At 67.0% G+C, this 111,777-nt stretch carries 113 protein-coding genes, 4 tRNA genes, 1 other RNA gene and 1 pseudogene (3 of these 119 only partly in view); 35 read left to right on the top strand and 84 right to left on the bottom strand.

Annotation, left to right across the window (positions count from 1 at the left end; genetic code table 11):
- On the bottom strand, positions 1–2 hold a 2-nt sliver of the coding sequence (locus AAW00_RS02740) for an aminoglycoside phosphotransferase family protein (RefSeq protein WP_047002777.1). 979 nt of this gene lie to the left of the window's left edge; only 2 of the gene's 981 nt are visible here; the start codon is cut by the window's left edge — 2 of its three bases fall inside, at positions 1–2; its stop codon lies beyond the left edge, outside the window.
- Positions 1–436: the 5' portion of a tRNA (adenosine(37)-N6)-threonylcarbamoyltransferase complex ATPase subunit type 1 TsaE gene (tsaE, locus tag AAW00_RS02735; RefSeq protein ID WP_047002776.1), read on the bottom strand. The gene continues 2 nt to the left of window position 1, outside the view; the window shows 436 of its 438 coding nt (coding positions 1–436); it begins with the start codon at positions 434–436; only part of the stop codon is in view: it crosses the left edge, with 1 base visible at position 1. Before tsaE ends, AAW00_RS02740 begins: the two co-directional genes overlap by 4 nt.
- Positions 433–2,772, bottom strand: a complete 2,340-nt coding sequence (locus AAW00_RS02730; protein ID WP_047002775.1) for a sensor histidine kinase — start codon at positions 2,770–2,772, stop codon at positions 433–435. Before AAW00_RS02730 ends, tsaE begins: the two co-directional genes overlap by 4 nt.
- Before the next feature lie 79 nt (positions 2,773–2,851).
- The gene (gene ahcY / locus AAW00_RS02725; protein WP_420911613.1) at positions 2,852–4,264 is read right to left on the bottom strand and encodes an adenosylhomocysteinase; all 1,413 of its coding nucleotides are present in this window, start codon (positions 4,262–4,264) and stop codon (positions 2,852–2,854) included.
- A 213-nt stretch (positions 4,265–4,477) separates the two neighbouring features.
- Here ahcY and AAW00_RS02720 point away from each other — a divergent pair, with 213 nt between their 5' ends.
- Complete coding sequence (locus AAW00_RS02720) at positions 4,478–4,957, top strand: peroxiredoxin (protein WP_047002774.1); 480 nt, start codon at positions 4,478–4,480, stop codon at positions 4,955–4,957.
- Between the two features lie 151 nt (positions 4,958–5,108).
- A complete protein-coding gene (locus tag AAW00_RS02715) occupies positions 5,109–5,903 on the top strand; it encodes an alpha/beta fold hydrolase (protein ID WP_047002773.1) in 795 nt (264 codons plus the stop codon).
- A gap of 67 nt (positions 5,904–5,970) precedes the next feature.
- Here the strand turns inward: AAW00_RS02715 and AAW00_RS02710 are convergent, their stop codons facing one another.
- The 6 genes from AAW00_RS02710 to AAW00_RS02685 form a co-directional block, all read right to left on the bottom strand.
- Positions 5,971–7,263: a UDP-N-acetylglucosamine 1-carboxyvinyltransferase gene (locus AAW00_RS02710; protein ID WP_047002772.1), complete on the bottom strand. Its 1,293-nt coding sequence runs from the start codon at positions 7,261–7,263 to the stop codon at positions 5,971–5,973.
- 37 nt (positions 7,264–7,300) lie between these two features.
- Positions 7,301–7,924, bottom strand: coding sequence for a GTP cyclohydrolase I FolE (gene folE, locus AAW00_RS02705; protein ID WP_047002771.1), 624 nt, complete (start codon positions 7,922–7,924; stop codon positions 7,301–7,303).
- Positions 7,917–9,467: a phospholipase D-like domain-containing protein gene (locus AAW00_RS02700; RefSeq protein WP_047002770.1), complete on the bottom strand. Its 1,551-nt coding sequence runs from the start codon at positions 9,465–9,467 to the stop codon at positions 7,917–7,919. The genes folE and AAW00_RS02700 overlap by 8 nt, the downstream gene beginning before the upstream one ends.
- Positions 9,468–9,490: 23 nt before the next feature.
- Positions 9,491–9,976 (bottom strand): hemerythrin domain-containing protein, encoded by a 486-nt coding sequence (locus AAW00_RS02695; RefSeq protein ID WP_047002769.1) that lies wholly within the window; start codon positions 9,974–9,976, stop codon positions 9,491–9,493.
- Between the two features lie 140 nt (positions 9,977–10,116).
- A tRNA-Arg gene (locus AAW00_RS02690) sits at positions 10,117–10,193 on the bottom strand.
- A gap of 48 nt (positions 10,194–10,241) precedes the next feature.
- Positions 10,242–10,652, bottom strand: coding sequence for a (deoxy)nucleoside triphosphate pyrophosphohydrolase (locus AAW00_RS02685; RefSeq protein ID WP_277619333.1), 411 nt, complete (start codon positions 10,650–10,652; stop codon positions 10,242–10,244).
- A gap of 78 nt (positions 10,653–10,730) precedes the next feature.
- On the opposite strand from AAW00_RS02685, the gene AAW00_RS02680 reads away from it, so the two are divergent.
- Both AAW00_RS02680 and AAW00_RS02675 read left to right on the top strand, forming a co-directional pair.
- A complete protein-coding gene (locus tag AAW00_RS02680; protein ID WP_047002768.1) occupies positions 10,731–10,922 on the top strand; it encodes a Flp family type IVb pilin in 192 nt (63 codons plus the stop codon).
- Positions 10,923–11,016: 94 nt separating this feature from the next.
- On the top strand, positions 11,017–11,199 hold the full coding sequence (locus AAW00_RS02675; protein ID WP_047002767.1) for a Flp family type IVb pilin: 183 nt from the start codon (positions 11,017–11,019) through the stop codon (positions 11,197–11,199).
- A 112-nt stretch (positions 11,200–11,311) separates the two neighbouring features.
- Here AAW00_RS02675 and AAW00_RS02670 read toward each other — a convergent pair whose 3' ends face one another.
- The 5 genes from AAW00_RS02670 to AAW00_RS14845 form a co-directional block, all read right to left on the bottom strand.
- Entirely contained in the window at positions 11,312–12,808 is a 1,497-nt protein-coding gene (locus AAW00_RS02670; protein ID WP_082124889.1) for a M48 family metalloprotease, read from the bottom strand.
- A gap of 101 nt (positions 12,809–12,909) precedes the next feature.
- Positions 12,910–13,863: an acetyl-CoA carboxylase carboxyltransferase subunit alpha gene (locus AAW00_RS02665; RefSeq protein ID WP_047002766.1), complete on the bottom strand. Its 954-nt coding sequence runs from the start codon at positions 13,861–13,863 to the stop codon at positions 12,910–12,912.
- Positions 13,864–13,872: 9 nt separating this feature from the next.
- Positions 13,873–14,751: a tyrosine recombinase gene (locus AAW00_RS02660; RefSeq protein ID WP_082124888.1), complete on the bottom strand. Its 879-nt coding sequence runs from the start codon at positions 14,749–14,751 to the stop codon at positions 13,873–13,875.
- A gap of 2 nt (positions 14,752–14,753) precedes the next feature.
- Entirely contained in the window at positions 14,754–16,547 is a 1,794-nt protein-coding gene (locus AAW00_RS02655; RefSeq protein ID WP_047002765.1) for a hypothetical protein, read from the bottom strand.
- Positions 16,544–16,684, bottom strand: coding sequence for a hypothetical protein (locus AAW00_RS14845; RefSeq protein ID WP_156169902.1), 141 nt, complete (start codon positions 16,682–16,684; stop codon positions 16,544–16,546). Before AAW00_RS14845 ends, AAW00_RS02655 begins: the two co-directional genes overlap by 4 nt.
- Before the next feature lie 117 nt (positions 16,685–16,801).
- On the opposite strand from AAW00_RS14845, the gene AAW00_RS02650 reads away from it, so the two are divergent.
- Positions 16,802–17,380, top strand: coding sequence for a shikimate kinase (locus AAW00_RS02650; RefSeq protein WP_047002764.1), 579 nt, complete (start codon positions 16,802–16,804; stop codon positions 17,378–17,380).
- On the top strand, positions 17,368–18,498 hold the full coding sequence (aroB, locus tag AAW00_RS02645) for a 3-dehydroquinate synthase (RefSeq protein ID WP_047002763.1): 1,131 nt from the start codon (positions 17,368–17,370) through the stop codon (positions 18,496–18,498). Before AAW00_RS02650 ends, aroB begins: the two co-directional genes overlap by 13 nt.
- Here the strand turns inward: aroB and AAW00_RS02640 are convergent.
- From AAW00_RS02640 to AAW00_RS02615, 6 genes are all read right to left on the bottom strand, one after another.
- Positions 18,493–19,497 (bottom strand): glycosyltransferase, encoded by a 1,005-nt coding sequence (locus tag AAW00_RS02640; protein ID WP_206539311.1) that lies wholly within the window; start codon positions 19,495–19,497, stop codon positions 18,493–18,495. The two genes, aroB and AAW00_RS02640, sit on opposite strands and share 6 nt — an antisense overlap.
- 107 nt (positions 19,498–19,604) lie before the next feature.
- Positions 19,605–20,657: an isoaspartyl peptidase/L-asparaginase family protein gene (locus AAW00_RS02635; protein ID WP_082124887.1), complete on the bottom strand. Its 1,053-nt coding sequence runs from the start codon at positions 20,655–20,657 to the stop codon at positions 19,605–19,607.
- 63 nt (positions 20,658–20,720) lie between these two features.
- Entirely contained in the window at positions 20,721–21,569 is an 849-nt protein-coding gene (locus AAW00_RS02630; RefSeq protein ID WP_156169901.1) for a hypothetical protein, read from the bottom strand.
- A 46-nt stretch (positions 21,570–21,615) separates the two neighbouring features.
- Positions 21,616–22,248, bottom strand: a complete 633-nt coding sequence (locus AAW00_RS02625) for a hypothetical protein (RefSeq protein WP_156169900.1) — start codon at positions 22,246–22,248, stop codon at positions 21,616–21,618.
- Between the two features lie 29 nt (positions 22,249–22,277).
- Positions 22,278–23,651 carry a glutathione-disulfide reductase gene (gene gorA / locus AAW00_RS02620; protein ID WP_047002760.1) on the bottom strand — a complete coding sequence of 458 codons (1,374 nt, stop codon included), beginning with the start codon at positions 23,649–23,651 and terminating at the stop codon, positions 22,278–22,280.
- 65 nt (positions 23,652–23,716) lie between these two features.
- The gene (locus AAW00_RS02615; protein ID WP_047002759.1) at positions 23,717–24,745 is read right to left on the bottom strand and encodes a hypothetical protein; all 1,029 of its coding nucleotides are present in this window, start codon (positions 24,743–24,745) and stop codon (positions 23,717–23,719) included.
- Between the two features lie 103 nt (positions 24,746–24,848).
- On the opposite strand from AAW00_RS02615, the gene AAW00_RS02610 reads away from it, so the two are divergent.
- The gene (locus AAW00_RS02610) at positions 24,849–25,850 is read left to right on the top strand and encodes a phosphatase PAP2 family protein (protein WP_082124886.1); all 1,002 of its coding nucleotides are present in this window, start codon (positions 24,849–24,851) and stop codon (positions 25,848–25,850) included.
- Between the two features lie 2 nt (positions 25,851–25,852).
- Here the strand turns inward: AAW00_RS02610 and AAW00_RS02605 are convergent, their stop codons facing one another.
- From AAW00_RS02605 to pgi, 4 genes are all read right to left on the bottom strand, one after another.
- On the bottom strand, positions 25,853–27,232 hold the full coding sequence (locus tag AAW00_RS02605) for a DEAD/DEAH box helicase (protein WP_047002757.1): 1,380 nt from the start codon (positions 27,230–27,232) through the stop codon (positions 25,853–25,855).
- 188 nt (positions 27,233–27,420) lie between these two features.
- A complete protein-coding gene (locus AAW00_RS02600) occupies positions 27,421–27,819 on the bottom strand; it encodes a response regulator (protein ID WP_052761730.1) in 399 nt (132 codons plus the stop codon).
- Positions 27,816–28,850 carry a PAS domain-containing protein gene (locus AAW00_RS02595; RefSeq protein ID WP_241461612.1) on the bottom strand — a complete coding sequence of 345 codons (1,035 nt, stop codon included), beginning with the start codon at positions 28,848–28,850 and terminating at the stop codon, positions 27,816–27,818. Before AAW00_RS02595 ends, AAW00_RS02600 begins: the two co-directional genes overlap by 4 nt.
- Positions 28,851–28,983: 133 nt before the next feature.
- The gene (pgi, locus tag AAW00_RS02590; protein WP_047002756.1) at positions 28,984–30,504 is read right to left on the bottom strand and encodes a glucose-6-phosphate isomerase; all 1,521 of its coding nucleotides are present in this window, start codon (positions 30,502–30,504) and stop codon (positions 28,984–28,986) included.
- A 101-nt stretch (positions 30,505–30,605) separates the two neighbouring features.
- Between pgi and lepB the strand changes: the two genes are divergently transcribed.
- Genes lepB through era form a run of 3 tightly spaced genes read left to right on the top strand, consistent with a single transcriptional unit; the run spans position 30,606 to position 32,988 of the window.
- Complete coding sequence (gene lepB, locus AAW00_RS02585; protein WP_047002755.1) at positions 30,606–31,418, top strand: signal peptidase I; 813 nt, start codon at positions 30,606–30,608, stop codon at positions 31,416–31,418.
- Complete coding sequence (rnc, locus tag AAW00_RS02580; RefSeq protein ID WP_047002754.1) at positions 31,415–32,086, top strand: ribonuclease III; 672 nt, start codon at positions 31,415–31,417, stop codon at positions 32,084–32,086. Before lepB ends, rnc begins: the two co-directional genes overlap by 4 nt.
- Positions 32,083–32,988 (top strand): GTPase Era, encoded by a 906-nt coding sequence (gene era / locus AAW00_RS02575; RefSeq protein WP_047002753.1) that lies wholly within the window; start codon positions 32,083–32,085, stop codon positions 32,986–32,988. Before rnc ends, era begins: the two co-directional genes overlap by 4 nt.
- On the opposite strand, the gene AAW00_RS02570 is transcribed toward era, so the two are convergent.
- The 9 genes and pseudogenes from AAW00_RS02570 to plsY form a co-directional block, all read right to left on the bottom strand.
- Positions 32,985–34,406: an MFS transporter gene (locus AAW00_RS02570; protein ID WP_241461611.1), complete on the bottom strand. Its 1,422-nt coding sequence runs from the start codon at positions 34,404–34,406 to the stop codon at positions 32,985–32,987. The two genes, era and AAW00_RS02570, sit on opposite strands and share 4 nt — an antisense overlap.
- Before the next feature lie 47 nt (positions 34,407–34,453).
- Positions 34,454–34,636, bottom strand: a complete 183-nt coding sequence (locus AAW00_RS02565) for a hypothetical protein (RefSeq protein ID WP_047002752.1) — start codon at positions 34,634–34,636, stop codon at positions 34,454–34,456.
- A 5-nt stretch (positions 34,637–34,641) separates the two neighbouring features.
- Complete coding sequence (gene topA, locus AAW00_RS02560) at positions 34,642–37,221, bottom strand: type I DNA topoisomerase (protein ID WP_047002751.1); 2,580 nt, start codon at positions 37,219–37,221, stop codon at positions 34,642–34,644.
- A 66-nt stretch (positions 37,222–37,287) separates the two neighbouring features.
- On the bottom strand, positions 37,288–37,947 hold the full coding sequence (locus AAW00_RS02555; protein WP_047002750.1) for a hypothetical protein: 660 nt from the start codon (positions 37,945–37,947) through the stop codon (positions 37,288–37,290).
- Positions 37,948–37,958: 11 nt separating this feature from the next.
- Positions 37,959–38,669 carry a hypothetical protein gene (locus tag AAW00_RS02550; protein ID WP_047002749.1) on the bottom strand — a complete coding sequence of 237 codons (711 nt, stop codon included), beginning with the start codon at positions 38,667–38,669 and terminating at the stop codon, positions 37,959–37,961.
- A 28-nt stretch (positions 38,670–38,697) separates the two neighbouring features.
- Positions 38,698–38,805 (bottom strand): annotated as a pseudogene (locus AAW00_RS15495) (DprA-like winged helix domain-containing protein); the annotation flags it as partial.
- A gap of 312 nt (positions 38,806–39,117) precedes the next feature.
- Positions 39,118–39,261, bottom strand: coding sequence for a hypothetical protein (locus AAW00_RS14840; protein WP_156169899.1), 144 nt, complete (start codon positions 39,259–39,261; stop codon positions 39,118–39,120).
- 28 nt (positions 39,262–39,289) lie between these two features.
- Positions 39,290–40,396, bottom strand: a complete 1,107-nt coding sequence (dprA, locus tag AAW00_RS02545) for a DNA-processing protein DprA (protein WP_047002748.1) — start codon at positions 40,394–40,396, stop codon at positions 39,290–39,292.
- Positions 40,393–41,004 (bottom strand): glycerol-3-phosphate 1-O-acyltransferase PlsY, encoded by a 612-nt coding sequence (gene plsY / locus AAW00_RS02540; RefSeq protein WP_047002747.1) that lies wholly within the window; start codon positions 41,002–41,004, stop codon positions 40,393–40,395. The genes dprA and plsY overlap by 4 nt, the downstream gene beginning before the upstream one ends.
- Before the next feature lie 112 nt (positions 41,005–41,116).
- Here plsY and murI point away from each other — a divergent pair, with 112 nt between their 5' ends.
- The 3 genes from murI to AAW00_RS02525 all read left to right on the top strand — a co-directional run bounded on the left by murI (position 41,117) and on the right by AAW00_RS02525 (position 45,542).
- On the top strand, positions 41,117–41,911 hold the full coding sequence (murI, locus tag AAW00_RS02535; protein ID WP_156169898.1) for a glutamate racemase: 795 nt from the start codon (positions 41,117–41,119) through the stop codon (positions 41,909–41,911).
- A 94-nt stretch (positions 41,912–42,005) separates the two neighbouring features.
- Positions 42,006–43,226: a 5-aminolevulinate synthase gene (hemA, locus tag AAW00_RS02530; protein ID WP_047002745.1), complete on the top strand. Its 1,221-nt coding sequence runs from the start codon at positions 42,006–42,008 to the stop codon at positions 43,224–43,226.
- Between the two features lie 114 nt (positions 43,227–43,340).
- Positions 43,341–45,542, top strand: coding sequence for a putative bifunctional diguanylate cyclase/phosphodiesterase (locus AAW00_RS02525; protein WP_052761729.1), 2,202 nt, complete (start codon positions 43,341–43,343; stop codon positions 45,540–45,542).
- A gap of 23 nt (positions 45,543–45,565) precedes the next feature.
- Here the strand turns inward: AAW00_RS02525 and AAW00_RS02520 are convergent, their stop codons facing one another.
- A complete protein-coding gene (locus AAW00_RS02520) occupies positions 45,566–46,771 on the bottom strand; it encodes a type III PLP-dependent enzyme (protein ID WP_047002744.1) in 1,206 nt (401 codons plus the stop codon).
- A 170-nt stretch (positions 46,772–46,941) separates the two neighbouring features.
- Positions 46,942–48,006, bottom strand: a complete 1,065-nt coding sequence (locus AAW00_RS02515) for a 1,9-bis(guanidino)-5-aza-nonane synthase (protein ID WP_047002743.1) — start codon at positions 48,004–48,006, stop codon at positions 46,942–46,944.
- Positions 48,007–48,135: 129 nt separating this feature from the next.
- Between AAW00_RS02515 and AAW00_RS02510 the strand changes: the two genes are divergently transcribed.
- The 3 genes from AAW00_RS02510 to AAW00_RS02500 all read left to right on the top strand — a co-directional run bounded on the left by AAW00_RS02510 (position 48,136) and on the right by AAW00_RS02500 (position 50,139).
- Positions 48,136–49,095: a threonine ammonia-lyase gene (locus AAW00_RS02510; protein WP_047002742.1), complete on the top strand. Its 960-nt coding sequence runs from the start codon at positions 48,136–48,138 to the stop codon at positions 49,093–49,095.
- Positions 49,096–49,163: 68 nt separating this feature from the next.
- Complete coding sequence (locus AAW00_RS02505; RefSeq protein WP_047002741.1) at positions 49,164–49,589, top strand: MAPEG family protein; 426 nt, start codon at positions 49,164–49,166, stop codon at positions 49,587–49,589.
- A gap of 97 nt (positions 49,590–49,686) precedes the next feature.
- Positions 49,687–50,139: a response regulator transcription factor gene (locus tag AAW00_RS02500; protein WP_052761728.1), complete on the top strand. Its 453-nt coding sequence runs from the start codon at positions 49,687–49,689 to the stop codon at positions 50,137–50,139.
- A 23-nt stretch (positions 50,140–50,162) separates the two neighbouring features.
- Here AAW00_RS02500 and AAW00_RS02495 read toward each other — a convergent pair.
- The 5 genes from AAW00_RS02495 to AAW00_RS02475 all read right to left on the bottom strand — a co-directional run bounded on the left by AAW00_RS02495 (position 50,163) and on the right by AAW00_RS02475 (position 53,403).
- Positions 50,163–50,239 (bottom strand) — tRNA-Met (locus AAW00_RS02495).
- Positions 50,240–50,304: 65 nt separating this feature from the next.
- Positions 50,305–50,823: a 2'-5' RNA ligase family protein gene (locus tag AAW00_RS02490; protein ID WP_047002740.1), complete on the bottom strand. Its 519-nt coding sequence runs from the start codon at positions 50,821–50,823 to the stop codon at positions 50,305–50,307.
- Positions 50,820–51,779 carry an endolytic transglycosylase MltG gene (gene mltG / locus AAW00_RS02485; protein ID WP_047002739.1) on the bottom strand — a complete coding sequence of 320 codons (960 nt, stop codon included), beginning with the start codon at positions 51,777–51,779 and terminating at the stop codon, positions 50,820–50,822. The genes AAW00_RS02490 and mltG overlap by 4 nt, the downstream gene beginning before the upstream one ends.
- Before the next feature lies 1 nt (position 51,780).
- Positions 51,781–53,043, bottom strand: coding sequence for a beta-ketoacyl-ACP synthase II (gene fabF / locus AAW00_RS02480; RefSeq protein WP_047002738.1), 1,263 nt, complete (start codon positions 53,041–53,043; stop codon positions 51,781–51,783).
- A 123-nt stretch (positions 53,044–53,166) separates the two neighbouring features.
- Positions 53,167–53,403, bottom strand: coding sequence for an acyl carrier protein (locus AAW00_RS02475; protein WP_047002737.1), 237 nt, complete (start codon positions 53,401–53,403; stop codon positions 53,167–53,169).
- 187 nt (positions 53,404–53,590) lie between these two features.
- Between AAW00_RS02475 and AAW00_RS02470 the strand changes: the two genes are divergently transcribed.
- On the top strand, positions 53,591–54,025 hold the full coding sequence (locus AAW00_RS02470) for a ferritin-like domain-containing protein (RefSeq protein ID WP_047002736.1): 435 nt from the start codon (positions 53,591–53,593) through the stop codon (positions 54,023–54,025).
- A 105-nt stretch (positions 54,026–54,130) separates the two neighbouring features.
- Positions 54,131–55,138, top strand: coding sequence for a histone deacetylase family protein (locus AAW00_RS02465; protein WP_047002735.1), 1,008 nt, complete (start codon positions 54,131–54,133; stop codon positions 55,136–55,138).
- 3 nt (positions 55,139–55,141) lie between these two features.
- Here AAW00_RS02465 and aspS read toward each other — a convergent pair whose 3' ends face one another.
- Complete coding sequence (gene aspS / locus AAW00_RS02460) at positions 55,142–56,974, bottom strand: aspartate--tRNA ligase (protein WP_047002734.1); 1,833 nt, start codon at positions 56,972–56,974, stop codon at positions 55,142–55,144.
- Positions 56,975–57,153: 179 nt separating this feature from the next.
- Between aspS and rnd the strand changes: the two genes are divergently transcribed.
- The 4 genes from rnd to AAW00_RS02440 are packed head-to-tail and all read left to right on the top strand — an operon-like array spanning position 57,154 to position 60,837.
- Positions 57,154–58,350 (top strand): ribonuclease D, encoded by a 1,197-nt coding sequence (rnd, locus tag AAW00_RS02455; protein WP_047002733.1) that lies wholly within the window; start codon positions 57,154–57,156, stop codon positions 58,348–58,350.
- A 56-nt stretch (positions 58,351–58,406) separates the two neighbouring features.
- The gene (locus AAW00_RS02450) at positions 58,407–58,706 is read left to right on the top strand and encodes a GIY-YIG nuclease family protein (protein WP_047002732.1); all 300 of its coding nucleotides are present in this window, start codon (positions 58,407–58,409) and stop codon (positions 58,704–58,706) included.
- A gap of 52 nt (positions 58,707–58,758) precedes the next feature.
- Positions 58,759–59,655, top strand: coding sequence for a hydrogen peroxide-inducible genes activator (locus AAW00_RS02445; RefSeq protein ID WP_047002731.1), 897 nt, complete (start codon positions 58,759–58,761; stop codon positions 59,653–59,655).
- A gap of 39 nt (positions 59,656–59,694) precedes the next feature.
- Positions 59,695–60,837, top strand: coding sequence for a serine hydrolase (locus AAW00_RS02440; RefSeq protein WP_241461610.1), 1,143 nt, complete (start codon positions 59,695–59,697; stop codon positions 60,835–60,837).
- Between the two features lies 1 nt (position 60,838).
- Here AAW00_RS02440 and pgsA read toward each other — a convergent pair whose 3' ends face one another.
- Entirely contained in the window at positions 60,839–61,432 is a 594-nt protein-coding gene (gene pgsA / locus AAW00_RS02435) for a CDP-diacylglycerol--glycerol-3-phosphate 3-phosphatidyltransferase (protein ID WP_047002729.1), read from the bottom strand.
- 119 nt (positions 61,433–61,551) lie between these two features.
- Here pgsA and AAW00_RS02430 point away from each other — a divergent pair, with 119 nt between their 5' ends.
- The gene (locus tag AAW00_RS02430) at positions 61,552–62,907 is read left to right on the top strand and encodes an MFS transporter (protein WP_047002728.1); all 1,356 of its coding nucleotides are present in this window, start codon (positions 61,552–61,554) and stop codon (positions 62,905–62,907) included.
- Here the strand turns inward: AAW00_RS02430 and AAW00_RS02425 are convergent.
- Positions 62,895–63,098, bottom strand: a complete 204-nt coding sequence (locus tag AAW00_RS02425; RefSeq protein WP_047002727.1) for a hypothetical protein — start codon at positions 63,096–63,098, stop codon at positions 62,895–62,897. The two genes, AAW00_RS02430 and AAW00_RS02425, sit on opposite strands and share 13 nt — an antisense overlap.
- Positions 63,099–63,222: 124 nt before the next feature.
- On the opposite strand from AAW00_RS02425, the gene AAW00_RS02420 reads away from it, so the two are divergent.
- A complete protein-coding gene (locus AAW00_RS02420) occupies positions 63,223–64,878 on the top strand; it encodes a thiamine pyrophosphate-binding protein (RefSeq protein ID WP_047002726.1) in 1,656 nt (551 codons plus the stop codon).
- Between the two features lie 83 nt (positions 64,879–64,961).
- On the opposite strand, the gene AAW00_RS02415 is transcribed toward AAW00_RS02420, so the two are convergent.
- Both AAW00_RS02415 and AAW00_RS02410 read right to left on the bottom strand, forming a co-directional pair.
- Entirely contained in the window at positions 64,962–65,132 is a 171-nt protein-coding gene (locus AAW00_RS02415) for a CsbD family protein (protein ID WP_047002725.1), read from the bottom strand.
- 84 nt (positions 65,133–65,216) lie between these two features.
- A complete protein-coding gene (locus tag AAW00_RS02410) occupies positions 65,217–65,627 on the bottom strand; it encodes an EVE domain-containing protein (protein ID WP_047002724.1) in 411 nt (136 codons plus the stop codon).
- 118 nt (positions 65,628–65,745) lie between these two features.
- On the opposite strand from AAW00_RS02410, the gene AAW00_RS02405 reads away from it, so the two are divergent.
- The 5 genes from AAW00_RS02405 to AAW00_RS02385 all read left to right on the top strand — a co-directional run bounded on the left by AAW00_RS02405 (position 65,746) and on the right by AAW00_RS02385 (position 71,142).
- Positions 65,746–67,407, top strand: a complete 1,662-nt coding sequence (locus AAW00_RS02405) for a putative bifunctional diguanylate cyclase/phosphodiesterase (protein WP_052761726.1) — start codon at positions 65,746–65,748, stop codon at positions 67,405–67,407.
- A 50-nt stretch (positions 67,408–67,457) separates the two neighbouring features.
- Positions 67,458–68,267, top strand: a complete 810-nt coding sequence (gene dapF, locus AAW00_RS02400) for a diaminopimelate epimerase (protein WP_047002723.1) — start codon at positions 67,458–67,460, stop codon at positions 68,265–68,267.
- Positions 68,249–69,445 carry a MiaB/RimO family radical SAM methylthiotransferase gene (locus AAW00_RS02395; protein ID WP_047002722.1) on the top strand — a complete coding sequence of 399 codons (1,197 nt, stop codon included), beginning with the start codon at positions 68,249–68,251 and terminating at the stop codon, positions 69,443–69,445. The genes dapF and AAW00_RS02395 overlap by 19 nt, the downstream gene beginning before the upstream one ends.
- Entirely contained in the window at positions 69,442–70,365 is a 924-nt protein-coding gene (gene ftsY / locus AAW00_RS02390) for a signal recognition particle-docking protein FtsY (protein ID WP_047002721.1), read from the top strand. The genes AAW00_RS02395 and ftsY overlap by 4 nt, the downstream gene beginning before the upstream one ends.
- A gap of 126 nt (positions 70,366–70,491) precedes the next feature.
- A complete protein-coding gene (locus AAW00_RS02385; protein WP_047002720.1) occupies positions 70,492–71,142 on the top strand; it encodes an inner membrane-spanning protein YciB in 651 nt (216 codons plus the stop codon).
- 180 nt (positions 71,143–71,322) lie between these two features.
- Here AAW00_RS02385 and AAW00_RS02380 read toward each other — a convergent pair whose 3' ends face one another.
- The 10 genes from AAW00_RS02380 to AAW00_RS02340 form a co-directional block, all read right to left on the bottom strand.
- Positions 71,323–73,215, bottom strand: a complete 1,893-nt coding sequence (locus AAW00_RS02380; protein ID WP_047002719.1) for a potassium transporter Kup — start codon at positions 73,213–73,215, stop codon at positions 71,323–71,325.
- A 72-nt stretch (positions 73,216–73,287) separates the two neighbouring features.
- Positions 73,288–73,998 carry a tetratricopeptide repeat protein gene (locus AAW00_RS02375; protein ID WP_047002718.1) on the bottom strand — a complete coding sequence of 237 codons (711 nt, stop codon included), beginning with the start codon at positions 73,996–73,998 and terminating at the stop codon, positions 73,288–73,290.
- Complete coding sequence (locus AAW00_RS02370; protein ID WP_047002717.1) at positions 73,995–74,417, bottom strand: cytochrome c-type biogenesis protein; 423 nt, start codon at positions 74,415–74,417, stop codon at positions 73,995–73,997. Before AAW00_RS02370 ends, AAW00_RS02375 begins: the two co-directional genes overlap by 4 nt.
- Positions 74,414–74,956, bottom strand: coding sequence for a redoxin family protein (locus AAW00_RS02365; RefSeq protein ID WP_047002716.1), 543 nt, complete (start codon positions 74,954–74,956; stop codon positions 74,414–74,416). The genes AAW00_RS02370 and AAW00_RS02365 overlap by 4 nt, the downstream gene beginning before the upstream one ends.
- Positions 74,953–76,893: a heme lyase CcmF/NrfE family subunit gene (locus AAW00_RS02360; RefSeq protein ID WP_047002715.1), complete on the bottom strand. Its 1,941-nt coding sequence runs from the start codon at positions 76,891–76,893 to the stop codon at positions 74,953–74,955. The genes AAW00_RS02365 and AAW00_RS02360 overlap by 4 nt, the downstream gene beginning before the upstream one ends.
- A gap of 10 nt (positions 76,894–76,903) precedes the next feature.
- Positions 76,904–77,368 (bottom strand): cytochrome c maturation protein CcmE, encoded by a 465-nt coding sequence (gene ccmE / locus AAW00_RS02355; RefSeq protein ID WP_047002714.1) that lies wholly within the window; start codon positions 77,366–77,368, stop codon positions 76,904–76,906.
- Positions 77,365–77,505, bottom strand: coding sequence for a heme exporter protein CcmD (gene ccmD, locus AAW00_RS14455; RefSeq protein ID WP_063359792.1), 141 nt, complete (start codon positions 77,503–77,505; stop codon positions 77,365–77,367). The genes ccmE and ccmD overlap by 4 nt, the downstream gene beginning before the upstream one ends.
- A complete protein-coding gene (gene ccmC, locus AAW00_RS02350) occupies positions 77,498–78,244 on the bottom strand; it encodes a heme ABC transporter permease CcmC (protein ID WP_047002713.1) in 747 nt (248 codons plus the stop codon). Before ccmC ends, ccmD begins: the two co-directional genes overlap by 8 nt.
- 87 nt (positions 78,245–78,331) lie before the next feature.
- The gene (locus AAW00_RS02345; protein WP_047002712.1) at positions 78,332–79,396 is read right to left on the bottom strand and encodes a Glu/Leu/Phe/Val family dehydrogenase; all 1,065 of its coding nucleotides are present in this window, start codon (positions 79,394–79,396) and stop codon (positions 78,332–78,334) included.
- Between the two features lie 47 nt (positions 79,397–79,443).
- Positions 79,444–79,520, bottom strand: a tRNA-His gene (locus AAW00_RS02340).
- 193 nt (positions 79,521–79,713) lie between these two features.
- Between AAW00_RS02340 and AAW00_RS02335 the strand changes: the two genes are divergently transcribed.
- Together AAW00_RS02335 and AAW00_RS02330 are read left to right on the top strand one after the other, a co-directional pair.
- Entirely contained in the window at positions 79,714–80,346 is a 633-nt protein-coding gene (locus AAW00_RS02335) for a prolyl hydroxylase family protein (RefSeq protein ID WP_047002711.1), read from the top strand.
- Positions 80,347–80,350: 4 nt separating this feature from the next.
- Complete coding sequence (locus tag AAW00_RS02330) at positions 80,351–80,779, top strand: GFA family protein (RefSeq protein ID WP_047002710.1); 429 nt, start codon at positions 80,351–80,353, stop codon at positions 80,777–80,779.
- A gap of 69 nt (positions 80,780–80,848) precedes the next feature.
- On the opposite strand, the gene rpmE is transcribed toward AAW00_RS02330, so the two are convergent.
- The 11 genes from rpmE to pyrH all read right to left on the bottom strand — a co-directional run bounded on the left by rpmE (position 80,849) and on the right by pyrH (position 90,960).
- Positions 80,849–81,076: a 50S ribosomal protein L31 gene (gene rpmE / locus AAW00_RS02325; RefSeq protein WP_047002709.1), complete on the bottom strand. Its 228-nt coding sequence runs from the start codon at positions 81,074–81,076 to the stop codon at positions 80,849–80,851.
- 96 nt (positions 81,077–81,172) lie between these two features.
- Positions 81,173–81,739: a hypothetical protein gene (locus AAW00_RS02320; RefSeq protein ID WP_047003469.1), complete on the bottom strand. Its 567-nt coding sequence runs from the start codon at positions 81,737–81,739 to the stop codon at positions 81,173–81,175.
- Positions 81,740–81,771: 32 nt separating this feature from the next.
- Entirely contained in the window at positions 81,772–82,224 is a 453-nt protein-coding gene (fabZ, locus tag AAW00_RS02315) for a 3-hydroxyacyl-ACP dehydratase FabZ (protein WP_082124885.1), read from the bottom strand.
- A 29-nt stretch (positions 82,225–82,253) separates the two neighbouring features.
- A complete protein-coding gene (locus tag AAW00_RS02310) occupies positions 82,254–82,946 on the bottom strand; it encodes an OmpH family outer membrane protein (RefSeq protein WP_047002708.1) in 693 nt (230 codons plus the stop codon).
- Entirely contained in the window at positions 82,946–85,639 is a 2,694-nt protein-coding gene (bamA, locus tag AAW00_RS02305; RefSeq protein WP_047002707.1) for an outer membrane protein assembly factor BamA, read from the bottom strand. Before bamA ends, AAW00_RS02310 begins: the two co-directional genes overlap by 1 nt.
- A 266-nt stretch (positions 85,640–85,905) precedes the next feature.
- Entirely contained in the window at positions 85,906–87,009 is a 1,104-nt protein-coding gene (rseP, locus tag AAW00_RS02300) for an RIP metalloprotease RseP (RefSeq protein ID WP_338151453.1), read from the bottom strand.
- 1 nt (position 87,010) lies between these two features.
- Positions 87,011–88,162 (bottom strand): 1-deoxy-D-xylulose-5-phosphate reductoisomerase, encoded by a 1,152-nt coding sequence (locus tag AAW00_RS02295; RefSeq protein ID WP_047002706.1) that lies wholly within the window; start codon positions 88,160–88,162, stop codon positions 87,011–87,013.
- 2 nt (positions 88,163–88,164) lie between these two features.
- On the bottom strand, positions 88,165–88,977 hold the full coding sequence (locus AAW00_RS02290; protein ID WP_082124884.1) for a phosphatidate cytidylyltransferase: 813 nt from the start codon (positions 88,975–88,977) through the stop codon (positions 88,165–88,167).
- The gene (uppS, locus tag AAW00_RS02285; protein WP_047002705.1) at positions 88,964–89,605 is read right to left on the bottom strand and encodes a polyprenyl diphosphate synthase; all 642 of its coding nucleotides are present in this window, start codon (positions 89,603–89,605) and stop codon (positions 88,964–88,966) included. The genes AAW00_RS02290 and uppS overlap by 14 nt, the downstream gene beginning before the upstream one ends.
- Positions 89,606–89,679: 74 nt before the next feature.
- Positions 89,680–90,237, bottom strand: a complete 558-nt coding sequence (gene frr, locus AAW00_RS02280) for a ribosome recycling factor (RefSeq protein ID WP_047002704.1) — start codon at positions 90,235–90,237, stop codon at positions 89,680–89,682.
- A 3-nt stretch (positions 90,238–90,240) separates the two neighbouring features.
- Complete coding sequence (pyrH, locus tag AAW00_RS02275; protein ID WP_047002703.1) at positions 90,241–90,960, bottom strand: UMP kinase; 720 nt, start codon at positions 90,958–90,960, stop codon at positions 90,241–90,243.
- Positions 90,961–91,135: 175 nt separating this feature from the next.
- Here pyrH and AAW00_RS14835 point away from each other — a divergent pair, with 175 nt between their 5' ends.
- On the top strand, positions 91,136–91,285 hold the full coding sequence (locus tag AAW00_RS14835; protein WP_156169897.1) for a hypothetical protein: 150 nt from the start codon (positions 91,136–91,138) through the stop codon (positions 91,283–91,285).
- A gap of 55 nt (positions 91,286–91,340) precedes the next feature.
- Here AAW00_RS14835 and tsf read toward each other — a convergent pair whose 3' ends face one another.
- From tsf to AAW00_RS02255, 4 genes are all read right to left on the bottom strand, one after another.
- Positions 91,341–92,267 (bottom strand): translation elongation factor Ts, encoded by a 927-nt coding sequence (tsf, locus tag AAW00_RS02270; RefSeq protein ID WP_047003465.1) that lies wholly within the window; start codon positions 92,265–92,267, stop codon positions 91,341–91,343.
- A 110-nt stretch (positions 92,268–92,377) separates the two neighbouring features.
- Positions 92,378–93,169 (bottom strand): 30S ribosomal protein S2, encoded by a 792-nt coding sequence (rpsB, locus tag AAW00_RS02265; RefSeq protein WP_047002702.1) that lies wholly within the window; start codon positions 93,167–93,169, stop codon positions 92,378–92,380.
- A 536-nt stretch (positions 93,170–93,705) separates the two neighbouring features.
- Positions 93,706–94,671, bottom strand: coding sequence for a CDP-alcohol phosphatidyltransferase family protein (locus AAW00_RS02260; RefSeq protein WP_420911611.1), 966 nt, complete (start codon positions 94,669–94,671; stop codon positions 93,706–93,708).
- Entirely contained in the window at positions 94,668–95,420 is a 753-nt protein-coding gene (locus AAW00_RS02255) for a phosphatidylserine decarboxylase (RefSeq protein ID WP_047002701.1), read from the bottom strand. The genes AAW00_RS02260 and AAW00_RS02255 overlap by 4 nt, the downstream gene beginning before the upstream one ends.
- A gap of 89 nt (positions 95,421–95,509) precedes the next feature.
- On the opposite strand from AAW00_RS02255, the gene acs reads away from it, so the two are divergent.
- Complete coding sequence (acs, locus tag AAW00_RS02250; protein WP_047002700.1) at positions 95,510–97,444, top strand: acetate--CoA ligase; 1,935 nt, start codon at positions 95,510–95,512, stop codon at positions 97,442–97,444.
- A 15-nt stretch (positions 97,445–97,459) separates the two neighbouring features.
- On the opposite strand, the gene AAW00_RS02245 is transcribed toward acs, so the two are convergent.
- Positions 97,460–97,545, bottom strand: a tRNA-Tyr gene (locus AAW00_RS02245).
- A gap of 132 nt (positions 97,546–97,677) precedes the next feature.
- Here AAW00_RS02245 and rlmB point away from each other — a divergent pair.
- Positions 97,678–98,463: a 23S rRNA (guanosine(2251)-2'-O)-methyltransferase RlmB gene (rlmB, locus tag AAW00_RS02240; protein WP_047003463.1), complete on the top strand. Its 786-nt coding sequence runs from the start codon at positions 97,678–97,680 to the stop codon at positions 98,461–98,463.
- 98 nt (positions 98,464–98,561) lie between these two features.
- On the opposite strand, the gene AAW00_RS02235 is transcribed toward rlmB, so the two are convergent.
- From AAW00_RS02235 to AAW00_RS02200, 9 genes are all read right to left on the bottom strand, one after another.
- Entirely contained in the window at positions 98,562–98,834 is a 273-nt protein-coding gene (locus AAW00_RS02235; protein WP_047002699.1) for an HU family DNA-binding protein, read from the bottom strand.
- 222 nt (positions 98,835–99,056) lie between these two features.
- A complete protein-coding gene (lon, locus tag AAW00_RS02230) occupies positions 99,057–101,447 on the bottom strand; it encodes an endopeptidase La (RefSeq protein ID WP_047002698.1) in 2,391 nt (796 codons plus the stop codon).
- Between the two features lie 126 nt (positions 101,448–101,573).
- Positions 101,574–102,482, bottom strand: a complete 909-nt coding sequence (locus AAW00_RS02225; RefSeq protein WP_047002697.1) for an energy transducer TonB — start codon at positions 102,480–102,482, stop codon at positions 101,574–101,576.
- 16 nt (positions 102,483–102,498) lie between these two features.
- Positions 102,499–102,840, bottom strand: coding sequence for a YbaB/EbfC family nucleoid-associated protein (locus AAW00_RS02220; protein ID WP_047002696.1), 342 nt, complete (start codon positions 102,838–102,840; stop codon positions 102,499–102,501).
- Between the two features lie 17 nt (positions 102,841–102,857).
- Complete coding sequence (locus AAW00_RS02215; protein WP_047002695.1) at positions 102,858–104,654, bottom strand: DNA polymerase III subunit gamma/tau; 1,797 nt, start codon at positions 104,652–104,654, stop codon at positions 102,858–102,860.
- A 50-nt stretch (positions 104,655–104,704) separates the two neighbouring features.
- Positions 104,705–104,799, bottom strand: an RNA gene (gene ffs, locus AAW00_RS14425) — signal recognition particle sRNA small type.
- Between the two features lie 152 nt (positions 104,800–104,951).
- The gene (locus AAW00_RS02210; protein WP_047002694.1) at positions 104,952–105,233 is read right to left on the bottom strand and encodes an ETC complex I subunit; all 282 of its coding nucleotides are present in this window, start codon (positions 105,231–105,233) and stop codon (positions 104,952–104,954) included.
- A 15-nt stretch (positions 105,234–105,248) separates the two neighbouring features.
- Positions 105,249–107,735 carry an ATP-dependent helicase HrpB gene (hrpB, locus tag AAW00_RS02205; protein WP_047002693.1) on the bottom strand — a complete coding sequence of 829 codons (2,487 nt, stop codon included), beginning with the start codon at positions 107,733–107,735 and terminating at the stop codon, positions 105,249–105,251.
- Positions 107,736–107,743: 8 nt separating this feature from the next.
- On the bottom strand, positions 107,744–108,766 hold the full coding sequence (locus AAW00_RS02200) for a polyprenyl synthetase family protein (protein ID WP_047003462.1): 1,023 nt from the start codon (positions 108,764–108,766) through the stop codon (positions 107,744–107,746).
- Positions 108,767–108,831: 65 nt separating this feature from the next.
- Here AAW00_RS02200 and AAW00_RS02195 point away from each other — a divergent pair, with 65 nt between their 5' ends.
- Positions 108,832–109,131, top strand: coding sequence for a chorismate mutase (locus tag AAW00_RS02195; RefSeq protein WP_047002692.1), 300 nt, complete (start codon positions 108,832–108,834; stop codon positions 109,129–109,131).
- 28 nt (positions 109,132–109,159) lie between these two features.
- On the opposite strand, the gene AAW00_RS02190 is transcribed toward AAW00_RS02195, so the two are convergent.
- From AAW00_RS02190 to AAW00_RS02180, 3 genes are all read right to left on the bottom strand, one after another.
- Positions 109,160–109,921 carry a hypothetical protein gene (locus AAW00_RS02190; RefSeq protein ID WP_052761724.1) on the bottom strand — a complete coding sequence of 254 codons (762 nt, stop codon included), beginning with the start codon at positions 109,919–109,921 and terminating at the stop codon, positions 109,160–109,162.
- 90 nt (positions 109,922–110,011) lie between these two features.
- Complete coding sequence (locus AAW00_RS02185; protein WP_420911610.1) at positions 110,012–111,487, bottom strand: sensor histidine kinase; 1,476 nt, start codon at positions 111,485–111,487, stop codon at positions 110,012–110,014.
- A protein-coding gene (locus tag AAW00_RS02180; protein ID WP_047002691.1) for a response regulator transcription factor crosses the window boundary here: on the bottom strand, positions 111,438–111,777 show its 3' portion. It continues 338 nt past the right edge of the window; the window shows 340 of its 678 coding nt (coding positions 339–678); its start codon lies beyond the right edge, outside the window; it ends in the stop codon at positions 111,438–111,440. The genes AAW00_RS02185 and AAW00_RS02180 overlap by 50 nt, the downstream gene beginning before the upstream one ends.

Here is a 111,777-nt window from a genome sequence, read left to right as displayed (position 1 = left end):
ATGGCATCCGCCCTAGCCAACCTTGCCCGCCTTCCACAATCGCCCTGCGCCCGTTTTCCGCGCGTTCCAGCGCAATCGACAGGCAATCCGCCTCGTGCGCAAAGCCGCCCGCGTGGTCGGGCCACTCGGCCAGCAGCACTGCGCCGTCGCGGTAGTCGTCGAGGCCCAGTTCCTCGACCTCTGCAGGGCTCTCCAGCCGGTAGAAATCGGCGTGGACGAGCGGCAGGTCGAGATGGTCGTAAGTCTCGAGGATGGTGAACGTCGGCGACGGAACCTCGCCCTCGTGCCCCGACGCAGCGATGATGGCGCGCGCGAGCGTGGTCTTGCCGGTGCCGAGGTCGCCGGTCAGCGCCACGACATCCCCGGGCCGGACCTTGCCCGCGATGCGCCGGCCGAAGGCGGCCATGGCGGCGAGGTCGGGCAAATCGACGATCAAGGCAGCAGCACCGTTGCCGTCGTGCCTGCGCCCTTCTCGCTCTGGATTTCCAGCCGCCCGCCGTGTGCCTCGATCAGTTGGCGCGCCAGGGGCAGGCCCAGCCCGCGTTTGCCCTCGCGCCCGTCGCTGCCCTTCAGGCGATAGCCGTCGAGCGCGCGGGCCAGTTCGCTCGGCTTCATGCCCTCGCCGTTGTCGGAGATCACGATGCGCGCACCCGACTTGCGCCGCGCCAGCGCCACCAGGATGCGCCCTCCCTCGGGCGTCGCGTCGATGGCGTTGTCGAGCAGGTTGCCCAGCGCCCGGCCCAGCTGGCGCTTGTCGGCGCTGACGGTGCCCGCGCTGCGATCGCCGCGCAGGTCGAGCGAAAGGTTCTTCGCCTCGATCGCCTCCTCGCGCATCCGCACGACCTGCGTGGTGAAGGCCAGCAGGTCGACATCCTCGGTGGCGATGGGCAGCAGCCCGGCCTCGCTCTGCGTCAGGTCGAGCACGCTCTCGATCTGGGTCGAAAGCCGCTCCACCGAAGCGAGGATGGCGGCGACGTATTCCTGCCCCTGCGGCGAAAGCTCGCCCGCCATGCCGGTCTGCAGCAGTTCGGCGAAACCGCCGATCGAGGTCAGCGGCGTACGGAATTCATAGCTCATGTTGGCGAGGAAGCGGGTCTTGACCGCGTCCGCCTCCTCCAGCGCCGTGGCGCGTTCGCGCAGCGCTTCCTCTGCCTTGGTGCTGTCGGTCACGTCGATGACCGTGAGGAGCCCGTTGCCGTCGGGAAGCGGAACGCCGGCGAATTCCAGCGTCCGCCCGTCGGAAAGCACCACGCGCCCGCCGCGCTGCTGGCGGTCGAGCGTGGCACCGCGCACGACCTCGCCGATTGCCTTGCGCTGGCCCGGCCGCGCCAGGCGGTTGGAAATGCGGTCGAGCAATTGGTCGACGTGCGGGTGCCGATCCACCACTTCGTCGGGCAGGCCCCAGATCGCCGGGAAGCTGCGGTTCCACAGCTGCATCCGTCCATCGGGCGCGAAGACCGCGAGCGATTCGAACAGCGAATCGAAGGTGGCCGTGCGGGTGCGCAGCAGGGTGTCGCGCGTGGCCGAGAGGGCCAGCTGTTCCGAGCGATCCTCCGCCACCAGCACCAGCCCGCCATCGGGCATGGGCTGGGCGACGACGCGCAGGTGAACGCCATCGGGCAGCGTCCAGTGGTCTTCCTGCGGCACGTCGCGCAGGAACCATTGCGCCAGCTCGCCGCGCCACTGCGGAAAGTCGCGCACCTCGGGCAACCGCCCCTTGTCGCGGGCCATGTCGAGGAAACGTTCGAACGTCGGCGGATCGACCTGCGCCGACGTCGGCAGGGCGAAGATGCGCTGGAACGGCTGGTTGGCGAAGGTCAGCAGGCGGTTCTCGTCGAACTGCGCCACGCCCACCGACAACTGGTCGAGCATCGAGCGTTGCGCGGCGCGGAAGGCGCGGAAGGCGCGGCCCTGCTCCTCCATCTCCTCGATGTCGATGGCATAACCGGCCACGCCCTCGGGCCCCAGCGGCAGGTCGCTGACGCGCAGGGTGCGGCGCTGGCTGCCGACCGTCGCCTGCACGATCCGCTCGACCGGCATGTCGCGCTCGTGCGCCTGGCGGGCGATCTGCGCGGCGGTGAGGCCGTCCACGGCTTCGACCAGCTCGATCTGCTCGTCCACCACCAGCTTCGCGCTCTTGGCCCCGACCGCCTCGACATAGGCGGAGTTGACGAGGCGCAGGCCCATGTCCGGCCCGCGGAACCACATCGGCATTGGCGCGGCCTCGATAAGGCCGACGAGCGCGGCGAAGTCGTTGCGCGCCCGCGCCGTTTCGCCGCGCAGGCGGGAAAGCTCGCCCTGGCTCTCGGAGAAATCGAACCACCAGATAAGCACCGCGCCGCCCGTCGCGATGGCGGGATTGGCGAGCTGTCCGCGCATGGCGAGACTGCGTTCGGAGCCACGCGGCGTCGCCACCATGCGGAACGGGGCGGCGGTCTTCTGCGTGCGCTTCACCGCGTCCCGCAACTGCTCGAGGTCGTGCGCGTCGAGCCCCGCGCTTCCCGTGTCGAGTTCGGTGATGAAACCGGGGAGCCTGGGCAGGCCCAGCCATGCCGCCAGCCGGTCCGGCCCCTCCAGTCGCCCGTCGCTGCGCACCAGCAGCGGGATGGCGGGCGCATCGTCGATCATTTTTGACAGTCGCCGCGTGGCGACACGCGCGCTGCGGGCGGCGCGGGCGCGGTTGAGCGAGGTGATGGCGAGCCACACCGCGCCGGCCGTCCATGCGGCCAGCAGCAAGCCCAGAAGGGCCAGCGCGGTGGGGCTGAGTTCCATGCCCCGCAGCTATGCGCCGCCGGGGCCGGATGCAATGACCGCCCGCCCGATTGTCACGATAATCGGGCGGGCTATCAGCTTAGTAGCGGTAGTGCTCGGGCTTGAACGGGCCTTCCACCGGCACGCCGATGTAATCGGCCTGCTGCTGGCTGAGCTTGGTCAGCTTCACGCCCAGCTTGTCGAGATGCAGCGCGGCGACCTTTTCGTCGAGGTGCTTGGGCAGCACGTAGACGTCGTTGTCGTAGCTGTCCGACTTCTCCCACAGCTCCATCTGCGCCAGCACCTGGTTGGTGAAGGAGCAGCTCATCACGAAGCTGGGGTGGCCGGTGGCGCAGGCCAGGTTCACCAGGCGGCCCTTGGCGAGCACGATGATTTCCTTGCCGTCGGGGAACTTCACCAGGTCCGTGCCCGGCTTCAGCTCGGTCCAATCGTAGTTGTCGAGCTGACTGATCTGGATCTCGCTGTCGAAGTGACCGATGTTGCACACGATGGCCATGGGCTTCATGCCCTTCATGTGTTCGGCGGTGATGACGTCCTCGTTGCCGGTGGTGGTGACGAAGATGTCGGCGCGGCCAACCGCGTCTTCCATCGTGGTCACCTCGAACCCGTCCATCGCCGCCTGCAGGGCGCAGATCGGGTCGATCTCGGTCACCAGCACGCGCGCCCCGCCGTTGCGCAGCGACTGGGCGCTGCCCTTGCCGACGTCGCCGAAGCCGGCAACGCAGGCGACCTTGCCCGAGAGCATCACGTCGGTCGCGCGGCGGATGGCGTCGACCAGCGATTCGCGGCAACCGTAGAGGTTGTCGAACTTCGACTTGGTCACGCTGTCGTTCACGTTGATCGCGGGGAACGGCAGCTTGCCCTTCTTGGCGAGCTGGTAGAGGCGATGGACGCCGGTGGTGGTCTCTTCCGAGACGCCCTTCAGGTTCTTGACCGTCTGCGTCAGGTAGCCGGGCTTCTTCTGCAGGAAGGCCTTCAGCGCGCGCTGGAACTCGACTTCCTCGGCGTTGCCGGGCTCGGGCAGGTCCTCACCCGCCTCGACCCGCGCGCCCCACAGGGCGAACATAGTGGCATCGCCGCCATCGTCGAGGATGAGGTTGGCCGTCGTGCCTTCGCCATGGCCTTCCCAGTCGAAGATGTGGCCGACGTAGTCCCAGTACTCGGCAAGGCTCTCGCCCTTCACGGCGAACACCGGGATGTCCTGCGCGGCGATGGCGGCGGCGGCATGATCCTGGGTGGAGAAGATGTTGCAGGTGGCCCAGCGGACCTCGGCGCCGAGCGCGGTCAGCGTCTCGATCAGCACGGCGGTCTGGATGGTCATGTGCAGCGAGCCGGTGATGCGCGCGCCCTTCAGCGGCTGCGACGCGCCGAATTCCTCGCGCGTGGCCATCAGGCCGGGCATCTCGGTCTCGGCGATGTTGATCTCGGCGCGGCCGTAGTCGGCGAACGCGATGTCCTTGACGATATAGTCGGTGAATGCGGCGTCGGCCACGGGCAGCTCCTTGGGTTCGATGGGGTGTGGCGCTGCCGGGGCTCCGTGCAGCGTGGATGTTGACGCGCGCCATAGAGGGGGGCGCGCGGGGCGTAAACCCCTGCCTTTTGGTCCGGCCTTGCCGGGCAAGCCTGCGCTTTATCCTGCCCTTGTGCCCAGCCCCGCCGCGCCTATCTGAGGCACACCTCTTTTCCAAGCGAAGGACGACACGACATGACCATTGCCAAGGGCGACAAGCTTCCCGACGTCAAGCTGACCAAGGCCACCCCGGACGGACCCGAAGCGGTCCAGTCGAGCGACTTCTTCGCCGGCCGCAAGGTGGCGCTGTTCGCCGTGCCCGGTGCCTACACCCCGACCTGCTCGGCCAAGCACCTGCCCGGTTTCGTCGAGAACGCGGAGGCGCTGAAGGCCAAGGGCGTGGACGAGATCGCCTGCACCAGCGTGAACGACGCCTTCGTCATGAGCGCCTGGAACAAGACCGACGGTTCGGACGACATCACCATGCTGGCCGACGGCAGCGGCGACTTCGCCAAGGCGCTGGGCCTCGACGCCGATTTCTCCGCCTACGGCATGGGTCAGCGTTCCAATCGCTACTCGATGATCGTCGACGACGGCGTGGTGACCGAGCTGAATGTCGAGGGGCCGGGCGAATTTGGCGTCTCCGGCGCGGAGCACATGCTCGGCCAACTCTGACATTGTTCCAGTTTTTTTGGAAAAGGGGCGTCGTAACGGCGCCCCTTTTTTATCCGATCGACGCGCCTTTCCCATCGCGGCCGCGATTCCGAGCCTGCGATTGATTGACCTTTCTTCGGGGCCATTGCGTGCTGCGAAGCGTAGGACTGTCATGACCCTTTATCAGACTCGCGCCGGTAGCGGCGCGCCACTCCTCCTGGTCCACGGCCTGGGAGGGAGCACCCGCTCCTGGGACAGCATCTCGCCTGCCCTCTCGCGGGAGCGGGAGGTCATCGCCGTTGACCTGCCAGGACACGGCAAGTCGCCGGCGGAGGACGATAGCGGCACGTTCGAGGGGCTCGCGCGGAGCCTCGAGCGCTGGATCGAGCAACAGAACCTTACAGGAGTCGATCTCGTGGGAAGCTCGCTCGGCGGTCGGCTGGTGCTGGAAATGGCGAGGCGCGGCACGGCGGGCGCTGTCGTCGCTCTCGACCCGGGCGGGTTCTGGAAGGGGTGGGAGCGGACATTCTTCAAGTCCACGATCACCGCATCGATCGCGCTCGTAAGAGCTCTGCAACCGGCGATCCCGGCGATCGTGAAGAACGTCGCTGGTCGAACCGCCCTGATGGCGCAGCTTTCGGCGCGACCCTGGGCCCTCGACCCAAGTATCATCGCCACCGAATTGAAGACCTTCGCCAACACCGAGACCTTCAACGCGCTGGTCAAGGATCTTGCGGCCGGTCCACGGCAGCAGGGCCCCTCAAAAACGGGACGTCCCATCGTCATCGGATGGGGAAAGAAGGATCGGCTATGCCTGCCACGACAAGCCAGTCGCGCGATGACTGCCTTTCCGGGCGCAACCCTGCATTGGTTCGAAGGAAGCGGGCACTTTCCGATGTGGGATCAGCCGCAGGAAAGCATCCGCCTCATCCTTGATACGACCGGACGAAACGTCGCCGGACATTAAATTCCGGAAGAAATCATAGGCGAATTATCCCGAGAAACTCGCTGCGCTGGCAAACTTGGCGTGCGGCTCAATCGTCCCAGCTCACGTTCACGCCTAGGCTGTCGATATTGTCGACGAAGTTGGGATGCGCGCGGCGGATGGGGTCGGCGTCGAGGATCGTGCTCTCCCCGTCGATGCTGGCCGCCACCATCAGCATCGCGATGGCGACGCGGATGATGTAGGGACTCGTCACCGTCGCGGGCACCAGCTTGTCGCCGCCGAAGGTGATGAGGCGGTGCGGGTCGCACAGCAGGGTGTGCGCGCCGAAAAGGCTGAGCTCTGTGTGCCAGGTGAGCCCGCCTTCGTAGACCTTGTTCCAGAACATCGTCTGCCCCTTGGCCTTCACCCCCAACGCGATGAAGATCGGCAGCAGGTCGGCGGGAATGTAGGGCCAGGGCGCGGCCTCGACCTTGGTGGTCAGATGGCTGGTGAAGTTCTGCTGCACCACCAGCTGTTCGGGCGCGTCCAGGCGGCTCCAGCCGTCCTTGTGCTCGACGTGGGCGCCGAACTTCTCGAACGTGCGGTCGATCAGCATGAAATCCTCGGGCCGCGTGTTGCGCACCGAAATGTCGCCCCCGGTCACCGCGGCCAGCGCCATGAAGGTGGCGACCTCGTGGAAATCCTCAACGAAGGTGTAGTCGACCTCGTTGAAGGTCGCCCCGCCCTCGATCGAGACCATCGAGGTGCCCTTGCCGCGTATCGTTGCGCCCATCTGCTCGAGGAAAGTGCACATCTCCTGCACGTGCGGCTCGCAAGCGGCGTTGACGATCTGGCTGGTGCCCTTGGCGGTAAGGGCGCTGATGATGAAGTTCTCGGTGGTGGTGACGCTGGCGTATTCGAGCCACATCCGCGCGCTTTCCACCTTGCCGGTGTTGCGGAAGACGATGTCCTTGCCTTCGTAACTGGTCTCCGCGCCGAAGGCCTTAAACACTTGCACGTGCGGATCGATCTCGCGCGCGCCCAGCGTGCAGCCCTTGACCTCGTGCTCCAGCCGCGCCTCGCCGAGCCGGGTCAGCAGGCCGGGGATCATCATGATGCTGGCACGCATGGCCTGGGGCAGTTTGGCCTTGGCATTGGAGGGGATGGTCGAATGGTCGATGCGCAACGTCTTTGCTGCCTTGTCCCAGTCGACCGTGCTGCCGAGTTCCGAGAAGAAGGCGTGGATGCGCGTGACGTCGGTGATCTCGGGCACGTTGCGCAGCATGATCGGCGCGTCGCTGAGCAGTGTCGCGCACAGCACCGGCAGCACGGCGTTCTTGTTGGCCGAAGGGTCGATCCTGCCGACCAGTTTCTGTCCACCCCTCACGCGCAGCGATGCCATTCGTCGTCCCTTACCTGTAAATCGTATTGAGCGAGGCTTAGTAGCCCATCAGTCGCAGCACTTCCTCGCGACTCTTCGAATCGCTGCGGAAGGTGCCCATGACGCGGCTCGTTACCATGCCCACGCCCGGCGTCCGAACGCCGCGCGCGGTCATGCAGGCATGGCTCGCCTCGATCACCACCGCCACGCCGCGCGGGTGCAAGTTGTCCCAGATACACTGGGCGACCTCGGCGGTCAGCCGCTCCTGGATCTGCAAGCGCCGGGCGAAGCCGTGCAGCACGCGCGCCAGCTTGGAAATGCCGACAACGTGGTCCGTCGGCAGGTAGGCGATCGCCGCCTTGCCGATGATCGGGGCCATGTGGTGCTCGCAATGGCTCTGGAACGGAATGTCCTTCAGCAGCACGATCTCGTCGTAGCCACCCACTTCCTCGAACACTCGACTTAGGTGGCTGGCGGGATCCTCAGTGTAGCCGAGGCAGTATTCCTTCCACGCCCGCGCGACCCGCGCAGGGGTGTCGAGAAGGCCCTCGCGCGAAGGATCGTCGCCGGCCCATTCGATCAGCGTGCGGATGGCATCCTGCACGTGCTCGGGCACGGGAGGCTTGGCTGAGCCGTCGGGACGGCGGGGATCGTCTTCGTCGGGGCCGACCAGGCTACTCATCGCCGTCCTTGCGCTTCTGCTTGCGTTTCAACCGCGCCCTTGCCCGCGACAGCAGCGATCCGCGACGGAACAATCCGCGCCGCTCATCGTGCAGTGTGAACATTTCATCCGGGCTTTCCGGATCGAGCGTCTGGCGCTGCGCCATATCCGCCAAAAGGCCGTCGGGCAATTCCGGGTTGAAAGGGCGCAGGTGCCTGTGCGCGCGGTCACCGGCGGCGGCGATCAGCGCGGCCATCGATCCGCCGTGCCGCTCCAGCGCCTCGCCCGCATTCTCCTCGCGGATGCCCAGATGCTCGGCCAGCAGGGACAGGCGCAGCTTGTGGATCGTTTCGCAGGCCTTTTCGTTGCCGGGCCGCTCGCAGTCGATGAACACGTCGCATTCGCTGTCGAGGCCGAGCGAGCGGTTGTTCATGTTGGCCGAGCCGATGCGCAGGATACGATCGTCGATGATCGTCAGCTTGGCGTGGACGTAGATGTTCTGCTCGCCCGAATAGGGCACGTAGATGTGGAAGCAGTCATCCTTGTCGAGCTCCTGCAATGACTGGATAAGCTCGGCGCGCGCGGGCGACATCGCCTGCTCCTCCAGCCATCCTTCCGCCATTTCCGGCATGACGATCACGATCTCGGGCGGATCGGGCTCGGCCAGCCGCTTGGCGATGGCCTCGCAGATCACCCTGCTGGTGAGGTACTGGTTCTCGGCGTAGATGAAGTTGCGCGCAGAGGCGATCTGGCGGACGAACAGCTGCTCGATCTCGTCCACCGCAGGGCAGCCGTCGTATTCGGCGCGAGTGCGGGCGATGCCGATCTCCACGTCCTCGAAATGCGCCTCGAGATTGTCGGGCCAGGCGCTTTCACTGCCAGTGTCTGGCACATCGAGCGGTGGGCCACCGGCGCGCGACCACCGCGCGCGGCCGAGCGCCTCCAGCTCGCCCGCCACGTCCCCTTCCAGCATCATTGTGACGTCGTGCCAGGGCTTGTATGCCTTGCCGTTGGGCCGACGGCGACGCTTGTCGTGTTCCTTGTGCTCGCGCGTGTCCCAGCGCGCGGCGGTGAGGTCGATGCCGCCGCACACGGCAAACCCGTTGTCGATGACGACGATCTTCTGGTGATGCGAGCAGCCGACCGGGTGCTTGGTGTCGAACTTGAAGTCGATCCCGTCGGCGCGCCACCAGCGATAGAGGTCGAGCAGCATGGCCCCGCGAAAGGCGAACTGCATCATGCCCACGTGCCACTTGAGGATGCGAATCTCCAGGCCGGGGCGATGGCGGGCCAGCCACAGGATGAAGCTGCCGAGCCGTACCGGGTATTCGCGCTTCCAGCCCTTCTGCCACCAGCGGCGACCACGGCTGAGATGAATGCGGGTGTCGAAATCCCAGCCGATCAGCATGATGCGCTTCTGCGCCTTCAGCATGGCCTGCTGGATCAGGTCGAAATAGTCCTCACCGTCGATGACCACGCGCACGCGGCTGGCCCGGGCATAACGCCAGACCGCGGGATCGGTGGATGCATCGTCGAATCCCTCGACATCGTATTCGAATGCCAAATGTGCCTCCCGTCGAACGCCGCCTATGCCTTGGCGTCTTCCATCTTCTCCGGAGTGACCTCGGCGCTCGCCTTTTCTTCGGCCTTCCGGCGCTCGAAGACCTTGCGCATATGCTCGCGATCCTCGTCGGTCAGGTGCTTTTCGAAGTCGGGGAAGTGCTCTTCCTCCTCCTCATCGATGTGATGGCGATAATCGTGGTCGAGCTTCTTGAACTTGGTCAGCCATGCCGACGACGACATCTCGGTTGCTGCCAGATCGTTGAGCATTTCCTCGATTTCGTGGTGTTCGGCCACCGAGTGGCGCGTTTCGTCGGTGGTCGGCGGCTTGCGCATCATCGTGGAATAGAGCGCCTGTTCCTCGGCGCTGGCGTGGCCCTTCACCTCTTTGGTGAAGTCTTCGAGCAACTGCTTGCGCTCCTCGCTCTCGCCGCTGGTCCGGGCCATCTTGTCGAGCATCTCGCGGTGCAGGTCGTGATCTTCCTTGAGGCGGGCAAAAATGTCTTCGGACATGGGATGGGCTCCTGAGCGGTCGTGTGCCCTACAATGGGTGGGCTTCACGCCGGTTCCGATGGCGAACGGGTTCCCGGGCCACGGCCGGTATCGCCGATGCAAAAAAGGGACCGACCCCTTCCGGGGCCAGTCCCTTTTTATGGCGCGCCCGGAAGGATTCGAACCTCCGACCGCTCGGTTCGTAGCCGAGTACTCTATCCAGCTGAGCTACGGGCGCGCTTGATGAGCGGGCGCATACGGGGGTCGTCGCGGCTTGGCAAGGCCCTTACGATCGATTGTTTCGCAATGCGTCAAGCAGCGCCCGGTCCATCGGCGCGAGCGGCAGGGCGGCAGCTTCCTCCGGCGTGAGCCAGCGCCACGCCTGGCCGTCCATGCCGCGCGGACTGAGGCCGGGCTGGCGGCTGGTGTAAAGAAGCAGGACAATAGGGATTGGCCCGTGCTGCTCGGCAAACCCCGCCGGTTGCAGCGCCTGCGGATCAACCATGATGCCGAGCTCCTCTGCGATCTCGCGCACCAGCGCATCGCGCGGAATCTCGCCGTTTTCGACCTGGCCACCGGGAAATTCCCAAAGGCCGCCGTGATGCTTGCCCGGCAGCCGTTGCTGCATCAGCAGGCGGCCCTGCGCATCGACCAGGGCAAGCGCCACCACGGTCAGGAATGTCGGATTTTTTTGCACCTTAACCTACGTGCTCAACCTCTTGTTAGCACCTGATTGCGTAATTCCCCGGTATCGAACTGACCAGGAACCGACCGCGTGGTGGCCAAGACTTTCTTCCGGCGAATTCTCGAAGACACTCGCGGTGCCACCGCGGTGGAATACGGGCTGATCGTCGCGCTGATCGTCATCGCCATGATCACCTCGCTGCAGGGCCTCGCCAATTCAACGATCGATATGTGGAACGGGATCGAGACCAAGGTCAACGCCTCGAACGACAAACTCGATTAGGAATTTTTCAAGAATTTTCCCTTAGTCGGGAGAATAGCTCGACCGGCATTACGGAAGAGCCGGGTAACGAAGACCAGAGACCAGGAGACACTACATGACCTTCTTCAAGAACCTCGTCCGCGACGAACAGGGTGCCACCGCCATCGAGTACGGCCTTATTGCCGCCCTCATCGCCGTCGCCGCCATCACGGCGATGCAGAGCCTCGGCGAAGAGCTGAGCACGACCTTCAACAACGTCAGCACCGAGCTGACCGAAGCGAACACGGCCAACGCCTAATCGCTGACGGCATAACGCCAAAAAGAGGGGCGGCAGGGAAACCTGCCGCCCTTTTTTTTTGGCGTCCGGGAAAGCCGGGAGGGGCACGCGCGCCCTCCCCCTTTCCTCTCGGTCAGTTGGACCGGACGACGATCTTGTAGCGCTGGCCCGGCACGACCTGCTGGTTGCCGGTCAAGCCGTTCAGCACGCGGAAGCGGGCTTCCTGCGCGTCGGTATAGGCCATGCGGCGCGAGAGCGTGGCGACCGAATCGCCGCCGCCCGCCTGCACGATGTCGATCCGGCGCGGCACGACGTTGCCTGCTTCCTGCGCGCTGATTCTCCGCATCGACTGGTAGAGCGAGTTGAAAACGCCCGCCTGGCCCGCCGGGGTGATCGACTGGAAGTGGTAGGCCTGGCCGCCACCGAAGTCGTAGGCGAATACCGTTACGTCGACCTGCTGCTGCCCATTGTTGACGCGGGCGGTGCCGTAGGCGGCAGGGATGCCGTTGACGTTCGTGGTCTGGATGGCGGAAGGCACGATCTGCGCCTGCTGCCCGCCGAGCGCGGCGAAGACCGAGCGGACGTAGCTGTCGAGGTTGCCGGTATACTGCGCGGTCGTCAGCTGCGCGCGGCCGCCGTCGCCGTTCACGCTCACGGCACGCGTGCCGTTGATCATGTAATAGCCCTGCGGCGCGGTGAAGCTCAGGCGCAGCGTCGGGTGGATGAACTGGCGGCCCTCGATCACGCCCTGCTGCGGATCGTCGCCGTAGATCATGCCGTCGATGCGGCTGAGGAAGGTGTCGCGGTTGGTCACGCCCGTCGCGTTGCCCGCCATCTGCATGGCGTTCTGCACGCGGCTTGCAGGATCGGGGTGCGTGCTCGCCCACTCGGGGATCGTCGCGTTGTCGCGGCCCTGCAGCTGCGCATCGAGCTGGTTCTGCATGGCGAGGCTCTGCAGCAGCGTTCCCATGGCGTGCGGATCGTAGCCCGCGGAATTCAGGTAGCGGATGCCGAGCTGGTCCGCCTCCAGCTCCTGGTTGCGCGAATAGCTGAGCGTGAGCAGCTGCGAGCCCTGAAGGGCGGCCTGCGACAGCTGCTGGCCCAGCGGATTGTTGCCGCCGAGCAGGATGCTGGAGAGGATGGCAAGGCCCACGCCGCCCAGCTGGTTGCGCTGCGCCGCAGCCTGACGCCGGGCCGAGTGGCGCGCCGCGACGTGGCCGACCTCGTGGCCGAGCACGGCGGCCAGTTCCGCCTCGTTGTTCATCAGGTTCACCAGCTGGCGCGTGGCGTAGACGTAGCCGCCGGGCACGGCGAAGGCGTTGTTCACGCTGGAATTCAGCAGCGTCACGTCGAAGGCACCGGGGGTGCTGGCGAGGCCGGACTGGACGGCGATGTTCTGGCCGACCTGCTGCACGTACTGGGCCTGCGGACCGGTCATCTCGCCGCCGAACTCGGCCACGAACTGCTCGTGATACTGCGCGCCCTGCTGCGCCTCGGCCTGGGTGATGGGGGAGCCGGCGGGCACGTTGGCGCCCGGCACGGTGGCGCAGGCGGCCATCGTCAGCGAGCCCGCGCCGATCAGCGCGAGGGTCTTGAACTTGCGAATTAGCGGGTGCGACGGGTGCGACATGGTGCCTTGGCTCCTCGAAACGGTGCCGGGCGGAACGGCCGCCCGGTCAATGATTTCGAGAACCTACGCCCCGCCCCGATGTTCCCGGCGCAAGGGCCCGGTCAGAGATCGTGGCCGATGGCAAGGAAGCGTTCCTCGCGCTGGCGGCGGAGTTCGTCGGGCGAGAAACCGGCCAGAGTGTCCAGCTCCTCGCCGATGGCCTCGACCAGCGCCGCGATGGCCGCGCCCGGATCGCGCTGGGCACCGCCGAGCGGCTCCTTCACGATGCGGTCGATCACCTTGAGTTGCAGAAGGTTCTGTGCCGTCAGCTTCATCGCCTCTGCCGCCTGCGGGGCCTTTTCCGCCGTGCGCCAGAGAATCGAGGCGCAGCCTTCGGGCGAGATCACCGAATAGACCGCGTGCTCGAACATCAGCACGCGCTCGGCGCTCGCCAGCGCGACCGCGCCGCCCGAACCGCCCTCGCCCACGATGGCAGCGACCATCGGCACGCCCAGTGCCAGGCACGCCTCGGTGCTGCGGGCGATGGCCTCGGCCTGTCCGCGCTCCTCCGCCTCGATGCCGGGGAAGGCGCCGGAGGTATCCACCAGCGTCACCACCGGCAGGCCGAAGCGGTCGGCCAGTTCCATCAGGCGGATCGCCTTGCGATAGCCTTCGGGCTTGCCCATGCCGAAATTGTGCTTGATGCGGCTCTCGGTATCGTGGCCCTTCTCGTGCCCGATCAGCACCACCTTGCGGCCCTGCATGGTGGCAAGACCGCCCATGATCGCCTGGTCGTCGCCGTAGAGGCGATCGCCGCCAAGCGGCATGAAATGCTCGAACCCTTGCGCCACATAGTCGCGGAAATGCGGACGGCCCGGATGGCGCGCCACCTGCGTCTTCTGCCACGGGGTCAGGCCCGAATAGGTCGTCTCCAGCAGCTTCGCGCTCTTCTGTTCGAGCCGTTCGAGCTCCCTGGAGATGTCGGCCAGCCCGTCCTCTCCGGCGGCGGCGCGCAGGTCTGCGATGCGCTGCTCCAACTCGGCGACGGGTTTCTCGAATTCGAGGAAGGAAATCATGGCGCCGCGCTAGCTGCCCCGTGCGCGGCTAGCAAGAGGATGCCGCTCGTTCACCAGCGCCACCAGCCGCGCGGCATCAACGTGGGTATATATCTGCGTGGTGGCGATGTCGGCGTGGCCGAGCAGCGTCTGCAACACGCGAAGGTCCGCCCCGCCCTCCAGCAGGTGCGTGGCAAAGGCATGGCGCAGCACGTGGGGGCTGACCTTGGCCGGATCGATCCCGGCACGCGCCGCCAGCGCGCGCACCAGTTGGAACAGCCGAACGCGCGAGATATGGCCGGTGCGCGAAGGGAAAAGGCAGTCCGAACCGCCGGGGCGCACGGCCATCCAGCGCGACAGCGCCGCCTGCGCCCGGCGTGAGACCGGCACCATGCGTTGCTGGCCGCCCTTGCCGGTGACGGTTAGGAAAGGCGCGTCGCGCGGCACGGCGCCGACCGGCATCGACACCAGCTCGCTCGCGCGCAGGCCCGAGCCGTAGAGCAGTTCGAGCAGAGCCAGCATCCGCACCTCCGCGGCACGCTCTCCCGCCGCCTCGTCTTCCGCCGTGCGCAGCAGGCGTTCAACCTCCTCGTGACCCAGGATCCGCGGCAGGGGGCGGCGGGCCTGCGGTCGCGGGAGGACGGTCGAAGGGTCGTCGTCGCGAAGGCCATCGTCGATGCAGAAACCGTAGAACTGGCGAAGCGCGGAAACCTTGCGCGCCACGCTCGCCGGGGCGAGGTGCGCCCAGGCACCCGTCAGGCGCGCCAATTCGTCGCGGCTCGCAGCAAGCAGGTCACCGGCGACCTCCTCCGCGCCTTCGAGGTCGCGGCGATAGGCGGAAAGCGTGTTCGCCGCCGCCCCGCGCTCGGCGGCGAGCATGGCGAGAAAGGCGTCGATCGCGGCGCTCAAGGCTAGCCCCGCGCCACCGCCTCCGCGGCGATCATCCGGGCTTCCGCGCCGAGGCCGACGCGATTGAGCGCGGCGACGATGTGATAGAGCTGGCGCGGCGTCATCCGCTCCCAGCTTTCGCCCTGCATCCCCAGCCCTGCCAGCAGCGCGACGAGCGCCGGGTTGCGCACCTGCGCCGCGCGGTCGATCTTGCGGCTCCACGCGCTGGCACGGGTAAAGTCGATGCCGTAATCCTCGCCGTAGCTCGCCAGATCGCCCTCATCGAGCCGGCCGAGCCCGGCGAGCCCCGCGACGAGGAAGGCGCCCTTGCGCTTGTCGGCGCTGGCGTCTGCATCGATGAAGTCGTCCACCGCGCCGGTGCTGACCGTCCCGTCGCGCTGCGGCTGTGCCAGCGCGAGCAGGGCCCAGCCGAGGCTTCCCGCGTCCACCGTGTCGCCCCAGCGCAGGGCATTGGCATCGAGCCCGGCGGCCAGCATCGAGGCGATGAGCTGCCCGGCATCGGCCTGCATCGCGTCGCTCACCGGCAGGCGCGCCGCGGCATAGGCGGTGAGGACGGTGCGGCCATAGTCGCCGCCCTCGCCCCAAAGGCTCTTCATGGCAGCCAATCGCTGCGCTGCGGTATTGGCGACATAGGCATCGCGCAGCAGCACCGCGTCGGCCTTTTCGCTCTCCTCGTAGCGGTCGCTGGCGTAGAGCTGGGAGTAGAGATCGACCATCGCCGAGGACGACAGCAGGCCGCTGGCACCGGCCTCGTCCGAGGCGGCGATGCGGTCGGTCAGCGGGCTCGCCGGGATCAGCGGATCGGCAAGGCGGTTGCGCCCTTCGGCGGTAAAGCCTTCAGGCATTTCCACCCCGAGCGCGCGCGCGAGCGCGAAGCGCCACGGCGTCATCTCCTCCCCGCTGGGCCACTCGATATTCACGGCGCGCCCGCCCTCGCCGGCCGCACCGGCGTAACGCTGGGCCAGTCGCACGTCGATCTCCGGCGCGGCGCCGGTGCCCAGCGCCCGGTCGAGCGAGCGTTCGGCGCTGCGCGTTTCCCCGGCATAGGCGGTGCAAATGGCCTTCAGCAGCTGCCAGCCGCCATCCTCGCGCACGTCGCCCTGCAACCGCGCGACCGGGCACATGCCGAGGATGTCGCCCGTGCCGAGATAGGCCTGGAAAGCCGCATCGGTCAGCGCGCGATCATAGTTCGATCCGTCGATGTCCTGCACCAGCGCGCGGGCGACCGCGGCCTCCCCCATGCCGTTCAGCGCGCGGGCACGCAGCGCCGCGAATTCGACCGGGCTCATCCCGGCGGGCGCGTCGAGCCTGCTGGCGAGCGCGCGGCGCAGCAGGATATGCCCCCAGCGCGAGACCAGCGGACCGTCGCTGGCGGCAAGCGCGGCGCGCACCAGGCCGGCAGGCTGGCGGGCGAGCGAGCCGACGGCGAAACCGCCCTCGGCCTGCGACAGCACGCCGACCTGTTCGACCGCGCGGCGGGCGGCGGCGGGAATGTCGTACTTGGGACGCAGGCCGAGCAGCACGTCGAGCTCCTCGGGCTCCATCCGCTGGATCTCGCCGATGGAGGGGAAGCCCGGCGGCAGGTTCAGCCGCGCCCGGGGAGCGGCACCCGCGGAGGGCGCGCGGTAACTGTCGGGCAAGTCCTGCACCACGGGCGAGGAGCCGGGCGCGGTGCTGGCGGTGGGCGCGGGAGTGGGCGCGGGGCTCGCCTGCTCGTCCTGCTGCCCGGCGGCCAGGGCCAGCGTGGAGGTGAGCGCCAGCGCGGCGCCGCCCAGCCACAGGCCTGTGCGCCTCACGACGCGCTCTCCGACACGGCCACCGGCTCCACGATCATGCGCTGTTCCTGCTGCCCGCCGTCGTACCAGGCGATCACCAGCACCCCCGCGAGCACGGCCAGCGCCAGCAGCAGTATCGTCTTGCGCGCCAAATTCATGCCCACCCAGTTCCATGCGACCCGATCACCTCGCGGCGGTTTCCTGTTCCTGCTTGCCCGGACAACCCGGCAAGCGACCTTGCCAGCGCGGTTAGCCCATCTATAGGCCATGCGGCAATGACCATTGCCAAGCACCTGCCCGATGCCGCCACCGTGCGCTCCGTCCGCCAGCGACTGGACCGGCCGCTGGTGCTGGTCGGGATGATGGGCGTGGGCAAGTCCACCGTGGGGCGCAAGCTGGCCGCCGCGCTGGACATGGCCTTCACCGATGCCGACGACGAGATCGTGGAAGCGGCCAACATGCCCATCCGCGACATCTTCGACACCTTCGGCGAGGCCTACTTCCGCGACGGCGAGCGGCGGGTGATCGCGCGGCTGATGGAAGAAGCGGGCTCGGCCAGCGTCATCGCCACCGGCGGCGGCGCCTTCGTCACCGACGAGACCCGCGCGCTCATTCTGGAGAACGCCGTCGCCATCTGGCTGGACGCCGAAACGGATACGCTGGTCGAGCGCGTCAGCCGCAACGACAAGCGGCCGTTGCTGGAAGGCGGCGATACCCGCCAGCTGGTCGCGACCATGCAGGAGGCGCGCAGATCGGCTTACGAACAGGCGCACATTCACGTGGCCAGCGACACCGGGCCGCACCATGTCGCCGTGCGACGCATCGTGGAGAAACTCGACCGATGGCTGGGGTGAACGTCGAACTGGCCGGGCGCGGCTACGAGGTCGCGATCGGTGGCAACCTGCTGCGCGAGGTTGGCGCGCTCGCCCGCCCGCTCCTGCGCAAGACTCGCGTGCCGGTAGTCACCGACGCCAACGTCCACGCCCGCTGGGGCAAGGCGCTGGGCGCGGCGCTGGAGCGCGAGGGGTTCGAGGCGCGGTTCCTGATCCACGAACCCGGCGAAGGCGCGAAGAGCTGGCAGAACCTTGCCCGCACGGTCGAATGGCTGCTGGCCGAGGAGGTCGAGCGCGGCGATCACGTCATCGCCTTCGGCGGCGGCGTGATCGGCGACCTCACGGGCTTTGCCGCCGCCATCCTGAAGCGCGGCTGCGGCTTCATCCAGCTTCCCACCACCCTGCTCGCCCAAGTCGACAGCAGCGTGGGCGGCAAGACGGCGATCAACGCCGGCGCGGGCAAGAACCTGGTCGGCGCCTTCCATCAGCCCGCGCTGGTCGTCGCCGATACCGAGGTTCTCGCCACCCTGCCCGACCGCGAGATGCGCTGCGGCTATGCCGAGGTCATCAAGTACGGGATCCTGGGCGATGCGGACTTCTTCGCCTGGTGCGAGGCGAATGGCGACAAGGTCATCGCGCACGACGAAGCCGCCCTGACGCACGCCGTCACCACCAGCGTCACGGCCAAGGCGCGCATCGTCGCCGAGGACGAGCGCGAGACCACGGGCGCGCGCGCGCTACTGAATCTCGGCCACACCTTCGGTCATGCGCTGGAGGCCGAGACGGACTTCTCCGAACGTCTGTTGCACGGCGAGGCGGTGGCGCTCGGCATGGTGCTGGCGGCGCGCTATTCGGCGCGGCGCGGGCTGATCGGCAACCTTGACGCGGCACGCGTAGCCCGGGCCATCGGCGCCGTCGGCCTGCCCACCGAGATCGCTGCCCTCGGCATCGAATGCGGCGGCGAGGCGCTGGCCGCGCACATGCTGCACGACAAGAAAATGGACGCGGGCACCCTGCCCTTCGTCCTGCTGCGCGGCGTGGGCGAGGCCTTCCTCGACCGCGAGGTGGACATGGCCGACGTGGCCGCATTCCTCGGCGGGCAGCTGCGATCACTAGGAGATGCTAAAAATTCTTCATGAGCCGCACATCTCTGACTTAACTTCGTCGAAGATTTCGACGTAACGCCGGGCGCAAATTTCTAGCGTGAGATTTTCCAGAACATAAGACCGCGGATCGTATGTTCCTGTCTCGAGAGCCGCGAGGAAGATATCAAGTTTCCGGTCAAAATCGCCGATAGAAGCGAACCGATCCCCACACCGCTCGTCGAAATAAGGAACACTGGAAACCGGTCCAAAGTCGACCTTGTCTGGATAATAGGACGGATCAAGCCAGGCCCCTTGCCTGTCCCAAGCCAGAATAGGAACCCCGCTTGAAAGAGCCTGCTGATAGGCTATCCCTTGCGTTTCGTGCTCGCAAAGAAAAATCATCGCTCGCGATCGTGCCAGCAGCGCCCGGTAGTCGTCCTCCCGATAAGATCCGTAGACGATCGTAGAAGACTTGAGGCCGCGAGCCGCAAGCTTATCCAGAAGAGGTTCGACAAGAGTAGCGGCGCGCTGCTCCTTGTCCCACAATACCTTCACATAAACCAAGAAATCGAGGTCGCGCTCACTTGTATCGGGTAGCCAGGAATCCGTATCGATCCCTACAGGCCAGACTTTCAGGCGATCGCCCCAGTACGGCTGACACATCGTTCCCATCCACGGCCCGGGCACGAGGACGCGTCGGATGTCCCAGCGTTCAAGCAGGTTAGGCTGGTCGAATGGATGAGAAAAGGTGGCCGGACCCAAAACGATCGGATTCTTCCACTCGTGAACCTCCAGAAGAAACGCTTTCCCGATCACGCAGGCCAAATCCTCAGGATGGCGGCGTGCATGAGCAAAATCGTTGACGCGGTAGGGAACTCCGATTCGGTCAAGTCCGGCGCACAGATTGAGAAAAACGCGCGTGTGCCCGCCTGGGCGTGCCGGGCCACGAAGTAACCGGCGAAGCGCCCTACGCGCGTAACGGTCCCCTGGGAGCCAACGATCGGGATCTGGCTCTTGGTAGAAAATATTCAATGGTGTCGAAATGGATTTCAAAGACATCATAGCGCGCAGATTACTTCCCAGTCTCGATCTTCAACATTTTTACACCCTCCAACCGAGATGGCCGTACCATGTGGCATTGCAGCGCGGGCATCTGAACATCAATGCTCCGCAGCGGCTTGCATCGGTGGGTCGACCGGCGGGGTATCGGTGAAGATCGCGATTTCGTTTAGCCCGATGCTGTCGGCCCGGCCCCGGTACATCCCGCTGGTGTTGAAGCTGAAAGCCGTCTCGCCGGTTGCCGAGACGACGATCACGCCGCCGTCGCCACCCATTTCGCCGACCTCCACGATCAGCTGGTCCGCCGCCGCCTGCGCGTCCATTCCGGCAAGCCGCATCATGGCGCAGATGCCCTGCGCCACGCCCGCGCGCAGGAAGTATTCGCCCGTGCCGGTGGCGCTGACGGCGCAGGCGCGGTTGTCGGCATAGGTGCCCGCGCCGATCACCGGGGAATCGCCGATGCGGCCCCAGCGCTTGCCGGTCGTGCCACCGGTCGAAGTGCCCGCGGCCAGGTTGCCGCGGACGTCGCGCGCCACCGCGCCCACGGTGCCGTAGCGGTGCTCCTCGTCCTCGTTGAAGCTGACTTGCGGATCGTCCTGCGCGGCGCGGAACTGCTCGAGGCTGTCGCGGCGACGCGGGGTGATGAACCACTCGGTCTCTACCTGCTCAAGCCCGTGGTCGGCGGCGAATTCCTCCGCACCCTCGCCGCTCAGGAAGACGTGACGACCGTCCTCCATGATAGCGCGGGCGAGCAGGATAGGATGGCGCACGTGTGAAAGGCCTGCCGCCGCGCCCGCCTCGCGCGTGTCGCCGCGCATGAAGCTCGCATCGAGAGACACCCCGCCCTCCCAGGTCAGCACCGCGCCGCGTCCGGCGTTGAACAGCGGATCGTCCTCCAGCTTGGTGATGACCGCGACGATCGCGTCCTGCGCCTCGCCGCCGGCGCGCAGCACCTCGGCCCCGGCATCGAGTGCAGCCTGCAGGGCGGCTGTATACTCCGCCTCGCGCTCGGGCGTCATGGCTTCGCGGCTGAGCGTCCCCGCGCCACCGTGGATGGCGATCGACCAGTCGGCCTGCTCCACCTCGTGCGCCGTACCGCTGGCGGGCGTCGCCAGCGCGAGCGCGGAGGCGAGAATTGTCGGAATGCGAGCCATGGATTGCGACCTTTCGGCATGATGTCTGCCGCTTGGTGGCGCGGATGGCCGGGCTTTACAACCCTAGTGGATACCGGGCGGCGGCGCGGCGTCGGGCGCGCGGACGGGCGGATACATGGCGTCCATCCGCGCGGTCGAGGTGGGATTGCCAACTGTGCTGATCTCGCCATCACCGCAGGCTGCGCGAAATTCCTCCATTGACGGGCCGCCGGGCGTGATCGGATTGGGCGCGGCCCAGACGAAGGTCTCGCCGAGCCGCCCTTCGACCTGCCCGGTCATGCGGTTGACGAGGACGTAAAAGCCCTCGCCGTCCACATCGAGCCCGGTCTCGGCATGGAACCAGGCGAGCGTCTCCACCCCCTGCCGGTCGAGGTAGAAGCACCCGTCGCGCAGCACGATGCGCCCGCTGTCGGCCGCCTGGTTCTGCATACCCGTTCGCGCCTCGCTGGCGGGCCAGATGCGGATACCCTGCGCCGCCGCATCGCTCACGCGTGGGCTGACGAGATCGGGCACGAAGTTCCAGTCGATATGGCGCGGGACGCTCCAGCCGTTCTCGCGCACCCAGGCGTCGAAGTCGGCGGGCGTCAAGGTGAGGCTGAAGCTGGAGATGGGATCGTCGTCGTTCTTGCCGGAGAGGCCGTAGCCATCGACCACGCCCCGCTCGTTCAGCCGCGCCAGCCACTGCTCGCCCACGGCCTTGGCATCGGCGGGCGCGCGGGCCGTCGCTTCCCGGCGCAGGTCGGAGAACTCGACGATCGTCATGTCGCGGATCAGCTGGCGATAATCGGGCACCGGCGCTTCGATTTGCGTGGCGTATCTGCGCGTCTCGACAGGTGTTTGCGAGGCGTCGGGCACGTCACCGGCACCGCACGCGGCGAGCGCGACGATAGGCAGGAGAGCAAGCTTTCTCATCACGCGCCGTCATTGCCGGCTCCCGCTTGCGCGGCGCTGAATGCGCTCAGGCGCCGTCACACGCGCCGAGCGGAAGTTCGCCGCGAGGCACGAAGCGATCGCCGTTCCAGTCGAAATGCACGGTTGCCGTTTCGGAACCGGTGTAATGCAGTTCGAAGGACCGCCCGGGGACGAACCCCTCCATCGACGCGGTGATCTCACTGAGCTCGGCAGGATCGAGGGCTGCCCCTGCATTGCTGGAATAGTCGGCGAACGATGCCACCTGCCGCGGCCCGTCCGGCATCAGCGCCACCAGCTTGGTGCAGCCGATCGTTTGCCCTTGTCCGGTAAATCCGCCCGACGCGCGGATTACCGGCACGCCGAGCAGGTCGTTGCCGATCGACCATTGGCCGAGCCGGCCCTGCCCGCCGACCTCTAGTGCGCGCTCGAAACGCTCCACACCGGTCACCCTGCCATCGCTGGCATCGAGGTAGAACACGTCCAGCCTGCCCTCGGTCGCATGGCTGAAATCGTCGAAGACGTATTCCGCGACCAGGACGTTGCGCCCCGGCACCTGCACGAGTTGCTGACGCGCGTAACGGGAGCCCGTCCCCGCCGCCGCCACGGCATCCGTCATTGCAACCGGCTCGGCCACCGGCGGCCGCGGCGCCTCATCCGCGCCGCCGCACGCTGCGAGCAAGCACAAGGTCGCTATGGCGAGAAGCGCTCTCACCGCATCAGCACCAGTTCCTCCGCCATGGTCGGGTGGATCGCCACGGTCGCGTCGAAATCGGCCTTGGTCAGCCCGGCCTTCACCGCGATGGCGGCGGCCTGCATCATCTCCGGCGCTTCGGGCGCGATCATGTGGATGCCCACGATCTTGCCGTTCTCGCCGTCGCAGATCATCTTCATCAGGCTGCGCTCGTTGCGGCCCGCGAGCACGTTCTTCATCGGGCGGAAGTCGGCGAGGTAGATCTTCACGCTGCCCAGCTTGTTGCGCGCCTCGCCCTCGGTCATGCCGACTGCGGCGATCGGCGGGTGGCTGAAGACTGCGCTGGGTACGCAGCCGTGATCGACCGCCACGGGGTCGCCCTTGCCGAACACGGTATCGGCGAAGGCCTGGCCCTCGCGGATGGCGATGGGGGTCAGCTGCACCCGGTCCGTCACGTCGCCCACGGCGTAGATGTGATCGACGCTGGTCTTGCTGAAGCGGTCGACCTTGATCGCGCCCTTATCGTCCAGCTCGACGCCGGCCTTGTCCAGCCCCAGCCCCTTGACGTTCGGCACGCGGCCGGTGGCGAACATGACGAGGTCGGCGTGCTCCTCCTCATGGTCGGACAGCTTCACGAAGAAACCGCCGTCGGGGCATTCCTTTATATACTCGAAGGTGGTGTTGAAGCGGAAGTCGATGCCCTTCATCACGCTGATCTGCAGCAGCCGGTCGCGCACGGATTCGTCGTAGCCGCGCAGCAGCTTGTCGGATCGGTTGACGATGGTGACCTTGCTGCCGAACTCGTTGAAAATGCCGGCGAACTCGTTGGCGATGTAGCCACCACCGGCGATCACGATGCGCTTGGGAAGGGCATCGAGGTGAAACGCCTCGTTCGACGAGATGGCGAGATCCGCGCCCTGGCACTCGGGCATTCGCGGATGTGCGCCGGTGGCAATGAGGATGTATTTCGCCGTCACCACCTTGCCGCTCGCCAGCGTGATCTCGTGCGCGCCGGTGATCTCGGCCCGCTCGTGAAACAGGGTGACCTCATGGTTCTCCAGCGTCTGCGTGTAGGCGCCTTCCAGCCGCTCGACATCGGCCAGCACGTTGTCGCGCAGCTTGATCCAGTCGAACTTTTTCTCGCCGATCTCCCAGCCGAACTTCTGGCAGTCCTCCAGGTCTTCGGCGAAGTGCGCGCCATAGACGAGCATCTTCTTGGGCACGCAGCCGCGGATGACGCAGGTACCGCCCACGCGATGCTCCTCTGCCACGGCGACCTTCGCCCCGTGCGCGGCGGCCACGCGGCTGGCGCGCACGCCGCCCGAGCCTGCGCCGATGGTGAAGAGGTCGAAGTCGTATTCGTCGGTGGTTTCGGTGGTGTCGGCGGCCATGAGCGCTCCTGTGTGCTGGAGCGGGATATGGCGGCGGCTTGCTCCCGGGGCAACCGGGCTTTCGCCTAGCTCTCCAGCCAGGGGGCGTAATCGCGCAGCAGCTGCCAGGCGCGCAGGTCCTCGATAGTGACGAGGCGTTCGTCGCGCAGCCCTGCGCCGCGCATCACCAGGCGGTGAACGGCGCTGGCCTGCGTCTCGCTCGCACCCGGCAGCGTCACCAGCACGTCGGGGCTATGCTCGAACGGAGTTTCGAACAGCATGGCGGAATTCATCGCATCGAAGCCGAAGCCAAGGAAGACCAGCCGCTTGCCCTGCGCCATCTCGGTTGCGAGCTGGCGCTGGAAATACCGCTCGTTCGCGCGCTCTGTCGCGGTGCGGATCTGCTCCACGACACCGTGGAGATCCTCGGGCATGGTCTGCCCCCAGTCGGCGATGGGCGCACTGCCCTTCTGCCAGTCGAGCCGGCCGGGCGTGCCGTAGGGATGGACGACCTTCAGCTTCTCGCCCGTCAGCGCCTGCGCGTCGGTCAGGCTCATGCCAAAGGCCAGGTGCAGCGCCCAGGGCAGGTAATGCTCGATGGCGCGATCGTAATTGAAGCAGACGATGGAGAGGTTGTCGAAGACCTGTTCCGCCCGCGCGCGCGGGACGCCGTTCACCAGCGCACGGCTGAGCTGGAACAGCCAGTTCTCCGTTCCGCGCACGGGCAGGTCGCCGGGATCCTTCGGCTCGGAGCCTAGCGGGCTCGCCGCCTCGGCTGAGAGCGAGTGGTGGGCGATGGCCAGCTTGCCCAGCGCCAGCACCATCGGGTTGTCGCCGTGCTGTTCGAGGATGGCGTCGATCGAGCTGGAGATGCGCGCGGCCGAGCGAATGGTGTGCCCCGCCTCGACCAGCGCATCCTTCTTCACCCTTGCCTGCTTGGCGAGATGGTCGACGTGCTGCGCCATCGCGGCGATGTCCGGCGTTTCCAGCGTGCCGCCCAGCCGCGCGAAATCGAAGCTGGCGGCAATCCGCTGTAGCAGCTCGCGCCCGTCGGGAAACTGCAGCTCCGTGCTCGCGCCCGCGCCGACGACGAGCGTGGTCTTGGTCCTGATCATGGCGTGCAGGCTAGGGCAGCGATGGTAAAGATTTTGCTCAGCATCGTCGCGCGGCGACTGCGCGAGAACCGGGAATTAACCTAAATCCCGCACAAGTGCGCGCATGGCCGCGCGCATATTCCTGCTCTGCTTTCTTGGGCTGCATTTGCTCGCGGCACTTGCCGTGCCACAAATGGATATTCGCAACGTCGCCAGCGCGGTGTGGCTGCAGGCTCTGCTACTCGTGTGGCTGGTGCTGATCGGCGTGGCAGTTCTGTTCATGCAGATCGCCCGTAAGCGTGCCCGGCACCCCGCCCGCACCATGTTGCGGACAATACGCTGCAATCGCGCCCGCTTCCTGGAAGGATCCGTGTTTCTGGTCGCGCTGGCGCTGATGATGCAAATCTACATGGTGCTCAAAGTCGCCATGCCGACCATCGTGCCGTTCTACGCCGACCCGCTCTTTGCCAGAATCGACGCAGCAATATTCGGACAGGATCCGTGGCGAATAAGCCATATGCTGCTCGGCCCCGGTGCTACGCGGTTTCTCGACGGCTTTTACACCACCCCATGTCTCGTGGTCACGATGGGGATGACGCTATGGGCCTGCTTTTCCCGCGACCGCGCGTTCAGCAGGCGCGCGGTGCTGGCAATTACGCTCTCGTGGTTCGTCATCGGGGTGTGGGCAGCCACGCTACTGTCGTCGGCAGGCCCTGCCTATATGCAGCACTTTTACGGCGAACCTCGGTTCGCGGCCTTGACGGCCAGCCTGCCAGCCGACCTGACCGCAGTGCGCACGCAGGCCTACCTGTTGGAGAATTTCGGCGCGCCCGGCTTCGGAAAGGGCATCAGCGCCATGCCGTCCATGCACAATGCGCTTTACCTGCTGCTTATCTGGATGATGCACGACCGCTTCGGCAACGCCTGGCAGACTTGGTGCGCAGTAGCGTTCGAGGCGACGGTGTTCGTCGCCTCCGTTCACCTGGGCTGGCACTATGCGCTAGACGGAATCGTGTCAGCGCTGATGGTCGGGCCGATCTGGTGGATGGCCGGGGCGATCGAGCGATTGCCCACACCCCGATGGCCCGGCGTCACAGGCTGGGCTGGCAAGCGCCAGCCCGCCTGACCCTACCCCCTGCTGCGCGAACGGCTGCCCGAACGCCGACGCCGGTTGCCGCCGCCGCCTGCCTCTGCCTGCCCACCCGCAGCGGCACCGCTGCGGCCGCCCTGCGGACGACCCTTGCGCGCCGGGTGCTTGGCCTTGGCCCGCTCGGCCGAGGCGCCGCGCGGCTTGGGCTGCACGCGCTGGCGCGGCTGCTTGGGCTCGGGCTTGGTCGGGCCGACGCCTTCCACCACGGCGCGGAAGTTCTCCGGCAGAGGCAGACGCTCGAACTCGGCATCGGTCTGCTTGCGAATATCCTTGAGGTAGCTGCGCTCGTCCTCGGCACAGAAGGCGATGGCGACACCGTCCGCCCCGGCGCGCGCGGTGCGGCCGATGCGGTGGACGTACTGTTCGGGCACGTTGGGCAGCTCGAAGTTGATGACGTGGCTGACGCCCGGAATGTCGATCCCGCGCGCGGCGACATCGGTGGCGACGAGGATCGGCGTCTTGGCGCGCTTGAACTCGTCGAGCGCCCGCTCGCGCTGCGGCTGGCTCTTGTTGCCGTGGATGGCGTTGGCCGGAATGTTGCGCTGGGCAAGACGCTTCACCACGCGGTCCGCGCCGTGCTTGGTGCGGGTGAAGATGAGCACGCGCTCGAAATCGCCGGGCGTGGGATGCTGTTCGAGCAGGATCATCTCCAGCAGGGTCTGCTTCTCGTCCTGCTGGACCATGAACAGGTACTGGTCGATCCGCTCGGCCGTGGTGGCCGCCGGGGTCACGCTGACGGTGACGGGATCGTGGCAGTACTTGCCCACCAGCTCCTTGATCTGCTTCGGCATGGTGGCGCTGAAGAACAGCGTCTGGCGGTCCTGCGGCACGAGCTGGCTGATGCGGCGCAGCGCGTGGATGAAGCCGAGGTCGAGCATCTGGTCCGCCTCGTCGAGGACAAGGATTTCCACGCCGTTCAGTGCAAAGGCCTTCTGATCGATCAGGTCGAGCAGGCGGCCGGGCGTCGCGACGAGAATGTCGCAGCCGCGGTGCAGCTTGTTGCGATCCTTGTTGACGCTGGTGCCGCCGACGATGGAGTGGACGGAAAGGCCCGCCATCGCGCCGTAATCCTTGGCGCTCTGGGCGATCTGCCCGGCCAGTTCGCGCGTCGGGGCGAGCACCAGCATGCGGCAGGACTTGAACGGCACCTTGTTGTCGGCGCGGCGCAGGTTGTCGATGCTGGGGAGCATGAAGGCGGCGGTCTTGCCGGTGCCGGTCTGCGCGATGCCGAGCAGGTCGCGGCCCTCGAGCACGGGCGGGATGGCCTGCGCCTGGATCGGCGTCGGGTCGGAATAGCCCTTCATGTCGAGGGCCTGGAGAACGGGCTGGCTCAGCCCGAGGTCGGAAAACTTGGTCATGGAGTAACTCGCATATGTGCGAATGGCGCGCAGCCGGAACGGCGCGCGATCGCGGGGTTGAAAAACCGCCCGCGTGAAAAGGGTAGGTCTGGGGAAAATCAGCCGAGGTGCTGCCGGGGCGGGCTTTGTCTGTCCCGCCGCTTCACGCTGGCGCTGACCTCGATGGCGGCCATGTGGGCGCGAAGCTGTTAAATGTCAATGCGCGACTGGTTCGCCCCGCGTTCCGCGGCGACCGCCAGCAGGCGTTCAACCACCAGTTCCGACGGCGTCGGCTTGGCTACCACGGGCGCATTGATGCGACGAAGCAGCTCGCCCGAGCGGTCGAGATCGCCGGTATTGAGGATGAACGGCAGGCCCAGCCGGTGCAGTTCCATCGCCGCGTTCTCGCAGGTCTGGCCCTTGCCCAGGTTCACGTCGAGAATGGCGCCGTCGACGGACTTGTTCTTGATCGCATCCATCGCCTCGGGACAATTGCGCGCGGTTACCGCGTCGATCCCGGCATCCTCCAGCGCCCATTGCAGGTCCATGGCGATGAGCGGCTCGTCCTCGAGAACGAGGACGCACTTGAGTTGTGTCAGCCCGTTCACCCTGCGCGGCCGATCGGGAAGTGTATTTCCGCCTGCAAGCCCTCGGCCTCCCACTTGCGCTCCAGCGTGCCGTCGAGATGGTCGAGCAGCGTGTCCACGATGCGGAAGCCGGTCCCATTGTCTTCGTCCGGCGCGCCGTCCACGGGCGGACCGCCCCGCTCTCGCCAGCACACGACAAGCGATCCGCGATGGTGGCGGTCGTTGTCTTGCCGCCATTCAACCTCGACGGTCCCGGTGTCGTTCGAGAGCGCGCCGTACTTGATCGAATTGGTCGCCAGTTCATGCAGGGTCAGGCCGATGGCAGAAATGGCGTTGGGTTCCGTCCTCAGGCCATTGCCGAGATAGATGATGCGCCCGCCTTCGGGATCGTAGGGTGCCAAGACCGCGCGCACCGCCTGCCCGACCTCGATGGTGCCGAGGAAGGCATCGTCCAGCGTCGGCTCGTAACTGCGGCCGAGCGCCTGCACGCGCTGGTTGATCTTTCGCGAAACCTCCGGCGCGTCCATCGATCTGCCGGTGATGTTCACGATCGCGCCGATGACGGCGAACACGTTCTTCAGCCGATGCGAAACCTCGCGCGCCATGGCCTTGGCGTTGCGCTCCTCCGCCTGCGCGAGATGAATTTCGCTGACGTCCCACTGGCTGCCGAAGAAATACTTGAGCTCGCCGTTCTCGTCGTAGATCGGGCCCAGGTGCAGCGCGTTCCAGAAGCTGGAGCCATCCTTGCGATAGTTGAGAAGCTCGACCACCGCCACGCTCTGGTTCTTCAATGCTTCGCGAATCTTGGATACCTGCTTCTGGTCGGTGTGCGGGCCCTGGAGAAAGCGGCAATTGCGCCCGATAATCTCATCGCTGCCGTAGCCGGTCAGGTTTTCGAAGGCGCGGTTGCAGAAGACGATGGGATCGTCCTTCTGCCGCGGATCGGTGAGGCAGACAGCCATGCGTGTCTGCGCCATCGCCTGCTCGAATAATAGCCCGGTGGCACCCGAAAACGCATCCGGCCCCGCGAAGGGGCCGGTGTTTTCCATCATCGCCTGGTTCTGCGGCTTTGGAGGCGGGGCGCTCTTCAATGAATGTTAATCCGGTCCGGAGGCGTCGCGGGCTTAATGGTCCGCCCGCAGGTTTGTTCCTACTAAAATGACGAGGCAACGCCCCGACGTGCGATCAGGATAGCCCGGCAATCCGCAACAAGGCCTCGGTGCTCGCATCGAAACGCTCGCCGCCAGCCTCGATCTTCTTCGCGATTTCCTTGCCCAGCTCGACGCCGAACTGGTCGAAGGGATTGATGTCCATCAGCACGGCGTTGGCGAAGGTGCGATGCTCGTGAAAGGCGATGAGCGCGCCGAAGGTGGCGGCATCGAGGTCGTCGACGAGGATCGTGGCGGAAGGGCGATTGCCGGGATAGCTGCGATGCGGATCGTCGCTCGCCTTGCCGGCCATCAGCGCCGCGCCTTGCGCGAAACAGTTCATCAGCAGGATCTGGTGATGCGCGGGATCGAGAACGTCGCCCGGCTCCACGCTGGCGATGAAGTCGATCGGCACGAGGTGCGTGCCCTGGTGAAGCAGCTGGAACACCGCGTGCTGCGCGTCCGTCCCCACCCCGCCCCAGGTGATCGGCGCGGTCGGCCCGCTCGGTTCGCCGCCCACGGTGACGCTCTTGCCGTTCGATTCCATCTCCAATTGCTGCAGATAGTCGGGCAGCAGTCGTAGCCGCTCGTCGTAGGCGAACACCGCGCGGGTCTGAGCACCCTTGATGCGGTTGTAGAAGAGGTCGGCAAAGGCCGCGCGCAAAGGCAGGTTGGCGCGCCCGTCGGTGTCGCGGAAATGCGCGTCCACCGCGGCGGCGCCGTCCAGCATGGCAGCGAAGTCGTCCCAACCCACGGCCACCGCGACGGGAAATCCGATCGAGGACCACAAGGAATATCGCCCGCCCACGCTCTCCGCGAAAGGCAGGACGCGGGTTTCGTCCACGCCCCATTCCACGGCCTTTTCCGGCGCGGCGGTCAGCGCGATGACGCGGCCCGATGGATCGGCGACGCCGTTCTCCTCCAACCAGGCGAGCGCGCTGCTGGCGTTGACCATCGTCTCGATGGTGGTGAAGGTCTTGCTGGCGACGGCGACGAAAGTCGTGGCCGGGTCACACTTGACAAAGGCCTCTTCCAGCGCGACGCCGTCGATGTTGGAGACGACATGGACATCGACCAGCGGCAGGTCGCGCGCCAGCGCATCCACCGCCAGCGCCGGCCCCAGCGCGCTGCCGCCGATGCCGACGTGGATGAGGTGCTTGACCTCGCCGAAGGTCCCTTCGTGCAGCGCCTCGACAAGGATCTTCATGCGCGCCAGCAGGGCCTGCGCTTCCTCGACGCTCGCATCGCGGCCCACGCCCCGCAAGGCCGCGTGTTCGGCGGCGCGGTTCTCGGTGGGGTTGACGACCTCGCCCGCGAACAGCCGGTCGCGCATAACGGCAAAGCCCGAAGCCTCCGCCAACGCCTCGAAGTCGGCGAGCAGATCCTCGGTCAGGTGGGTCTTCGACCAGTCGAACAGCACGCCGCCCGCACCCTCGCCCAGTTCCAGCCGCGCGGACAGTTTCTCCACCCGCCCGGCATCGCTGGCAAACAGCTCTTCCAGCGTCGGATCGGGATGGAGGGCGAGGCGTTTCCAGGCCTCGTCGCGCGTCAGGGTCATTCGTGGTCCTTTCCGGTTCGGCTCGGGCTTCGCTAGATGCTCGCAAGCGCAAAAGCAAAGGCGCTTGACCTGAACCGGCGGGCGCAACATGGATTGCCGCGATGACCGACGCCCCCATCCGCGAGATCGTAGAGCCCTCCGCCAAGGCGGCCCAGCCCGCAGAGGAGAAGGAGGACTGGAAGAGCTTTGCCGGCTTCCTGGTCAAGTTGGTGATCGTCGTCCTGCTGTTCCGCACGCTGGCCTTCACCAGCTTCAACATCCCGTCGGAGAGCATGATGCCGCGCCTGCTGGTGGGCGATTACCTGCAGGCCGCGAAATGGCCCTACGGCTATTCCAGCGCCTCGCTGCCCTTCGGTATCGACGTGGGCGACGGGCGCCTGTTCGGCAGCCAGCCTGAGCGCGGCGACGTGGTGATTTTCAAGCACCCGATCGACCGCACCGACTACATCAAGCGCGTGATCGGCGTGCCCGGCGACACGGTGCAGATGGTGGGCGGCGTCCTCACCCTGAACGGCACGCCGGTGGGGCGCGAGCGGGTTGAGGATTTCGTGCAGCCCATCGCAGCGGACGGTAATTGCGGACCCGGGCGCGGCCGCTTCGTCGCGCGGCAGCCAGATGGCAGCTATGCCTGCAAGTTCCCGCAGTTCCGCGAGACCCTGCCCGGCGGCAAGAGCTACCTGACGCTCGATTTCGGCACCTTCCCGCAGGACGATACCCCGCCCGTGATCGTGCCGCCCGGACAGCTGTTCCTGATGGGCGACAACCGCGACAATTCGATGGACAGCCGCTTCCCGGCGCAGGCAGGCGGCGGCATCGGACTGGTGCCGCAGGACAACCTCGTGGGCGAGGCCTATTTCATGTACTGGTCCTACGACGACGGCGTGCGCTGGAGCCGCATCGGACGCGGAATTTGACCGCGCTTTCGGCCGAAACCCGCAACTGGCTGCAAGCGAGCGGCTTCAGCGTGCGCGATCCCGCCGTATGGCAGGAGGCGTTGACCCACGGCAGCACCGGCGAGGCGCGCGACTACCAGCGACTGGAATTCCTCGGCGACCGCGTGCTCGGCCTCACCATCGCCCACTGGCTGTTCCAGCGCAGTGCCTCGACCGAGGGCAAGATGGCGCAGCGCCTCAACGCCCTCGTCAGCAAGACCAGCTGCGCCGAGCGGGCCCGCGAATTGGGCGTCTCCTCCCACGTGCGCATGGGCAAGCAGGCGCGCGACGACGGCGCGCACGACAGCGACAACGTGCTGGGCGACATCATGGAATCGCTGCTCGGCGCGAATTTCCTCGAAGCCGGCTTCGACGCCACGCGCGACCTGATCCACCACATGTGGAAAGGCGAGATCGAGGGCGCCGCGGGCCACTCCAAGCATCCCAAGAGCGCCTTGCAGGAATGGGCCGCGGGCAACCAGCGCCGCCCGCCGCAATACCGCGTCGTTCGCACCGATGGGCCCGATCACGCGCGCACCTTCACCGTCGAGGTCATGGTCCACAAGGTCGGCAGCGTCGAGGCCAGCGCCCCCGGCAAGCAGGAGGCCGAGACCGAGGCCGCGCGGCTGTTCATGGAGAAGTTCGGATGAGCCAGCCCAAAGCACCGCATTGCGGTCTCGTTGCCGTCATCGGCGCGCCCAATGCGGGCAAGTCCACGCTGGTCAACCAGCTTGTCGGGCAGAAAGTCGCCATCACCAGCGCCAAGGCGCAGACCACCCGCGCGCGCCTGCTCGGCATCGCTCTCGAAGGCGAGACGCAGATCCTGCTGGTCGACACGCCCGGCATCTTCGAGCCCAGGCGGCGGCTCGACCGCGCCATGGTCAGCGCCGCCTGGGAAGGCACGACGGCCGCCGACGCGGTGCTGCTGGTGGTGGATCCCGTCAAGCAGCGCCGGCACGAGCTGATGCCGCTGCTGGAATCGCTGAAGGACCGGCTCGAACGCAAGATCCTCGTCCTCAACAAGGTCGATGCCAGCGCCAAGGAGCCGCTGCTCGCCCTCGCGCAGGAACTGGGCGCGATCGCCGATTTCGCAGAGGTCTACTTCGTCTCCGCGCTGACCGGCGACGGGGTGCCGCAACTGAAGGCGCGCCTCGCCGCCATGATGCCCGAGGGGCCGTGGCACTACCCCGAGGACCAGGTAAGCGATGCCAGCGAGCGCCTGCTCGCCGCCGAAGTGACGCGCGAGCAGCTCTATCGCCAGCTGCACGAGGAGCTGCCTTACGACGCCGCCGTGCGCCCCGAAAGCTACGAACAGCGCCCCGACGGCAGCGTGGAAATTCGCCAGCAAATCGTGATCGCCCGCGACAGCCAGAAGCCCATCGTGCTCGGCAAGCAGGGTCGCCGCATCAAGGAGATCGGCGAGGCGGCGCGCAAGGAACTGGCCGAGATCCTCGGTCAGAAGGTCCATCTTTTCCTCCACGTGAAGGTTGACGAACGCTGGGCCGAAAGCCGCGAGGTCTACGAAGAAATGGGGCTGGACTGGGTGCGCTAGCGGTTCGCCGCGCTATCCCGCTGGCTGAAGCGCGCAAGGCTGCACGCCGCCGCCACCACCGCCAGCGCGCAGGCGACGTAGAGCGGCGTGGGGCCGAGGCCGAAGCCGCCCGCCAGCAGGATACCCACCACCACCGCGCCCAGCGTCTGCCCGACGAGGCGCGAGGTGCTCAGCAATCCCCCCGCCGCCGCGGCGCGCTCGGGCGGGGCGCGGCCGATGAGCAGGCGGGAATTGGGGGCGAAGAACATGCCGAAGCCGAGCGCCGCCAATGCCAGTCGCCAGACGATGGCGAACGCGCCCGGCTGTTCGGGCATGGTGGCGAGCAGCAGCATTCCGGCCACGGCGATGACCATGCCCGCCACGCCCAGCTTGGTCGCGGCAATGCGATCGCTCGCCCAACCCGCGGCGGGGGCGACGAACAGCAGGGTCAACGGGAACGGCAGCAGCAGCATGCCCACCGTCTCGGGCGGATAGCCCATGCCCTCCTCGAAGCGGAACGGCAGCGACAGCATCAGCGCGGAAGAAGCGATGAAGCAGGCGATGGCGGCGAGTGCCGAAAGGCCGAGCACGGGCTTCGCCAATAGGTCGACAGGCAGCACCGGGTTCTCGCGCCCCTTTTCGCGCTTCACCAGCCAGACGGCTGAGGCCACGCCCATCAGCACGGTCGCAACCCCAAGCGGCACGTTGCCGTGCGTGCCGACCTGCATCCCGCCCACCAGCAGCAGCATGGTGAGCGCGCTCCACAGGCCGCTCTTCCACTGGGCGGGAATGTCGCGGGGCTTCGGATCGGGCAGCGCGCGGCCCAGCAGCAGCGAGACCACGGCGAGCGGCGCGGCCACGACGAAGACCGTCTGCCACGGCGCATGGCCCACGATCCAGCCGCCCAGCGTCGGCGCCAGCGCGGCGCTGCTCGCGACGATCACCGAGTTGATCCCCATGCCGGTGCCGAGCTTGGCGGAAGGGTAAATCTGCCGCAGCATAGCCGCCGAGACCGCCAGCGCCATGCCCGCTCCCAGCGCCTGGAACGCGCGCAGCACCAGCAGCAGCGTGAAATCGGTGGCGAACCAGCAGGCCGCGCTCGCTGCCATGAAAACGCCCTGCCCCCACTGATAGAGTGTGCGGTGGCCGATCCGGTCGCCGAGCGAGGCGAAGGGGAACAAAACCATGACCAGTACCAGCTGGTAGACGGTGATGACGTTTGTGACCGCCGCATTGGACACGCCGAGATCGCGCGCGATGGTCGGCAGGGCGACGGTCGGGATGGCCCCGTCGAGCACCAGAAGCGCGGTGCCGAAGCTGATGGCGGCGATGGCCCAGACCCGGCGCGGCATGGGCAGGCCGTCCGGTCGATCCGCCTCGCTTTCGCCCTGCGGCGGGCGGGGATCGGCAAGGGACGCGGCGCGCAGCATTGCGGCCATGTGTGCCCGCCCGCCCCATTGTGCAAGTGCGAAAGAGAGGCGGCGCGCTAGCGCTTCTTGGCGATGGCGATCTTTTGCTGCTTGGCGAAGGCCTTGGTAGATTCTTCGCTGCGGTTAAGCGCCTTGGCGATCTGTTTCAGGCCGTGGCCCTTGCCGGCGAGCAGGCGCAGCTTGCCCGCCTCCTCGCCGTTCCAAGGCTGCTTGTGCCGTTCGAACTGTTCCTTGGCCATCGCCCTCAGCCCTCCGCCTTCTTGGCCGCAGCCTTCTTCCTGGCGGCAGGCTTCTTCGCGGCGGCCTTCTTCGCCGGTGCCTTCTTCTTCGCCGGAGCCTTCTTGCGCGCGCCCTTCTTCTTCACCGGACCCTTGGCCGCCTTGTCCGCGATGAGGACGAGCGCCTCGTCGAGCGTGAGCGCATCCTTGTCCTTGTCGCGGGGCAGCGTCGCATTCACCGTGCCGTCGGTGACGTAGGGGCCGTAGCGGCCCTCCATCAGCTTCACCTCGTCGCCCGCCTCGGTCTTGCCGAGCACCTTGAGAGGCTCGCGGCCCGCCCTCGCCCCGCCGCGGTTGCCCGCCTGGGCCAGCAGGTCCACCGCGCGGTTCATGCCGACGTCGAAAACCTCGCGCGTATTGGCAAGCTTGGCATACTTGCCGTCGTGCTTCAGGTATGGCCCATAACGTCCTATCGCGGCTTCGATTTCCAATCCGCTCTCCGGATGCGCGCCTACCACGCGCGGCAGAGCCAGCAGCTTCAAGGCCCACTCCAGGTCGAAGTCCGGCAGGTCCTTGGGGATGCTGGCGCGCTTGGCTTCCTTGCCCTCGCCCAGCTGGATGTAAGGGCCGAAACGCCCGGTCTTGCGCTCGACGGGCAGGCCGGTCTCGGAATCGGTGCCCATGACCGAATCCTCGCTGCCGTCGCCCTCGCCCGGCTGGCCGAACTTGCGGCGGAAGGTGCATTCCGGATAGTTCACGCAGCCGATGAAGGCGCCGAAGCGCCCGCCGCGCAGGTGCAGTTCCCCGCCCTCGCGGTTCTGCTCGGCGCACAGCGGGCACCAGCGCGGATCGTGGCCGTCGGCGCGCGGGGGAAAGAGATAGTCAGCGAGGAACTCGTCGAGCACCTCGGTGACCTCCGAGGGCTGGCGCAACATGACCTCGTCGCTCTTGGGCTTGAAGTCGCGCCAGAAGGCCTCGAGCACGCGCTTCCACTCGGTGCGCCCGCCGGAAACCTCGTCAAGCTCGTCCTCCATCCCGGCGGTGAAGTCGTATGCCACGTAGCGGGGGAAGAAGCGTTCGAGAAAAGCCGTCAGCAGCCGCCCCGAATCCTCTGCGAAAAAACGATTTTTCTCCATCCGCACATATTCACGGTCGCGCAGGGTCTGGATGGTGGAGGCGTAGGTCGAGGGACGACCGATGCCCAGTTCCTCCAGCCGCTTGACCAGGCTCGCTTCGGAGAAGCGCGGGGGCGGCTGGGTGAAGTGCTGGGTCGCCTCGACACCCTTCTTCGCCGGCAGGTCGCCGCTCTTCATGAAGGGCAGCAGGCCGCCGTCCTCGTCGTCGCTTTTCTCGTCGAAGCTCTCGGAATAGACCGCCAGAAAGCCCGGAAACTTCACGACCTGTCCGGTCGCGCGCAACTCGTGCCTGCCGGTGGGGTCGCGCAGGGTGACGGTCGTGCGCTCCATCCGCGCGCTTTCCATCTGGCTCGCCATGGCGCGCTTGAAGACGAGGTCGTAAAGCTTCGCCTCGTCGCCCGAACCGAAGCGCTCAGTGGTGAAGCTGGTAGGTCGGATGGCTTCGTGCGCTTCCTGAGCATTCTTCGCCTTTGTGCTGTAATGCCTCGGTTTTTCCGGCAAGTAGTGTCCGTCGAACCGGTCCGAGATCGCCCGACGGCAGGCCGAAATGGCGCTCCCGTCCATTTGCACGCCGTCGGTCCGCATATAGGTGATCGCGCCCGCCTCGTAGAGCGACTGGGCGAGCCGCATCGTGTGGCTGGCCGAATAGCCGAGTTTTCGCGCCGCCTCCTGCTGCAAGGTGGACGTCGTGAACGGCGGCGAGGGATGGCGCTTGTGCGGCTTGGTCTCGACCTCCTCTACGGTGAAGCGTTCGCTCTCCACCGCCATTTTCGCCGCCTCGGCGGTGGTGCCGTCGCCAATGCTCAGGCGCTCCAGCTTCTTGCCGTCGAACTGCACCAGCCGCGCGTCGAATTCGCTGCCGTCGTGCTCCATCCTGGCGACCACGGACCAATATTCCTGCGGCACGAACAACTCGATCTCGTGCTCGCGCTCGCAGATGAGGCGCAGCGCCACCGACTGCACGCGGCCTGCGCTCTTGGCGCCCGGCAGCTTGCGCCACAGCACGGGCGAGAGCGTAAAACCGAAGAGGTAGTCGAGCGCGCGGCGGCCTAGGTAGGCGTCGATCAGGTCCTGGTCGAGCTGGCGGGGTGCCTTCATCGCGTCGGTCACCGCCTGCTTGGTGATGGCGTTGAAGGTCACGCGCTCGACCTCCGCAGGCAGCGCCTTGCGCTTCTTGAGCAGGTCCATGACGTGCCAGCTGATCGCCTCCCCCTCGCGGTCGGGGTCGGTGGCGAGGATCAGGCGGTCGGCCTTCTTGGCGGCGTCGGCGATGGCCTTCACCTGCGCGCGGTTGCGCTGGTCGGCATAGACCTCCCAGTCCATCGCGAAGTCCTCGTCCGGGCGCACGCTGCCGTCCTTGGCCGGCAGGTCGCGGACGTGGCCGTAGCTGGCGAGGACCTTGAAGTCCTTGCCGAGGTATTTCTCGATGGTCTTCGCCTTGGCGGGCGATTCGACGATGACGAGTTGCATGGTGATGAAAAACTGTCCCTTACACGTGTACGTACGCGCGAAGGTGGTGAGCGGGCGGGTAGTGCGTCAAGCGAAGACTTGCGCCAGCGTTTCGGTTTCGTCGTTGAGATTGCGATAGGCTGCGACCGAAAGCCCCATCAGCAGCACCGGCAACACGTGAATGCCGAGCCAGGTCAGCCCGTCGCCTCCATCGCCGCCTGTCAAGACAGCGCCCAGCCCTGCCAGCACGACGAAGATCGCCAGCCAGATCAAGCCCAGCACCGTCACTGCCAGCGACAGAGCGGTGGTATTGGATGAGCTCGCCTGCCACCCGTCGCCCAGCGCCTGGAAGACGTTGCGTGGCCCCGCCACCAGCGCGGCGGGGGATATGATCCACCTGGCGACAAGGATTATGCCCGGTATCACGAACAGGTTGAATGCGAACAGGATCGGCAGGATCAGCAACAGTGCCATGCCGACGAAGCCGGGAAGCCGCATCTTCTCGTCATGCAACAGACCCGCCCGGCGCAGCATCACCTGGTAAAGCCAGTATTGCATGAAGAAGTAGCCGCCGGTCGCTGCGATGGCGACGAGGCCGCGCATCTCGTTCTCACCGTCCACCAGTAGCCCGGCGGCGAAGAAGGCACCGAAATAAATCGCGAGTTGGCGGCGGAGGTCTTTCAGTCCTTCAAAGGTATCCTGCAGCAGGGTGCCGAGGTCGACGCTGCGTGTCTGGACAAAAGCCATGCCGGCCGCGATCAGGCGAAGACGTCGGCCGTCTCGCCCCGGTCGTCGTGCACCAGCACGAAGACGGCGACCGAAAAGGCGAACGACAGCGCATTCGAAAAGGCGTCGAGCAGCGATGCGACGATGAGGCCCAGCGTATCGTTCACCGCGATCATGGCGAGGGCCGCGCCGCCGAACACGATACTCGCGCCCAGGGTCAGGACCAGCCCGGCGAAGAAGATCGACCACGAATGCCCGCGCGTGGCCTCCCAGCTCACCTTGAGCGATTCCACCGCGCCCAGGCCGCGCGACACCGCGAAGCCGTTGGCCGCCGACCAGCGGACGAGCAGGATGATACCGGGCACGATCAGCAGGATGAAGCCGACGATCATGCCGAGCACCGCGAGGATCGACATTCCAAGGAAGGTCCAGAAACCGCCGCCCTCCCCGCGCAACCGCCCTTGCGAGCGCAACTGTTCGCGCAGCAACCACCACGTTCCGACGACGCCCAGCACCAGCACGGCAAGCTGAAAGAGGCCGGAGGCAAACGTGGTCGTCTCGTCCACGATCATCCCGCCGCCGAAATCGTAATCGAGCGCATTGGCATCGACGAGGCCGAATACTGCTCCGGCTCCGCTCAGCCCCCCGATGACGAGCGTGTAGAGCATGGTAGGCACATTGGCATCGCCCACTACGCGAAAGAGACGCGACAGGATGTTGCCGACATCGACCCGGTTTTCCATTGCTTGACCCCTGATCCCTGTGCGAGTCTCAATGCGACAGCGAGACCCTCCCGCCCGCATGTCGCACCAGTCGCCCGGCGATTTCAAGTTCAAGTAGCGCCATTTGCACGGCCCCGGCGCTGCACCCGCAAATTCGAAATGAATTTCTCAGCACCCATGACCAAGCCCGAGCGTTCCGGGCCGCGTCCTTAACCGGTGCGGATCGACGCTTATCAGAAAACGCGCAACCTCGCGCCTTTACGAGGTTGCGGAAAGATTTCCTCCGTCCAAAAAGGGCCCGAAAGCAAATTGGATGCTTTCGGCACTGTCAACCTCGATAACTCGGAGCGACGACCATTCTTTCTTTTCGCATTCCATAAGGCCCTCTTTTTAAGTGAGATGGCCGAATTCGTAAGGTCACTGATAAACCCTGTCAATCTTCGGGACTGACAATGGATGGCCCAAGTGACTAGGCGAGCGACCAGCAGATTCGCGCGTCTGTGGGTTCGGAAAGACAGGACGGGTTAAATGGATGGAGCAAAGCTGGATTGGCATCGCCCACCACGCGAACCAGACGCGACAGGATGTTGCCGACATCGACCTGGTTTTCCATCGCTTGCCCCCTAGTTCCCGTGCGGGCCTCAATACGACAGCGAGACCCTCCCGCCCGCATGTCGCACCAGTCGCCCGGCGATTTCAAGCTCCAGCAACGCCATTTGCACGGCCCCGGCGCTGGCGCCGGACTGGCGGATGATCTCGTCTATGGCGACGGGAGCCGTGGTCAGCAGGCCGGCCACGCCTTCGGGCTCGCTGTCCGCGTCCTCCCCGATCGGCGACCAGTCGATTGATGCGAGCGGTTCGCGGAAGCTGGAAACGGGGGTGCCGTCGAAGGCGGAGAGCAGCTCGATAACGTCGTCCGCGCTCTGCACGAGCACGGCGCCCTCGCGGATGAGTTGGTTGCAGCCCTGGCTGCGCGCCTCGAGCGGGCTGCCGGGGATCGCCATGACCTCGCGCCCCGCCTCGCCCGCCAGCCGCGCGGTGATGAGCGAGCCGGATTTCGGCGCAGCCTCCACCACCAGCGTGCCCGCGGCCAGCCCGGCGATGATCCGGTTGCGCTTGGGAAAGTGACTGCCGCGCGGCTCGGTGCCGGGGGCTTCCTCGGCAATCAGCAACGCCTCGCTGGCGATCCGCTCCTGCAGGTCGGCATGCTGCGGCGGATAGGCGACGTCGATGCCGCTGGCGATGACGCCGATGGTGGCGGGCATGGCGCCCTCGTGGCAGGCGCCGTCGATGCCGCGCGCGAGGCCGGAGACGACGGTGAAACCGCCCTCCGCCAGATCGCGGGAGAGGTCCCGTGCCAGCTTGACCGCCGCCGCCGAAGCGTTGCGCGCGCCGACCAGCGCCACGCATGGCTTCGCCGCCAGCGCCATGTCTCCGCGCACGGTGATGATCGGCGGCGCGCTCTCCAGCTCGCCCAGCAGGTGCGGATAGTCAGGGCTGTCGTGGAAGACGTAGCGCGCGCCGGCCCTTCGCGCGGCGGCGATCTCCCGCTCGATCCGCTCGCGCGGGGCGGGCTGGTAGTTGCGCCGCGCGCCGCGGCTGGCGAGGTCGGGCAGCGCCTCGATCGCCGCGGCGGCGGTGCCGAAGCGGGCGAGCAGCTGGGAATAGCTGATCGGCCCGATGTTGGCCGAGCGCAGCAGGCGGATGCGGGCGAAAGCCTCGTCCTGCGTCAGTTGCGCGCCGCTCACTTCTTCGCGCCGACCCTGGGCTCCTCGCCCCGCATCAGGCGGCCGATGTTGGCCCGGTGCAGCCAGACGATCAGGACCGCGATCAGCGCCAGCACGGGCACGAAGGCGTAGTATTGTAGCGCAAAGGCGGCGACGGCGGCGGCCACGACCGCACTCATCCCGGCGACCGAGGAAATGCGCCCCAGCGCGAGAACGGCGACCCAAACGATGGCGTAGGCAAGGCCGATGGGCCAGGCGAGGCCGAAGCTGACGCCCGCATTGGTCGCCACGCCCTTGCCGCCCTTGAATTTCAGCCAGACGGGGAAACAATGCCCCAGCACCGCGCCGAGCGCGGCGAGCGGCACCGGACCCCAGGCCGGCGCGGCCTCGGCCAGGGGGCGGTCGAGCACGGCCGCGACGATGAGGACCGGGGCGAGACCTTTCAGGAAATCGAGCAGCAAAGTTGCCGCCGCCAGCTTCTTCGACCCCGTCCGCAGCACATTGGTCGCACCGATGTTGCCGCTGCCGATCTGGCGGATGTCCCCCTTCCCGGCCGCCTTGGCCAGCAGCAGGCCGAAGGGGATCGAGCCGGAGAGGTAACCGATCAGGAAGGCGAGCAACGATTCCATGAACACTCCGCTTACCCCGAGCTTGCCCGACGGCTGCTTTTTCTACTAGCGCAGCGATAAGGGCAAAGACGACCCTTCGACAAGCTCAGGCTGAGCGGTTGTGGAGATACCCTTGCGCGGCGATGCCCCCATCCTGCTGTTCGATTCCGGCCTCGGCGGGCTGACCGTGCTGGCAGAGGTGCGCAAGATCCTGCCGCAAGCGCCGGCCATATACGCCGCCGACACCGCGGGCCTTCCGTACGGCACCAAGACCGAGGCGGAGATAGCCGCGCGGGTGGCGGGGCTGCTCGGGAGGATGAGCGAGCGCTACGCGCCGCGCCTCGTCTGCATCGCCTGCAACACCGCCAGCACAATCGCGCTCGGCATGGTGCGCGACGTGCTCGAGGTGCCGATCGTCGGCACCGTGCCCGCCATCAAGCCCGCCGCCGCGATGACTCGGACGGGCACCATCGGCCTGCTCGGCACGGCGGCAACCGTGCGGCAGCGCTACGTCGACGACTTGGAGGCCGAATTCGCCGCGGGCAAGCGCCTGATCCGTTACGGCGCGCCGGAACTGGTGCTTGCGGCCGAAGCGAAGATGCGCGGCGAGCGTGTGGAGCCCGCCATCATCGCCCGCGCCGTCGCCGGTCTGCGCGAACAGCCGGGCGGCGAGGCGATCGACACCGTAGTGCTCGCCTGCACCCACTTTCCCCTGCTTGGCGAGGAATTGCAGGCGGCTCTGGGGGAGCAAGTGCGACTGGTCGACGGCGCGGCTGGCATCGCGCGGCGCATCGCGCACCTCGTCGACGGACAGGCCTTTCAGCGCAGCGCGCCCGACCGCGCCGTCTTCACCGCCGAGCCCGTCGGGCACGACGCGCTGGTCGCCCGGCTCGCGCGCCACGGACTCGAAAAGGTGGAGCGATTCTAGTTGCGAACCCTTCGCAAACTTCGCGCTTCAAAGTCAGGCCGCGAATGACTAAGTCCGCCGCCAGCAGCCCCTCAGCAGCCCGGACGCAGCTTTCGTGAATTACGACCAGGTATTCGACAAGGCCATCGACCGCCTCCACGAGGAAGGCCGCTACCGGGTGTTCATCGACATCCTGCGCAACAAGGGCGCCTTTCCCAACGCACGCTGTTTCGCCGGGCACAACGGGCCCAAGCCGATCACCGTGTGGTGCTCCAACGATTACCTCGCCATGGGCCAGCATCCCAACGTGATCGCCGCCATGGAAGAGGCGATGCACGATGTCGGCGCGGGCAGCGGCGGCACGCGCAACATCGGTGGCAACACGCACTACCACGTCGAGCTGGAGGCCGAACTGGCCGACCTGCACGGCAAGGAAGCGGCCTTGCTGTTCACCAGCGGCTATGTCTCCAATGACGCGACGCTCTCGACGCTGGCAAAGCTGCTGCCGGGCTGCGTGGTCTTCTCCGACGAGCTGAATCACGCCAGCATGATCGCCGGCATCCGCAATTCGGGCTGCGAGAAGCGCGTTTTCCGCCACAACGATCTCGATCACCTGGAGGAACTGCTCGCCGCCGAGGATGCCGACACGCCCAAGGTCATCGCCTTCGAGAGCGTCTATTCGATGGACGGCGACGTCGCTCCCATCCACGCGATCTGCGACCTAGCCGGGAAATACAACGCCCTCACCTACATCGACGAGGTCCACGCCGTGGGCATGTACGGCGAGCGTGGCGGTGGCATTTCCGAACGCGACGAGGCCGCGCACCGCATCGACCTGATCGAGGGCACGCTGGGCAAGGCGTTCGGCGTGATGGGCGGCTATGTCGCGGCCAGCCGCAAGGTGATCGACTGCATCCGCAGCTATGCCCCCGGCTTCATCTTCACGACCTCGCTCAGCCCCGTGCTGGTCGCGGGCGTGCTCGCCTCGGTGCGCCACCTCAAGGCCTCGTCGACGGAGCGCGACGCACAGCAGGCCGCCGCCGCTTCGCTCAAGCGGCATTTCCGCGCCGCCGGTCTGCCGGTGATGGATTCGACCACGCACATCGTCCCGCTGATGGTGGGCGACCCGGTGCGCGCCAAGACCATCAGCGACATCCTGCTGGCCGAATACGGTGTCTACGTGCAGCCGATCAACTTCCCCACCGTGCCGCGCGGGACGGAGCGCCTGCGCTTCACCCCCGGCCCCGCCCACACCGAGGCGATGATGGCTGAACTGACCACGGCACTGGTCGAAATCTGGGACCGGCTCGACCTCGAACTGCGCCAGGCTGCGTAGTTTCCACCGCCCATCGCGCCCCCGATGTTAGCGCGATGGTAACCAAGCCCGCCGCATACCGCCGAAAGGTAGCCGGAAGACCCGGCGCCGGTGCACTTCGCGGTAAGGGTTTCGATGGGTTTCCTGGAAAGCTTCGGCAGCAAGGCCGCCACGCCAATCCCGACTGAGGATGCCAGCGGCCGGGTCATCTCGGCAGCTGACGCGAACCGTCGCCTGCAGGTGCTCGACGATTACGAGCGCACAGGCATTTCGTGGATCTGGGCGACCGATGCCGAGGACCGGCTGATCTATTTCTCTCCCGCAGCGTCGGAAAGCCTCGACGGCGGTCTCGACACGCTGCTCGACAAGCCGCTGTCCGACCTGTTCGAGATCGACCCCGACAATGCCGAGCGCACCGATCGCCCAATCAAGTTCCAGCTGAAGGCCCGCAACAAGATCGCCGAGCTGCCTGTGCGGCTCGTGCGCGACCGCTACCAGGCGGTGGGCAAGGAACGCTGGTGGTCGCTTTCGGGCCAACCCAAGTTCGACGCTGGCGGCAAGTTTGAAGGCTATCGCGGCAGCGCCAAGGACATCACCACCGCGTACGTCCGCGCCCGCGAGGATTCGCGGCTGGCGGAATACGATTCGCTGACCGGCCTCGCCAACCGCCACCGTATGAACCGCAAGCTGGAAACCACCCTCGCCGCCTACAAGTCGGCCAAGCGGTCCTGCGCGCTGTTCATGATGGACCTCGACAAGTTCAAGCAGGTCAACGACACCATGGGCCACCCGGCAGGCGACAACCTGCTGCGCCAGGTGGCGGAGCGGCTGCGCGCGATCCTCGGCGACAAGGGCGAAATCGGGCGGCTGGGTGGCGACGAGTTTCAGGTGATGCTGCCCGACATCGACGACCGCGGGCAGCTCGGCGATCTTGCCGAGAAAGTCATCCAGATGCTGTCCTCGCCCTACCAGATCGAGGGCAAGCGCGCGATCATCGGGGCCTCGGTCGGCATCTCCGTCGCGCCCTACGACGGGCTGGAGGCGGAGGAGATCGTCAACGCCGCCGACCTGGCGCTTTACGCCGCCAAGAACTCCGGCCGCGGCACCTATCGCTTCTATTCCGTCGACCTGAAGGACGAGGAAACCGAGCGCCAGGAACTGCTCGACGACATGCGCGAGGCGCTCGCCACGGGCGGGATGGAAATGCACTACCAGCCGGTCGTCCGCACCAAGGACAACATGGTGGTCGGGTTCGAGGCGCTGATGCGCTGGGAGCACCCGGAACGCGGCAACGTGAGCCCCGGCGTGTTCATCCCCGCCGCCGAGGAAAGCGACCTCATCAACCAGTTGGGCGAATTCGCCCTGCGCCGTGCCTGCGAGGATGCGCTCGCCTGGCCCGAGACCGTGCGCATCGCCGTAAACGTTTCGGCCAAGCAGTTCGCCAACAAGGGTTTCCCGGCCATCGTCAGCCAGGTGCTCGAGGATACCGGCATCGCCCCCGACCGCGTCGAGCTGGAGCTGACCGAGACCGTCTTCATGGGCGACGTCGACGTGACCGACGAGACGTTCAGGATCCTGAAGGGCCTCGGCGTGCGACTGGCGCTGGACGACTTCGGCACCGGCTATTCGTCATTGAGCTACCTGCGCTCCGCCCCGTTCGACAAGATCAAGGTGGACAAGAGCTTCGTCGACACGTGCACCCAGAAGAACGAGAACAGCGCCAAGATCATCACCGCGATCATCGGCCTGTCGAAAGCGCTGGGCATGGACACCACGGTGGAGGGCGTCGAGGCCTTCGACCAATTCGACCTCGTCACCGAGAAGGGCGCCGAATACATCCAGGGCTGGATCTACTCCAAGGCCCGCCCGCAGGCCGACATCCTCGAATACATCGCCAACGGCGGCTTCAAGATCGAGCCGAGCGGGCCGGAGACCTACCGGCCCGAGCGGCGCAGCGTTTTCCGCCGCATCGGCGTGATCCACGAGGATTGCCGCTACGACGCGGTCATGCGCGACCTCAGCAAGACCGGCTCGCGCATCGAGGGTCTGGTCGGCGTGCCGGTGGGCACCGGGCTGGTGCTCGACCTTGGCGGCGGCCAGCTCGTCGTGTGCCGCGTGCGCCGCAGCCAGGATGCGATGATCGGCGTGGAATTCGAGACGCCGCTGGTTAGCGACGGGGCCGGCGGCCTTGTCACCCGGCACCGCGTCTCGCCCTATGCGCTGGCCGCTGCAGGGATGCCGCTGGCGGCGCTTCCGCCGGGCAATTACCCCTCCGCGATGCTCGGCGAAAGCAACGGCAAGCCGCAATTCCTGCAGGTGGCGGTACAGAAGAGCTGAGCCGCCCGCCCCGCTGGTTCGGATTACCGCAGGCTCACCACGTTGTCGCTCTCGCGCGGATCGACGCGGTCGCCGCGATAAAGGCTGGCCATCGGCTCGTCGGTGACGACGGCGGAGACGGTCGCGCCGAAGCCGTTGAAATCGGTCTTCATCGCCGCGCCGTAGGCTCCCAGCATCCCGATCTCGATGTAGTCGCCGGCCTGGATGTCCTCGGGCAGCATGAAGGGGCCCTTCATGTAGTCCGCATCGTCGCAGGTCGGACCGTAGAAGGCGAACTCGGCCTGCGGCTTGATGAGGTCGTCCTCCAGCGCCACCACGGGGAAGCGCCAGGCGACGTGCGCCGCATCGAACAGCGCGCCGTAGGCCCCGTCGTTGATGTAGAGCTCGTTGTCGCGGCGCTTTTCCACGCGCACGACGATGCTCGAATACTCGGCGCACAGCGCGCGGCCGGGCTCCGCCCAGAGCTCGGCCGAATAGCTGATCGGCAAGCTCTCGAAGTGGCGGTGGATGAGCGCGAAATAGTCCTCCAACGCCGGCGGCTCCAGGCCCGGATAGACGCTTGGAAAGCCGCCGCCGACATCGATGATGTCCACGGTCACCGCCGCCTCTGCGATGGCCGCGCGCACGCGCTCCAGCGCCTGGGCATAGGCGAAGGGCGTCATCGCCTGACTACCAACGTGGAAACAGATGCCCAGCGCATCGCAGTGCTGGCGGGTCGCCTGCAGGAGCGGCGCGGCCTCGGTCAGGTCGACGCCGAACTTGCTGGCCAGCGACAGCTCCGAATGCTCGGACGAGACGCGAAGGCGCACCAGCAGGCTGAGATCGGTCGCGGCATTGCCGGCCTCGTCGGTGGTGGCCTCGACGATCTTGGCCAGTTCCTCGATGGTGTCGAGGCTGTAGGTCTTCACGCCGTGGTCGAAATAGGCCTCGCGGATGGCGCGCGGCGTCTTGACCGGGTGCATGAAGCACAGCGTCGCGCCATGCAGCTGCCCGCGCACCATGCGCACTTCGCCGATGGAGGCGACGTCGTAATGCGTTACGCCGTTGTCCCACAGGATCTGGACGAGCTGCGGCGAGGGGTTGGCCTTGACCGCGTACATGGCCTTGCCCGGGAACTTATCGACGAAGAAACGGGCGGCCCGCGCCGCGGCATGCGGACGGGTGAGGATGACGGGTTCGTCCGGCGAAAGGGCGCGGACTACAGCCTTGGCGTCGGGAAACTGGTGCAATTCAAGGGACCCCCTAAGGTTCAAAACCGACAAGAGCTGCCTTGCGGAGGGTGTCCCATGGGGCAGCGGAAGCGCGCATATAAAAGGGATTCGATGAACTGCAAGTGAAATTGGACGGGGCGTGAAAACGCGCGTTTCCGCCCGCTTTCACGCCCCGGATATCACGCAAATTATGCCTTTTTGTCGAACAGCTTGGCCCAGCGCCGGGCCTCTCGGTCCTTGCCGCCGTTCTGCCGGTGCCAGGCGTCGCTGGCGAGGAGCGGCATGACGCTGCCGGCCTCGGCGAAGACCATCTGCTCGATGCCGGTGTTGACCTTGCCCCAGCTCGCGGCCTCCTGCAGCGTGGAGGACGAACAGGCGCCGTCGCGCACGTCGGCGACGGTGATCTGCACGGCATACTTGTGCACCGCGACGCCCTCGTGCCCGAGAATCTCGGCGCAGACGACGGTGTCCTGGATAAAGTTCTTGGGCACGCCGCCGCCCACCATCAGCAGGCCGGAATCGCCGCTGGCGATCTTGATGTCGGTCAGTTCGCGGAAGTCGGCGATGGCGTCGATCATCATGTAGCCCTCGCCCTTCTTCATCTGGTCGACCTGGTGCTTGACGAGGCCGAAACCCGCGGAGCTGTCGACGAAGGCGGGGCAGAAGATCGGCACGTCGTGTTCGTAGGCGAGCTTGACGAGGCTGTTGTCCTTCTTGCCGTGCTCGACGAGATACTTGCCCATCTCGCGGATGAACTCGCGGCTGGAATATCCCCGGTGCTCGAGCGAATTGGCGATGCGGTTGATCGTGAAGTCGCAGTCCTGCAGCTGCTCCTCGTCGATGTAGGTATCGTAAATGCGGTCGATGTAGAGACTGCGCAGCGTGTCGTCGTCGGGGATTTCCAGCGCCTGGTAGTGCTTGTGGCCAAGCCCCTCGAAGAAATCCATGTCGACGATGGTGGCACCCGTCGCCACGACACAGTCGACCATGTTCGACCGGATCAGCTCGGCATAAAGGTCCATGCAACCGCCCGCGCTGGTTGAGCCCGCAATGACGAGGAAGATCGTGCAATCCTTGTCCTCCAGCATCTGATTGTAGATGCGGGTGGCGCGCGCAAGATCGCGGCTGGTGAAGCTCATCTTGCCCATCGAATCGATGATGGGCCGCGCGTCGAATTCGCGGATGTCGATGTGCTCGACCGTGGTGCTGAGAAGCTCTGCCTTGCGGGTGTCGTTGATCGACGAATCGTTCATTGCGTTTCTTTCCTGTTCGTGTGCCCGGATAACGGGACCGCCCCGCCCCCGTTCCAAATTTCGCGGCAAATGTGAAGCGCGGCGTTTCCCGCGTGACACCGCAGAGGCGCTCGCGATAAGCCTCGCCCGATGAGAGAGCCCACCCGCGAAGGCGTGCTGCGCGCCGCCGAAAAGGTCGCCGCGCAATTCCCCGTGACCCCGCTGCTGCCGTTCGAACACGGCGGGCGCACGCTGTGGGCGAAGGCCGAGTGCCTGCAACCCATGGGCGCGTTCAAGATCAGGGGCGCCTGGCACCGGCTGAACGACCTGTCGGACGAGGAGCGCGCGCGCGGCGTGGTCGCGGTATCGAGCGGCAACCATGCACAGGGCGTGGCGCTGGCGGCGCGGATGCTGGGGATCGCCGCCACCATCGTGATGCCGGCCGATGCGCCGCGGGTGAAGCTGGAACGCACCGCGGGTTACGGCGCGCGGGTCGTCACCTACGACCGGCTGACCGAGAACCGCGAGGCCATCGCCCGCGCGCTGGCCGACGAGCAGGGCGCGACCTATGCCCATGCCTTCGGCGACCCGTGGGTTATCGAGGGCCAAGGCAGCGCCGGGATCGAGATCGCCGCGCAGATGCAAGCGCAGGCAGGGGTTGCACCCAGCCGCATCGTCGCCTGCTGCGGAGGCGGCGGGCTGACCGCCGGCCTCGCCCTCGCCTGCCCCGAAGCGGACGTGATCCCGGTGGAGCCCGAAGGATGGGACGATTTCTGCCGCAGTCTGGAGGCAGGCGAGATCCAGAGCGTCGGCGAGAACCCTCCCCCCACGGCCTGCGATGCGTTGCAGACGCTTGAGACCCAGCCGGTCAACTTCGCCGTCCTCAAGGATCGCTGCCGCGAATGGGCGCGAGTGTCGGAGAGCGAGGTTCGCGCCGCCCAGCGCTTCGCCTTTGCACACCTGCGCCTCGTCCTGGAGCCCGGCGGCGCGGCGGCGCTGGCGGCGGTGCTGGCGGGAAAGGTGGCGGTGGACGATGCGACGGCGGTGATGCTCACCGGCGGCAACGTCGATGCGCCCAGCTTCGCAGCGGTGCTGGCCGAAGGGCGATAGGTTGCAATTGACAATCGAGTAAGCGCGCCGCACTCCTTCGTGCCGGGTCCGACGGGAGGGAAATCCGCATGAATACCTTTATCCTCATCCCCGCAGCCGCGCTGGTGCTGTGGACCATCATCGTGCTGTTCTGGATGGCGGCGCTACGCCTGCCCGCGCTGGCCAAGCTCGGCCGCACCAAGGAACAGATGCGTGGCGGGCGCGGGCAGGACCTCGACGGCGTGCTGCCCGGCACCCTGCAATGGAAGGCCCACAACTACATGCACTTGCTCGAACAGCCCACGCTGTTCTACGCGGTGACGATCATGCTTGCGCTTGTCGGGTCCGGCCACACGGAAGAGCTGCTGGCCTGGGCCTACGTCGTCCTGCGCATCGTCCATTCGCTGTGGCAGGCGGTGGTCAACACCATCCCGGTGCGCTTCGCCCTGTTCGCGCTGTCGACGCTGGTCCTGCTGGCGATGACGGTCAGCCTCCTGGTGCGCCTGCATAGCTGATTGCGCGCCGCGGCGGATCGTAAGGGTTATCGCATAGTAAACCATTCACAGGCCCGTGACCTTACCGCGCCATGATGCCGGCAAGGAGACACGGATCATGGCTTACATCCTTGTCGTGGACGACGACGACATCGTGGCGGAACACGCCGCGAGGGTGCTGATCGATGCCGGCCACGCCTGCGGCTGGGTCAGCGACGCGAAGGCGGCGATGGACCTGCTGCGCAAGCGGCGGCCCGATGTCATCCTGCTCGACCACAACATGCCCGGCGAAAACGGCGGCAGCATGCTGCGGCGCCTGCGCGCCAGCCCCTCGCTCTACGACATCCCGGTCATCATGCTGACGGGCATCCAGGACGTGAAGCAGGAACAGATCGCCTATTACGACGGCGCGCAGGACTATATCCGCAAGCCCTTCAGCGAGAAGATGCTGGTCTATCGCATCCGGCAGGTGCTCGCCTCGCGCGAGTTTCATGCCCGGCTCGGCCGGGCGCAGCCGACCGGATTCGCCAAGCCGGGCACGCCGTCGATGAACGCGCCGCGCGCCGTGTGAGGGTGATTGCGCTGGAAAGGGGATGGTAGCGGAGGAGGGATTCGAACCCCCGACACAGGGATTATGATTCCCCCGCTCTAACCGACTGAGCTACTCCGCCCCATGGGCAAGGCGCGCAATTAAGAGCGCCGCCGCGCGGGGTCAACCCGGAAAATTGGCGCGCGCTCAGCCGCGGAAACGATAGGTCTTCAGCTTCTCCCACGGCCCGCCGAGATAGCGATGCAGGCTCATCGACGGAAAGCGGAACTCGCGCGGCTCGATGGTGCCCGCAAGCTCGGCCTGCAGCTCCTTGGCCTTGGCCGATGCAACCTTGTTCTGGATGGTGACGTGCAGGCGCGGGGTGTGGCGATCCTGCGCGGTGAGCAGGTCGTGCATCCGGTCGGCGATCTCGGCGCGCAGGCGAAGAAGCGCAGGGCTCTCCAGCTTGAGCGCGGTCCCGCCGCCAAGGCTCATCAACCCAAGGAGGCGACCGGGCACGGCAGCTTCCTGCTTCGCCTGGGCGGTCAGCAGCCGGTCCACCTCGGCGTGGTAAGGCCCTGGCAGCGCATGAAACAAGGTGACGTGAGCTTCGAGATAGTTGCGCTCGGGCGGAAAGTGCGCGGTCCTGAGCGCCGTCGCCCACGCGTGCAGGTCGGGCGGCAGGTCCGCCGTGAGGATCAGCGCGGCGTTCCCGACCTCGGTCACATTTCCCCGCGCTGGCGCCTGAGCGTGAACCACCGTTCCACCGCCTCGTTGTGGCCCTCCAGCGTCGAATTGAATTCGTGCCCGCCGCTGCCATCGGCGACCATGTAGATCGCGTCGGTTTCCGCCGGGTTGAGCACAGCCTCGATGCTGGCACGGCCCGGATTGGTGATCGGTCCGCGTGGCAGGCCGACCATCGAGTAGGTGTTGTAATCGTTGATCGCCTGAATTTCCGACTGGCGGATACGGCGGCCCAGCGGACGGCCGCGGGTGATGGGGTAGATGATCGTCGGGTCGGCCTGGAGCATGATGCCCTGGCGCACGCGGTTGGAATAGAGCCCGGCGACCATGCGCCGCTCCTCCGGCACGCCGGTTTCCTTTTCCACGATGCTGGCCAGCACCACCGCCTCGGCGGGCGAATTCACGACGGTGCGATCGGTGCGGTTGGGCCAGAGTTCGGCGAGCGTATCGTCCATCGCCCGCTTCATCCGCGCCAGCACCGCCACACGGCTCTCCCCGCGCTCGAAATCGTAGGTGTCGGGCAGGACCGAGCCTTCCTCGGGCACGGGGATTTCGCCGGTCAGGAGCGGTTCGGCCATCAGCACGTCGTGGACCAGCACCGAGGGCATGCCTTCGGGAATGGTCACGAAGCGACGGATCACGTCGCCGTGCTGAAAGGTATCGAGGATCTTGGCGTTGCTCGCGCCCTTTGGCAGCAGGAACTCGCCCGCCTTGATCGGATCGCCGCTGCCGAAAATCTTCGCCCGCAGCAGGAAGCTGCTCGAGGAACCGATCAGCCCCTCGTCCTCCAGCTTGCCCGCCACCGAGGTGAGCGAGGCGCCGTTGGGCACGATGAAGGCCGTCTCCTCCTCCACGTTCGCGCCGCCGTACCAGCCCGAGGCGAACCAGGCGGCGGCAGCGAGCACCACCGCTGCGGCAATCAGCAGCAGTTTCTTCACGTCAGTCGACCACGCGCCGCATGACGAGGCTGGCGTTGGTGCCGCCGAAGCCGAAGCTGTTGTTGAGCACCGCGTCCACTTCGCGCTTCTTGGCCTTGAGCGGGACAAGGTCCACGCCCTCCGTCCCGTCGTCGGGGTCGGTGAGGTTCAGCGTGGGCGGCACCACCTGGTCGCGGATGGCGAGGATGCAGAAGATGCTTTCCACCGCGCCCGCGCCGCCGAGCAGGTGGCCGATGGCGCTCTTGGTCGAGGACATGGAGGCGCCGCACAGGTCGTCGCCCAGCACGCGCTTGACCGCGGCGAGCTCGATGGTGTCGGCCATGGTGCTGGTGCCGTGGGCGTTGACGTAGTCGATGTCGCAGGGCTCGATCCCGGCTTTGCGGATGGCCATGCGCATGGCATTTTCCGCGCCCTTGCCCTCGGGGTGCGGGGCGGTGACGTGGTAGGCATCGCCGGAGAGGCCATAGCCGACGACCTCGGCATAGATCTTCGCGCCGCGCGCCTTGGCGTGCTCGTATTCCTCCAGCACGACGACGCCTGCGCCCTCGCCCATGACGAAGCCATCGCGATTGCGGTCGTAGGGGCGGCTCGCCTCCTTTGGCCGGTCGTTCATGCTCATGTTGAGCGCCTTGGCCTGCGCGAAGCCGGCCACGCCGAGCGGGTTGATGGTGCTTTCCGCCCCGCCCGCCAGCATGATGTCGGCATCGTCGTCCTTGATCATCCGCGCGGCATCACCAATCGAGTGCGCCCCGGTGGAGCACGCCGTCACGACAGAATGGTTCGGGCCCATCAGGCCGTACTTGATGGACACCTGCCCGCTGGTGAGGTTGATCAGGCGTCCGTGGACGAAGTGCGGGCTGACGCGGCCCGGGCCGCGCTCGGCGAGGTTCACCGATTCCAGCTCGATCCCCGGCAGTCCGCCGATGCCTGAACCGATGGAGACGCCAGCGCGCAGCTTGGTCGCCTCGTCCATCTCGGTAAGGCCCGCATCCTCCAGCGCCTGCCCGGCGGCGTCGATGGCGTAGACGATGAACGGATCGACCTGGCGCTGCACCTTGTGGTCCACGCGCCTGTCGGGGTCGAAGCCCCAGGGATGGTCCTTGCCCTTCACCTCGCCGGCGATGGTGGCCTTCTGGCCCGTGGTGTCGAAGCGGGTGATCGTATCGATCCCGCTCTCGCCCGCGATCAGGTTGGCCCAGGTTGTCTCGACGTCGGCGCCCAGCGGGGTGACGAGGCCAAGTCCGGTAACGACGACGCGCCGCATAGTCACATCCTCTTCAATGCGGTTTTCATGCAAGAAAGGCCCAGCCTTGTGGCCGAGCCTTTCATCCCCGTCCCCGACACCAACTAGGGCCGGCGGGCCGTATCGCGGACGAGGGGTGCCGGATCAGCCGGCGTGCTGTTCGATGTAGGTGTTGGCATCGCCCACGGTGTTGATCTTCTCCGCGGCATCGTCGGGGATTTCCACGCCGAACTCTTCCTCGAAGGCCATCACCAGCTCGACGATGTCGAGGCTGTCGGCGCCCAGATCGTCGATGAAGCTCGCCTCGGGCGTGACCTTTTCTTCCTCGACACCCAGGTGCTCGACCACGATCTTCTTCACGCGTGCGGCAATATCGCTCATGTATCTGTTGTCCTTTTGGGGGTGATCAGTTGCTTTCGCCCTAATGAACGCCGCGAGCGAGCGCAAGTGCCCGCGCCGTGCCGCACCGCTTTACGACGAAGCGGGTGCGGCCAGCGCCGATTTCCGGGAAACATCCACGGCCCCCGCGATTGGTAGGACAACATCCTGATTCAAAGGAGAATATCAGATGTCCGCCAATACCGTTCTCAAGACCCTTACCGATACCGCCTTCGATTCGGTCGAGGGCTATCGCAAGGCCGCGGAGAAGGCCAACAACCCGCAGCTCAAGCAGGCGCTGATGGACCGCGCCGCCAAGCGCGAGCAGACCGTCGCGACGCTCAATGCCGAGGTCGAGCGCCAGGGCGGCGAGCTCGTCACCAAGGGCACGATGACCGGCGAGCTGCACCAGATGTGGCTGGGCATCACCAGCGCCTTCGAGAACGACGACGAGGCCGCCGCCGAGCGCGTCGAGGAAGGCGAGGACTACATCAAGGGCAAGTTCGAGGCCGCGCTGGAAGACGACGACCTCGACCCGCAGTCGCGCGCCGTGATCCAGCAGGTCTATGCCGAGATCTGCGAAGGTGAGCAGTTCGGCGACAGCATCGAGAAGCAGTACGACTGACCACGAGGCAAGCAGGGCCTGTAACAGGGTTCTGTGGGCGCGGTTCCTTCGGGGGCCGCGCCCTTTTGGTATGGTGGCGGCAGCCGCGGCGGGTATGAGGCGGGCATGAGAATCTTCCACTGCAGCGCGCAGGCCGGCCACGCTCCCCGCCGCGAGTTTCACAACGGCGACTGGACCGAATTCGCCGAAACGAGCGCCCGGGTCGATGCCATGCTCGCCGCGGTCGGCCCGGTCGAGGAGCCGCAGGATCGCGGCCTCGCACCGATCCTCGCGGTGCATGGGGCGGACTACGTCGAGTTCCTGCAAACGGCCTATGCCGAGTGGCGCGCGGCTGGGCGCGAAGGCGATGCGCTGGGCTATGCTTTTCCCGTGTCGCGCCGCCGTCCGCTGTGCCTCGACAGGATCGACGCGAAGCTGGGGCGCTTCTCGGCCGACGTGGTGACGCCGATCGCCGAGGGGACATGGGCGGCGACCTATGCCAGCGCGCAGTCGGCGCTCGGCGCGGTGGCGGCGGTGCTCGGCGGCGAGACGCGCGCCTTTGCCCTCACCCGCCCGCCCGGCCACCACGCGGGCGCCGACAATTGTGGCGGCTATTGCTATTTGAATGCCGCAGCCGTGGCGGCGCAGGCTTTGGCCGATGCGGGGCGCAGGGTCGCCATCGTCGATGTCGACTACCACCACGGCAACGGCACGCAGGACATCTTCTACGAGCGCGGCGACGTGTTCTTCGCCTCGATCCACGCCGATCCGAAGACCGACTTTCCCTTCTTCTGGGGCCATGCCGACGAGCGCGGTCTGGTCGCAGGCGAAGGGGCGACGCTCAACCTGCCGCTGGCGCGAGGGGCCACTTGGGCGGACTATGCGCCTGCGCTGGACGCCGCGCTCACCGCCGCCATCGACTGGGGCGCGGACACGCTGCTCGTCTCCTACGGCGCGGATACGTTCGAGGGCGACCCGATCAGCCACTTCCGCCTGACCACGCCCGACATGCGCCGCATCGGCGCGGCCATCGCGGGCATGCGGCTGCCGGTCGTGGGCATCATGGAAGGCGGCTACGCGGTGGGTGCGCTGGGCGCGAACCTTGCCGCCTTCCTCGACGGGTTGGAGAGCTAGGCCTTACTCGCCCGCTTGGTCGACGCGGGTTGTCTCCGCCTCGCTCGCGTCCTTTTGCACCTCCAGCGCCTCGCCCGAGAGGCGGATGTGCACGTCGCGCAGCTGGCGGGCCGAGACGACCGAGGGCGCGCCCATCATCAGGTCCTGCGCGCGCTGGTTCAGCGGGAAGGCGATGACCTCGCGGATGTTGGGCTCATCGGCCAGCAGCATCACGATGCGGTCGATGCCGGGGGCCGAACCGCCGTGCGGCGGGGCGCCCAGCTTGAAGGCCTCGATCATGCCGGAGAAGTTCGCGTCCACGTCCTCGCGGGTGTAGCCGGCGATTTCGAAGGCCTTGTACATGATCTCCGGCTTGTGGTTCCGGATCGCGCCCGACGACAGCTCGTAGCCGTTGCAGACGATGTCGTACTGCCAGGCCTTAATCTCGAGCGGGTCGGTGTTCTCCAGCGCCTCCATCTCGCCCTGCGGCATGGAGAAGGGGTTGTGGCTGAAATCGACCTTCTTCAGCTCCTCGTCGTATTCGAACATCGGGAAATCGACGATCCAGCAGAACTTGAAGCAATTCTCCTCGATCAGGCCCAGCTCCTCGCCCACGCGGGTGCGCGCGGCGCCGGCCAGCTTGGCCGCGTCCTTTTCCTTGCCCGCGGCGAAGAACAGCCCGTCGTTCTCGCCAAGACCCAGCTCGGCGTAGAGCTTGAGCATCCCTTCCTCGCCGTGGTTCTTGGCGATGGGCCCGCCGAACTCGCCGCCCTTGCGGGTGACGTAGCCGAGGCCGGCGAAGCCTTCCTTGCGCGCCCAGTCGTTCATGTCGTCGAAGAACTTGCGGCTTTTCTCGTGCGTGGCCGGCGCCGGGATCACCCGCACGCGCCCGCCGCCGCCGACGATCTTCTCGAACAGGCCGAAGCCGGAGCTGGTGAAGTGCTCGGTCACGTCGCTGATGACGAGCGGATTGCGCAGGTCGGGCTTGTCCGTGCCGTACTTCAGCATGGTCTCGGCATAGGGGATGCGCGGGAACTCGCCTGCAGGCGTCACGCTCTTGCCGCCGGAGAACTCCTCGAACACGCCCGCCAGCACGGGCTCGATGGCATCGAACACGTCGTCCTGCGTCACGAAGCTCATCTCGAAGTCGAGCTGGTAGAACTCCGGGCTGCGGTCGGCGCGCAGGTCCTCGTCGCGGAAGCAGGGGGCGATCTGGAAATAGCGGTCGAAGCCCGCGACCATCAGCAGCTGCTTGAACATCTGCGGCGCCTGCGGCAGCGCGTAGAAGCGGCCCGGGTGGAGGCGGCTGGGGACGAGATAGTCGCGCGCGCCCTCGGGGCTGCTCGCGCCCAGGATCGGGGTCTGGAACTCGGAGAAGCCCTGGTCGGTCATGCGGCGGCGCAGGCTTGTGATGACCTTGTTACGCAGCATGATGTTGGCATGCACCCGCTCGCGCCGAAGGTCGACGAAGCGGTACTTGAGGCGCGTCTCCTCAGGGTAGTCCTCCGCGCTGTTGACGATCAGCGGCAGGTCGTCCGCCTTGCTCTGCACGGTCACCGCGCGGGCGAAGACCTCGATCTCGCCGGTCGGCAGGTTGGCGTTCACCGCCGCCGCGTCGCGCGCCTTCACCTCGCCGTCGATGGTGACGACGCTTTCCAGCCGCAGCGCGTCGAGCACGGGCAGCGCCGGGCTGTCCTCGTCCGCCACGATCTGGGTGATACCGTAATGGTCGCGCAGGTCCACGAACAGCACGCCGCCGTGGTCGCGCTTGCGATGCACCCAGCCCGACAGGCGGACGGCCTCGCCGACATCGGCCTTCGATAGCTGGGCACAAGTGTGGGTGCGGTAGGCGTGCATGGAGGACTCTTTTCAATTCGCGGGTTATGGCGCTAAGGCGCGCGGCGGAAGCTTCCGCGGCAGGCCTGCAGCCGTCGCGCGCGCTAACAGGATATGCACGCCGCTTTGTCAAGATTTCCCTCTGGCGAAGCGGGAGCGTGCGCGGGTCGGTGCACCGGCCACCAGACGAAAAGATTGCAATGAACATCCATCCCCTGATTACCAAGACCGCCGACCTCGCCGAGCTGTGCGAGCGGCTCGCCAAGTCCGACTTCGTGTGCGTCGACACCGAATTCATGCGCGAGAACACCTTCTACCCGCTGCTCTGCCTGATTCAGATCGGCAACGAGGAGGAAGCCGCCGCCATCGATCCGCTGGCGGACGGGCTTGACCTCACGCCGCTGTGGGACCTGTTGACTGAGAACGACGAGGTGCTGAAGGTCTTCCACGCCGGCGGGCAGGACGTGGAGATCGTCTACAACTTCACCAAGAAGACGCCCTACCCCATCTTCGACACGCAAATCGCCATGATGGCGGTCAGCCAGTCCGAACAGATCGGCTATGCCAACCTCGTCGAGAGCTGGCTCGGCAAAACGATCGACAAGGGCGCTCGCTTCACCGACTGGAGCCGTCGTCCGCTGACCGAGCGGCAGATCGAATATGCCATCGGCGACGTCACCTACCTCGCCAAGATCTTCCCCCGCCTGCTCAAGAAGCTGATCAAGACCGGGCGCGGCAGCTGGCTCGATGCGGAGATGGAGAAGCTGGCGGACCCCGCCAACTATGCCAACGACCATGGCGAGGCGTGGAAGCGCATCCGCGCGCCGGGGCGCAATCCGGCGGTGCTCGGCCGCCTGCGCGATCTTGCCGCCTGGCGCGAGCAGGAGGCGCAGGACAAGGACATCCCGCGCGGCCGCATCGTGCGCGACGAGACGCTGGCCGACATCGCCAGCCATCCGCCCAAGTCCCAGGCCGATCTCGCGAAGGTGCGCGGGCTTTCGCAGGCTTGGAAGGATAACGACATCGGCAAGCGGCTGATGAAGACGCTCAAGAACTCGCAGCCGCTGTCCGATGACGAGATGCCCGACAAGCCCAAGCGCGGCGCGCCGCTGGGCAAGGAGGGCGTGCTGGTGGCGGACCTCCTGAAACTGCTGCTAAAGATCCGCAGCCGCGAGATCGACGTCGCCAGCCGGCTGCTCACCCGCTCCGACGAACTGGAGGCGCTCGCCGCCGGCGTGCGTAAGCTGCCGATCCTCGAAGGCTGGCGCTACGAGGTCTTCGGCAAGGACGCGCTCGAACTGGTCGAGGGCAAGCTCGCTTTCGCGGTCGAGAAAGGCCGGCTGAAGATGGCGCACATCGACCAGGTCCGCGCGGACATGATCGAGGCGGCGAAGTGATGGTGCGCGGCCTCTTCCCCCCGTCATTGCGAGCGTAGCGAAGCAATCCATCACCCATGGCCCGCGACATTCAGCCCTGCGTCTATATCATGGCCAATCGCAAGAATGGTACCATCTACGTCGGCGTCACTTCGGACATCGCGCAGCGCGGGTGGCAGCATCGGCAAGGACTCGTCGACGGTTTTACCAGGCAATACTGCTGTAAGACCCTAGTTTGGTACGAGTTGCACCCGACGATGGAGTCCGCCATCCTGCGTGAGAAGCAACTCAAGGCTGGTTCGCGGAAGAAGAAGATCGCGCTGATTGTCGAACGTAACCCCGACTGGCGCGACCTCTATGCCGAAGTGATAGCCTAGGTGATGGATTGCCGCGTCGCCTTCAGCTCCTCGCAATGACGAGCTTGGGATAATGTCCACCTACCTCCCCACCATCAAGCAGCTGCAGTATCTCGTCGCGCTGCACGAGCATGGCCATTTCGGCCGCGCGGCGGAGGCATCGTTCGTGTCCCAGTCCACCCTTTCCGCCGGCATCCGCGAGCTCGAATCGCTGCTCGGCGTGACGCTGGTGGAGCGCAGCCGGCGGGTGGTGCGCTTCACTCCGCTCGGCAACAGCGTGGTCGACAAGGCGCACCGGCTCTTACGCGAGGCGGAGGAACTGGCCGCGCTGGTGCAGGCCGCTGGCAAGCCGCTGTCGGGCGAGCTTCGCATGAGCGTAATCCCCACCATCGCGCCCTTCCTGCTGCCGCGCATCCTGCCGCGCCTGCGGCGCGAGCGCCCGCAGCTGAAGCTGTTCCTGCGCGAGGAGACGAGCGACCACGCCATCGAATCGCTGCATCACGGACGCGCCGACTGCGTGCTGCTCGCCCTGCCCTTCGCCACCGGCGAGGTGGAAAAGGCGCATATCGCCACCGACGAACTGTTCGTGGCCTTCCCCAAGGACGACCCGCGCGATCCGCCCGAGGAAATTGCCCCCGCCTCGATCGACGAGGCGCGGCTGTTGCTGCTGGAGGACGGCCATTGCCTGAAGGAACACGCGCTGGCCGCCTGCAACAGGCCCGAACTGCGCGCCTCTGCCACCATGATCGGTACGAGCCTGCACACGCTGGTGCAGATGGTCGACAACGGCCTCGGCCTCACCATGCTGCCGCAGATGGCGATCGATGCCGGCATCCTGCACGAGACCGACGTGGTCGCCCGGCCCCTCAAGGGCAGCAAGACCAGCCGCGAGATCGCCCTCGTTTGGCGGCCCAACAGCCCGCGCGGCGACGAGTTCCGCCTGCTGGCCCAGGAACTGCGCGCCGGATGATTTTCGGATATTTCAGCGACTTCGCCCGTTGAGCCCATCGTGACAGGGGTTTTCCGATCTATTGCCGCGCTCGCGGGGCTGGCCGCTTTGGCCGCCTGCGGGTCAGACGACGCGCCGCCCACCGACCGCGCGGAGGCGGCCCTTGCCGAGCGCGACGATGCGGCAAGTCCGCCCGTCGCCGCTCCGCCGCCCGAGACTGCCGATCCCGCGGTGCAGGAAGCGCGCCAGGAGCTGACCGGCCTGCTCGAAACCATCGCGGCAGATTTCGGCGGCACGACGGGCATCGCGGTCGTCGACTTGGAGGACGGCTGGAGCACGGGCGTCAATGCCGATGCCCTGCTGCCGCAGCAGAGCGTTTCCAAGCTGTGGGTGGCGCTGACCGCGCTCGACCGGGTGGATCGCGGCACGCTGACACTCGGCGATCGGATCACCATCGCGCGGCAGGACCTGACCGTGTTCCACCAGCCGATCCGCGAGGAAGTGCTGCGTGCAGGCTCGCTCGAAATCAATCCGCTCGACCTGATGACCCGCGCCATCACCCGCAGCGACAACACCGCCAACGACGCCCTGCTGTGGGCCGTGGGCGGCCCGGACGCGGTGCGCGCCATGCTGCGCGACAAGGGCATCGCCAAGGTCCGTTTCGGCCCCGGGGAGCGGTTGCTGCAAAGCTCCATCGCCGGGCTCGAATGGCGGCAGGAGTGGGCCTATACCCGGCAAGGCTTCTACGATGCGCGCGATGCGCTGCCCGATGCCACCCGCAAGCGCGCGTTCGAGAGCTATCTCGCCGATCCGGTCGACGGGGCCAGCCCGCGCGCCATCGCCACCGCCCTCGCCCGGCTGGCGCGCGGGGAACTGCTGGCACCGCCGACGACGAAGCTGATGCTAGATACTCTGCGCGAAACCCGCAGCGGCCCGCGCCGGCTGAAGGGCGGCCTGGAACAGGGTTGGAGCATCGCCCACAAGACCGGGACCGGGCAGTATTACGACGGCCGCCAGTCCGGCTACAACGACGTCGCCCTGCTGTTCGCGCCCGACGGGCGGACTTATGCCGTGGCGGTAATGATCGGCGAGACCCGGCAGGGCGTGCCGGGCAGCACGGCGATGATGCAAAAGGTGACGCGAGCGGTGGAGGACTACGATGCCTTGCTGCGCGCCGATGAAAGCTTGCGGACCAGCGGCTAGGTCAATCCATGTGCTTGAGGCCGACGCGCAGGTAATCCCACCCGGTTATCACCGTCAGGATGGCCGCGCCCCACAGCGCGAACAGGCCGACCGTGTGCGGCACGTTCGCGGCGATATCGCCCAGCGGCATGGTCCAGCCGGGCAGGCCTTCTCCGAGGATAAGCGAGCCGAGCGCGACCATCTGGAAAGTCGTCTTCCACTTGGCGAGCTGGCTGACCGGCACGCTGACCTGGATGCCGCCGAGGAATTCGCGCAGGCCCGACACCGCGATCTCGCGGATCAGGATGATCAGCCCGGCGATCACGTGCATGTCGCCCACGTATGGCCCGCGCAGGATGTTCTGCGCCGCCAATACCAGGATGACGGTCGCCACCATGATCTTGTCGGCGATGGGGTCGAGGAAGATGCCGAGCCGCGAGACCGCTCCGCTCGAACGCGCCAGCATCCCGTCGAAATAGTCGGTGATCCCCATCGCGCAGTAGAGCGCGAAGGCCATCAGGTACCCCAGCTCCCACCCCGGCCACCACAGCAGGTAGGCGAGAAGCGGCAGCGCCATGATGCGGCTGAGGGTGAGGATATTGGGAAGGCTCCACATCGTGCGCTAGCCCCTAGCCCATAGTACGCGCGGGAAAAAGCGTGGCTTCGCCCGATGATTAGGGATAAGCCCGGCGTCACTCGTTCCGGGGCAGGACAAAGGCGTCGCACCAGGCTTTCATGTTCACGTCGACACACCTGCTGAAACAGCGCCGCTTCATGCCGCTGTTCGTCACCCAGTTGCTCAACGCCTTCAACGACAACCTCTACAAGACCGCGATGGTGCTGTTCGTGGTCTATACCGTCTACGACAGCGCCGATACCGAAACGCTGTTTTCGGGCGCGGCATCGGCGGTGTTCATCCTGCCCTTCTTCCTGCTATCCGCCATCGCCGGCCAACTGGCGGACCTGCGCGACAAGGCCGCGATCATCCGCAAGGTCAAGGCGGCGGAGATCGCCATCATGGCCGTCGGTGCCTTCGGGCTGTTCCTCGCGTGGAAGGGCGTGGCGGTGGACCTCTTCGCCATCCCGCTGCTCATGCTGGCGCTGTTCGCGATGGGGGTGCACTCCACATTCTTCGGCCCGATCAAGTACGCGATCCTGCCCCAGCACCTCGAACCGGACGAGGTGCTGGCGGGCACCGGGCTGGTCGAGGCGGGCACCTATCTCGCCATCATGGCCGGCACGATCCTTGCCGGTTTCCTCTACGTCGAGCACGCCGCCATCGGCATCGTCGGCTTCGCGGTGCTAGGCTATCTCGTCAGCCGGCAGGTGCCGCCCGCCCCGCCGATGGGCGCGCCAGAGCGGATCGACTGGAACCCCTTCACCTCGTCGTGGCGGCTGATCGGCGACATAGTCCACAACCGCGAGGTGTTCTACGCCATCCTCGCCATCAGCTTCTTCTGGACCATCGGCAGCGTGCTGTTCATCCAGTTCCCGCCGCTCGCCAAGAACGTACTGATGGCGAGCAAGGAAGTGGCGAGCCTGTTCCTCGTGTTCTTCTCCATCGGCGTCGCGATCGGCTCGGTGGCGGTCAACCTGCTGCTGAAGGGCCGCGTTTCGGCGCGCTACTCGCCGCGTTCAGTGCTGATGATGGGGGCGATGGTCGCGGTCTTCTACTTCGTCTGCCGCGCCTGGAACGCCACTCTGGACAGCACCGAGCTGATGGACGTGCCCACCTTCCTCTCGCACCCGCTCGCCTGGGCGGTGCTCGGCAGCCTGCTGCTGATCGCGATGTTCGGCGGAATGTTCGTGGTGCCGCTCTACGCCTTCCTGACGACCAAGGTGCCGACAAGCCAGGCGAGCCGCGCGGTCGCGGCGAACAACATCGTCAATTCGGGTGCGATGGTGGCGGGATCGCTGCTGGCGCTGGGGCTGAGCGCGGCGGGCGTACCGTTGGCCGAGCAGGTCTTGCTGTCGGCGGGGATGTGCCTGGTATCGGCTTGGCTCGGGCGCCGCCTGCACCTCGCCGAGTTGCAGGCGGCGGGCGAGAACCCGCTGCCCTTACCCGGCGGACATCCTTCTCAGGAAAAGTAGGCGAGCGTGCAAACGAAGCCGGCGGCGTAAGTCGCCAGCACGCTCTCGGCTTCCTTGCGCGTCAGGCCCAGCTTCAGCCGCCAGGGTACCATGCGTTCGACCTCGTTCGCGCGGCGCACGACGTGGGGCGGGAGCGAGGCCCGGAAGGGGTGGCGGGCCGATTCATCGGTCAGGACAAGTGCGCGTCTCATGATGCGATATTAACGCTTTGGTAAGGATTTGATCCATCGCGTCTTGGCCCGTGTCCACAGTCGGGACGGTTCGCAACAGGCGCGATAGTTGCCGCCGCAAACTGGCGCGGCTAACGCGGCAGGCATGACCAGAACCGCCTCCCGCCTGCTCGTCGATTGCCTCCTGGAACAGGGATGCGACCGCATCTTCACCGTGCCGGGAGAGAGCTTCCTGCCGGTGCTCGATGCGCTGGCCGACACGCCCGCCATCGACACGATCACCTGCCGGCAGGAGGGCGGAGTCGCCTTCATGGCCTGCGCCGACGGAGCCATGACCGGGCGGCCCGGCGTCGCCTTCGTCACCCGCGGGCCGGGCGCGACCAATGCCAGCATCGGCGTGCACGTCGCCATGCAGGATTCGCAGCCGATGGTGCTGTTCATCGGCGACGTCGACCGGGGGATGCGCGACCGCGAGGGCTTCCAGGAAATCGACTTTCCCGCCTTCTTCGCGCCCATCGCCAAGTGGTCCGCGCGCATCGACGATGCCTCGCGCATTCCCGAATACATCGCCCGCGCCTGGTCGACCGCGACCTCGGGCCGCCCGGGCCCGGTGGTCCTCGCCCTGCCCGAGGACATGCTGCACGAAACGAGCGTGTCCTCGCCCGTCCGCCCCGCCGTGCCGCGCGTGGCGCAGTCGCCCTGCCCCGACGTCATGGCGACCATGATGCAGTTGATCGGCGATGCCGCCGCCCCGCTCGCCATCGTCGGCGGGGCCGGCTGGCATGGCCGCGCCCGCCACTATTTCGCCGAGTTCGCCGAGCGCATCGGCCTGCCCGTCGCAACCGCCTTCCGCCGGCAGGACGCGCTGGCAACGGACAGCCCGGTCTACGCGGGCAACCTCGGCTACGGCCCCAGCCCGAAGCTGACCCAGCGGGTCAAGGCGGCCGACCTGCTGCTGGTCGTAGGCGCGCGGCTGGGCGAGGCGACGACCGATGGCTATGCCCTCGTCACACCCGACCACCCGGACCAGGTGGTGATCCACGTACACCCCGATCCGGAGGAGCTCGGCCGGGTCTACCGCACCGACCTCGCGATCTGCGCCGACATGGCCGAATTCGCCGAGAGCGCCGCGCTGTGGGACGACGGCGAGGTAATCGACTTCGACAGCGGGGCCGAGGCGCATGAGGAGTGGCTCGCTTGGTCGACGCCGCGCGAGGAAGCGCAGTTCGACCTCGACCTCGCGCTGGCCATGGCGACCTGTCGCCGCCTGCTGCCCGTCGATACCATCGTGTGCAACGGCGCGGGCAACTTCGCCGGCTGGTGGCACCGCTACTGGCGCTATGCCGGTTTCCCCTCGCAGCTCGCCCCCACGGCCGGAGCCATGGGATACGGCGTGCCGGCGGCGGTCGCGGCGGCGCGGCGCTTCCCGGATCGCACCGTGGTCGCGGCGGCGGGCGACGGGGATTTTCTGATGAACGGGCAGGAACTGGCGACGGCGGCGCAGTACGGCCTCGATCTCATTGTGATCCTGTTCGACAATTCGACCTACGGCACCATCCGCATGCACCAGGAGCGCGAATATCCGGGGCGCGAAGCGAGCACGCACCTTGCCAATCCGGATTTCGCGCTGATGGCCGAAAGCTTCGGCGGCTGGGGCAAACGGGTGGAGAACAACGCCGAATTCGATTCGGCGCTGGAGGAAGCGCTGGGCCGCAAGGGCATCCGCCTCATCCACTGCATCACCGATATCGAGCAGCTGAGCGCGGCCGGGGCGACGGTGAGCGGGCTGCGCCGCCGGTAGATACAGAAAGGGCCACCGCGATGGTGGCCCCTTCCGTTGTCACATCGACCTTGAAGGCCGGGTGACGAAACTGCGTGCAGCGATCAGATGTCGTTGCCCAGCTTGCCTTCGATTTCACCCTTCAGCTGCTGGGCTTCGCCCTTGGCTTCCTGGTTCTTGCCTTCGGCGCGCGTCTCGGGATTGCCGGACTGCTGCTTCACGTTGCCGACGGCTTCGTTGACGTTGCCTTTTACCTTTTCGGTGAACTCACCCATGGTGTGTCTCCTTGATCGTGCGGCCCGCGACGACCGCGTGCCTGTTGCAAAATCAACCTTTGGGCAGTGCTGAAAGTTCCGGCCTTATCGCTCCGACATCGCAATAATCCTGTCCCACTCCTCCGGTCGTATTTCCGCCACGGACAGGCGCGAGAGACGCACCAGTTCGATGCCCTCGAGCGTCGGCTCGGCCTTGATCTCCTTGAGCGTGACGGGGCGTGCCAGCTTGCTCACCGGTTTGACCTTTACCGTTGGCCACTTCCCCTCCGGATCGGTCGGGTCGATCAGCCCTGCCTCGCTCACCTCGGCGATGGCGACGATCTCCAGCCCCTTGTTCGAGTGATACCAGAACAACCCGTCGCCCACGGCCATCGCGCGCAGGTTGTTCGCCGCGCGGTGGTTGCGCACCCCGTCCCACACGGTTTCGCCGTCGCGGACGAGATCGTCCCACGCATACTTGAACGGTTCGGACTTGATCAGCCAGTGGTTGGGCAAAGCGGACTCCTCGGACGAAAGATGCGCGCTACGCCTAGCGACTGGGGCGCTGGCCCGCAATTAACGGCTTATTGAACATGTCCTGTCACACCGGGCGCAGGATTTCAGGGGTCCCGACTTGCCAGAGGCAACCGCCAGCAACGACATTCGCACAAAGCCGAGGCTCGGCCGCGCCGGTCGCGACGTGGTCGCATTGGGGATCGCGGTCGCCGCCGTCGTCCTGTTCGTGGGCATCGGCGGATCGGTGCTGCCCAAGGTCGTGCGTGCCTGGGCCGGCGACGGCAGCGCGCCCGGCATGGTGCTGACCAACGCCCTCCTGCTCAACATCGCGCTCGTGATCTTCGGCTGGCGACGGTACAGCGAGCTGCATCGCGAGGTCGGCGAGCGCCGCGTGGCCGAGGCGCGCGCGCGCGAACTGGCCGAGCGCGACCCGCTGACCGGCTGCCTCAACCGCCGCAGCGGACCGCCTGCCATCGAGGCGCTGCGCGAGAAAGCGCGAACGCTGGGCCAGGAGGTCGCGGTCATGCTGATCGACCTCGACAACTTCAAGCAGATCAACGACCTGAACGGCCATTCCGCGGGCGACCGCGTGCTGACCGCGATTGCCCGCAGCATTGCCGCCGTGCTGCCCGCGGACAGCGTCGTCATCCGCATCGGCGGCGACGAATTCGCCTGCGCCGTCCCCTTCCACTACCACGCCCGCGACTGGGTCGATCGGCTGGCCGAGAGCATGATCGAAAAGGTGTCCGCTCCGGTCGAGCTCGACGAGGGACAGGTACAGGCGACGATCTCGATGGGCCTTGCCCACACCGGCGGCGAAGTGCGCGAGGGCGACCCGCCCATCACCGCCGACCGCCTCGTCCACCGCGCCGACATCGCCATGTATCATGCCAAGAAGCGCGGTCGTAACCGCTGCTTCTGGTTCGAGGCGCAGATGGAGGACGAGCTGCGGTTCCGCAACGAGCTGGAAACCGGCATCCGGGAAGGGCTCAAGAACGACGAGTTCGTGCCCTATTACGAACAGCAGATCGACCTCGAGAGCGGGCGGCTGGTCGGCTTCGAGATGCTGGCGCGCTGGCATTCGCCGAAATACGGCGTGGTGAGCCCGGAAATCTTCATTTCCATCGCCGAGGAAATCGACCTGATCGGGGCGATGAGCGAAGGGCTGATCCGCAAGGCTCTGCGCGATGCGCGCGAATGGGACGCCTCGCTCAGCCTGTCGGTCAACATCTCGCCCCTGCAACTGCGCGATCCGTGGTTCGCGCAGAAGCTGCTCCACATCCTCGTCGAGAGCGGCTTTCCGCCGCACCGCTTCGAGATCGAGATCACCGAGAGCTGCCTGCACGAGAACGTGGGCGCGGTGCGCACGATGGTCTCGAGCCTCAAGAACCAGGGCATTCGCATCAGCCTCGACGATTTCGGTACCGGCTATTCCAGCCTCTCGCAGCTGCGATCGCTGCCGTTCGACCGGCTCAAGATCGACCGCAGCTTCGTCAGCGAGATCGCCAGCGACCAGGCCGATGGCGAACTGGTGCGCGCCATCGTCTCGCTCGGCAGGGGCCTGTCGCTGCCCGTCACCGCCGAGGGTATCGAAAACGGCAAGGTGCTCGACGCGCTGAAGGGCATGGGCGAGATCAAGGGCCAGGGTTATCTCTACGGCCGCCCGGAAGATGGCTCCACGACGCGCGAAAGGCTGGCCGGGCTGGGACTGCTCGCGCCCGCAGCGGTCCGCCATTCCGACAGCCCGGCGCCTCTCGAAGCGGTGCGCAAGGCCGGCTGATCCGGCCTTCGCCATTGCGGTTTCGGGGACGCGCCCCTAGGTCCGCCACCATGCGCGTTCCCTTCTGGAAGATGCACGGCCTTGGCAACGATTTCGTCGTGCTCGACGCGCGCGAAACCGCGCTGCCCGAACTGCTGCCCGCCACCGTGCGCGCGCTGGCCGACCGGCGCGAGGGGATCGGCTGCGACCAGCTCATCGTGCTCGAACCGAGCAGCGAGGCGACCTGCGCCATGCGGATCTTCAATTGCGACGGAGGCGAGGTGGAGGCCTGCGGCAATGCCACCCGCGCGGTCGCGCTGCTGCTGGGCGAACCGGCACGCATCGCCACCAGGGGCGGCCTGCTGGCGACCACGCCGGGCGATGCGAGCGCCTCGGTCGACATGGGCGTGCCCCGGTTCGACTGGGACGCGATCCCGCTCGCCTATGCCATGGACACGCTCGCCATGCCCGTCGGTTGGGACGAGCTGGAGCAGCCCGTCGCGGTCAACGTGGGCAATCCGCACGTCGTCTTCTTCGTCGAGGACAATGACGCGGTGCGCCTCGACACGCTCGGCCCGCTGATCGAGCACGACGAGCTGTTTCCCGAACGCGTGAACGTCAACGTTGCCACTGTGGAGGATCGCAAGACCATCCGCCTGCGCGTGTGGGAGCGCGGCGCGGGGCTGACGCGCGCCTGCGGCACCGGTGCCTGCGCCACCGCGGTCGCCGCCATGCGCCGCGGCCTCGCGGACCGGCAGGTGGCGGTGCATCTGCCCGGCGGAACGCTCACCATCGGCTGGGGGCACGACGATCACATCACCATGTCAGGCCCGGCGACCGAGGCCTTTCGCGGCGAATTCGGATGGGACGACTACGCTTGAGCGCCGAGGTGATTTCGCCCCTCGTCGTGAACCTCGGCTGCCGCCTCAACATCGCCGAGAGCGAGCGCATCGCCGCCATGCTGGCAGGCGAGGACGTGGTCGTCGTCAACTCCTGCGCCGTCACCGCCGAGGCCGTTCGCCAGACCCGCCAGGCCATCCGCCGCGCCCGTCGCGATCGCCCCACCGCCCGCGTGCTCGTCACCGGCTGCGCGGCGGAGATCGAGCGTGACGAACTGGCGCGAATGCCCGAGGTCGACGGCCTCGTACCCAACGCCCTCAAGCTCGATGCCCGTGCCTGGAACGTGGCAGAGCAGCCCTTTCTGCCGCAGGATCGCACCCGCGCCTTCATCGCCGTCCAGAACGGCTGCGACCACGCCTGCACCTTTTGCGTCATCCCGCAGGGGCGCGGGGCGAGCCGCTCGCTGCCGGTCGCAGAGGTGCTGCGCGAGATCGAGCGCCACCTCGCCCTCGGGGCGCCCGAGGTGGTGCTTACCGGGGTCGATACCGCCAGCTGGGGGCACGACCTGCCGGGCCAGCCGCCGCTCGGCGAACTGGTCGCCGCCGTCCTATCCGCCTTCCCGGACCTCACGCGCCTGCGCCTGTCCTCGCTCGACGGTCCGGCCATCGACCCGCAGCTGGAGGATCTGTTCGCCGCCGAACCTCGCCTGATGCCGCACCTGCACCTCTCGCTGCAACATGGCGCGGACCTGATCCTGAAACGCATGAAGCGCCGCCACAGCCGCGCCGACGCGGTCGAGCTGGTCGGCAGGCTGAAGGCACGGCGCCCCGACATCGCCGTGGGCGCCGACCTCATCGCCGGTTTCCCGACCGAGAGCGAGGCGCACCATGCTCAGAACCTCTCCATCGTGCGCGAACTGGGCGTCGTCCACGGCCACGTCTTCCCCTACTCGCCCCGCCCCCGCACCCCCGCCGCGCGGATGCCGCAGGTGGACCGCAAATCCATCCGTTGCCGCGCCGCCGAGCTGCGCGCGGAGGTCGCCAAGGTGCGAAACGACTGGCTCGCCGGCCTCGTGGGCAAGCCGCTTTCGGTCCTCGCCGAACGCGACGGCGCGGGCTATGCGGAAAACTTCGCGCGGGTGGCCTTGCCCCCCGGCATCACGGCGGGCACCCTGCTGACCGTCATCCCCACCTCCCACGACAAGGGCCTTCTCACGTGAGCGAACCGAGCTGGACCGACAAGCTGTTCGGCGGCTTTCGCAAGACGTCCGAGCGCCTTTCCGATAATCTCACCGGCGTCATCGGCACCGCCAAGCTGGACAATGCCACGCTGGACGATGTCGAGGACGCGCTGATCCTCTCCGACCTCGGCCCCAGCGCCGCCGCGCGCATCCGCGACAAGCTGGCCGAAAAGCGCTTCGGCCTGACCATAACCGAGCGCGAGTTGAAGGAGGCCGTGGCCGAGGAGATCGCCGCGATCCTGCGCCCCGTGGCAAAGCCGCTGGAGGTCAACGCCTTCCCGCGCCCGCAGGTCATCCTCGTCATCGGCGTAAACGGCAGCGGCAAGACGACGACCATCGCCAAGCTGGGCCACTGGTTCATGGAGGACGACTACGGCGTGCTGCTGGCCGCCGGCGACACCTTCCGCGCCGCCGCCATCGGCCAGCTCAAGGTCTGGGCCGACCGCATCGGCGTGCCCATTGTCACCGGGCCGGAAGGGGGCGACCCGGCCTCCATCGTCTACGACGCTGTCAAGCGCGCGACCGACACCGGCATCGACGCGCTGATCGTCGACACCGCCGGACGGCTCCAGAACAAGCGCGAGCTGATGGACGAGCTGGCCAAGATCCGGAAGGTGCTCGGCCGCCTCAACCCGGAGGCGCCGCACGACGTGGTGCTCGTGCTCGATGCCACCAACGGCCAGAACGCATTGGGCCAGATCGAGATCTTCAAGGAGGTGGCGGGCGTCACCGGCCTCATCATGACCAAGCTCGACGGCACCGCGCGCGGCGGCGTGCTGGTGGCGGCGGCCGAGCAGTTCGGGCTGCCGATCCACGCCATCGGCGTGGGCGAGACGCTGGACGACCTCAGGCCCTTCGACCCGGACCTGGTGGCGCGTGTCATCGCGGGGGTGGCTTAGCGCACTGCGCCCCCACCCGCTCGCCCTGAGCTTGTCGAAGGGCTGCCTTGACTTGGCACAAGCGCGCAGTCTCGAAGAAAAGACAATCCTTCGACAAGCTCAGGATGAGCGGATATTGAAACAGCCATGACATCCCAAACCACCAAACCCAAGGGCAGCGGCTGGATCAGCGTTGCGGTCGATTACGGCCCGCTGCTGGTGTTCTTCCTTACCTACAAGTATTTCGCGCCGGTCGACGAGAGCGACATGGCGGGCGAAGTCTTCGCGGTCGTGCGCGGCACGGTCGCCTTCATCGTCGCCGCCGTGGTCGCGCTGGCGATCAGCAAGTGGCGGCTCGGCAAGGTCAGCCCCATGCTGATGCTGTCGACCGCGCTCATCGTCGGGTTCGGCGCGCTGACCATCTACTTCCAGGACGAACGCTTCATCCAGTGGAAGCCGGGCATCGTCTATGTCCTGTTCGCCGTCGTCCTGCTGGCCGGATACGCGCGCGGCAAGGCGCTGCTGAAAATCTTGCTGGAGGCCGCTTTCGACGGTCTATCGGACGAGGGCTGGCTGAAGCTGTCGCGCAACTGGGGGCTGTTCTTCATCGTCCTCGCGGCGATCAACACCGTGCTCATCTACTCCGTCAGCTTCGAAACCTGGCTCGGCATGAAGCTGTGGCTGTTCCTGCCGCTCACCTTCCTCTTCACCTTCAGCCAGGTGCCCATGCTGATGCGCCACGGGCTCGACGTGGGCGAGACCGAGGAAGTGGTGAAGAACGAGCCGCCGACGGGCTGATTTCGCTTTCCTACCTGCCGGTGCTGCGGGCAGGTGCACCCGCTGAGGCAGACCGGCCAACGGGCGACGTTTCCGCGCCAACCGCGCGAAGTGTCAACTTTGCTGGCCCGCCAAGTCTTTGAACCGATTGCAAATCCGTGACGACAGGCGGTTGACGGTGTCAACTTCGCGCCGGCCCCGTCAGATCTCCACCTGGCTTCCCAGTTCGACCACGCGGTTGGTCGGCAGGCGAAAGAATTCCATCGGGGTCGCGGAATTGCGCATCATCCATGCGAACAGCTTCTCGCGCCAGACCTTCATGCCCGGCTTGTCCGCGCTCAGCAGGGTCTGGCGGCTGAGGAAGAAGCTGGTCTTCATCATGTCGAAGGCGCCGCCGCACATCTCCTCGCGCTGCAGGGCCTGCGGCACGTCGGTTTCCTGCATGAAGCCATAGTGCAGGATCACGCGGAAGAACCCGTCGCCAAGGCTCTGGATCTCGCAGCGTTTCTCCTCGCCCACGTAGGGCACGTCGGCGATCTGCACGGTCAGCACCACGACCCGCTCGTGCAGCACCTTGTTGTGCTTGATGTTGTGCAGCAGCGCGCTCGGCGTGCCGCTGGAGCCGGAGTTCATGAAGATCGCCGTCCCCGGCACGCGGCTGGTGCTGGACCGGGCGCTCTTGGCGAAGATGTCGAGCGGCAGGCTCATCTCGGTCATGCGCGCCCGCATCAGGCTGCGGCCCTTGGCCCAGGTCGTCAGCACGGTGAAGGCGATGGCGCCCACGATCAGCGGGAACCAGCCGCCGTCGGGCACCTTGGTCAGGTTCGCGGCGAAGTAGGCGCCGTCGACGATAATGAACAGCGCGATCACCGGCACGGCCAGCCACCACTTCCACTTCCACACCGCCAGCAGCAGCACGGCCATCAGCAGCGTGTCGATCATCATCGCGCCGGTCACCGCGATGCCGTAGGCGCTCGCAAGGTTGGAGGAGTTCTGGAAGAACAGCACCAGCACGATCACCGCCAGCATCAGCATCCAGTTGATGACGGGGATGTAGATCTGCCCGTGGTGTTCGTCGCTGGTGTGGCGGATCGACAGGCGCGGCACGAAGCCGAGCTGGATCGCCTGGTGCGTGACGCTGAATGCCCCGCTGATCACCGCCTGGCTGGCGATGAAGGTGGCGCAGGTCGCCAGAATCACCAGCGGCAGGCGATAGGCGTCGTTGGCGAGGAAGAAGAACGGGTTGAGGATCGCCTCCTCGGCCGCCGCGTCGGGCAGGCCGATGATCATCGCGCCCTGGCCGAAGTAGTTGAGCAGCAGGCAGGGCATGACGAAGCCGAACCAGCTCAGCCGCATCGGCCCGCGCCCGAAGTGGCCCATGTCGGAATAGAGCGCCTCCGCCCCCGTTACCGCCAGCACCACCGAGCCGAGCGCAAGGAACGCGGTGTATTTGTCGGTGATGAAGAACTGCACCATGTAGTAGGGATTGAGCGCCCACAGGATCTCGGGCGTCGCCACGATGTAGCCGATGCCCAGCACGGCCAGCACGACGAAATAGACCGTCATCACCGGGGCGAACATCATGCCAACCTTCGCCGTCCCGCGCTGTTGCAGCACGAACAGCGAGATCAGCAGCACCAGCGCGATGGGCAGGACGAAGCGTTCGAGGCCCGGGTTCACCACCGTCAGGCCCTCGACCGCCGAGAGCACGGAGATCGCCGGGGTGATCATGCTGTCGCCGTAGAACAGCGCCGTCGCCGCCACGCCCAGCATCACCACCACGCCGCTGTGCCTGGACTTGCCGATGGTGCGCGAAAGCAGCGCCACCAGCGCCAGGCTGCCGCCCTGCCCCTTGTTGTCGGCGCGCATCAGGATGCTGACGTACTGGATCGAGACAATCAACGTCATCGACCAGAAGATCAGGCTGAGCACGCCCAGGATGTGCATGTCGTCGATCGGCAGTTCGTGGGGCCCGCGAAAGGTCTCGCGGAAGGCGTAGATCGGGCTGGTGCCGATGTCGCCGAAGACGATGCCGATAGCGCCCACCGCCAGCTTCAGCCGGGCGGAGTCGCGGTCGTTTGTGGTAGCACTCATGCGATCGTCATCTCGCTCCGTGGCGGGCGAAGGGGGGCCTTTAGCAGCGCCCCGGGTGCCCCGCAAACGGAACTATTGGTCCGTATTGCCGGGGGGAGGTGGCGGTATCGGGGACTGTGCGGGAGGCTGGGCAGGAGGCTGGGCGGGAGCGCCCGCGGCGATCTGCGCGAGCAGTCCGTCGAGCCGTGCCAGCCGCTCTGCCAGCCCGGCCCGTCCGGCGGCGTCCGGTGGCGCGTTGGCGAGCGTTTCCGCCCAGGCCTGCCGCGCCTCGAGCAGCTGCCCCTGCCGGATCAGCGACACGCCGAGGAAATAACCGGGGCCGGGATGCGCGGGCTTGAGCGCAGCCGCTTGCCGGAAGGCGTAGAGCGCGGGCGCGGTCAGCGCGCCGTCGGCGTGCTCGGTCAGCGCGATGCCGAGCGCCAGCCAGGCCTCAAAATCGGCGGGGTTCTGTTCGGTCACGCCCGCAAGATAGGTCGCCGCATCGGCATAGCGCGAGCGCCGCGCCATCGCGTCGGCGGTGATGATGAGGTTGGCGGTGGAGCGATCCTCGTCGCCGATGAACTCCTGCCGCTGCGCGACCACGTCCTGCTGCTCCCCGCCGGCATCGAAAGCTCCGCGAGCCGGGGCCGAGGACATTCCGGGGTTCGCCTGCAGGGCATAGCCCGCGAGTCCGAAGGCCAGCGCGGCGGCCAGCGCCATCCACATCGCGCGCGGCACGCGCAGCCACCACACGGCGATGGCCAGACACGCGGCGGCGAGCAGCAGGACGAGAATCCAGGTCATCCCCCCTCCCCGCTCGCCCTGCGCCGCCCGACCCGAGCCAGCAGCAGGAGCACCGCCAGCACGAGGATGATCGCGGGCACCACGAACAGCGGCCAGGTCGAGGCGCTGACCTGCGGTTCGTAGCTGATGTAGTCGCCGTAGCGCGAGATCAGCCAGTCGCGCACCTCGTCGGGGCTTTCGCCCGCGGCGATGCGGGCGCGGACCTGGTGGCGCATGTCGCCCGCGATGGGCGCGTCGGAATCAGCGATGGACTGGCTCTGGCACTGGAGGCAGCGCAAGGTGTGCATCAGTTCTCGCGCCGCGGCCTCCTGCGCCGGGTCGGCGAGCTGGGTGTAGGCATAGGGCGCGGGCGGCACGTTGCCCTGCGCCGCCAGCGGCCCGGCGAGAGCGAGCAGCAGGAGGGCTACGAGCCTCCTCACGAACCGGACCCCGCCTTGCGCAGTTCAGCCAGGATCACCGGCACGTCGCCTGGCGCGATGGGCCCGATGTGCTGGTAGGTTATGCGCCCCGCACCGTCGATCACGAAGGTTTCCGGCACGCCCGAAGCGCCTAACGCGAACTGCGTTTCCGACAGGTCGTCGCGCCCGATGCGGGTGAAGGGATTGCCGTAGAGTTCGAGGAACTGCGCCACGTCCTCCGGCGTGTCGCGCAGGGCGACACCGGTGATCCGCGCGCCCTGCCGCTCGAGCGCCTCGAGCTGCGGTGCCTCGATCCGGCAGGGGATGCACCAGCTGCCGAACAGGTTGAGCAGCTGCGGCTCGCCGGTCTTGAAATCGGCCGTCGCCAGCCCCGGCCGATCGGCGGAGGCAGGCTCCAGGGCGAACTGCGGCAGCGGCTGGCCCACCATCGCGCTGGTGACGAAATCGTTCTTCGGCTGGTTCAGCTGGTAGTAGAACAGCGCGAACAGCGCCGCGGCGACCGCCACCATGCACCAAAGGATGATCCGGAGCCGCCTCATGCCGGGTACGCCTCGTCGACATCGTCTTCGGGGCGGCGGCGGCGGCGTAGGTCGGTGGTCACGCGGCCCACCAGCGAAAGCGCCCCGCCCAGCGCGATCAGCACGCCGCCGTACCAGATGAAGGTGACGAAGGGCTTCCACCACAGCCGCAGTTGCCAGCGCCCGTCCTGCGCCTGGTTGCCCACGGCGACGTAGAGCTGGCCGTTCCAGCGGGTGAGCAGCGCCACCTCGCTCGTCTCCATCACCGGAGCCCAGAAATTGCGCGATTGCGGCGCTGCCCGGCGCTCGGCCCCGCCCTCGTAGGCGAGGTGCAGGTTGGCCTGGATCGCGGTCCAGTTCGGTCCGGCGACGGGATAGACGGTATCGAGCCGCCCCTGCCACGGTCCCACCTCAACCGCGTCGCCCACGCTTGCCGCAACCAGCCGCTCCTGCTGGAAGGCGCTGTCCGAAGCCATGCCGAACAGCGCCACCGCCACGCCGAAATGCGCGACGACCATGCCCCAGGTCGCGAGCGGCGTGCGGCGCAGCGACCTGCCGGCGAGCGGCAGCAGGCTGGCAATTCCGACGCCCACCGCGAGGGCGAGGCCGATGAGCGGCAGAAGGTGAATGTCAGCCACCAGCCAAACGCCCAGCAGCACCCCAAGGGTGACGGCGAAGAGCGCGATCACCTGCCAGCGGATGCGCGCGAAGCCGTCCTCCCGCCAGCGCAGCAGCGGTCCGACCATCAGCACCAGCAGCATGGGTACGAGGAAGATGGCGGAGACCGGGTTGAAATAGGGCGGCCCGACCGAGACGCGAATGTCGAAGGCCTCGGTCAGCAGCGGGTAGAGGGTGCCCACCAGCACGATGCCGAGGATGGCGGAGAGCGCGATGTTGTTCACCACCAGCGCACCCTCGCGGCTCGTCACGGCAAAGCGCTCGCCCTCGGCGATGGTGGCCGCGCGAAGGGCAAAGATCACCAGCGCGCCGCCGATGTAGAGCACCAGCAGCGCGAGGATGAAACTGCCGCGTTCCGGGTCCACGGCAAAGGCGTGGACGCTCGTCAGGATGCCGGAACGCACGAGAAAGGTGCCGATCATGCTCATCGAAAAGGCGACGACGCCGAGCATGATGGTCCAGGTCCGCAGCGCATCCCTCGCCGCCAGCACGCTGACCGAGTGCAGGAGAGCGGTGGCCGCGAGCCATGGCATCAGCGAGGCGTTTTCCACCGGGTCCCAGAACCACCAGCCGCCCCAGCCGAGCTCGTAATAGGCCCAGTAGCTGCCCGCCGTGATACCCAGCGTCAGGAAGATCCACGCCGCCAGCACCCAGGGCCGCATGACGCGGGCGAAGTCGGGCGTAACGCTGCGCGTCAGCAGCGCACCCACTGCGAAGCTGAAGGCTACAGACAGGCCGACGTAGCCGACGTAGAGCGTGGGCGGGTGGAAGGCCAGGCCGATGTCCTGCAACAAGGGGTTGAGGCCATTGCCCTCGGGCGGCGCGGGGCTGAGACGCTGGAAGGGATTGGAGCTCAGCAGGAGGAAGGCGTAGAAGCCGAGGCCCACAAAGGCCTGCGCGGAGAGGGTTGCCAGCATCGTGCGCTCGGGCAGGCGGCGCTCGACGAAGGCGATCAGGCCGCCCGCCATCGCCATCACGGTGATCCACAAGAGCATGGACCCCTCATGGTTGCCCCAGGCACCCGAGACCTTGAAGATCCATGGCTTCATCGAATGCGAATTGTCCGCGACCAGCTTCACGGAAAGGTCGGTGACGGCGAAAACGTAGAGCAGGCACAGGAACGCGACCGTACAAAGCAGCGCCTGCAGCACCGCGGCGGGGCGTGCGACGGCGGCAAGCTCCATCCCCTCGCGCCGCGCACCCAGCACGCCGCCGAGCAGTTGCAGCACGGCGAGCGCGGCGGCGAGCCACAGGGCGGCGAGGCCGATCTCGGGGATCATCGGGCCGACCTCATTCGGTGGTTTCCGCCACTTTCTCGCGCGCCTGCTCGCGGCTCATGTCCTCGAGCTCGCGCGGCATGTAGTTCTCGTCGTGCTTGGCGAGGAGGTTGGTGGCGACGAAGGTGCCGGAGGCATCCATGCTGCCCTCGGCCACCACGCCGCTGCCTTCCACAAACAGATCGGGCAGGATGCCCGTGAAAGTGACGGGCACCCGGCCTTCCCCGTCCTGCACCACGAAGGTCACCGTCACCCCGTCCGCCGCGGTGGTCAGCGAGCCTTCCTCGACCATGCCGCCGAGCCGGATAGCCTGCCCCGGCGCGGGGGGATCGGCGGCGATGTCGGCGGGGACGTAGAAGTAGCTCGCCTGGTTCCTGAGGCCGTAAATCGCCAGCAGCGTCGCGCCGATCAGCGCGGCAAAGGCGAGCAGGATGAGCACCAGCCGCTGGTGCTTGGCTTTCAGGGGGGAATTGCTCATCGGCGCTTCACCGCATCACGGCGCGCCTCGGCCCGGCGCATGGCCCGCCAGCTCCAGCCGACGAGCAGCGCGATGCCGACCACGACTACTGCGTAGGCCGCCCACACGAAGTCCCACTGGTCGAGCGCCTCACGCATCGGCCAGTTCGCCCTGCCCACCCGCCTGCATGGCTCGTCGCCGCAGTCGCGCCTCGGCCTGCGTTTCCGCCAGCAGCGCGCGCATCCGCATCAGCACCACCGCGCCGAACAGCAGCGAGAAGCCGAGCACGGCGACCAGCAGGCCGGAGAGAAACTCGCCCGACATGGCGCTGCCGCCGGTGGTGATGCTGGGCGGCTGGTGCAGGCTGTTCCACCACAGCACCGAAAAGTGGATGATCGGGATATTGACCGCGCCGACGAGCCCGAAGATCGCCGGCACCCGGCTCGACCCGCCCTCGCGCGCCACGGCCTGCGCCAGCGCGATGTAGCCGAGGAACAGGAACAGCAGGACGAGGAAGCTGGTCAGCCGCCCATCCCACACCCACCAGGTGCCCCATGCGGGGCGGCCCCAGATCGATCCCGTCGCGAGGCCGAGAAAGGTGAACGCCGCCCCCGGCATCGCCGCGCCGCGTGCAGCCAGCGCGGCGAGCGGATGGCGCCAGACGAGTTCGGCGAGGCTGGCGAGCGCGATAGTGGTCCATCCCGCCATGCCCAGCCACACGCTCGGAACGTGGATGAAGAGGATGCGCACGGTCTCGCCCTGCAGTCGCTCGGCGGGCGCAAAGGCCAGGCCGTAGATCATGGCCCCCGCCGTCAGCAGCAGGCCCGACCACAACAGCGCCGGCGTCAGCCAGCGGGCAAGTTTCAGGAAACGGGCGGGATTGGCGTAGGCGTGCATCGTCCGGGAATAAGCAATTTCGCGCGCCGCTCCCTTGGCAGGTAGAGGGGTGCGCGGCAAGTGTCGCACCCGATAGCCGGACCGCGATTAACCGCGCCCGATCAGCTCCATCGCCATCGCGTCGGCCACCTCGTTCGAGGGCGTGCCCTCGGCCTCGCTCTTGTCCCAGATCGACTGCAGGCGGCCGGGAATCTGCGCGATGCGCTTGCGCACCTCGTTGATGTCGCAGGGCTCGCCGTGCTGGCGGCACAGGTATTCGAGGCTGACGTTGATGATGCCGCCCGCGTTGATGACGTAATCGGGCGCATAGAGGATGCCGCGATCGTGGAGCACACGGCCATGCTCGGGCCGGGCGAGCTGGTTGTTCGCGCCGCCGGCCACGATCGCGCAATCGAGCTGGGCGATGCCGGCATCGTCGAGCACCGCGCCGAGCGCATTGGGGCTGAACACGTCGCACGGCGTGCCCATGATCTGCTCGACCGCCACGGCCTCGCCGCCCACTTCCTTCGCCAGCGTCTTGGCACGCTCGGCATCGATGTCGGAAACGACGAGGCGCGCGCCGTCCTTGGCCAGCAGGCGCGCCGTGCCGCCGCCCACCGAGCCACAGCCCTGGATGGCGACGCGCACGCCCTGCATGGAATCCTTGCCCAGCTTGTGCGCCACGGCGGCCTTGATGCCGTGGTAGATGCCCATGGCGGTGAACGGGCCGGGATCGCCGCCCGCATCGCCCTCGTCCACCGGCAGGCCGCACACGTGCTGGGTGCGGGTGGCGACCTCCTGCATGTCGGCGACGCTCGCGCCCACGTCCTCCGCGGTGACGTAGCGGCCACCCATGGCCTCCACCGCATCGCCGAAGGCGTGGAGCATTTCCGTGGTCTTGGTGCCCTTGCGGTCGAGCAGGACAACGGCCTTGCCGCCTCCCATGGGCAGGCCGGCCATGGCGTTCTTGAAGCTCATCCCGCGCGACAGGCGCAGCGCATCGCGCATTCCCATCTCCGGATCGGGATAGTGCCAGAAACGGGTTCCGCCCGCACCTGGGCCGAGATGCGTGGAATGCAGCGCGATGATGGCGAGAAGGCCGCTGGCACGGTCGTGGACGACGTCCACCCGCTCGTGCTCGTCCCAATCGGGCTGCGTCCAGAATGCCGACATTTCGCGTGCCCCTTCAACCGGTTGCAACGCGCTGCCCGAGTGGGAAATGGGGCGACCGACGGGATCCGAACCCGCGACCTCCGGTACCACAAACCGGCGCTCTAACCAACTGAGCTACGGTCGCCACACCACGCGAGCACGCGCTTGACGGCGCGGCTTTAGGGCCCCGCGCCAGCCGGTCAAGCGGCTAGTCACGCGGGTCGCGGCCTGTTGCACAAGCAGGCGCGCAAGCAAAGCGAAAAGTGCGCACAGCGCCCGGACACGCAAGATTGTTGCTTGCCCTTTCGCGCAGGTCTCCCCCGGACTATGCACCGGGCATGACGAATCCCGGCGAGACAACTTCGACCACGCTGCTGCAATGGCCGGGGGTGCGGCAATTGCCGTCGGCGCGCATAACCTTGCTGACCTGCCCGCATTTCCTGCCGGAGGATTTGTGTGCCGAACTGATCGGATTGATCGACAAGGACCGCCGACCCTCCACCATCGCCGATGCCAATGGCGACGACTACTTCCGCACCAGCGAGACCTGCGACCTCGATGCCTCCGAACCAGCCGTGCGGGACCTGGAGGCGCGGCTGTTCGCCCTCAACGGCATTGACCCCGCGCACGGCGAACCGGTGCAGGGCCAGCGATACGAGGTGGGCCAGGAGTTCAAGAACCACACCGACTACTTCGAGCCGCAGGGTGCGGACTTCCACAAGTTCTGTTCGGTCGCGGGCAATCGCACCTGGACCTTCATGATCTATCTCAACGACGTCGAGGCCGGCGGCGCTACGCGGTTCAAGGTGGTGGGCAAGACCTTCCAGCCCGAGGCGGGCAAGCTGCTCTGCTGGGACAACCACCGCATCGACGGCTCGCTCAACGCCGCGACGCTGCATCACGGGATGAAGGTGAGGAAGGGCGTGAAATACGTCATCACGAAATGGTATCGCGAAAGGCCGTGGGGATGAGCCGATGAAGCGCAACGGGTCTTGTCACTGCGGCGCGGTGCAGTTCACTGCCAAATTCCCGGACGAGCGGCTGGTGCCTTCGCGCTGCAATTGCTCGATCTGTGCGATGAAGGGGTCGGCGGGCGTCTACGTGCCGCTGGAGGCGCTGGAGGTGACGCGCGGGAGGGACGAACTGGCCTGCTACAGCTTCAACACCGGCGCGGCGAAGCACCATTTCTGCCCGACCTGCGACATCCACCTGTTCCACCAGGCACGGTCCGACCCGGACAAGTATGCCATCAACGCCGCCACACTCGAGGGCGTGCATCCCTACGAGAGCTTTCCCGAGGTCCCGGTCTTCGACGGCCGCCGCCACGTGAACGACTACGGCGAGCGCAGGCTGGCTGGCTGCGGTTCGAGGCCACGCCGGGCAAGGTCTGGCCCGACGGGGTGATCTGAGACGCAAAAGGGCGGCCCCGCAGGACCGCCCTCTCTGGCAAGCTCGCGGCTCGGCGCGCGGCGCTTACTTCTTCTTGAGCGAGAGACCGCCGAAACGCTGGTTGAACTTGGCGACGCGGCCACCGTCCTGCAGACGCTGCGGACCGCCGGTCCAGGCCGGGTGGCTGGTGGGATCGATGTCGAGGTTCATGGTGTCCCCTTCCTTGCCCCAGGTGCTCCTGGTCTGGAATTCGGTACCATCCGTCATCTTGACGTTGATCATGTGGTAATCGGGATGCGTTTCGGCCTTCATGGCAAGTCTCCGTAGCCTCGGATCGGTTCCGACCGGTCCAGCTGTGGGTGGGAAAGGCGCGCCCTTAAACCGCCGGGGGCGGCTTGGCAAGGCCGCTCAGTTGCCGTCGCTGGTTCCCGCCATCGCCGCGCGAACCTGCGCCTCGATGGCCTCGCGCCGCGCGTCCTGCTGGGCGAGCGAGGGAACCTGCGCCCCGGTGCGGACCGCGTCGGGCAGAAGCGCCGTATCGTAAGGCTCCATCGTTACCGGTTCGCCCGGCCGGGTGCGGTACTGGGTCCCGTAGATTTGCTCGGCCCCGGTCGCCTGCAGATACCGGTCGAGCGCCGCGGCGGCGATCCATCGACCGTCCGTGTCGCCCAGCCCAACCGCGTGCGTGCCGAGCACGTGTGCGAGCAGGTAGTCCCTCGGCTCGCCGCCGTGCTGAAAGATAAAGGCGGCGGCGACGAAATCGGCTCCCGTCCGCAGTTCGCCCGCATCGAGCATCTCGCGGGTGCGGACCCGGCGGGCCTCGTCCTCGCGCCCCACGACGTCCCAGTCGATGGCCGTGCCGGTCCGGGCGGCCTGATCGGCGGCATAGATCGCTGCCATCTCGGGGTTGTCGGCGACCTGCGCCTCCTGCGCGGCGATAGCATCGACCTGTGCGTAGGCGGCGGGACTCGCCATCAGGCTCGCCGCAAGGCAGAGCGCCCGCAGCATCACGCCGGCGGGTCTGCCACCATTGCGGTGAAATCGACGTCGCAGGTCACCTTGCCGTCGACGCTCGCCTCACCGTGAAACTTGCAGATGCGGCTGCGCTGCTGGGTGAAGCTGACATCCAGCCTGAGCAGGCAGCCCGGCGTAACGGGAGCGCGGAACTTGGCATTCTCGATGGCCATGAAATAGACGAGCTTGCCGCTATCGGCGAGCTCCAGCGTCTCGATGCCGAGAATGCCCGCGGCCTGGGCCAGCGCCTCGATCTGCAACACGCCGGGCATGATCGGGCGGCCCGGGAAATGGCCTTGGAAAAATCCCTCGTTGAAGGTCACGGCCTTGATCGCGCCGATGCGCTCGCCCGTCACCAGCTCCTCGACTCGGTCAACGAGGAGCATGGGATAGCGGTGCGGCAGGGCCTTGAGGATGCGCGGAATGTCGTACGCGATGTCGCTCACTGCCCTGCCCCGTTCCGTCGGATCTGGTCTTAGCGGCCCGAAGCGGCGGGTGCCGCCTGCGGCTGCGCGCCGGCCTGCTGCTGCATGGCGGCCATGACCAGCAGCTGCTGGATCTGCTGGAACAGCTGCACGCCCGCCTCGCTCGGCTGGAAGTCGGCCGGCGGGGTGATCGCCACCGACGGCACGCGGGTGTTGAGCGCGGTGGTCACCAGCGGGGTGACGTTGGCCGCGTCGGGCGCATAGGCCAGCGCTTCCGGCTGGATCAGGAACTGGATGTTCCGGTCGGAGATGACCTGCTGCACAGCGGCCGAATACTGCTGTGCGATCTGCGTCACCACGTAAAGGCGGGCGATGTCGATCGGCTGCTGCAAGCTCTGCACTTCCTGGTCGATCGCTTGGATCTGGCGCACGGTGGCGTTGTTCGGGTCCTGCGCGGCGGCGCCCTCGGCATCGCTGATCTGGCCGTCGCCGTTGGTATCGAAGGCCTGGATCAGTTGCTGGCGCTGCTGCTGGCGCTGCTGGATGGTGGTGCGCTGCGCCTGGTACTGCGTGGCGATCTGCTGGTAGGCAGTCTGGAAAGCCTGCGAACCGGCGACGGCGCTCGGCAGGTCGACGGTGCCGATGCCGTTCACCTGCGCGGCGGCGGGCACGGCGACGGCGGTCGCGGCCAGTGCGCCCGCGGCGAAAACGGCCGCGAAGGCAGCCTTGGTCTTGATGGTCATCAGAATTGGGTTCCTACATTGAAGGAGAACAACTTCGTTTCGTCCCCGCGCTCCTTAAGGATGGCGTAGGCTAAATCGATCCTGAACGGACCGAATGGCGAATTCCAGTTCACGCCGATGCCCGCGGAAACGCGCGGGCTGGGCGAATCGCCAACAAATTCCTCCACGAACGGCGGGAGAGTCGTTCCGATCGGCGAATTGAGCGAGCCGTCGGGCGCGATCGGGCTGGCGACGACGGTGGTGCCGGTCACAGTGCCCGAGGCATCGCGCGTAACCTGCTGGAAAAGAGCATTGCCGCTGCCGTCGCGCTGGGGGATGAAAAGGCCGTCGGGCAGCGGGCTGGTGGTCAGCTGCGGCCGGGTGACGCTGAACAGCGAGCCGACATCGACGAAGACCGAAGGGCGCAGACCCAGGTTCGCCGCGCCCGAACCAAGCGGGATCTCGACCTCGGCGCGCGCGAGGTAGTAGGCGTTTCCGCCAAGCGCATCGTCCTGGTTGCGATCGTCGCCGAGCGGCAGCAGGTCGGCCTCGTCGAGCACGCCGTCGGCATTTTCGTCGACGTAGAAGCGGCGCACCACGCGCGGGCCCACGCCGCGGATGTCGAAACCGCGCATCTGCCCTTCGCCCAGGAAGAAGCGGTCGGTGAGCAGAACGTCGTCGTCGCCCCAGCCGTAGATGTAGCCGCCTTCCAGCGACAGCGAGCCGATGAAGCCGCTGCCAAGGTTCCAGAACCGCGCCGCGTTGATGCGCGCGCGGGCGTACTGCGTGTCGCCGCCCAGGCCCGCGAAATCGAGCGAGATCGAGGCACTGGTGCCGCTCGTCGGCCGAACGCGGCTGTTGAGCGTGTTGTAGCTGAACGAGGCACCGAGAATGGACTGCAACCGGTTGCCGATGGCATCGCAAAGGTAGCGACCGGCGATGAGTGGCTCGCACTGGGCCACGCCGTCGCCGTCGAAGTCGGCGAAGAAGCGCGTCTCGTCGACCGAGACCTCCTGATAGTTGAGCGTGTAGCGCCCGAGGAGGCTGACGTATTCCGACAGAGGCACGCCGACGCGGATGCCGCCGCCGGTCGTCGTCTGCTCGAACGTGGCGCTGTCTCGGTCGAAGTAGCCGTTGTTGTACTGTTGACGGTAGAGGTCAGCGCCCACGGCAATGTCGCGGTCGAACACCTTTGGTTCGGTGAAGCTGATGTTGGCGGACTGCGAATAGCGCGAGTAGTTGACCCCCAGGCCGATGGTCTGGCCGCGGCCGCGGAAGTTATTCTGCTGGATGGAGCCGTTGAAGATGAAGCTCTCCAGGCTGGAGAAGCCCGCCGAAAGCGACAGCTGGCCGGTCGGCTCTTCCTGCACGTTGGCCTGCAGGATGATGCGGTCGGGGGTGGAGCCCTCGACCTGCGTGACCTCGAAGTTCTCCTGGAAGTAGCCCAGCGAGTTGATGCGCGCCGTGGTGCGGGCTACCTGCAGGCTGGAGAAGGCGTCGCCTTCCGCGATGCGGAACTCGCGGCGGATGACCTTGTCCTGCGTCAGCGTGTTGCCGTTGACCTCGACCGCCTCGACATAGACGCGCGGCGCGTCGGAGATCGTGAAGGTCACGTCCATCGTGCGGTCTTCGGCATTGCGGACGATGCGCGGGCGCACGTCGGCAAAGGCATAGCCGTAGGCACCGGCGGTTTCGGTCAGGCCTTCCTCGATCTGATCGACCTTCTCGGAATCGTACCAGTCGCCGGTCGCGATGCTCAGCTGCTGGGTAAGGACGTCGCTGCGGAAGTCGCGCAGCTGGCTGACCACCTCGACATCGCCGAACCTGTAGCGCTCGCCCTCTTCAACCACGTAGGTGATGATGAAGTCGCGGCGGTCGGGCGTCAGCTCGGCCACGGCGGAGACAACGCGGAAATCAGCATAGCCCTGCGACAGGTAAAACTGGCGCAGCAACTGCTGGTCGTAGGCCATCCGGTCGGGGTCGTAGCTGGTGTTCGAACTGAAGAAGGACAGCAGGCTGTCCTCGCGCGTAAGCATCTCGCCCTGCAGCTGTCCGTCGGAGAACACCTCGTTGCCGATGATGTTGATCTGCCGGACCTTGGACTTGGGGCCCTCGGTGATTTCGAAGATCACGTCGACGCGGTTCTGGTCGAGCATGACCATCTGCGGCTCGACCGTGGCGGCGAAGCGGCCCTGCCGCTTGTACAGCTCGATGATGCGGGCGACATCGGCACGCACGCGGCTGCGGGTGAAGATCTGCCGGGGCCGCAGGTTGATTTCCTCGGACAGCTTCTCGTCGTCGACGCGCCGGTTGCCCTCGAGGATGATGCGGTTGATGATCGGGTTTTCCTCGACCGCGATCGTCATTGCGCCGGTCGCATCGTTGAAGTCGATGCGGAAGTCGGCAAACAGCTCGGTCGCGGCGAGGTCGGCCAGCGCCTGGTCGGCGGCGGCGGCGGTGTAAACCATGCCGGGGCGCAGCTGGATGTAGGAAACGATCGTTTCCGGCTCCAGCCGCTGCGCGCCGGAGACGGCGATGGTGCGGATGACCGTGCCCTGCTGCTGGGCCGCCGGCGCGGCTGCGGGAGCGGGCTGCTGGGCCGCAGGCGCGGCGTCCTGCGCCAGGGCGACGGTCGGCAGACCGGCGAGCATGGTGCAGCCGAGCAGGGCTGCGGCGTAATGCGATGCTGAAATCGTGCTGGCCCTGGAACCCATTATCCGTCCACTTCAAGGATCGTTTCCGATCCGGTTCGACAATCCCGTGCGCCGGCGTTGCAGGTGCCGCGCGGCAGGCGATGAACCCGTCTTTCGCCCCGTTTCCGGGAGCGCGAAATACGGCTATCGTTGCGGAGTGCGCCCTTGCCCGATGCCGCGGGGGCAATCAAGCGGCCACTTCCCGATATCGCCGGAATTCGCCCGCTCCCCTGCCCACTGGAACCATCATCACCTGGCCGCGCCGGGAATGCCCTTCTTCTGCCTGCCTAGCTGCCGAAGATCGGCAGCTTGGCGATGTCGATCAGCGTAACGAACACCATCATCGCCAGAACAACGGCGATGCCGGCGCGAAACGCAAGCTCCTGACTGCGGGGACTGGCTGGCCGACGGCGGATTGCCTCGACCGCGTAAAACGCCAGGTGACCACCGTCGAGGGCGGGAATTGGCAGGAGGTTAATGAATGCCAAGTTAATTGAGATGAGCGCCGCGAACCACACGAACTGGCTGAAACCGAGGCTCAGCTGCTCGCCCGAAAACTTGGCGATGGTGATGGGTCCGCCCAGCTCCTCCACCGACCTGCGGCCCGAGATGATCTGCCAGATCCCGGTCACCATCATGTCGACGATCTGGCCGGTCTGCACGAAGGCCAGCCCGGTCGCTTCGACCACGCCGACGGGGCGATAGGTCGGCGCGCCCGAACCGATGCCGATGCGCCCAACCTGGAAGGTGTTGCCGAAGCGGTCGACCTCCTCCAGCCGCGCAACGGTTACGGGCAGGGTCATCGTCTCGTCGCCGCGAAGGACGCGGAAATCCATGCGCTCGTCGGGATAGGGCGCAACCATGCCGCCGATCTCGGCGAAGTCCTCGACCGGCCTGCCGTCGATGGCAATCACCCGGTCCCCCAGCTGAAGCCCCGCCGAGGCGGCGGCACCGTCCTCGACCACCACCTCCACCACCGGCGGCGTCATGGCCTTGCCGTAGATGACGTTGAAGCTGGCAAGGATGGCGATGGCGACGAGGAAATTGATGATCGGCCCGGCGGCCACGATCAGCGCGCGCTTCCACAGGGCGGCGGACTGGAAGTGGTCGGCCCCTGCGGGCGCGTCCGGATCGGGCACACTGGCGGGGTTCATGTCGCCGCGGAACTGCACGTAGCCGCCGAAGGGCAGCATGGAGAGCTTCCAGCGGGTGCCGCGCCTGTCGGTGTATCCCGCGATCTCCTTGCCGAAGCCCACGGAGAAAGCATCCGCCCCCACGCCGAACCAGCGGCCCACGAGATAATGGCCGAGCTCGTGCAGCACGACCAGCGGCGCCAGCATCGCCAGGAAGCCGACGATGTACATCCAGAAGGGCAGGCTCTCGAATTCCAACTCAGGCAGGCTCCAGCATGGCTTCGGCCCGCGCCCGCGCCTCTGCATCGACGGCGAGAACCTCGTCGAGCGACCGGGGTGCGGCGGGCGCGTAGCTATCAAGGGTATGCGCGACAATTGCCGAAATTTGCGTGAACCTGATCTGACCGGCGAGGAAGGCCGCGACCGCCACCTCGTTCGCGGCGTTGAGCACGGCGGGCGCCCCGCCCCCGGCATGAGCCGCCTCGCGCGCCAGCTTCGTGGCGGGAAAGCGCTCTTCGTCGGGTGCGAAGAAGGTCAGCTCGCCGATGGCCGCCAGGTCGAGCGGCTTGCACGCGGTGTCCATGCGCGCGGGCCAGGCGAGCGTCGAGGCGATGGGCACGCGCATGTCGCTCGGGCCCAGCTGCGCGAGCGTCGAGCCGTCGCGGTATTCGACCATCGAGTGGATCACGCTCTGCGGATGGACGATAATCCTGAGGCGGTCGAGCCCGACCGGGAACAGGTGGTGCGCCTCGATGAATTCGAGGCCCTTGTTGAACATTGTGGCGGAATCGACGCTGATCTTGGCGCCCATGTCCCAGTTTGGGTGGGCGACGGCCTGCGCCGGGGTGACGGCTTCCAGTTCGGCGAGCAATTTCGTGCGCAGCGGGCCGCCGCTGGCGGTCAGCGTGATCCAGCGCACGTCGGCGAGGTCATCACCCTGGAGGCACTGAAAGATCGCGTTGTGCTCGCTGTCCACCGGCAGCAGCGTCGTGCCGTGCTCGGCAACCTTTGCGGTCATCACCTCGCCCGCGCTGACCAGCGCTTCCTTGTTGGCGAGCGCGACGGTGCGGCCCTGCTCGATGGCGGCCATCGTGGGCGCGAGGCCCGCGCAGCCGACGATGGCCGCGACGGTGATGTCGGCCGGGCGCGCTGCGGCTTCGCACAGGGCCTCGGCACCGCCCGCAGCTTCGACGCCGCTTCCGGCCAGATGCTGGCGCAATTCGGGCAGGCAGCTCTCGTCGCCGACCACGGCGATTTCCGCCCCGAACTCGCGCGCCAGCCGCGCCAGTTTCTCGGCAGAGCAGTTCGCGGTCAGCGCAACGACCTGCCATGCCCCCGGCTGCGAGCGCACGAGATCGAGCGTGGAATCGCCGATGGAGCCGGTCGCGCCGAGGAGGGAAATCCGCCGCATGGTCAGACCAGCGCCGCGCCGAGCCCGGCGATCGCGATGGAGACCGGCAGCAGCCCGTCCACCCGGTCGAACACGCCGCCGTGGCCGGGGATGAGGTTCGAGGAATCCTTCATGTGCGCCCGTCGCTTCAGCCAGCTTTCGAAAAAGTCGCCCATCTGCGCGATAATGGCGAGCCCGCCGCCCAACGCAAGCAGGGCAAGGACATTGGCCGCGCCGAGGTTCAATCCCAGCTCGAAGCGGGGGCCGAGCCACGCCGGGCCACGATCGATGGCGAGCACCCAGCCGATCACCCACAGCCCCGAGGCGACCATGCCCCCCGCCAGCCCCGCCCAGGTCTTGGACGGGCTGATGCGCGGGGCGATCTTGGGCCCGCCGATGGTGCGGCCGCTGAAATAGGCGCCGGTGTCGGTGAAGATCGTCACGCCGAGCGCGAGGATCAGCAGGAAATCGCCGAGCCCGATCAGCACCATCGCCGCCGTGCCGATATAGCCCGCGCCTGCGAGAAGGCCGAGCGCCCGGCCCAGCGGATTGCCCGTCGCCCGCCACACCAGCCGCGCGAATTCCGCGAAGCAGACGAGCGCGACGAGCGCGATGAACGCATCCCACACCACCCCGCCGATCCACAGCGCCGTGCCGGCTACGGCCAGCATGACGAGAGCGCTCGCGGCGCGCTTGGGCAGGTCGCTGGTGCGGACCCACAGCGGAACGGGCAGCGCCTTTTTCGCCAGCGCCTTGATCCTGTCACGCCGCCGCGGCTCCGGCAGCGCCGCGAACCCTTCGAGGTCGTCGAGATCGTCCGGTTCAGCGTCCGCCATAGCGCCGCTCCCTCGTGGCGAATTCCTCGCAGGCGGCGCGCAGCTCGTCCTCGCCGAAATCGGGCCACAGCGTGTCGGTGAAAAGCATCTCGGTATAGGCCGATTGCCACAGCAGGAAGTTGGACAGGCGGACTTCGCCGCTGGTGCGGATCAGCAGGTCGAGCGGCGGCAGGTCGGCGGTGAAGAGGTGGCGCTCGATGGCCTCGGGCGTGACCTCGCCCTCCTCCGCCGCCAGCCGCGCCGCGCGCGCGATCTCCTGCTGCGCGCCGTAGTTCAGCGCGACGGCCAGCGTACGCGTGCCGCCCGCCGTGCGTTCGAGCGCGGCGTCGAGCTTCTCGACGATGTCGGGGGCGAAGGCGCGGTAGTCGCCGATGATCTTCAGGCGGATACCTTCGGCCACGAAGGCCTCCAGCTCTCGCTCGATGAACCGGCGCATCAGGTTCATGAGGTCGGAGATCTCGCTCTCCTCGCGCTTCCAGTTCTCGGAACTGAAGGCGTAGAGCGTCAGGCATTCGAGCCCCAGCGCGCCCGCGGCCTCGACCGTGCGCTTGACCGCGTCGCCGCCCGCCTTGTGGCCGAGCGCACGCGGCAACCCGCGCCGCTTCGCCCAGCGTCCGTTGCCGTCCATGATGATGGCGACGTGACGGGGAAAATCAGGGCGGGGGTAGCTCGCGTGGGGCAAGGCAGAGACCGGTGCGACGCTTACTGCGTCAGGATTTCCTGGACCTTCTTCTCCACCGCCGTGTCGGTATCGGCAACGTGGCGGTCGGTCAGCTTCTGCACCTCGTCCTCCAGCCGCTTGCGGTCGTCCTCGGAGATTTCCTTCTTCTTCTCGTCTTCCTTCAGCGCGTCGTTCGCATCGCGGCGCACGTTGCGGATGGCGACCTTGGCCTTCTCGCCGTAGTCGCCGGCGAGCTTGGCGAGTTCCTTGCGGCGCTCCTCGTTGAGATCCGGCAGAGGCAGGCGGATGGTCTGCCCGTCGCTCATCGGGTTGAGGCCGAGGTTGGCCTTCGAGATACCCTTCTCCACCGCGCTGACATTGGCCTTGTCCCACACCTGCACGGCGAGCATGCGCGGCTCGGGCGCGGAGACGGTGGCGACCTGGGTGATCGGCATCATCGAACCGTAGACTTCGACCACCACGGGATCGAGCAGCGCGGTATTGGCGCGGCCCGTGCGCAGGCCCCCGAGGTCGCTTTTGAGGCTCTCGACCGCTCCGGTCATGCGCCGTTCCACGTCGGCCTTTTCATACTTGGGCATGGCTCAATCCTTCTGCACGATGGTCTGGGTCCCCTCGCCCGCCAGCACGCGGGCCACGTTGCCGCGTTCGCGGATGGAGAAGACCACGATGGGAATGTCGTTGTCGCGGCACAGGGCCACGGCGGAGGCGTCCATCACCTTCAGGTTCTCCGCGAGCACCTGGTCGTAAGTGACGGAATCGTAACGCACGGCGGCCGGGTTCTTCTTCGGGTCGCTGTCGTAGACCCCGTCGACGCTGGTGCCCTTGAGCAGCGCATCGCACCGCATTTCGGCAGCGCGCAGGGCTGCGCCGCTGTCGGTGGTGAAATAGGGCGCGCCCACGCCGGCTGCAAAGATCACGATGCGGCCCTTCTGCAGGTGCCGCTCCGCCCGGCGACGGATGACGGGTTCGCACACCTGGTCCATCTGGATGGCGCTCTGCACGCGGGTATCGACGCCCAGCTGCTCGAGCGCGCTCTGCATGGCGAGCGCGTTCATCACGGTCGCCAGCATGCCCATGTAGTCCGCCTGCCCGCGGTCCATTCCCTGCGCCGCGCCGGCCATGCCGCGAAAGATGTTGCCGCCGCCGATGACGAGGCAAATCTCGAGGCCCGTCTCCTTGGCCGCCTTTACCTCTTCGGCGAGGCGCAGGACATAGGCCGGATCGATGCCGAACTCCTGCTCGCCCATTAGCACCTCGCCCGACAGCTTCAGCAGGATGCGCTTGGCTTGGCTAAGGGGCATGGGTGGCGGGTGTCCTCTCGCGCGCCGCCATGGGGGCGGCCGTTCGCCCGGGGCTGTAGAGACAGCGGCGCGCGCTGCCAAGTGTTCCCCCGCGCTTTTCGCCGCCACGCTTGCCCTTGGGCAGGGCATACCCATTGCGGCCAGATCGCCTACCCCCGGTGCGGCGCCCGCGCACATGTCGCGCTACGGCGACCGCTTCGCTTGCGGGGTGACGGTGGAGGGCGCGCAGACCGTGATCGTGGGTGCGGGGCTTGGCACCAGCGTGCTGCCCATGCGTCTGTTCACTCACCCCGAGATCTGGCTGGTCGAATTGGGCCGGCAATGAAAAAGGCCGCCGGGGCGCGAACCCTGGCGGCCTTTTCGAAACGTGGCGAAAGGGCTCAGCCCTTGACCGCGGCGGCGACCTCGGCGGCGAAGTCGCTCTCTTCCTTCTCGATGCCCTCGCCGAGCTGGAAGCGGACGTAGTCCTTTAGCACGATCGGCTTGCCCGCATCCTTGGCGGCGGCGGCGACGACGTCGGAGATGGCGGTCTTGTTGTCCATCACGAAGACCTGGCTCAGCAGAGCGTTTTCCTTGGCGAACTTCTTGATCGCGCCGTCGACCATCTTGGCCTGCACGTCTTCGGGCTTGCCGCTCTCGGCAGCCTTTTCCGCGGCGATCTTGCGCTCGCGCTCGATCACCTCGGCGTCGAGATCCTCGGCGGTCAGCGCCTGCGGGAAGGCCGCGGCGATGTGCATGGCGAGCTGCTTGCCCAGCGCCTCGAGCGCGCCGGCATCGGCCTCGCTCTCGAGCGCGACGAGCACGCCGATCTTGCCCAGGTTCGCGGCGGCGGCGTTGTGCATGTAGGGCACGATCACGCCGTTTTCGACGCTGACGTGCTTCAGGCGGCGGACCTGCTGGTTCTCGCCGATGGTGGCGACGTTGTCGGTCAGCTTGTCGGACACGGTACCGCCGTCGGGATAGGCGGCGGCCTTCAGCGCATCGACATCGGCAGCCGAGCTATCGAGCGCGACCTGCGTGGTCTTGCGCACGAAATCCTGGAACTGGTCATTCTTGGCGACGAAGTCGGTTTCCGAGTTGACCTCGACGGCCACGCCCTTCGTGCCCTCGACGGCCACGCCGACGAGACCTTCCGCGGCGGTGCGGCTGGACTTCTTCTGCGCGGTGGCGAGGCCCTTGGCGCGCAGCGCGTCGACAGCGGCCTCGATGTCGCCGTTCGCTTCTTCCAGGGCCTTCTTGGCGTCCATCATGCCCGCGCCGGTCTTCTCGCGCAGGGCCTTCACGTCGGAGGCGGTAAAAGCAGCCATTGTCTTGTCCTTCTCAATAATCATGCGGCGCCGGTCCGCGATGGGACCGGCGCCTTGATGGGTATTCGTGACACGCGGGCGACATTTGGGCCCGCGTGCGGGGAAAGCGATCAGGCCTCGGCCGGAGCTTCCTCGGCAGCCGGAGCGGCTTCCTCGGCACTCGCTTCCGCCGGCGGGGCGTCCATGGCGCCGATGTCGGCACCCGAATCGACAACGCCCTCACCACGGCCCTTGGTGGCCGCCTGGGCCACGGCGTCGCAGTAGAGGCGGATGGCGCGGCTGGCATCGTCGTTGCCGGGGATCGGGAAGGCGATGCCTTCCGGATCGACGTTGGTGTCGAGCACCGCGACCACGGGAATGCCGAGCACGCCGGCTTCCTTGATCGCCAGATCTTCCTTGTTCGCGTCGATCACGAACATCACGTCCGGAACGCCGCCCATGTCGCGGATGCCGCCGAGCGAGAGTTCGAGCTTTTCCTTCTTGCGGGTGAGGTTCAGCCGTTCCTTCTTGGTCAGGCCGGCGGCCTCGCCCGAAAGCTGCTCCTCGAGCGCCTTGAGGTGCTTGATGCGCTCCGAGATGGTCTTCCAGTTGGTGAGCATGCCGCCCAGCCAGCGATGGTTGACGTAGTGCTGGCCGCAGGCGCGCGCGGCCTGGGCAATGGGCTCCTGCGCCTGGCGCTTGGTGCCGACGAACAGCACCTTGCCGCCCGCACGCACGGTCTGCTGCACGAAGTCGAGCGCACGCGCCATCAGCGGCACGGTCTGCGACAGGTCAATGATGTGAACACCGTTGCGCGCGCCGAAGATGTACGGCTTCATCCGCGGGTTCCAGCGGTGGGTCTGGTGGCCGAAGTGAACGCCGGCCTCGATCAATTGCTGCATGGTGACGGTAGGAGCCGCCATAATAAAATTCCTTCCGGTTATGCCTCTGGATGGCGGGGAACCGGCCGCGGGATGACCCGCAGGCGGCACCGGTATGTATGCCATCCATGTGAATTTGCCGGTGGTTGCGACCCGGCACCTTCGCGCATGGGTCTTCCGGCGGACGCGCCCTTAGCCGAGACCGGGCGCCGTTACCAGCCGGAAATTGCGCAAATTGTCGACGAACCGCGTGAAAATACCGATGAACCGAGTATTTCCCCGTATTCTTGCCCCTTCGCTGCATCCCGCCGGCTCGCCAGACGAGAACACAAACGGAACAAAGCGCTTGACGCATCGGAACATAGGTGGAACAAGGCTGCCAGAAACGGCGGAAACGGGAACCTTTCGCCGCTATGTGAGCATTTCCTCATAGGCGTTCGCGCCTTGCACAAGGACCACGACGATGACGGCTATCGCGATCTCCCTGTTCTTCGGCCTTGTCGCCGCGATTGCGCTTTATTCGTGCTACGTCTCGCTGCGCACCGGGGCGCGCCAGTTCCGCGCCATCCGCGCCGAGCTCAACGCCGGTCGTCCCGCCCGCCGGAAAGCGAGCGTTCGAGTTCGTCGACCCCGAGAGGCTCTCGCGCGGGCTGCGGCGTAAGCGCAGCCCTGCGCTCGCGCTTCACCTTGCCGTACCGCGCGATCGTCCAGCCGATCAGCACGAGGTAGATCACTCCGATCAAGACCAGCGTCCACCACGTTTCCATCAGCAAGCCGCCCACCAGCAGGCCTGCCACGGCGATGAAGGCCAGCTTGAGATCGCGCGACGGGCTGAGCGATTTCCAGCTGGGTGTGGCGAGGTTGGACACCATCAGGATTGCCACGATCACGAGCCATGGCCCCACCAGCAGCGGATCGCGGAACAGCGGCTCTCCCGTCGCCAGCCAGAGATAGATCGGCATGAAAGCGAATCCCGCCCCCATCGGTGCGGGTACGCCTGTCAGGAAGCCCGCTAGCTTGTGCGGCTGGTCCTCCACGTCGATGCGCGCGTTGAAGCGGGCGAGCCGCAGTGCGCAGCAAATCGCATAGGCCAGCGCCGCCAGCCAGCCGAAGCGCGGCACGGCGACCAGCGACCACAGGTACAGCACCAGCGCCGGGGCAATGCCGAAGCTGGCCGAATCGGAAAGGCTGTCGAGCTCGGCCCCGAAGCGCGACTGCGCTTTCAGCAGGCGTGCCACGCGACCGTCCATCGCATCGAGGATGCCCGCCACGATCATGGCGAACACCGCCTTGTCCCATTGTTCGCCGATGGCGAAGAGGATGCTGGTCAGGCCGGAACACAGCGCGGCCGCGGTGATCGCGTTGGGCACCACGGCGCGCATCGCCAGCCCGCGCCCGCCGCCCGAACGGGTGACGTGTTCGTGCTCGCTCGCCTTGGGGCCAAGCCAGGCCGGTCCCGCGCCCAGCCCCTCACCCTCGTCATCCAGCTCGTCGCCAAGTTCGTCGTCGTAGGACCTGCCCATGTCGTTATCGCCCGCAATCACTGGTTGACCCCTTCTAGCAGTTGCCGCGTGCCGAGCTCGGCAAGGACGGTTTCCCCGGCGATCACGCGCTGGCCCAGTAGCACTCTCGCATCGGTATCGGCGGGCAGGTAGACGTCCACCCGGCTGCCAAAGCGGATAAGGCCCACGCGCTGCCCGGCGGCGAGAATGTCGCCCGGCTTGACGAACGGCACGATGCGCCGCGCCACCAGTCCGGCGATCTGGGTGAAGCCCAGCCGCTTGCCGTCGGCGCGCTCGATCAGGATGTGCTGGCGCTCGTTATCCTCGCTCGCCTTGTCGAGATCGGCGTTCATGAAGGCGCCGGGAATGTAGACGACGCGCCGCACGGTGCCGGCGATCGGGGCGCGGTTGATGTGCACGTCGAATACCGACATGAAGATGGATATGCGGGTGACGGGATCGCTGCCCAGGCCCTGCCCGCCATCGCCGTCGCTGCCCTGCAGTTCGGCGGGCGGAGGCACCTGCGCAATCAGCGAGACCTGCCCGTCCGCCGGGGACACAATCGTGTTCTCGCCTTGCGGGACCACGCGCTCGGGATCGCGGAAGAACGCGAATACGCCCAGCGACAGCAGCAGCAGCGGCCAGCCGACGAGCTCCCAGTCGAGCAACAGCAGGAACACCAGCGCGACGGCGACGGCAATCAGACCGAACTTGCGCCCTTCGGGATGGATCGGGGGAAAGCGCCACTCGGCATCCCCGCGACCGCGGTTGTCTCTCAATTCACCAGCCATTGCCTTCTCCTAGGCGCGGATCCGACGTGTCACAAGCTGCGACATGGCCGCCTCTTGTCGCCGCCGCGAACGGGCGTAAGGTTGCCCGCATGAACGACACCGTCCCCCACCCAGCCCCGCCCGCGCACACCCATTGCACGCCCGAAGAGTACGCGGCGATGTATCGCCGATCGCTGGCGGACCCGGACGGTTTCTGGCTGGAGCAGGCAAAGCGCCTCGACTGGATGCGGGCGCCCACGCGGGGCGGCGAATGGTCGTTCGAGCCCCCGCAGATCGCGTGGTTCGCCGACGGCTCGCTTAACATGTGCCATAACGCGGTCGACCGCCATCTCGCCGCGCACGGGGACGAGACGGCCTTCATCTTCGAACCCGACGATCCCGCCGCGCCCGGCAGTACGCTTACCTACCGCGAACTCCATGCCGAGGTGGTGCGGATGGCCAATGCGCTGAAGGCTCTGGGCGTGCGCAAGGGCGACCGGGTCACCATCTACATGCCGATGATCACTTTGGGCGCGGTCGCCATGCTCGCCTGCGCACGCCTCGGCGCGGTGCACTCGGTGGTTTTCGGCGGGTTCAGCCCGGAAAGCATCGCCGGGCGCATCCAGGATTGCGAGAGCCGCTTCGTCGTTACCGCCGACGAGGGGCTGCGCGCGGGCAAGACCATTCCGCTGAAGGCCAACGTCGATGCCGCGCTCGACCTGCCCGGCGTAGCGGTGGAAGGCGTGCTTGTCATTGCGCACACCGGCAAGGCCGTGCCGATGAAGGAGGGCCGCGACCACCGGTACGCCGACCTCGTCAGCGATGCCGATTGCCCGTGCGAGGAGATGGCGGCGGAGGATCCGCTGTTCATCCTCTACACCAGCGGCAGCACGGGCAAGCCCAAGGGCGTGCTGCACACCACCGGCGGCTATGCCGTCTGGGCGGCGACGACCTTCCGCCATACCTTCGACTACCAGCCGGGCGAGGTCTTCTGGTGCAGCGCCGACATCGGCTGGGTCACCGGCCACACCTACGTCACCTACGGCCCACTGCTGAACGGCGGCACGAGCCTGATCTTCGAAGGCGTGCCCAATTATCCCGATCACGGCCGATTCTGGCAGGTGATCGCCAAGCACCGAGTGAACATCTTCTACACCGCGCCTACCGCCATCCGCGCGTTGATGCGCGAGGGCAACGGCTGGGTCGCCGCGCACGACCGATCCAGCCTGCGCCTGCTCGGCACCGTGGGCGAGCCGATCAACCCTGAAGCCTGGCGCTGGTATCACGATGTCGTGGGCGAAGGCCGCTGCCCGGTGGTCGACACATGGTGGCAGACGGAGACTGGCGGCCACATGATCACCACCCTGCCCTACGCCCACGACATGAAGCCCGGCAGCGCAGGCCTGCCCTTCTTCGGCGTGCAGCCCGTGCTGGTCGATGCAGAAGGACAGCCCGTCGGGGGAGAGGGCGTCATCGAAGGCAACCTGTGCATCGCGGCCAGCTGGCCGGGGCAGGCGCGCACCGTCTATGGCGACCACGCGCGCTTCACCGAGGCCTATTTCAGCACCTTTCCCGGCAAATACTTCACCGGCGACGGCGCGCGGCGCGATGCCGACGGATACTGGTGGATCACCGGCCGGGTGGACGACGTCATCAACGTCTCCGGTCACCGCATGGGCACCGCCGAGGTCGAGAGCGCGCTGGTCCTGCATCCCTGTGTCGCGGAGGCCGCCGTCGTCGGCTACCCGCACGACATCAAGGGCCAAGGCATCTACTGCTACGTCACGCTGATGGAAGGGGTCGAGGCGTCCGACGCGCTCGCCACGGAACTGCGCCAGTGGGTGCGCAAGGAAATCGGCCCCATCGCCACGCCCGACCACCTGCACTTCACCGACGGCCTGCCCAAGACCCGCAGCGGCAAGATCATGCGCCGCATCCTCAGGAAGATCGCCGAGAACGACTACGGCGCGCTTGGAGATACCTCGACTTTGGCCGATCCCTCGCTGGTCGATCGCCTGGTGGAGGGTCGGCAGAACCGGGGGTGATGCGAGAAAAGCCGGTGGTGGACAGGGCTGGATTCGAACCAGCGTACGCTTGCGCGGGCAGATTTACAGTCTGCTGCCTTTAACCACTCGGCCACCTGTCCACACCGGTTTGCCGGGAGTATGCGCGCCCCTTGAAAGAGGGGCCGTCCGGCCGAGAGGCGCCCCAATGGCGAAGCACCGCTTGCCTGTCAATGGGCGTGCTGGCAGGGGAGCCGCCGACTAGCGAGGAAATCATGGCCAAGGGCAAGAAGGGTGCGCTGCGCGGTCGCGCAGGGCGGATGCAGGGCGGGCGCGGATCGGGCCGCGCGAGCAAGGGTGCGGTGCGCCTGTGGGGCCGCCACGCGGTCGAGGCGGCGCTGAAGAACCCGGCGCGCCAGCACCGCAAGCTGTGGGCGACGCTCGATGGCCTCGACTCGCTCGACGGCGAGCTGCCCGCGGATTTCCCCCTCGAACGTGCCGAGGTCGCCGATCTCGCCCGGCTGGTCGCGCGCGATGCGCCGCACCAGGGTCTCGTGCTCGAATGCGAGCCGCTCGAGGACCTGCACCTTGCCGACGTGATGGATGGCGATGCTTCTCGCCCGATCGTCGTGCTCGACCAGGTGACGGATCCGCACAACGTCGGCGCCATCCTGCGCTCCGCCGCGGCATTCAACGCCGCCGCCATCGTCACGCAGGATCGCCACGCGCCGCCCGAAAGCGGCGTCGTGGGCAAGAGCGCATCGGGCGCGCTGGAGTTCGTGCCGTGGGTGCGCGTGGTGAACCTCGCCCGCGCGCTGGAGGAGCTGGCCGAGGCCGGGTACTGGCGCATCGGCCTTGCCGGGGAAGCGGAGGCGACCTTTGCCGAGGCGCTGCCCGCCGGGCCGGTGGCCCTGGTGCTGGGAGCCGAAGGCGAAGGCATGCGGCACAACGTGGGCCAGCACTGCGATGCCCTCGCGCGCCTGCCGATCAGCGAGGCGATGGAAAGCCTGAACGTCTCCAACGCCGCGGCCATTGCGCTCTACGCCATCGCCACGCGGTAGTCCGCCCGGCTGACTGCGAAAGGAAAGGGCCGCCCCGCAGGACGACCCTCGCCTTGTCCGGCTGCGTCATCCGCGCCGGACCTCCCCTCCCCGGAAGATCAGTTCACGGAATCCTTGAGGCCCTTGCCGGCCTTGAACTTGGGCTGCGTCGAGGCCTTGATAGTCATCGGTTCGCCGGTGCGCGGATTACGGCCGGTCGAGGCCTTGCGGCGCGCGGTGGAGAAGGTGCCGAACCCGACGAGGCGAACCTCGTCACCCTTCTTCAGCGTTGTCTGGATGGTGTCGAAGACGGCCTCCACCGCCTTGGTGGCATCGTTGCGCGAAAGACCGCTGGAATCCGCGACGGCAGCGATCAGTTCGTTCTTGTTCATCGGTGGAGAACCCCCTCGAAAGAAAAGTCTTGCTTGCGGTCCGTTGGAGACTCGCGTGGCGAAGCGGGGAATTGAGCGACTTTTCCACGGGCTGTCAAAGGCTAACCCGTCCACGCCCGAGCTTTTTCGGACGAGGCGAAGAAATCGCCCCTCCGAGGCCCAGAATCTTGCCCGCCCGCGACGCGATCGCGCTCCCCGGCACGGCGGGGAGCGCATCGCATGTCAATGGGCGGTGCCGGTGCTGGGGGACGCGACCACCTGGGGTTGCGGCTGGCTGGCGATGTCGTCCGCCTCGGTCCATTCGATCGCCTCGGGCTGCTCCACCAGCGCGCGTTCGAGCACCTGGTCGACATGGCTGACCGGGATGATCTCCAGCCCTTCCTTCACGTTGGCGGGTATCTCGGCGAGATCCTTCTCGTTCTCCTCCGGGATCAGCACGGTCTTGATGCCCCCGCGCAGCGCCGCGAGCAGCTTTTCCTTGAGCCCGCCGATGGCCAGCACCCGGCCGCGCAGGGTCACCTCGCCGGTCATGGCGACATCGGGCCGCACCGGGATACCGGTCAGCGTCGAGACGATCGACGTCACCATGCCGATGCCCGCACTCGGGCCGTCCTTGGGCACCGCGCCTTCGGGCAGGTGGATGTGGACGTTCTTGCGCTGGAACAGGCTCGGCTTGATGCCGTAGGCCGGCGCCCGCGCCTTCACGAAGCTGAAGGCGGCAGCGACGCTCTCGTTCATCACCTCGCCCAGCTTGCCGGTGGTCTTGACCTCGCCCTTGCCGGGCGTGGTGACGCTCTCGATGGTGAGCAACTCGCCGCCAACGCTCGTCCAAGCGAGCCCGGTGACGGCACCCACCTGCGCCTCCTGCTCGGACACGCCGTGCTTGAACTTGCGCACACCGGCGAAGTCGGAGAGGTTTTCGGGCGTCACGGTGACGCTTTCCGCCTTGCCTTCCAGAATCTGGCGCAGGCTCTTTCGTGCCAGCCGTGCGATCTCGCGCTCCAGCGTGCGCACGCCTGCTTCGCGGGTATAATAGCGGATGAGGTCGCGCAGCGCCTCCTCGGTCAGTGTGAACTCGCCGTCCTTGAGGCCATGCTCGCTCACCGTCTTGGCGACGAGGTGGCGCTGGGCGATCTCGACCTTCTCGTCCTCGGTATAGCCCTCCAGCCGGATGATCTCCATGCGGTCGAGCAGCGGCTGCGGCAGGTTGAGGCTGTTTGCGGTGGTCACGAACATGATGTCGGAAAGGTCGATGTCGAGCTCCAGGTAATGGTCCTGGAACTTGTTGTTCTGTTCGGGGTCGAGCACCTCCAGCAGCGCGCTGGCGGGGTCGCCGCGGAAATCCTGTCCGAGCTTGTCGATCTCGTCGAGCAGGAACAGCGGGTTGCTGGTCCCCGCCTTCTTGAGGTTCGAGACGATCTTGCCCGGCAGCGACCCGATGTAGGTGCGCCGGTGGCCGCGGATCTCCGCCTCGTCGCGCACGCCGCCCAGGCTCTGGCGGATGAACTCGCGACCCGTGGCCTTGGCGATCGACTTGCCCAGCGACGTCTTGCCCACGCCCGGCGGGCCGACGAGGCACAGGATCGGCCCCTTCAGCTTGTTGGTGCGCGCCTGCACCGCGAGATACTCGACGATGCGGTCCTTGACCTTTTCGAGCGCGTAATGATCGGCGTCGAGCACCTGCTGCGCCTGCGCGATGTCCTTCTTCAGCTTCGACTTCTTGCCCCAAGGCAGGCCGAGTAGCACGTCGAGGTAGTTGCGCACGACGGTCGCCTCCGCGCTCATCGGCTGCATGCCGCGCAGCTTCTTGAGCTCGCCCTCGGCCTTTTCGCGCGCTTCCTTGGAGAGCTTGGTCTCTTCGATCTTCTTCGCCAGCTCGGTGAGCTCGTCGCCCTCGCCATCACCGCCGCCCAGCTCGCTCTGGATCGCCTTGAGCTGTTCGTTGAGGTAATATTCACGCTGGGTCTTCTCCATCTGCCGCTTCACGCGGCCGCGGATCTTGCGCTCCACCTGCTGCACGGAAAGCTCGCTTTCCATCAGCGAATAGACCGTCTCGAGTCGCTTCAGACCGTCGGTTTCGGCGAGCAGCTGCTGCTTGGCGTCGACCTTGGCGGTCAGGTTGGCGGCGATGGCATCGGCCAGCTGGCCCGCGTCCTCGATTTCTGCCAGCTCGCTCTCGATGTCCTCGGGCATCTTCTTGCTGGCCTTGGCATAGTCGGAAAACTGGCCGAGCGCGCTCCTCATCATGGCCGCGACCTCGCTGCCGGAAGCGGTCGTCTCGTCGAGCGCGGCGACCTGCGCCAGCACGAAGTCGCCATCCACCCGCCAGTCGGAAATCTTGGCGCGCGACTGGCCTTCCACAAGCACGCGCACGGTGCCGTCGGGCAGCTTCAGCATCTGCTGCACCTGCGCAACGGTGCCGATGTCGTAGACATCCTCACGCACGGGATCGTCGGTCGCCGGGTCGCGCTGGGCGACGAGGAAGATGTCGCGCTCGCTCTCCATCGCCGCTTCCAGCGCCGCCACCGACTTGTCGCGACCCACGAAGAGCGGCACGACCATGCCGGGGAAGACGACGATGTCGCGAAGGGGGAGAAGGGGGTAGGCGTTCATAGAATAATCCGTCCGTTGGGCGGCGCAACACGCCGCCTGTTTCACTGGCGGATATGGGAGCGCGCCCGCCGCCTCGCAACGGTTGTGGACGGATTGATGTGGATGCGCCGGGCCGCGGGCCAGCGGTCAGTTCATCATGTAGACGACGGCGGTGGTCCAGAAGCTGTCGACGGGTTGCCCGGCGGCGTCCAGCGCAGGCTCGAACCGCGCAAACCTGAGTACCCTTTCGCAGGCGAGGCGATTGAAGACCGGATCGTTCATCTGCGCCTGCGCCACGCAATTCGACGCCTGCCCCTGGGCATCGACGAGCATCCGGATATTCACCAGACCCTGCGCGCCGCGCTGCAGCTGGCGCTGCGGATAGACCTGCGCCACCTCGCGCGCCAAGCGCGCCATGTCGAGCGGCTTGACCGGTACGGTGATCGTGCGGTTCACCGCCGGATCGATGCCCCAGGATTCGAGCAGGCTGTTCATGCAGGTCTCCATCGCCTGCATCACCCGTCCGAGCGACCCCGTTTCCAGATACATCGGATTGCGAAAGCCGCGCTCGACCAGCAGCCCCTGTATCTCGGCATGGCGATTGTCGACCACCTCCTCGGCGATGGGATAGGGTGCCTCGGCCTCGGCCGCAGCGGTAACGGCGGCCTGCTGGTCGAAGGTCAGCAGGCCGGTGGTGACCACGTAGCCTTCGCCGAATCCTTCCGAGGTCGATCCCATGATCGTGCCCGGAGGATCGCCGATGCTGGTATCAGGAAGCCAGGCAAATCTGGGATCGCTCCGGCGCGGGACATCGCCAGACGACACCAGCATCTGATAGGAGTTGCCCGGTGAAAACTGGCGCAGTTCGAGAAACGCCTCGTGCGTGCCATCCCCGAATATGCGTCGCGCCGCGCAACTCTGCTCGGCGAAATCGACGTTCCAAGGCATCGAGGGGCTGAGGCGCACGGCATCGGCCGGTATCTCGACCTGCGCGGATGCCGGCTGAACGCAGAGAGTCGCGGCGCTCGCGACCAGGGCTAGTAGCTTGCGGCCCATATTACCCCCTGCTGTTTCAGCCCATCCCGGGCAGGTTGAACCCCGGCGGCAGGCCCAGCCCCTGCTGCATCTCCGCCATGTGCTCACCCGCCTTGCGGTCGGCCTTGTCGCGCGCGTCGTTGAAGGCGGCGGTGACGAGGTCCTCGAGAATCGACTTCTCCTCCTCGGCGAACAGGCTGTCGTCGATGGCAACGCCGAGGATGCGGCCGCGCGCGGTGGCGCGGACCTTGACGAGGCCGCCGCCCGCGCTGCCCTCGACTTCGATGGTGTCGAGCTTGACCTGCGCATCCTGCATCTGCTGCTGGATCTTGGTGGCGGCTTCCTGCGCCGCGCGCATCATTTCTTCCATGTTCTGCATGACGTGTCCTTACATGTTCAGGCGCTGCGCGACCAGTCTTCGCGTCCGCGGGGGTTTTCGGGTTCCTCGACCATGCGGGCCCCCGGAAATTGTTCGAAGACGGCCTGCATCATCGGATGCCGGCGCACCCGGTCCTGCGCGGCGATCCGCTCGGCCTCGGCCTGCTCGACCAGCGTTGGCGCGCCCTCGCCGTCCACCTTGGTGACTTCCCAACGCTGGCCAAGGACCTCGAACAGCGCACTGCGCAATTCGGAAGCCACCTCGTCGGAGTATCCGGGCGGCTGGGTATAGGAGAGGTGGCCCTGCTCGAGCGAGACGACCCGCACCTGCATCCGCAGCCTCGAGGCGAGCGTCATGGCACCCGACACGTGCGAGTTGTCGATCCGCTCGACGATTTCCTCCCATGACAAGGCGGCCGAGGGCGCGCCCGATGGTGCCGCGCCAGTCGCGCCGGGTGTGCCTACGCCGCTCGCGGCCAGGTCCTTCAGTTCCTTCGCCAGCTTGCCGGGATCGGGCATCTCGACCGCGTGCAGCGCGCGCAGCAGCGCCATCTGTGCGGAGACCAAGGGATCGGGCGCGGTGCGGACCTCGTCGTGGCCCTTCAGCAGCAGCTGCCATAGCCGGTGGACCTGCGCCGCCGACATGCGCCCCGCCCATTCGCCGAGCGCGGCGCGTTCCTCCTGCGTGGGGGCGTCCGCCTCTCCGCCTGCGACCTGCGTCAGCGCAATACGGTGGGTGAATTCCATCAGCGAGCGCATCAGCGCCAGCGGCTCGACGCCCAGTGCGTACTGTCCCTCCATCGCCGCGAGCAGCGCCGGGGCATCGCCCTCCAGCAGGTGCGCGAACAGCGTGCGCTGCGCCCCGCGGTCGGCGAGGCCGAGCATGTCGCGCACCTTTTCGGCGCGGACCATGGTCTCGCCGCCTGCCGAATCCATGTCGGCGTGGGCGATGGCTTGGTCGAGGATGGAGAGCCCGTCGCGGACCGATCCCTCGGCGGCGGCGGCGACGATCGCCAGCGCCTCGTCCTCGGCTTCCACGCCCTCGGCGCGGCAGATGGCGGCGAAGTGCTGCTGCAGCAGGTCGGTCGGGATGCGCCGCAGGTCGAAGCGCTGGGTGCGGCTGAGCACCGTGACGGGTAGCTTGTCCACCTCGGTCGTCGCGAAGAGGAACTTCACGTGCGGCGGCGGCTCTTCCAGCGTCTTCAGCAGGCCGTTGAACGCGGCCTTGGAGAGCATGTGCACCTCGTCGATGATGTAGATCTTGAAGCGCGCCGAGACGGTTGCATAACGGACGGATTCGATGATCTCGCGGATGTCGTCGATCCCGGTGTGGCTCGCGGCGTCCATCTCGATGACGTCGATGTGCCGCCCCTCGGCGATGGCGACGCAGGGCTCGCATTGCCCGCACGGATCGATGGTCGGGCCGCCCTGCCCGTCCGGCCCAATGCAATTCAGCGCCTTGGCGATGAGGCGCGCGGTGCTGGTCTTGCCAACCCCGCGCACGCCGGTCATCAGAAAGGCATGGGCCAGCCGGTCGCGGGCGATGGCATTGCCCAGCGTGCGGACCATCGGCTCCTGCCCGATCAGCTGACTGAAGGTCTGCGGGCGATACTTGCGCGCCAGTACGCGATAGGGCTGCGCGGGGTCGGCGGTTCTTGTCGCAGTAGCTGCTGGAACGGGAGCCGGAGACGGAGCCGGTTCGCCGAACATCGAGTTTTGCCCCGCCGCCTCCAGTTCGGCGGCGCTCGGCTTCGCTTCGTCCTGCACGTCATCGGCCCAAGGCAGGCCGTCCGGATCGTCCGGTGAATCGGTCATGGCACAAAGGTAGGCCCTGACCGGGCGAATGTCATCGCATCAATGGTGTGGAAAAAGGAGCCGAGCGACCCGCTGCCATCTACCTGGGCTGCTGCCTTCCGGCCCTGACCCGGTGAGCAGACGCGAACGTCCACCCGACTCCCGGGCGGGCATATGGCGGCTGAAACCCGACAGTGCAATAGCACGCTGTTTTCGAGCCGCAGGCTCGCAAGGGCGAACGCCCGCCCGCAGCGGGCACGCAGCGAAGCGAAGTGTGTATAGCGAGGACGAGCCCGCGGAGGCGGGCTCGAAAACAGGTTACCGAAAATTATCGGCGTAGGCCTGGATCTTCAGCTTCTTGGGCGGCACCGTATGGACACGCGCGGTGATGCCGTGCTTCTCGGCATAGGCCTGCGCGGCCTCGCAACTGGCGAACTTCAGCTGCACCTGCTGGCGCGTGTCGCCGCTGCCAGCCCAGCCCATCAGCGGATCGGGCCGCTTGGCCTCTGCGGGCACGAAATCGAGCACCCACTGATCGGTCAGGGCCTTGCCAGATTGCATGGCGGTCTTCGGGCGCTTGTAAATGCGGGCTTCGGTCATGGCCTTGCCACTAATTCACCCGCCCGCTTTTTTGAAGGCGTTTTTCGTCTTGAGACTGGGCGCCTCGTCCCATGGCTCGTCGGGCCAGCGGTGTTTGGGATAGCGACCCTTTCCGGCCTTCTTCACATCGTCCCACGATCCGCGCCAGAAGCCGGACAGGTCGCGGGTCGCCTGCATGGGCTTGCCGCCGGGGTCGGTCAGCTTGAGCAGCAAGGGTGTCGAGCCGATCATCGGGTGCCGGTCGAGCCCGAACAGAGCCTGCACCCGCACCTCCACGCTCGGCGCATCGTCGGCGGCATAATCAATAGCGTGGCTGGTGCCCGCGGGGCTGGCGAACTGGCGCGGGGCCGCGGCGTCGAGGCGCTGACGCTCCTCCCAAGACAGCAGGTTCAGCGCCGCTTCGGCATAGCGCGCGGGCGGCAGGTCGAGGTCGCGGCGACCCGCGAGCAATGGGCTCAGCCATTCGTCGGCCCGCTGTGCCAGTGTGCCCTCGTCAAGAGGCAAACCGGCGAACCGGGCGCGGGCGAGGAATCCGCCGGGGAGTATTGTCCCCAGCCGCTCCACTGCCTTTTGCACAAGTATGTCCACAAGCGCTTGCGGGTCCGGGTCGGGGTCGGGTCCGCTGGCGAGCGTGATCGCGCCCAGCCGTCGTTCGCGCCGCGCCTCGACCCGGCCCTCGCCCTCGTTCCAGCGCGCCACGGTGCGAGTCTCAATCAGGTGGCCGAGATGCCGCTCGGCCTCCGCCTGCGTGATCGCGGCGGCGGCGGTGATCCGCGCGCCCTTCGCCTGCCCCTGTGCGTCGCCGATGGCGAGCCACTCGGCGCGCGCGAGCGGTGAAGCCGCATCGAGCACGTAACCGCGCCCGCCCGCCGAGGCCCAGTTCTCGCCCGAGGCATCGCGTCGCCTGGCCAGCATGTCGGGCCGCCCGGCTGCGATCAAGGTACCGGCCCCAATCCTCGCTCGTCCTGAGCTTGTCGAAGGACCGCTTTTGTTATCGCCCGCATCAAAAGAGAACGACGATGCTTCGACAAGCTCAGCATGAGCGGTGATATTTGTGGCTTGCCGCGCCCACCTTTCCGCCAGTCTTAGCGCGGCCTTCGCCCGAGCCGAACGGTCGCCGTCCCAGCGCAGAAGCCGCGCCTCGAGGTCTTCCGAGCGCCCGCCCAGCCCGCGCTCCTGCAAAAGCACCGCGAGCTTCGCCGCCAGCAGCGCTTCCCCCGCCCCCACTCCGGCGAGCAGCATCGCGGCCTGCCAGGGCTCCATAGGCAGCGCCGCGATGCGCGCGCCTTTCTCCGTCAACCCGCCCGCATCCAGCGCACCAAGTGCCTCCAGCCGCGAGCGCGCGCTGGCGAGCGAGGGCTCGGGCGGCGCGTCGAGCCATTGCAGGCTGGCCGGATCGCCCACGCCCCAGCGCGCAAGGCCGAGCACCAGCGGCGCGAGGTCCGCTGTGAGCATCTCCGGCGTGTCGAACTCCGGCCGCCCGGCGTGGCCGCCTTCCTCCCACAGGCGGTAGGCGACGCCCGGCCCCTGGCGCGCCGCACGCCCCGCCCGCTGCGCCGCCGCCGCCCGGCTCGCGCGGCGAGTGACGAGGTGCGTGGTGCCCGCCGCGCGGTCGAATTCGGCGTGTCGCGCAAGGCCGCTGTCGACCACCACGCTCACGCCGTCGAGCGTCAGCGAAGTCTCGGCGATGCTGGTGGCGAGCACGATCCTGCGCCGTCCTTCGGGATCGCGGCGAATGGCAGCGCGCTGGGCAATTGGTTCGACCTGCCCGTGCAGCGGCAGGATCGGCGTATTCGGCAGGCGCTGGGCTAGGCGTTCGCGGACCCGTTCGATCTCGCCGACGCCGGGCAGGAAGGCAAGAATATCGCCCTCCTCTTCGCGGCAGGCGTGGAGGACGGTGGAGGTCATCGCCTCCTCGATCCGCTTCTCCGGCGAGGCGCCGAGCCATTCGATGCGCAGCGGATGCGCGCGGCCCTCGCTCTCGATCACCGGCGCATCGGCCATGAGGCGAGCAAACCGCGCACCGTCGATGGTGGCGCTCATCACGCATACCCTGAGGTCCGGCCGCAGCACGCCTTGGGTCTCCAGCGCCAGGGCCAGCGCGAGATCGCTGTCGAGGTGGCGCTCGTGCGCTTCGTCGAGAAGGAGGGCGGAGACGCCCGAAAGCTCCTGGTCCTCCATCAGGCGGTTCACCAGGATCGCTTCGGTCACGACATTGATGCGGGCGCCCCTGCGGCTGTCGAGGCGCGAGAGGTAGCCCACCCGCTCGCCCACGCTCTCCCCCAGCGTGTGCGCCATCCGCTCGGCCGCCGCGCGCGCGGCGACCCGGCGGGGCGAGGTGACGACGATCTCGCCGCCGCACCAGGGCTCGTCCAGCAAGGCTGGCGCGACCGCCGTGGTCTTGCCCGCCCCCGGCGGCGCGACGAGCACGGCGGAGCTGCCTGCGCGCAAGTTTGAGAGCAGGTCGGGCAGGACGGCGTGAATGGGAAGGTCGGCGGACACGCGCCGCGTCAGTACCCCCGCGCCACGGCGAACCGGGCCGCCTCGACCATGGCGCGCCTTGCCGCGCTGTCGGGGAAGACGCTGAGTGCGTCGCAGGCGCGGTCGGCGAAGTGGCGGGCACGGTCGCGGGTGGCGGTGACGCAGTCGTGTTTGCGGATGAGATCCACCGCGCGAGCGAGGTCTGCATCCTCGTTGGCGAAACCGGCGATGGCGTCCTGCCAGAAACGCCGTTCCTCCGCGTCGCCGCGAGCGTAGGCGAGGATGACGGGCAGCGTCATCTTGCCCTCGCGGAAATCGTCGCCGCGGTCCTTGCCCATTTCGGCGGCATCGGAATCGTAGTCGATCGCATCGTCCACCAGCTGGAAGGCGATGCCGAGATTGCGCCCGTAATCGTCCAATGCCTTCTCCTCCGCCTCGGGCCGTTCGGCCACTACGGCGGCGATACGGCTGGCGGCGGCGAACAGCGCGGCGGTCTTGGCGCCGATGATGTGGAGATAGCGCTCCTCGCTCGTCTCGATCCGGCGCTGCGCGGTCAGTTGGTCGACCTCGCCCTGGGCAATGATGGCGCTGGCGGAACTGAGGATCTTCAGCACGCGCAGGCTGCCGTCCTCCACCATCAGCTCAAACGCGCGACTGAACAGAAAATCGCCGACCAGCACGGTGGCCGGATTGCCGAAGACGATGTTGGCCGCTTCCTTGCCGCGCCGCGTCTCGCTGCCATCGACCACGTCGTCGTGTAGCAGGGTGGCGGTATGGATGAACTCGACCGCGGCGGAGAGCTTGTGATGGCGCGTGCCCTGGTAACCCACCACCTCGGCCCCGGCGAGGGTCAGCATCGGGCGCATCCGCTTGCCGCCGCCCGCGATGAGGTGCCCTGCGAGCGCGGGGATGAGCGGGATCTCGCTCTGCATCCGGTCTAGGATGATGGCGTTTACCGCGTTCATCTGCGTCGCTGTCAGCGACAGGATGGGCGACAGGCTGGGTGGGCCCGCATCGGCGCCACGCTTGATGGGGACGACGTTGTCGCTCATGCCGCCCGCCATGGGGGCGCGGCGGCTGCTTGGCAAGCGCGCAGTTCTGCCGCATTGAGTCGGCGATGACCGACAGTCCGACACCCGCCGACCCGCAGCTCGCCAGCTATCGCAAGAGCATCGACAACATCGATGCAGCGCTGATCCACATGCTGGCCGAACGCTTCAGGATCACCCAGGCGGTGGGGGCCTACAAGGCGGAGAAGCGTTTGCCGCCCGCCGATCCGGGCCGCGAGGCGGCGCAGATCGAACGGCTGCGGCAGCTCGCCAGCGAGGCCGATCTCGACCCCGAGTTCAGCGAGAAGTTCATCCGCTTCGTCATCGACGAGGTGATCCGGCACCACAACCAGGCGCGCCAAATCTGACGGCGGCGCGCCGGTCGTGGGCCGGGCATCAATCAGGCTGGCGCTCCGGCCGCGACCTGTCGCTGCGGTCGCGCGCCGGCTGGCCACGCTGCGGGCGAACGCGCTCTTGCTGCGGACGGGCCTGCTGCTCCTGGGCGCGTTCGGGACGAGCCTGCTGCTGCGCGCGTTCCGGCCGGGCCTGCCGGGGCGGGGGGGCGGCCTGTGGCGGAGCGGCGCGTTGCTGGCCTTGTGCATTGTCGCCACGCCTGCCGCTCCAATCCCCGCGGCGCTCTCCGCCACGATCGGGGCGCCCGGAATAATTGCCGGCCCGCGGGTCGCCACGACGCTGGTCGCGGCCTTGCCAGCCGCCGTCGCGGCGCTGATCGCGGCCTTGCCATTCACCCCGCCTGTCGCCCTGATAGCCGCGCTGGTAATCGCGATAGCGGGGCATGTCGGCATAGCGATGCGGGCCGTCGTAGCCGTCCCAGTGCGCGCGATAGTCGCGGTGGCCGCGGCGGCGCTGCTCCCAGTAGTGGCGATGGCGGTCCGACCAGCGATAGCGTGAGCCGTAGCGGTCGTAGATGTAATATCCGATGCCCGGATAATAGTAGTCGTCGTACCAGCCGTAGTAATCGTCGTAGCCATAACCGTAACGCGAGCCATAGCCCCCGTACCCGCCATAGCCCGAGCCGATCCCCACGCCGACCGAGACGGTCGAGGACGGATAGCCGTATTCGTCGTAGGTGGTGCAGGCCCCCAGCCCCAGCGCTGCCGCAGTGGCGAGGACAACGCCCGTAAAGCGCGTCGTCATGGTCTCTCTCCGATAATTTGCCTTTATGCAGGCGGGCTTAGAGCAAGCTAGCTGCACCGCGACTGAACGCGGCCAGTGCCCGCTTCATCGTCAGCCCGCGCTCGGCGCGCGCGGCAGGATCAGCTTCACCAGCAGGCCGCCAAGGTCCTCGCTCTCGCCCAGATCGACGGTGCCGCCATAGATCTCCGCCACGTCGCGCACGATGGCGAGGCCGAGGCCGGTGCCGGGCTTGCCGGTGTCCAGCCGCGCCCCGCGCCCGAAAATCGCACCGCGATCCTTTTCGGGGATGCCCATGCCGTCGTCCTCGATCCAGATCACACATTCGTCGCGACCTGGTTCGGCATCGATGGTGACGAATACGCTGCCACCACCGTACTTGGCGGCATTCTCGATCAGGTTGCCGAGAAGTTCGTCGAGGTCTTGCCGCTCCATCGCCACCTCGCTCGTGCGCGAACCGGTGAGGGCGAAGCGGACGTGCTGGTAGAGCCGCGAGACCGCGCGTTCCACGCCCTCGGCGCTCTCCATCGCGACGGTGCGGGACAGGCCCGTGGCCCGCCGACCCACCGCCCTTGCCCTGGCGAGGTGGTGATCGACGTGGCGCTGCATGGTGTCCGCCTCGCGCAGCACGGTCTCGTCGAGGTCGGGCGCGTGGGCATGGGCGGCATTGTTGAGCACGGTCAGCGGGGTCTTGAGCGCATGGGCGAGATTGCCCGCGTGCGTGCGCGCCTCCTCCGCCTGCCTTTCCGAGTGGGCGAGCAGGGCATTCAGCTCCTCCACCATCGGCTGAACCTCGAGGGGCAGCGGCTCGGTGACGCGGTTGGTGCCGGTAGTGCGCATCCGCACGATGGCGCTGCGGATGCGGCGCAGCGGTCCGAGGCCATACCAGGTCTGCGCCGCCGTGATCAGGAAGAGGCCGATGCCGAGGATGGCAAAGGCCCAGATCAGCGTGCCGCGGACAGTCGCGCGTTGCTCGTCGAGGCTCGCCCGGCTCTGCGCCACCACGAACTGCCACTGCACGTCGCTGCCGGGCAACTGGATCGTGCGCTGCACCATGCGCAGCGGCTCGTCAGGGAACTGGTCGCTGTCGTAGAAGATCGGCTCGGCGGCGATCACGTCGCGCACCTCCAGCCGGTCGTCCCACAGGCTGCGCGAGGGATAGGGTTGGTGCCCCTCCCCGCTGATCTGCCAGTAGGATCCGCTGCCCGGCTCGAGGTAGTTCTGGTCGCCCAGAATCGAGTTGAAATAGACATCCCCGAACGGATCGAGGTCGGCCGAGCGCAGCATGGCGTTCAGCGGGATGAGCATCCGGCTGTCGAATTCGCTTCTCAGCTGGTTGGTCAACACCCGGTCGAGCGCCACCCCGCCGAAGCTCAACAGCACCACGATCCAAACCGCGGCGATCAGCATCATGCGCCGGGACAGGCTGCCGGTATGCGGCGCCGTCACGTTGCGCGCGGCTGCCTCCACCGCGGCTTCGGCCTCGGTGGTGGCGCGTTCCGCCTCCGCTTCTGAACGCTTATTCGCGCGGAGCTTCGTCGGGGTCGTCGAGGCTGTAACCGAGGCCACGGATCGTCGTTATCACATCTGCGCCGAGTTTCTTGCGAATTCGCGTGACGAAGACTTCGATCGTATTCGAATCACGGTCGAAATCCTGGTCGTAGATATGCTCGATCAGCTCGGTGCGGCTGACGACCTTGCCCTTGTGGTGCATCAGGTAGCTCAGCAGCTTGTATTCCTGCGCCGTCAGCTTGACCGGCTCTCCGGCCAGCGTGACGCGGCCCGAACGCGTGTCCAGCCGCACGGGGCCAGCCGTCAATTCGCTCGAAGCGTTGCCGCTGGCGCGGCGGATCAGCGCG

The sequence above is a fragment of the Aurantiacibacter luteus genome (assembly GCF_001010945.1).
GTDB lineage: Bacteria > Pseudomonadota > Alphaproteobacteria > Sphingomonadales > Sphingomonadaceae > Alteraurantiacibacter > Alteraurantiacibacter luteus.
This window is presented reverse-complemented; position numbering and strand designations above follow the sequence as displayed.

Bases quoted from the DNA above. Each gene is read 5' to 3' on its own strand.
- AAW00_RS02730 (WP_047002775.1), bottom strand. From the start codon at position 2,772: ATGGAACTCAGCCCCACCGCGCTGGCCCTTCTGGGCTTGCTGCTGGCC.
- AAW00_RS02720 (WP_047002774.1), top strand. From the start codon at position 4,478: ATGACCATTGCCAAGGGCGACAAGCTTCCCGACGTCAAGCTGACCAAG.
- AAW00_RS02715 (WP_047002773.1), top strand. From the start codon at position 5,109: ATGACCCTTTATCAGACTCGCGCCGGTAGCGGCGCGCCACTCCTCCTG.
- AAW00_RS02710 (WP_047002772.1), bottom strand. From the start codon at position 7,263: ATGGCATCGCTGCGCGTGAGGGGTGGACAGAAACTGGTCGGCAGGATC.
- folE (WP_047002771.1), bottom strand. From the start codon at position 7,924: ATGAGTAGCCTGGTCGGCCCCGACGAAGACGATCCCCGCCGTCCCGAC.
- AAW00_RS02695 (WP_047002769.1), bottom strand. From the start codon at position 9,976: ATGTCCGAAGACATTTTTGCCCGCCTCAAGGAAGATCACGACCTGCAC.
- AAW00_RS02675 (WP_047002767.1), top strand. From the start codon at position 11,017: ATGACCTTCTTCAAGAACCTCGTCCGCGACGAACAGGGTGCCACCGCC.
- AAW00_RS02670 (WP_082124889.1), bottom strand. From the start codon at position 12,808: ATGTCGCACCCGTCGCACCCGCTAATTCGCAAGTTCAAGACCCTCGCG.
- AAW00_RS02665 (WP_047002766.1), bottom strand. From the start codon at position 13,863: ATGATTTCCTTCCTCGAATTCGAGAAACCCGTCGCCGAGTTGGAGCAG.
- AAW00_RS14845 (WP_156169902.1), bottom strand. From the start codon at position 16,684: ATGAATTTGGCGCGCAAGACGATACTGCTGCTGGCGCTGGCCGTGCTC.
- AAW00_RS02650 (WP_047002764.1), top strand. From the start codon at position 16,802: ATGACCATTGCCAAGCACCTGCCCGATGCCGCCACCGTGCGCTCCGTC.
- aroB (WP_047002763.1), top strand. From the start codon at position 17,368: ATGGCTGGGGTGAACGTCGAACTGGCCGGGCGCGGCTACGAGGTCGCG.
- AAW00_RS02635 (WP_082124887.1), bottom strand. From the start codon at position 20,657: ATGGCTCGCATTCCGACAATTCTCGCCTCCGCGCTCGCGCTGGCGACG.
- AAW00_RS02630 (WP_156169901.1), bottom strand. From the start codon at position 21,569: ATGAGAAAGCTTGCTCTCCTGCCTATCGTCGCGCTCGCCGCGTGCGGT.
- gorA (WP_047002760.1), bottom strand. From the start codon at position 23,651: ATGGCCGCCGACACCACCGAAACCACCGACGAATACGACTTCGACCTC.
- AAW00_RS02615 (WP_047002759.1), bottom strand. From the start codon at position 24,745: ATGATCAGGACCAAGACCACGCTCGTCGTCGGCGCGGGCGCGAGCACG.
- AAW00_RS02610 (WP_082124886.1), top strand. From the start codon at position 24,849: ATGGCCGCGCGCATATTCCTGCTCTGCTTTCTTGGGCTGCATTTGCTC.
- AAW00_RS02605 (WP_047002757.1), bottom strand. From the start codon at position 27,232: ATGACCAAGTTTTCCGACCTCGGGCTGAGCCAGCCCGTTCTCCAGGCC.
- AAW00_RS02595 (WP_241461612.1), bottom strand. From the start codon at position 28,850: ATGATGGAAAACACCGGCCCCTTCGCGGGGCCGGATGCGTTTTCGGGT.
- pgi (WP_047002756.1), bottom strand. From the start codon at position 30,504: ATGACCCTGACGCGCGACGAGGCCTGGAAACGCCTCGCCCTCCATCCC.
- lepB (WP_047002755.1), top strand. From the start codon at position 30,606: ATGACCGACGCCCCCATCCGCGAGATCGTAGAGCCCTCCGCCAAGGCG.
- era (WP_047002753.1), top strand. From the start codon at position 32,083: ATGAGCCAGCCCAAAGCACCGCATTGCGGTCTCGTTGCCGTCATCGGC.
- AAW00_RS02570 (WP_241461611.1), bottom strand. From the start codon at position 34,406: ATGGCCGCAATGCTGCGCGCCGCGTCCCTTGCCGATCCCCGCCCGCCG.
- AAW00_RS02565 (WP_047002752.1), bottom strand. From the start codon at position 34,636: ATGGCCAAGGAACAGTTCGAACGGCACAAGCAGCCTTGGAACGGCGAG.
- topA (WP_047002751.1), bottom strand. From the start codon at position 37,221: ATGCAACTCGTCATCGTCGAATCGCCCGCCAAGGCGAAGACCATCGAG.
- AAW00_RS02555 (WP_047002750.1), bottom strand. From the start codon at position 37,947: ATGGCTTTTGTCCAGACACGCAGCGTCGACCTCGGCACCCTGCTGCAG.
- AAW00_RS02550 (WP_047002749.1), bottom strand. From the start codon at position 38,669: ATGGAAAACCGGGTCGATGTCGGCAACATCCTGTCGCGTCTCTTTCGC.
- AAW00_RS14840 (WP_156169899.1), bottom strand. From the start codon at position 39,261: ATGGAAAACCAGGTCGATGTCGGCAACATCCTGTCGCGTCTGGTTCGC.
- plsY (WP_047002747.1), bottom strand. From the start codon at position 41,004: ATGGAATCGTTGCTCGCCTTCCTGATCGGTTACCTCTCCGGCTCGATC.
- AAW00_RS02525 (WP_052761729.1), top strand. From the start codon at position 43,341: ATGGGTTTCCTGGAAAGCTTCGGCAGCAAGGCCGCCACGCCAATCCCG.
- AAW00_RS02515 (WP_047002743.1), bottom strand. From the start codon at position 48,006: ATGAACGATTCGTCGATCAACGACACCCGCAAGGCAGAGCTTCTCAGC.
- AAW00_RS02510 (WP_047002742.1), top strand. From the start codon at position 48,136: ATGAGAGAGCCCACCCGCGAAGGCGTGCTGCGCGCCGCCGAAAAGGTC.
- AAW00_RS02505 (WP_047002741.1), top strand. From the start codon at position 49,164: ATGAATACCTTTATCCTCATCCCCGCAGCCGCGCTGGTGCTGTGGACC.
- AAW00_RS02500 (WP_052761728.1), top strand. From the start codon at position 49,687: ATGGCTTACATCCTTGTCGTGGACGACGACGACATCGTGGCGGAACAC.
- fabF (WP_047002738.1), bottom strand. From the start codon at position 53,043: ATGCGGCGCGTCGTCGTTACCGGACTTGGCCTCGTCACCCCGCTGGGC.
- AAW00_RS02475 (WP_047002737.1), bottom strand. From the start codon at position 53,403: ATGAGCGATATTGCCGCACGCGTGAAGAAGATCGTGGTCGAGCACCTG.
- AAW00_RS02470 (WP_047002736.1), top strand. From the start codon at position 53,591: ATGTCCGCCAATACCGTTCTCAAGACCCTTACCGATACCGCCTTCGAT.
- AAW00_RS02465 (WP_047002735.1), top strand. From the start codon at position 54,131: ATGAGAATCTTCCACTGCAGCGCGCAGGCCGGCCACGCTCCCCGCCGC.
- aspS (WP_047002734.1), bottom strand. From the start codon at position 56,974: ATGCACGCCTACCGCACCCACACTTGTGCCCAGCTATCGAAGGCCGAT.
- rnd (WP_047002733.1), top strand. From the start codon at position 57,154: ATGAACATCCATCCCCTGATTACCAAGACCGCCGACCTCGCCGAGCTG.
- AAW00_RS02450 (WP_047002732.1), top strand. From the start codon at position 58,407: ATGGCCCGCGACATTCAGCCCTGCGTCTATATCATGGCCAATCGCAAG.
- AAW00_RS02445 (WP_047002731.1), top strand. From the start codon at position 58,759: ATGTCCACCTACCTCCCCACCATCAAGCAGCTGCAGTATCTCGTCGCG.
- pgsA (WP_047002729.1), bottom strand. From the start codon at position 61,432: ATGTGGAGCCTTCCCAATATCCTCACCCTCAGCCGCATCATGGCGCTG.
- AAW00_RS02430 (WP_047002728.1), top strand. From the start codon at position 61,552: ATGTTCACGTCGACACACCTGCTGAAACAGCGCCGCTTCATGCCGCTG.
- AAW00_RS02425 (WP_047002727.1), bottom strand. From the start codon at position 63,098: ATGAGACGCGCACTTGTCCTGACCGATGAATCGGCCCGCCACCCCTTC.
- AAW00_RS02420 (WP_047002726.1), top strand. From the start codon at position 63,223: ATGACCAGAACCGCCTCCCGCCTGCTCGTCGATTGCCTCCTGGAACAG.
- AAW00_RS02415 (WP_047002725.1), bottom strand. From the start codon at position 65,132: ATGGGTGAGTTCACCGAAAAGGTAAAAGGCAACGTCAACGAAGCCGTC.
- dapF (WP_047002723.1), top strand. From the start codon at position 67,458: ATGCGCGTTCCCTTCTGGAAGATGCACGGCCTTGGCAACGATTTCGTC.
- AAW00_RS02395 (WP_047002722.1), top strand. From the start codon at position 68,249: ATGGGACGACTACGCTTGAGCGCCGAGGTGATTTCGCCCCTCGTCGTG.
- AAW00_RS02385 (WP_047002720.1), top strand. From the start codon at position 70,492: ATGACATCCCAAACCACCAAACCCAAGGGCAGCGGCTGGATCAGCGTT.
- AAW00_RS02380 (WP_047002719.1), bottom strand. From the start codon at position 73,215: ATGAGTGCTACCACAAACGACCGCGACTCCGCCCGGCTGAAGCTGGCG.
- AAW00_RS02375 (WP_047002718.1), bottom strand. From the start codon at position 73,998: ATGACCTGGATTCTCGTCCTGCTGCTCGCCGCCGCGTGTCTGGCCATC.
- AAW00_RS02365 (WP_047002716.1), bottom strand. From the start codon at position 74,956: ATGAGGCGGCTCCGGATCATCCTTTGGTGCATGGTGGCGGTCGCCGCG.
- AAW00_RS02360 (WP_047002715.1), bottom strand. From the start codon at position 76,893: ATGATCCCCGAGATCGGCCTCGCCGCCCTGTGGCTCGCCGCCGCGCTC.
- ccmE (WP_047002714.1), bottom strand. From the start codon at position 77,368: ATGAGCAATTCCCCCCTGAAAGCCAAGCACCAGCGGCTGGTGCTCATC.
- ccmD (WP_063359792.1), bottom strand. From the start codon at position 77,505: ATGCGTGAGGCGCTCGACCAGTGGGACTTCGTGTGGGCGGCCTACGCA.
- ccmC (WP_047002713.1), bottom strand. From the start codon at position 78,244: ATGCACGCCTACGCCAATCCCGCCCGTTTCCTGAAACTTGCCCGCTGG.
- AAW00_RS02345 (WP_047002712.1), bottom strand. From the start codon at position 79,396: ATGTCGGCATTCTGGACGCAGCCCGATTGGGACGAGCACGAGCGGGTG.
- AAW00_RS02335 (WP_047002711.1), top strand. From the start codon at position 79,714: ATGACGAATCCCGGCGAGACAACTTCGACCACGCTGCTGCAATGGCCG.
- AAW00_RS02330 (WP_047002710.1), top strand. From the start codon at position 80,351: ATGAAGCGCAACGGGTCTTGTCACTGCGGCGCGGTGCAGTTCACTGCC.
- rpmE (WP_047002709.1), bottom strand. From the start codon at position 81,076: ATGAAGGCCGAAACGCATCCCGATTACCACATGATCAACGTCAAGATG.
- AAW00_RS02320 (WP_047003469.1), bottom strand. From the start codon at position 81,739: ATGGCGAGTCCCGCCGCCTACGCACAGGTCGATGCTATCGCCGCGCAG.
- AAW00_RS02310 (WP_047002708.1), bottom strand. From the start codon at position 82,946: ATGACCATCAAGACCAAGGCTGCCTTCGCGGCCGTTTTCGCCGCGGGC.
- bamA (WP_047002707.1), bottom strand. From the start codon at position 85,639: ATGGGTTCCAGGGCCAGCACGATTTCAGCATCGCATTACGCCGCAGCC.
- AAW00_RS02295 (WP_047002706.1), bottom strand. From the start codon at position 88,162: ATGCGGCGGATTTCCCTCCTCGGCGCGACCGGCTCCATCGGCGATTCC.
- AAW00_RS02290 (WP_082124884.1), bottom strand. From the start codon at position 88,977: ATGGCGGACGCTGAACCGGACGATCTCGACGACCTCGAAGGGTTCGCG.
- uppS (WP_047002705.1), bottom strand. From the start codon at position 89,605: ATGGACGGCAACGGACGCTGGGCGAAGCGGCGCGGGTTGCCGCGTGCG.
- frr (WP_047002704.1), bottom strand. From the start codon at position 90,237: ATGCCCAAGTATGAAAAGGCCGACGTGGAACGGCGCATGACCGGAGCG.
- pyrH (WP_047002703.1), bottom strand. From the start codon at position 90,960: ATGCCCCTTAGCCAAGCCAAGCGCATCCTGCTGAAGCTGTCGGGCGAG.
- AAW00_RS14835 (WP_156169897.1), top strand. From the start codon at position 91,136: ATGTCGCGCTACGGCGACCGCTTCGCTTGCGGGGTGACGGTGGAGGGC.
- tsf (WP_047003465.1), bottom strand. From the start codon at position 92,267: ATGGCTGCTTTTACCGCCTCCGACGTGAAGGCCCTGCGCGAGAAGACC.
- rpsB (WP_047002702.1), bottom strand. From the start codon at position 93,169: ATGGCGGCTCCTACCGTCACCATGCAGCAATTGATCGAGGCCGGCGTT.
- AAW00_RS02255 (WP_047002701.1), bottom strand. From the start codon at position 95,420: ATGGCTGGTGAATTGAGAGACAACCGCGGTCGCGGGGATGCCGAGTGG.
- acs (WP_047002700.1), top strand. From the start codon at position 95,510: ATGAACGACACCGTCCCCCACCCAGCCCCGCCCGCGCACACCCATTGC.
- rlmB (WP_047003463.1), top strand. From the start codon at position 97,678: ATGGCCAAGGGCAAGAAGGGTGCGCTGCGCGGTCGCGCAGGGCGGATG.
- AAW00_RS02235 (WP_047002699.1), bottom strand. From the start codon at position 98,834: ATGAACAAGAACGAACTGATCGCTGCCGTCGCGGATTCCAGCGGTCTT.
- lon (WP_047002698.1), bottom strand. From the start codon at position 101,447: ATGAACGCCTACCCCCTTCTCCCCCTTCGCGACATCGTCGTCTTCCCC.
- AAW00_RS02225 (WP_047002697.1), bottom strand. From the start codon at position 102,482: ATGGGCCGCAAGCTACTAGCCCTGGTCGCGAGCGCCGCGACTCTCTGC.
- AAW00_RS02220 (WP_047002696.1), bottom strand. From the start codon at position 102,840: ATGCAGAACATGGAAGAAATGATGCGCGCGGCGCAGGAAGCCGCCACC.
- AAW00_RS02215 (WP_047002695.1), bottom strand. From the start codon at position 104,654: ATGACCGATTCACCGGACGATCCGGACGGCCTGCCTTGGGCCGATGAC.
- AAW00_RS02210 (WP_047002694.1), bottom strand. From the start codon at position 105,233: ATGACCGAAGCCCGCATTTACAAGCGCCCGAAGACCGCCATGCAATCT.
- AAW00_RS02200 (WP_047003462.1), bottom strand. From the start codon at position 108,766: ATGAGCGACAACGTCGTCCCCATCAAGCGTGGCGCCGATGCGGGCCCA.
- AAW00_RS02195 (WP_047002692.1), top strand. From the start codon at position 108,832: ATGACCGACAGTCCGACACCCGCCGACCCGCAGCTCGCCAGCTATCGC.
- AAW00_RS02190 (WP_052761724.1), bottom strand. From the start codon at position 109,921: ATGACGACGCGCTTTACGGGCGTTGTCCTCGCCACTGCGGCAGCGCTG.